This window comes from Ramlibacter sp. bp-362, assembly GCF_054956735.1.
Genome location: NZ_JBUDXE010000005.1, coordinates 56,443 through 164,795, shown reverse-complemented (window position 1 = coordinate 164,795; position 108,353 = coordinate 56,443). Strand labels below are relative to the sequence as shown.

Below are 108,353 nucleotides of genomic sequence, written 5' to 3'. Positions count from 1 at the left end.
GCCTTCGCGCGCTCCTGCAGCATTTCCGTGTTGATGCTCGTGGGTGCGTTGTCGATGCGGCTCGTGCCGGTGCTGCGGCGGCCGGAGGAACTGCCCAGGCTCTGCATCGACGACGACATCTCGCTGGTGTCCGCCAGCGCGTCGGGGGACGTGCCGCCCACACTGGCGCGGAAGCAGGCGCGCAGGTTGCGGCGCGTCACCGGGTCGCAGACCTCGGCGACTTCATGCATCACCTCGCTCAGCAGCTCCGCGCTCGCGTCCACCGGGAGCGTCTGGCGCAGGCGGCGGCGGATCAGCGTGTAGGCCTGCTGGGTGCGCGCGAAGCGGGCCGAGCGTTCGAATGGCGCGAGGCGCGACAGGACGAGCGCGAGCCCGCCGGCCACGACGGTCCAGCGCTGCACCGAGAGCTCGGTGTCGCGATCGACTTCGGGTAGGGCCCACTGGGAGTTGTTCCACTCCCCGATCGAGCCGAGCCACTGCTTGAACCTGCGCATCTGCCATGTCCTCCGACGAGACCCGAATGACACCACGGGCCCGCGGAGGGTGCTTAGGTCGATTGCCGCAGGAGCGGGGCTGCAATCCACGCATCCCCGCCCCGCGACGTTACATCTGCGGCCGGGCTCGATCGCCGCTGGCGCCCGCGTAAGCAGCTTGCCTAAGGTCTCCCGTGCCGATGACCTAGGCCCGCTGCCGCTGCCGTCCTTATCGTCAAGGCATTCACTGGAGGGCTGGCATGAACGGGTTCGGAGCGCGATGGGCAGGGGCGGCGATGCTGCTGCTGGCGACGCTGCTGGCGGGCAACGCCAACGCGGGCGGCCCGGGCGCCTCCACCTCCCTGACCGTCCGTGCCACGGTGAAGCGCTTCGCCAGCGTGCACGTCGCGGCGCCGGCTTCGCTCACCATCTCCGAGAGCGACGTCGCGCGCGGCTACGTGGAAGTCGGGGCGCCGGTGCAACTGACCGTGCAGAGCAACGTGCCGGAGGGCTACACGCTAGTCCTGCAACACCACGGCGAGGCGGTGCGCGAAGCGGTGGTGCAGGGCCTGCAGGACGCGCTGGTGGTGGCGCAGTCCGAAACCTCCGTGTCGCGGCCCGCCGCCGGCCGGGGCATGTGGCAGGAGCAGCTGCAGCTGCGCGTGCGCTTCGCGCTGTCGCCGGACGCGCGCCCGGGCACGCACGCCTGGCCGCTGCAGATCTCCGCGATGTCCTACTGAGCGGCAGGCCGGCGCTTCACGCGATCCGGCAGCGCGCGACCTTCTCCGCGTCCCAGGCCAGGCCCGTGCCGGGCGTCTCGTTCACCGGCCAGCAGCCGTCGACGATCTTCACCGGCTCGGCCGCGATCGCGTCGGTCCAGTCCACGTATTCCAGCCAGTGGCAGGTCGGCGTGGCCGCCAGCAGGTGCGCGCTGACCTCGGGCATCAGGTGCGAGCTCATGGGAATGCCGTGCGCCTCGGCGATGCCGGCGGCCTGCATCCAGCCGCTGACGCCACCGATGCGCGCGACGTCCGGCATCACCAGGTCGCAGGCTTCGGCCTGCAGCGCCAGCAGCATCGCCTTGGGGCCGTCGAAGTTCTCGCCCAGCTGCAAGGGCAGGTGCAGGTCGCGCGCGACCTGGGCGTTGCCCGCGTAGTCGTCGTGGCGGATCGGCTCTTCCAGCCAGGCGACGCCTTCGGACTGGAGGGCGCGGCCGCGCTCGAGCGCATCCACGCGCGAGAGCGCCTGGTTGTAGTCCACCAGCACCTCCACGCGATCGGGCAGGCGCTTGCGCACGGCGCGCGTCACTTCCAGGTCCTCGGCCAGCGTGGGATAGCCCAGGCGCAGCTTGACGGCCTGCATGCCGCCTTCCAGCAAGGCTTCGGCTTCGTCGGCGGCGGCCTGCGGGCTCATGAGGCCCAGCCCGCAGGAGTTGTAGGTGCGCAGCGGCCGCGGCGTGCCACCGAGCAGGGTGGTGAGGGGGCGGCCCGCGGCGATGGCGAGCGCATCCCACAGCGCCATGTCCAGCGCCGACAAGGCCATGCGAACGACGCCCGTCACGCCCAGCAGCGCGTAACGGCGCTGCAGCTTCGCGGCGATGGCGACCGGCGCGACGGCTTCGCCGCGCACCAGCTCCACCGCTTCCTCCAGCACCATCGCGATGGACTTCGCGCCGCTGCGCCGGTAGGCGAACACGTAGGCGCGGCCGGTCACGCCTTCCTCGGTGAGCAGGTCCACCAGCAGCAGGGGCGCGGCCTTCACGGTCGCGGCGCTGGTGCCCAGCACGTAGCGCAGGGGCACTTCCACCGGCGTGCACTGCACGCTGCGGACGCGCAGGGCAGCGGGCGACGCGCTCACGCGGCACCGCCTTCGGCGTGCAGCGCCAGGATGTCGGCGATGGCGCGGTTGAGCGGCGTGGCCACGCCCTTGGCGGCGCCGAGCTCCACGACGCCGCCGGACAGCCAGCGCACCTCCAGCCGGTTGCCGCGCTGCAGGTCGTGGTGCATGGAGGAGGTCATGTCGGGCGAGACTTCGTCGGCGAGCTTCAGCCGCACCTCGGCGTAGTCCTCCGGCAGCGCCACGCCGTGCGCGCGGCCCACGGCCACCACCTCGCGCATCACGTCCAGCAGGAAGGCGCGCGTCTGCGGGTTGGAGCGGATCGGGCCGATGGTCTTGCGGATGGTCGTGGTCGTGCCGGACAGGCCGACCAGGAAGACGTACTTCTGCCAGATCTCGCGCAGGATGTCCGGGGAGAACTCGGCCTGGATGCCGCCGGCCAGGCAGGCCGCCAGCAGCGCCTCGCCGCGGGCGGAGCGCGTGCCGTCGAACTCGCCGAAGATCAGCCGCTGCATCGGGCCGGTCTGGCGGATCACGCCGGGGGAGTCGATGGTGGTGGCCACGTAGCCGACGCCGCCCATGATCTGCTTCGCATCGAACGCGGCGCGCAGGTACTGGTCCTTCAGCACGCCGTTCTGGAAGGAGATGATGGCCGTCTCCGGTCCGACCATGGGGCGGATCTGCTCGATCGCCTGCTGCGTGTCCCACAGTTTCACGGCCACCATCACGACGTCGGCCACGCCGAAGTCCGCCGGCCGGTCGCTCACCTGGACCTTCTTCACGTGCAGGGGCTCGGGTCCTTCCACGCGCAGGCCGTCGCGGCGCATGGCCTCGAGGTGCTTGCCGCGGGCGATGAAGCGCACGTCCGCGCCCCCCAGCGCGAGCCGCGCGCCGAAGTAGCCGCCGAGGCCGCCGGAACCCATGATCGCGATGCGCATGCTGTCTCCTTCTTTGTTCAGGTTGCGCGCATTATTGGGGAGCGGCGCCGGCCCCGCGGGGGGCAGGGGGATCAGCCCAGGCGCTTCGGCAGCGCCGTCGCGATCTCCGGCAGCCAGAACACTGCCGCCAGCAGCAGCAGGCTCATCACGACGTAGGGCGTGACGGCCCGGAAGATGTGGCCCATGGTGACCGAGGGCGGGGCGACGCCCCGCATCGTCATCAGCAGCAGCCCGTGCGGCGGCAGCAGCAGGCCCAGCTGCATGCAGATCAGGAACATCACGCCGAACCACACCGGGTCGATGCCCAGGCCCTGCACGATGGGCATGAAGATCGGCAGGGTGATCATCATCATGCTGACCTGGTCCACGAAGATGCCCAGGAAGATCAGCATCATCATCATGCCCATCACGATCGCGCCGGTGGACCAGCCCTGGCCGGTGATCATCTGCACGAGGCCGTTGCTGGCGCCCGAGAACGACAGGATCTGCGAGAAGGTGGTCGCGCCCAGGATGATGAACAGGATCATCCCGGAGATGCCGGCCGTGCCCTTCAGCGCCAGCAGCAGGGCCTCGAAGCTGAGCGCCCGGTAGCCCAGCGCCAGCACCAGCGTGGCGAATGCGCCGAGCGCCGCGCACTCCGTGGGCGTCGCCCAGCCGGCCGCCAGCGCGCCCACCACCACGCCGAAGATCGACAGCGTCGGCAGCACGTAGAAGAAGAACGGCCGCCAGCGCTCCCAGCCCGTGTACGTGGGCTGCTGCTCCGCCGCCGGCGCCAGGTGCGGGCTGATGCGCACGCGCAGCACGATCCACAGCACGAAGGCGGTGGACAGCAGCACGCCGGGGAGCACGCCGCCGATCAGCAGCTTGGAGATCGAGATGCCGGAGAGCGACCCCAGCAGCACCGTCAGCGCCGAAGGCGGGATCAGCATGTCCACCGCGCCGATCGCCATGATCGGGCCCGTCGCGAGCGTCGGGTGGTAGCCCTTGGCCAGCATCACCGGCAGCAGCAGCGAGCCGAGCATCGCCGTCGTCGCGATGGTGGAGCCGGAGATCGCGGAGAACACCGTCCCGGCCACGACGGCGACCACGGCCAGCCGCCCCGGCAGGCGGCGGATCAGGCGCTCGATGCCCTCGATTACCTTCAGCGCCAAGCCGGTGTGGAACAGGATCTCGCCCATCAGCACGAACAGCGGGATGGGCGTCAGCGAGAACGCGGTCACCGAGCTCACGCTGCTGCGGGCCAGCTGCGCCAGCCCCGCCTCGTCGCCCATGTAGAGCCAGGCGCCGACGATGTTCACGGTGATGAAGGTCAGGGCCACCGGGATGCCCATGAACAGCAGCACCGTGGACCCGCCCAGCATCAGCCAGGCGGCGATCACCCATCCGCTCATGCAGGGCTCCGCATCACGCTGCGCTCACCGCGTCCTGGCGCGGCCCGCGCTCGCCGGCGTGCAGCCGGCCCATGCGGAACAGCATCTCGATGGCGAGCAGCACGAACACGATGGGCAGCGGCGCGAGCGACCACCACTCGGGCGTCACCAGCGTCTTGATGTTCAGCGCGCCGCTCGCGTAGCTCGCCCACGCGGCCTTGGTGCCGTACCAGGCCATGAACAGGCAGCACACCAGGCCGATCGTGTCGCCCACCCACTCCAGGCTCCAGGCCAGGCGCTTCGGGATCGCCTGCAGCAGGATGTCGACGCGGATGTGCTGGCCCTGGCGCAGCAGCCAGGGGGCCACGCACATCGTCAGCAGGTAGAGCATCAGCTCGGAGATCTCGTTGCTCCAGGCCAGCCCGCGCGGCAGGCCGGGCACGGGCACGTTGCGCAGCAGCACGTCCGCCACGATCAGCAGCATCATGGCGAACAGGATGGCGCTGCCGGCCAGCGCGAGGCCGGCCAGCAGCTTGCCGTAGGCTTCCGAAACCTTGCCCGTCACTTGGGCGAGAACAGCGGCTTGAAGCGCGCGGCGACGTCGGGGCTCTGCTTCATGGCGGCGGCCCAGGCGACGTCGTAGGCCTTGTCGACGAAGGCCTTGGACGAGGCGGCGTCGAACTTGATCGTCTGGATGCCGGCCTTCTGCTGGCGCGCCATCTCGTCGGCGGCGTACTGGTCCCAGAAGCCGTTCTGCGCCTCCAGGGCCAGCAGCTGCTTCTGCAGGTAGGCGTGCTGCGCCGGCGTGAGCTTCTTGTACGCGGGCAGGTTCATGATCAGCGAGACCTCGGCGTCGTAGAAGCCCGGGTCGATGCGGTACTTGGTCTTCTCCTGCCAGTTCAGGTCGAAGATGCCGCCGATGGGCCAGCCGTAGCCGTCGACCACGCCGCGCTCGAGCGCCGTGTACACCTCGCCGGGCGGCGTGGTGATCACGTTGGCGTTGAGCGCCTGGAAGAACTCGCGGTACACGGGCGTGATGCGGATCTTCTGGCCGGTGAGGTCGGGCTTGTCGACCTTCTTGTTGGTGTAGATGTGGAAGGGCTGGTGCTCCACCATCCGGGCCAGGTACTGCATGTTGCCCTTCTCGTTCCACACCTTGTTGATGGCGTCGAACGCGCCGTTCTTCCGCTGCTCCGCCACCGGGATGCGCGTGAGCTTCAGGAAGTCGGCTTCCGGCATCACGTTGGTGTAGAAGGCGCCGGTGGACAGGGCCATGTCCACCACGCCGGTCTTCACGGCGTTTCCCACCTCGAAGGTCGGGATCGCCTTGGGGCCGCCGATGAAGTTGATCTGCAGCACGCCCTTGCCTTCGGCGTTGAACTTCTGGATCCACGGCTGCAGGCGCTGCACGTAGATCCCGTTCTCGGCGAACGCGCTCACCAGGCGCAGCGTCGTCTCCTGCGCCGCGGCGCTCGCCGCGCAGCCCGCCGCCAGCAGCACCGCCGCCGCCTTGCCCACCATGCCAATCTTCATGACCGTGTCTCCTTCAGGAAGCGCCGACCCTAAGCGAAGGCGCGGCGGCGGTCAATCGAGGCAGACGCGGAGAAGGGCGCTACTGCAGCTTCACTTCGCCGTCGAAGACCACGTTCAGCTTCAGGCCGGGGATGTCCAGGGTCATCTTCGCCGGGAAGCTCTCGGTGCCCGCGATGTCCTTCGCCTGCAGCGCCCGGCTCACGGCCTGCTCGATCTCCTGCTGCGAGCGCACGCCCACGGTCTTGAGGAACTTGCGCAGGCTCATGTTGAAGGTTTCGTCGTCCATGGGGCTCTCTCCTTTGCGCCGCATGCTACTCCAGCCCTCATCGCCAGCTAAGAGAACGCTCACGCGGCGCTAAGGCGCGCTTCCTACAGTGCATGCACGGCCGGCGAACGAAGCGGGCCGCACAAGCAAACCACCCTGAAAGGAACCTGTCATGCAAGCCAAGATCGCCCTGTCCGCCCTCGTGTTCGCCGCCTTCGCCGGCAACGCCCTGGCCGAGACGCCCACCATCGTGAACGACGCCTTCGTGTCCACGCAGACCCGCGCGCAGGTGCAGGCCGAACTGGCCGCGTACAAGCAGGCGGGCGTGAACCCCTGGTCCACCCAGTACAACCCGCTGCGCGGCTTCCGCAGCGCCACCACGCGGCAAGCCGTCGTGGCCGAGTACCTGGCCGCGCGCAACGAAGTCCGCGCCTTCGGCGGCGAGGACAGCGGCTCGGCGTACCTGATGCAGGCCCGCGCGACCGCGATCCCGGCGAGCACCATCGCCGTGAACGCGCGGTGAGGCGAGGGGGAGGGGGCGCCCGCCCCCTCCGGCGCCGGGGTCGCCGGGCCATCGCATAATCCCGGGTTGCACTCCGCACAAGGGACCGCCATGACCTACCCCAACACCCAGCTCTTCATCAACGGCCAGTGGCAGGACGCCGCGGACGGCCGTTCGCTCGCCGTCTTCAATCCCGCCACCGGCAAGGAAATCGGCCGCGTGGCGCAAGCCGGCACGGCCGACCTCGACAAGGCGCTCGAGGCCGCGCAGAAGGGCTTCGAGACCTGGCGCGACATGCCGCCGGCCGACCGCGCGAAGATCATGCGCAAGGCCGCCGGCCTGATCCGCGAGCGCGCGGGCGAGATCGCCCCGCTGCTGACCCAGGAGCAGGGCAAGCCGCTGGCCGAAGCCAAGGGCGAGACGCTGGCCGCCGCCGACCTGATCGAATGGTTCGCCGACGAAGGCCTGCGCGTGTACGGCCGCCTCGTGCCCTCGCGCGGCAAGCCGGAGCTGCGCCAGATGGTGGTGAAGGATCCCGTGGGTCCCGTGGCCGCCTTCACGCCCTGGAACTTCCCGATCAACCAGGTGGTGCGCAAGGTCGGCCCGGCGCTGGCTGCCGGCTGCTCGATGCTGGTGAAGGCCGCGGAAGAGACGCCCGCCGGTCCCGCCGCCTTCATCAAGGCCTTCGCCGACGCCGGCATCCCGGCCGGCGTGCTGCAGCTGGTGTACGGCAACCCCGCCGAGATCTCCGGCTACCTGATCCCGCACCGCGTGATCCGCAAGATCACCTTCACCGGCTCGACGCCGGTGGGCAAGCAGCTGGCCGCGCTGGCGGGCCAGCACATGAAGCGCGTGACGATGGAACTGGGCGGCCACGCGCCGGTGATCGTCTGCGAGGACGCCGACATCGCGCTGGCCGTCAAGGCCGCGGGCGCCGCGAAGTTCCGCAACGCCGGCCAGGTCTGCATCTCCCCGACGCGCTTCCTGGTGCACGAGAGCGTGAAGAACGACTTCGCGCAGGCGCTGGCCAAGTACGCGCAGGGCCTGAAGGTCGGCGACGGCCTGGCCGAGGGCACGCAGATGGGCCCGCTGGCCAACCCGCGCCGCCTGACGGCGATGGCCGAGATCCACGAGGACGCCGTGAAGAAGGGCGCCCAGGTGCTCACGGGCGGCAAGCGCATCGGCGACGCTGGCAACTTCTGGGAACCGACCGTGCTGGCCGACGTGCCGCTGGAAGCCAAGGTGTTCAACGACGAGCCCTTCGGGCCGGTCGCCGCGATCCGCGGCTTCACGAAGCTGGAGGAAGCGATCGCCGAAGCGAACCGCCTGTCCTTCGGGCTGGCCGGCTATGCGTTCACCAAGTCGCTGAAGAACGCGGACCTGCTGACGCGCCGCGTGGAAGTCGGCATGCTGTGGATCAACATGCCGGCGATGCCGAGCGCGGAAATGCCCTTCGGCGGCATCAAGGACTCGGGCTACGGCTCCGAAGGCGGCCCCGAGTCGCTGGAGGCCTACCTGAACGCGCGCTCGGTCGCGATCATGAACGTGTGAGTTTTCACTTTGAAATCGCTGCGCGATTTCAAAGTGGCTTGATCAGTGTGAAGAGGACCGGCAAAGCCGGATCCTCTTCACAAGTGGGGCCGCGCTGCATGTTATTCCGCGCGGCCCTTGTGCGGCTAGCCGGGCCATGCGACTCCCTCCCCCTCTGGGGGAGGGTTGGGGCGGGGGCACCGGTGTCTCAGCCTGTCACTTCTTCGGCGCGAGCTTGCTCGCCACTTCCGCCACCGTGTCGTACTCCCGCGTGATTTCCGCGGCGACGCGGCTGGCGGGTTCCCATTCCTGGACGATGCCGATCGGCAGCAGCCGCGCGGCGATGGCCGGGTTGCGGGCGGCCTTTTCCAGCGCGGGCACCAGCGCCTGCGCGACTTCCGGCGGCGTGCCGGCCGGCAGCATCCACGCGAACCACACGCCCAGGATGTCCTGGCGATAGCCCAGGCTGGAGAGGGTCGGCACCTTGGGCAGTTCCGGGAAGGGGCTCGAGATCGCGATCGCCTTCAGCGTGCCCGCCTTCATGTGCGACGACACGGCGCCCAGCGCCAGGATCACGCCTTCCACCTGGCCGCCGAGCACGTCGGTGACGGCCGGGGCGGCGCCGCGATAGGGAACCGAGGTCGTCTCGATGCCGGCCGCCGCGTTCAGCAGCCGCACGCTCAGGTCGCCGGCGGAGCCCGGCCCGGCATTGCCGATGCGCACCTTGCCGGGATTCTTCTTCGCGTAGGCGACCATCTCCTGGAAGCTGTCGAAGGGCGCGTTCCTGTTCACCACCAGCACCGAGGGCGTGCGCGTGCTGATCGCCAGCGGCGTCAGCTCGCGCATCGGGTCGTAGGCCGCGGTCAGCGGGTCCAGCACGCGGCGGATGGTGAGCGGGCTGTTCTGCGTGAACAGCACCGTGTAGCCGTCCTTCTTGGCGGCGATCGCCGTCTGCACGCCGAGCGTGCCGCCCGCGCCCGGCTTGTTGGAGATGACCACCGGCACCTGCAGTTCCTTGGAGACCTCCTCGGCCATCGCGCGCGCGGTGGTGTCGCCCCCGTCGCCGGCCGCGAGCGGCACGACCACGGTGATCGGGCCCTTGGGCCAGTCGGCGGCCGACGCGCTCATCGGCGCGACGGCCAGGGTGCAGGCCGCGAGCAGGGCGGCGGAGAGAGTGCGGATCATGTCGTCTCCTTTGTTGTTCGTTTCAGAGCGGGATCACCATCAGCGTCTCGACGACGCGGGAGTCCAGCTTGAAATGGCGGGCGCGGAACAGCGGTTCGGGGCCGCTCGCGTCCACCACATCTTCGCATTGTCCGGCGGCGAAGACCTTCATGTCGCCATCGAGGTCCAGCGTGCGCACCACCAGGAAGTTCGAGCGCACCTGCAGCGCGTGCGGCTCGCCGCCGACGATCTGCACGCCGGACACGAGGTGCCGGTAGTGCTGCGGTTCGTAGATGTTGGCCATGCGCATGGACTGGATGCGGTCGCGCAGCTGCGCCGCCGAGCGCGCGTCCATCAACGCGTGCGGCAGGCCGCGGTCCGCGTTGAAGCGGGACTGGACGGTGTAGCGGCCGTCCGGCGCCATCAGTTCGCAGACGGCCTCGACGCGGTTCTCGTCGATCGCGCGTGCCCATTCGAACACGAGGCTCTCGACGGCGCGGAAATGCGTTTCGTGCAGCAGCGCCATCTCAGATCTCCATGTCCTGGCGGTAGGCGTGCCAGAAGTTGCGGATCGCGCGCTCGGAGAGCTTGCTGTTGCCGCCGCTTTCCAGCCCGGCGCCGCCCATCCGGATGTACGACTCGCCTTCCTGCCCGTCGCCGATCGCGCGCTTGATCATCTCGCAGACCGCCGCGTCCTCCACCGACACCATGCCGGCGGAGCCCGCCAGGTTCATCTGCGCGAGGCGCATGCGCTCCGTCTCGGCGTCGTCGTCCGCGAAGCCGAAGTAGGTCCAGACCAGGTCGCATTGCCCCGGCCCCTTGGGCAGCAGCTGGCGCGTGGCCAGGCTGTTGGCGATCTGGTGCAGCACGAAGGACGGGTAGGTCGTGAGGATCTGCACGCTCACGCCGTCGCCGAACTCGTCGCGCCACTTCAGGATGGAGGGATCCTCCAGCCGCAGCCCCTCGTTGTGCGAGCGCAGGGCGGAAGCGGTCTCCTGGTAGTCGCTCGATGGCTTCTCCGTTCCCGCCTTGGTGTAGAAGTAGACGTGCCGGCCCGAGCGGTCCAGCACCATGCCCGACTCCTGCGACTGGCGCGAGAGCCCGAAGGTGCCGTAGAAGGTGTGCAGGATGTTCGCGTGGTACGAGTCGCGCGGGTTTTCGTGGTACGCCTTCCAGTTGGCGTGGATGCGCTGCGTGTCGTAGCCCAGCACCTTCAGCGGCTTCCTGCAGACGCGCCGGATGCCGTCGCCGACCTCGCCCAGCCACTCCTCCAGCGGCGGCGTCTCCGCGTGGAAGGTGGCGAACACCACGCCGGCGATGGAGGCGACGCGCAGCTTCTGCAGGCCGTGCTCCTTCAGGTCGAAGTCCTTCGGCAGGCCACCTTCGCCGCGCAGGCCGTTGCGGAAGGCCACGAAGGTGAGGTCGCCCTTCAGGTTGTAGTTCCAGGAGTGGTAGACGCAGTGCAGCTTCTGCGCCTTGCCGAAGGCCTCGCGGCACACCATGTTGCCGCGGTGCGCGCATCGGTTGAGCATGGCATGCAGCGTGCCGTCCTCGGCGCGCGTGAGCAGCACGTTGGCTTCGCCGATGTAGGTGTTCTTGTACGAGCCCGGCTCGGGCACCTCGGCTTCCAGGCCGAGGTAGTGCCAGTGGCGCCCGCGGAAGATCGCCTGCTGCTCGCGGGCGTAGACCTCCGGGTCGCTGTACACCCAGTAGGGGGCGCTGGTGAAGCCGCCGTCCGGCCAGCGGCGGTGGGTCGCGGAAGAGGGAGGGCAGTCCATCGCCGCAGCATGCCGGGGACGGGCGCGTCCGCCAAGGCCCCTTTGCGCATAGCGCAGAATCGGGCCATGGCCGCCGCCCCCGCCCCGCGCAACAAGGACCGCATCGCCGGCCTCGCCAAGGGCCTGCGCCTGCTGGAGGCCTTCGACGCCGCGCATGCGCGCATGACGGTGAGCGAGGCCGCGCGCGCCGTGGACCTGAGCCCGGCCTCCGCGCGCCGCTGCCTGCTCACCCTGTGCGAACTGGGCTACCTGCGCAGCGACGGCAAGCAGTTCTGGATGGGCCACGGCGCGCTGCGGGTGAGCCATGCCTATGCCTCTTCGACGCAGCTGCCGCGCCTGTTCCAGCCGGTGCTCGACACGCTGAGCGAACGCAGCCGCGAGTCGGCCTCGCTCGCCGTGCTGCACGGCGACCAGGTGCTGATCGCCGCGCGTTCGACCGCGCGCCGCACCATGCGCGTGGGCCTCGCCGTTGGCTCGCGCCTGCCGCTGCACTGCTCGGCCGCGGGCCGGGCGCTGGTGTGGGGCCGGACGGACCGCGAACTGCGCGCGCTGCTCGGCGCCGCGCCGCTCGCGCGCTTCACGCCGCGCACCATCACCTCCGTGCGCGAACTGCAGCGCGAGCTGGCCGCGTCGCGCGAGCGCGGCTACACGGTGTGCGACGAGGAGATCGAGCTCGGCGTGCGCTCGATCGCCGTGCCCGTGTTCGCCGCCGGCGGCCGCGTGGTCGCCGCGATGTCGATCTCCACGCGCGCCGAGCGCATGACGCTCGGCGAGATGGTGAAGGCCTTCCTCCCCGCGCTGCAACGCAACCAGACGCACGTCGCGCTCCTGCCGAGTTGAGGCTCTGCAAAGCCGCACACAAACGCGTGCGGGCTGATCACAATGGCCCTCCGCTTCGCGCGCGAGTCCAACCTGCAAGAGCGCGTTGCGGCAGACGACGCAAGGAGGCAACCATGGGAATGTTCGGATCCGGTCGCACGGGCGTGTCCCGTCGCGCCCTGTACGGCGGTGGCCTGCTGGCCATCGCGAGCCTGCTCTCCGCATGCGGGGGCGGGGGCGGTGGCGGCGAATCGATGTCGCTGTCCGTGCTGTCCTCGCGGCCCGAATGGGTCAGCGCAGGCGACACCCTGCTGAAGGTGAACGGCCGCGGTTCGGCCGACAACCTGCAGGTGCTCGTCAACGGCGCGCCTGTCGCCGCGAACTTCGCCACCGACCCGGACGACGGCAAGCCCGTCGTGCTCGTCAGCGGACTGGCCGAGGGCAACAACGAGATCCGCGTCGAAACGCAGGGCGGCGTCCTCAGCGCCAGGGATGCGGCCACGGTGCGCGTGACGAACCACGCCCGCACCGGCCCGATGTTCAGCGGGCCCTGGGAAACGCCCTACATCTGCCAGACCGACACCTTCCTGCTCTACCCGGGCGGCCCGACGCTCGGCGCGGCGACGGATGCCAACTGTTCCGTGGCGACGCGCGTGGACTACATCTACCGCACCACGGCCGACACGTGGGCGGCGATGCCTTCGCTGACCGCGGTGCCCGCCGACGCGGCCACGGTCACCATCGACGGCAACAACGTGCCCCTCATCGTCCGCCTGGAAACCGGCACGCTCAACCGCGCGATCTACCAGACGGCGGTGCTGCACAACCCGGCCACCGGCACGACGCCCTCGCCGACGCGGCGCGCCTCCGGCTGGAACGGCAAGCTCGTCTACACCTTCGGCGGCGGCTGCACCACGGGCTGGTACCGGCAGGGCAGCAGCACCGGCGGCGTGCTCGACGTGAACATCCTGAAGCGCGGCTACGCCATCGCCTCGTCCTCGCTCAACGTGTTCGGCAACAACTGCCAGGACGTGACGCCGGCCGAGACCATGTCGATGGTGAAGGAGCGCTTCATCGAGACCTACGGCCAGCCGCGCTACACGATCGGCTGGGGCTGCTCGGGCGGTTCCTACCAGCAGCACCAGATCGGCGACAACTACCCCGGCCTGCTCGACGGCATCCTGCCCGGCTGCAGCTTCCCCGAGGTGATGTTCGCCACGGTCTACGCGATCACCGACATGCGCCTGCTGGGCAACTACTTCCTGCACACGGCGCCCGGAACCTTCACGGACGAACAGCAGCGGCAGGTCGCGGGCATCCAGAACGTCGAGACCATGTACACCGACACGGTCTACAACGGCGCGATGCGCATCGCCCCCGGTGAATTCGTCCCGCTCGACCAGGCGACGCGCACGCTGGGCGGCACGCGCACCTACTGCCCGAGCGTCCTGCCGGTGGGGCTGCGCTACGACCCGGTGAGCAACCCGGGCGGCGCGCGCTGCGACGTCTACGACCACGCGATCAACCTGGTGGGACGCGACCCGGCCACCGGCTTCGCCTACCGCCCGCTGGACAACGTCGGCGTGCAGTACGGCCTGGCCGCGCTCAACGCCGGCACGATCACCGTCGACCAGTTCCTCGACCTGAATGCCGGCATCGGCGGCTACACCACGGATGCCAAGTTCAAGGCGACGCGCACGCAGGCGAAGATCCCGGGCGTGCGCCAGGCCTATCGCACCGGCCGCATCACCAGCGGCGGCGGCGGCCTGCGCGACCTGCCCATCATCGACTACCGCGCCTACACGGACGACCGCGCCTCGGGCGACATCCACCTGCGCTTCCACTCCTTCGCCATGCGCGACCGGCTGATCGAGGCCAACGGCGACGCCGACAACCAGGTGATGCTGGTCGAGGACTTCCGCTACGGCTACTACAGCAGCGACAGCCCGCTGCTGATGCACGCGCTGGACGAGATGGACAAGTGGATCGCCGCGATCCAGGCGGACCACGCCCCCGGCTCGCAGCACGAGAAGGTGGTGCGCAACAAGCCCGCCACGCTGAAGGAAGGCTGCAACACGCGCGACGCCACGCCGACCTTCATCGCCGAGACGCAGCAGCGGACCAGCGGGCAGTGCGCCGCGCTCTACCCGGTGCCGCCGGCGCCGCGAGGCGTCGCCGGCGCGCCCATCGCGGGCAACGTCATCAAGTGCACGCTGAAGAACGTGGACATGGACGACTACGACGTCCCGTTCACGCCGGCGCAGGTGACGCGCCTGAACGCGATCTTCCCGGACGGCGTGTGCAACTACGACGTGCCGGGCATCCAGCAGCAGGGGCTCGCGGGCACCTGGCTGTCGTTCTGACGGCTACTGCAGCTTGAGGCCGAGCCGCCGCACCACCGGCTCCCAGCGCGCGGACTCGGCCTTCATCGCCGCCTCGGCATCCTGGCTGCTGCTGCCGATCGCCACGAGGTCCGTCGCCTGCAGGCGGGCGCGGACCTCGGGCTTGCGCATGATCTCCATCGCCGCGTGTTCCAGCTGCGCGAGCACCGCCGCCGGCGTGCCCTTCGGCGCCTGCAGCACCAGCTTGAAGCTGATGTCCAGGTCCGGCCGGTTCAGGGCCTTCGCGAGCGTGGGCACTTCCGGCGCGAGCGGCGAGGGCTGGGCGGAGGACACGGCCAGCGCGTGCAGCTTGCCGGCCTTGACGTGCGGCAGCACCGTGGGCGTGGCGAGGAACCCGCAATCGACTTCGCCGGCCAGCACGGCCTGCGTCGCCGGCGACGGCCCCTTGTAGGGCACGTGCTGCATGCTCACGCCGGCGGTCTGCAGGAACATCTCGGCCGCCAGGTGCCCGGGCACGCCGGGGCCGCCGGACGCGTAGGTCATGGGCGTGGACTTGGCCTTGGCCAGCAGGGCGGCGACGGTGGGCGTGCCCTTGGAGGCGTTGCACACCAGCATCTGCGTGAAGGCGGCGAGCACCGAGACGTTCACCAGGTCGCCGCGCGGGTCGTAACTGAGTTTCGTGTAGACCAGCGGGTTCACCGTCACCACGGTGTCCGGGCTCAGGACCAGCGTGTAGCCGTCGGGCTCCGCCTTGGCGACGATGCCGGCCGCGAGGCTGTTGCCGGCGCCCGGACGGTTCTCCACCACCACGGGCTGCCCGACGCGCTGGCTCAGCTGCTCGGCGAACACGCGCGTCGTGATGTCCGAAGGGCCGCCCGGCGGCGAGCCCACCAGCACGCGCACGGCCTTGGTGGGCCAGGCGGATTGCGCCGGCGCGAGGGCGGGCGTGAGCAGGCAGGCGGCGAGGGCGAGTGCGGTCAGCGATTTTTTCGGCATGCGGGGTCTCCTGGACCGCGCATGGTAAGGCCTCCCTTCAAGCCCGCGCCGGACTGTCCTTGCCGGGCGCGCGCGTGTGGCCGGCGCCGCCCTGGTCGCCGGCGTCGCCGCCACGCAGCAGCAGCGTGACCAGCACGGCGCAATCGGTGCGCGCGCGCAGCGCGTGCTGCTCCCTGGGCGGCAGCACGACCAGGTTGCCCGGGCGCAGCTGGCGCACGCCGCCGCCCATCACCACTTCCACCTCGCCTTCCAGGCAGTGGATCGTGCATTCGTCGTCCACGTGGTGCTGCGGCTGGTCCTGGTGCGCCGCCAGCACCAGGTGGAGCAGCTGGAGGCGGTCGGTCTTGATCAGGCTCGTGCTGACCGTGCCCTGCAGCTGGTCGCCCAGCGGCGACACGTTGATCACGTCCAGCGGTTGTGCATGCGGCAGCGCCATCGTTCACCTCGCGTTGTACTGCCGGTATGTTCCCAGCGCGGGCGGCGCCGCCGTGTAGGACGGCTCCGCCGCAGCGCGGCGCCGCCTCAGGCGGGGAAGCCGCTCCAGTCGAGCAGCGGACCGGAGCGGGTGGACGGCGCGCGCCGCAGCCGGATCAGGCCCGCCGTCTGCGCGTCGTGCTGCCAGTTGCGGTTGGTCCAGTACAGCCCTTCCAGCTGCAGGCCCGCGCGCGCCTTGCGCACCTCCACGAAGCCGGCGCCCTGGTAGACCGTCGCGTCGCCCGGGGGCACGTCGCGCGGACGGGTCTCGTACACGTACCAGAGCCGCTGCCTGCGCGAGCCCGCCTCGCGCTCCGGCCACACCGCGATCGTGCGCGAGTCGCTGCGGCGCGCGCCCGAGGCGACGATGGTGATCTCCAGCTCGAAGAAGTCCTGCTCGATGTGCACATCGACCTTCTCGCCGGGCGTGCCGCCCGCGGAGTGCAGGCTGCCTTCCCAGTCACCGGCGAGGTCGGCGAAGACGCGGTCGGAGAACCAGCCGACGCGCGCCATGGGCGTCCACATGAACTTGCCCGCGAGCACCGTGACCAGGGTGAACACCGTGACCGTCGTCCAGAGCGTGCCGAACAGGCGCAGCAGGCCCTTGCCGGCCGGGCCCTTGAAGTACTTGGGCTTGCCCTGCAGCCGCCACACGAGGAAGAAGACCAGCGCGATGCCGAACAGGAAATAGCCCACCAGCCACTGGAAGGGCAGGACGCGCCACACGCCTACTGCTCCGCCCAGCGCACCAGCGCCTCGATCTGCGCGTAGATCGGCACCTTGGGCGAGATGTCCAGCGCGCCGCCGTCCACCAGCGTGATCGCGCGCATGCAGCTGTCTTCCTTGCGTCCCTGCAGCAGCTGCCGCACGGCGGCTTCGCCGCCGCCCTGCACCGCGGCGCGCAGCGCGCGCAGCACGGCCTCGCGCCGCTCGGCGCCGCCGCTCGCCTCCGCCTCGGCCACCCGCGCGTCCATGTACCGGGCCGAGGCCTTCACGTAGAGGGCGTTGCGCTGCTGCCAGTTCGCCACGAAGGCCTGCGGCGTCTCGGGCCGCCCCACCAGCGCCAGGCATTCGCGGCCGATGCGCCCGACGATGAAATTGCCGGTACTGACATAGGCGCTCGCGGCATCGCGCGCCTCGGACGTGACGGGCGCGGCCGGCTGCGCGACGGCCGCCTGGGCGAGCAGGATGGCGGGCAGAAGGGCGAGGCGGCGGTGGCGCATGGCGGGGACTCCTGCCGCGAGTCTAGAGGACGCCCGACGCGCGACGCGCGCCGGCGTGGCGGATGCGACACGCCCGCCGGCTACGCGGGCAGCAGCTCCGGATTGAAGGCGACCTCCCAGAGATGCCCGTCGGGATCCTGGAAGTAGCCGGCGTAGCCGCCATAGAAAGTGTCCTGCGCCGGCTTGACGAGGGTCGCGCCCGCGTCCTGCGCCTGCCGCAGCACCGCGTCGACCTCGGCGCGCGTGGCCACGTTGTGCGCCACGCTGAACTCGGTGGCGCTGCGCGGCCCGACCGGCAGGCCCGTGTCGTGCGCCAGGCTGGCGCGCGGCCACAGCGCCAGGCGCAGCCCGTGCGCGAGGTCGAAGAAGGCGACGGCGCCGTGCTCGAACTGCTGGCCGACGATGCCCGGCGTGGGCAGCCCCAGCCCGTCGCGATAGAAGCGCACCGCGCGCTCGAGGTCGTCGACGGCGAGGGTGAGGAGGGTGATGCGGGGGGTCATGGGTGGTGTGGCTCTCCGCCGGGCGCAGGGCAGTGGGTGATCCAGTTTGCCGAAGTTTGGCCCGGCGTGCTCCCCTTCCGCCGCGCATGTCCGAAAATCCCTCCAGGAGTCCCTTCATGCCCACCATCTCCCAGCCTGCGTTGCAGGCCGCCCGCCAGACCCTGGCCTGCCTGCAGGAAGCGTTCGACACCGCCACCACCACCCTCGCGCAGCGCTGCAGCGAAGGCGGCAAGCTCCGCTCCGCCCGGCTCGATGCCGAGCAGGTCGCCCTGTTCGAGCTCGCCTGGTGCAGCGCCGAGCTGCTGGCGGCGCGCAATGCGCTGGAGGTGCTGCGGCCCGACGCGGGCGAGCTCGACCTGCGGCTCGCCTTGCTGTTCGCGGCCGAGGCCGGCGTGTCGGTGGCGGGGCGGCTGGAGGCGCTGTTCCTGGACCTCGGTTTGCCGCTGGCCCGCCTGCGTGCCCTGCAGGACGACCCGGCCTGGCTCGACCTGCGCCGGTCCGCCGCCGGTGCCCAGGCGCTCGCGCAGGCCGGGCAGGCCGTCGCCGCCGCGCGCGGCGAGGTCGGCGTGCTGCCGCTGGACGAGTCGCATGCCCTGGCGCAGGACTCGTTCCGGCGCTTTGCCGAGGAGGTCGTCGCGCCGCAGGCCGAGGCGATCCACCGCGAGGACCGCACGGTGCCCGAGTCGCTGCTGCAGCCGCTGCGCGAGATGGGCGTGTTCGGCCTCTCGGTGCCGGAGCAGCATGGCGGCAGCGCCCCCGCGGACCGCGAGGATGCGCTGCTGATGATGCTGGTGACCGAAGCGCTCTCCGAAGGCTCGCTCGCCGCGGCCGGCAGCCTGATCACGCGGCCGGAGATCCTCACGCGCGCGCTGCTCGCGGGCGGCACGCCCGAACAGCAGGCGCACTGGTTGCCCAGGCTCGCGGCCGGCGAGCCGCTGTGCGCGATCGCGATCACCGAACCGGACCACGGCTCCGACGTCGCCGGCCTGAACCTGCGCGCCACGCGCACCGAAGGCGGCTGGCGCCTGAACGGCGCCAAGACCTGGTGCACCTTCGCCGGCAAGGCAGGCGTGCTGATGGTGGTGGCGCGCACCGATCCCGACCGCGCGCTGGGCCACAAGGGCCTGAGCGTGTTCCTGGTGGAGAAGCCCGCGTTCGAGGGGCACGCCTTCGAGGTGCGGCAGCCGGAGGGCGGCACGCTCGCGGGCCGCGCGATCCCCACCATCGGCTACCGCGGCATGCATTCCTTCGACCTGTCCTTCGCGGATTTCTTCGTGCCCGACGCGAACCTGCTGGGTGGCGAGGCGGGCCTGGGCAAGGGCTTCTACGCGACCATGGCCGGCATGGTCGGCGGGCGCATGCAGACGGCGGCGCGCGCCTGCGGCGTGATGCGCGCGGCCTTGCGCGCGGCGATCCGCTACAGCGAGGACCGCAAGGTCTTCGGGCAGGCGCTGTTGGAATTCCCGCTCACGCAATCCAAGCTGGCGCGCATGGGCGCGCGGCTCGCGGCCTGCCGGCAGCTCGCCGCGCACGTCGCGGGCCTGGTGGACCGCGGGGAAGGTCGCATGGAGGCGAGCCTGGTGAAGCTGCTGGCCTGCCGCTCCGCCGAGATGGTGACGCGCGAGGCGCTGCAACTGCACGGCGGCATGGGCTACGCGGAGGAGTCGGCCGTCAGCCGCTACTTCGTCGATGCGCGCGTGCTGTCGATCTTCGAGGGCGCCGAGGAAACGCTGGCGCTGAAAGTCGTGGCGCGCAGCCTGCTGGAACGCGCCCTGGGACAGAAAGGGAGCGCGGCATGAGCGCAGGGATTCTCTCGGGGCTGCGCGTGGTCGAAGCGGCGGCCTTCGTCGCGGCGCCGCTGGGCGGCATGACGCTGGCGCAGATGGGCGCCGACGTGATCCGCATCGACACGCTGGGCGGCGGGCTCGACTACCGGCGCTGGCCCGTCACCGACGACGACACGAGCCTGTTCTGGTGCGGCCTGAACAAGTCCAAGCGTTCGGTGGCGCTGGACCTGTCTTCGCCGGAAGGGCGCGAGCTGGCGATGGCGCTGGTGTGCGCGCCCGGCGACGATGCGGGCCTGTTCCTGACCAACTTCCCGCCGCGCGGCTGGCTCGATCACGCCAAGCTGCGCGCGCGGCGGGCCGACCTGATCCAGCTGACCCTGATGGGCGACCGGCACGGCGGCAGCGCGGTCGACTACACGGTGAACGCGCGCATCGGCGTGCCGCTGTTCACGGGCGATCCTGCCGCCGAGGGGCCGGTCAACCACGTGCTGCCGGCCTGGGACCTCATCACGGGGCAGATGGTCGCCGTGGGCCTGCTCGCGGCCGAGCGGCACCGGCGCCTCACCGGCGAAGGCCAGCACGTCAAGCTGGCGCTGCAGGACGTGGGGCTCGCGGTGATGAACCACCTGGGCTTCATCGAGGAAGCGCGGCGCGGCCAGCCGCGGCAGCGCCACGGCAACGAGCTGTTCGGCGCCTTAGGGCGCGACTTCGTGACGGCGGACGGCGAGCGCGTCATGGTGGTGGGGCTCACGCTGAAGCAGTGGCGCACGCTGTGCGAGGCGCTGGGCATCCAGGCGGAAGTGGATGCGCTGGCCGCGCGCCTGGGCCTGGACCTCGCGCAGGAAGGCAACCGCTTCCGCGCGCGGCGCGAGCTCGCGCAGATCGTCGGGGCGCGCATCGCGGCGCGACCGCTCGCGGAGCTCGCGCGGGACTTCGACCGGCTGGGCGTGTGCTGGGGGCGCTACCAGGACATCGCGACGCTGGCCGCCTCGGACCCGGAATGCTCACCGGCCAACCCGATGTTCTCCAACATCGTGCAGCCCGGCGTGGGCGAGATGCTCGCGGCCGGCATCCCGCTGGACTTCTCCGCCCGCGACCGCCTGCCGGCGCGTCCCGCGCCGCGGCTGGGGGAGCATACGGAGCAAGTGCTTCACGAACTCCTCGGCCTGCCGCCGGAGGAATTCGGCCGCCTGCACGACCGCGGCGTCGTGCGGTGATTCCTCCCTCTCCCGCTTGCGGGAGAGGGCAGGGGTGAGGGTGGTGGTGTTCACAAGCGCAGCGGCGACGCATACCCCGTCATCTCGAGGTACCCCCACCCCACCCGCTTCCCGTTGCTGTCGATCAGCTCCGACAAGCCCTCCCAGTAGATCGACCCCGTCGACCCTCGGCTGTCCAGTTCCTGGTTGGGGATCACCGCGCGCACGGTGTAGAAATCCGCCGGCGTGCGCACCAGCCACTCCACCGGGTAGCTCGCGTTCGAGGCCGGGCTGGTCCAGCGCCTGCGGGCCTGGAACTGCGTCTCGCCGGGGCTCGCGACGTACAGCGCGCCGTTCGCGGCCCGGAAGGACCCGCCGTCCCACAGCGCGCTGCCGTCGCGGCGCCGCAGCTGGAAGGCCGTGAGGGCGCTGCCGTCGTCGAGGTTCATGCCGATCCAGTCCCAGCCCACCGCCTCGGGCGCGAGCAGCGCCTCGCTCCATTCGTGGTCCAGCCAGGCGCGGCCATCCACCTCGAACCTGCGGCCCTGCAGCGACAGCGTGCCGCCCACCGCGAGCTGCGGCAGGCTGTAGTAGTAGCTCGCCTGTTCCTCCAGCGGGCCCTTGCGCGAGAGGCCCTGCCGCCCTTGCAGCAGCACCGGCTGCGTGGCCGTGCAGCGCAGGTCCAGGGCGAAGCCGCTCGCCGGCACCTTCGCGTGCCAGGTGTCGCCGTCTCGCTTCAGCGACCAGTCGCGCAGCCGCAGGCGCGCATCGTCCGTCGCCGCTTCCGCGATGCCGAAGCCGGCGCGCGCGATGCGCTGGTCGTGCCACAGCTTCGCGCCCTGCACGTCGGTCACGGCCGCGTGCGCGAACAGCAGCTGCTTCGCCGCGAAGCGCGAGTGCATGCCCTGCGTGGCGTCGACGCGGCTGCGGAAGAAGGTCACCTGGAAGCCGAACGCGCGGCCGTCCCGCTGCGCGCGGCCGGTGACGTACCACCACTCGGTGCGCAGGCCGGGGTGAGCACCGTGGTCGGCGGGAAAGACGAGGCGTCGCTGCGGCAAGGCGAAGGCGGGCTGCGCGAGCGCAGGCAGGGCGGCCAGCAGGGTGCGTCGGTGGATCACCAGTCCTCCTTCACGGCCAGCACCGCGTCGCGCCCGGCGGCCGCGCGGCCCGCGAGCCACGCCGTGATCGTCCCGGCCGCAACGACCGCGAGACACAGCGCGAGCAGGCGGCCCCAGGGCAGCAGCAGGTCCATCGTCCAGTGGAAGCTCTGCGGATTCACGACATGCACCAGCACGACCGCCACCGCGAGCCCGAGCGCGAGCCCGGCCAGCGCGCCGATGACCGTCCAGGCCGCGCCCTCGCCGGCGACCACCGCCAGGATCTGCCGGCGCGTGAGACCCAGGTGCGCGAGCAGGCCGAACTCCTTGCGGCGCGCCAGCACCTGCGCGCTGAAGCTCGCCGCCACGCCGAACAGGCCGATCGCGATGGCCACCGCCTGCAGCCAGTAGGTGACGGCGAAGCTGCGGTCGAAGATGCGCAGCGACACGGCCCGCACCTGCGCCGCGGACGCGAACTCCACCAGCGCCGGATCGCCCGCCGTGCGCGCGACCAGCGCCCGCGCCCGCGCCTGCACGTCGTCGGCGGACGCGCCGGGCGCCAGCCACAGCTGCACGTCGTTCACGCGCGTGTCGCCGGTCAGGCGCAGGTAGTCGGCGCGGTCCATCACGATCGCGCCGGTCTGCCGCACGTAGTCGCGCCAGACGCCGGCGACCACGAAAGGGCCGCCACCCAGCGCCGCTTGCAGGACCGAGAGTGGTTCGCCGCGGCGGGCGCCGTACAGGTCCACCATCGCCTCGCTCACGTACACCGGCACCGCGCCTTCGGGCACGGCGACCGGCTCGCCCACCAGCGGCAGCGAGCGGCGCGCATCGCCGACGGGCCGCGCCAGCAGCGTCACGGCGGGACGCGCCGGATCGAGCAGCAGGCTGCGCACGCGCTGGCTGGCGATCCGCTCCACGCCCTGCAGTTGCGCCAGCGCCTGCACCAGCGCCGGCTCCAGGAAGGCGGTGTCGCCGGCCGCGGCGCTGGTGCTGGTGCGCAGGTACAGGTCCGCCGGCAGCAGCACGTCGAGCCAGTCGGCCACCGACTGCCGGAAGCTCGCCACCATCACGGTGAGGGCGACGGCGAGGCTCAGCGCCGCGACCACGCCGCTCACGGCGACGGCGGCGGTCTCGCGCACGCGCCGCGCCCGCTCCACCGCGAGCAGCGGCAGCAGGCGATGCGCCACGAGGGGCGCGATGCGGTCGTACAGCGCGCCGACGGCGCCGGGCAGCACCGCGATGCCGCCGACCAGCAGCAGGCCCACCGAGACATAGGCGGCGAGCGGCATGCCGGCGATCGGCGGCAGGAACGCGAGCACGACGGCGGCGAGCAGCGCCAGCCAGCCCAGGCGATGGCGGCGTCCGCGCGGCAGCGCCGTGCCCAGGCCCTTGAGCGTCTGCGCGAGCGGCAGCCGCGCCGCATTGCGCGCCGGCAGCCAGCCGCCCGCCATCGCGGCGAGCACGCCCAGCGCGCCGTAGCCGGCCGCCGCGGCGCCGTTCCACTGCAGGTGCGGCTGCACGCCGGGGAAGTAGCCGCCACCGAGGTCGCCGCCCAGGAGCGCCAGCGCCGCGGCGGCCAGCGCGGCGCCGAGCGCGATGCCCAGCGCGCTGCCGACGATGCCGAGGACGGCGGATTCCGCCAGCACCAGTTGCAGCCGCTGCCGCGCGGTGAGGCCCAGCACGCCCAGCAGCGCGAACTGCTGCGCGCGCCGGGCGACGCTGAGCGCCAGCACCGAGAACACGAGGAAGGCGCCCGTGAACAGCGCCACCAGTGCCAGCACCGTGAGGTTGACGCGGTAGGCGCGCGAGAGCTGGCTCACGCGCTGGCCGGCGTCGCCCGGCTGCGCGACCTGCACGCCGGCGGGCAGCTGCAGCTGCTGCAGCCACGCCTCGCGCGCGACGCCGGGCCGCAGGCGGACGTCGATGCGCGTGAGCTGGCCGCCGCGGCCGAACAGGTCCTGCGCGGCGCCGATGTCCATCACCAGCAAGGGCCCGCCGCCGGCGCGCGTGCTGCCCGCCACGCGCAGCTCGTGCAGGGCGAGGCCTGCCTGCACCTGCACGCGGTCCTTCGGCAGCAGCCGCTGCGCCGCCGCATTGGGGAACACGGTGGCGGGCGAGACGATGGCCAGCCGGTCCGCGCCCTCGGCGGGGACGGGCATGACGTCGGGTGCGAGCGCGGCGACCACCAGCGCATCGACGCCGAGCACGCGGACGCTGGTGCGCGTTCCGTCGCGCGCGAGGGCGAGCGTCTGCAGTTCGAGCGCGGGGCTGGCGACGGCGACCTGCGGGTCGGTCGCGACGCGGGCGTAGAGGGCTTCGTCGAGCGCGCCCTGCGCGGCGCGCAGCTCCAGGTCCGGCTGGCCGCCGGCGGAGCGCGCGGCGCTCGCGAATTCATCGAGCGCCGAAGCGTTGATCAGGTGGACGGAAAAGGCGAGCGCGACCCCCAGCATCACCGCCAGCACGGCGGTCGCGCTGCGCCAGGCGTGATGCCGGACTTCCTGCCAGGAGTAGGTGGCGAGCAGCGCCAGCATCCTGGCATTGTGCCCGGGCCTGCCCCTCACCCCAGCCCTCTACCCGGAGGGGAGAGGGAGGAATTCCTCAGGCCATCTCGCCCATCAGTTCTTCCTTGCGCGCCATCAGCTCCTCGCGCATGGACATCAGGTCCAGCTTGCGGGCCGAGCGGGCCTTCGGGAAGATCTCGTTGCGTTCTTCCTTGACGTGGTGGTCCACGTACTCGCTCAGGACCTTCACCTTGGCGTCGAACATCTCGTCGGCTTCGCCCATGCCTTCGATCTGGGCGATCAGGTCCTTGGCCGTCTGGTGCTCGACCTCGGCCTCGGCGATCATGTCGGTGTCCTTGATGGCGCCGCGCAGGGCCGGATAGAAGATCTCCTCCTCGATCTGCGCGTGCACCGTCAGCTCGTGGCAGATCTGGCGGGCGAGGTCCATCTTCTTCTGCGCCACCGTGCGGCCGCGCGAATTCGTCAGTTCCTCGTATTCCTTGAACATCTTCTTCACCTGCTTGTGGTCCGCGTCCAGCAGGTCGCAAGCGTCTTTTTCGGCACGGGTGGCCATGGTCGTTCTCCTTGGGTCGGGGTCGCCCATGATCGCCAGCGGCGCCGTCCGGCCATGTAGGAAAACGACGGTAGCTGCAGGGGCGCCGCGCCGACCGCGGGACGGGCCGCACCGGGCCGCGGATGCGCGCTGTTCCGGCGGGCGCGCGGGCGCATGGATGACGGTTGAGCCTGGGCGCGCGACCTAAGCTCACGCATCCACCGAGACGAAGGAGTTCCAATGAGCCTGCCGCTGCCCGATCCCAAGCTCGAACAGGCCCGTTCCATGACGGGGCAGGTGCAGCGCGACCTGGAAGTCGCGAGCGCGGAGCTCGGCCTCGCGCACGGCGCGCTGCAACGCGAGCTGCCGCCGCAGGTGAAGACGGGCGACGTCGCCTGGGCGATCGAGCAGAACCAGGCGATCGAGCGCAAGGTCCAGCAGGCGGCCGAGGAGCTCGAGGAAGTCACGGAACTGCTCCACCAGGTGCAGGGCGGACAGGCCTGAACGACGGCGGCAGGGGCGGCACTAGAATGCCGCGAGCCGTGGCGCACGCCACGAAGGGAAAGAGAAAGGCAAGGCCGAGGTGACAGTCCGCGTATTCCTCGTGGAGGACATGAAACAGGTGCAGGGCATCGTCGCCGACCTGCTCGCCAGCATCGGCGACTTCCGCGTGGTGGGCGTGAGCCGCACCGAGGCGGAAGCGAAGCTGTGGCTGGCGGAGCATCCGCGCGCCTGGGACCTCGCCATCGTCGATCTCGTGCTCGACCAGGGCAGCGGCATGGGCGTGATCCCGGCCGCCCGCGCGGCCGCCGGCCGGCGCGCCAGCGTCGCCGTGTTCAGCGACTACGCGAGCGACGGCATCCGCAGCCACTGCCTGCGCCTGGGCGCCGACGCGGTGTTCCTCAAGTCGCAGTCTCGCGAGCTGCTGGAGTTCTGCGCGGAACTGGGCGGGCTGGCCGCGGAGGTCTCGTCGTGAAGCGCCGGGTGTGGATGGCGGGGGCGGCCTCCGCCCTGCTGCTCGCGGCCTGCGGCAAGGAGCAGGCGGCCGATGCGCCGGCGACGCCGGCCGCCGGATCGGTGCCGGTGTCCATCGACAAGATCGCGTCGGATGCCAAGGGCTTCAACGTCGGCTCGACGATGAGCACGCGCGTGGTCTACGTGTTCTTCGATCCGCAGTGCCCGCACTGCGCCGCGCTGTGGGAGGCGGCCAAGCCGCTGAAGCCGCAGGCGCGCTTCGTCTGGATCCCGGTGGCGCTGCTGGGCGACAAGAGCATCGCGCAGGGCGCGGCGATCCTCGGGGCGTCCGATCCCGTCGCCGCCATGGAGCAGAACGAAGCCTCGGTGCGCCAGCAGCAGGGCGGCATCTCCGCCATGGGCGTCTCCGACGCGCAGAAGGACGCCGTGAAGCGCAACACCGCGCTCATGACCAGCTTCGGCTTCAACGGCGTGCCCGCCGTGGTGGCGAAACACGCGCAAAGCGGCGAGGTGGTGACGATCGACGGCGCGCTGCCGACGCAGCCGCTGGCGCAGCGGTTGGGGCTCAATCCGCCGGCCGCCAGCTGACGGCATCTCTTGCTCCCTCTCCCGCTTGCGGGAGATGGTGGGGGTGAGGGCGGTGGCGCGCCGATGCCGCAGGCCCCCACCCAGGCCCTCACCCCAGCCCTCTCCCGCGAGCGGGAGAGGGAGAAATACCGTCGCTGCGCAAGTGCAGCACCCGATCCGCCTGCCCCGCCGCCGACGCCGAGTGCGTCACCAGCACCAATGCCGCGCCGCTTTCGCGCGCCTGCGCGCGCAGCACCTCCAGCACCCGGGCCGCCGTCGCCGGGTCCAGGTTGCCGGTCGGTTCGTCGGCGAGCAGCAGCTGCGGCCGGTGCACCAGCGCCCGCGCGATCGCCACGCGCTGCAGCTGGCCTCCGCTCAGTTCCTGCGGCAGGCGCGGGCCCAGGCCTTCCAGTCCCACGGCCGCCAGCATGGCCTGCACCCGCGCTTCGTCCGGCCGCTGCAGGAGGAGCAGCGGCAGCCCGACGTTCTGCGCGACGTCCAGGTGCGGCAGCACGTGGAAGGCCTGGAACACGAAGCCCAGGCGCTCGCGCCGCAGCACCGCGCGCTGCGCGTCGTCCAGCGTGGCGAGGTCGGTCCCCGCGACGACGATGCGCCCTGCGTCCCAGGTGTCCAGCCCGGCCATGCAATTGAGCAGCGTCGACTTGCCGACGCCGGACTCGCCGACGATGGCGACGAACTCGCCGGCGACCACGGACAGCGACACGTCGCGGAACACGTCGACCTCGCCATAGCGCTTGGCGAGCCCCTGCACTTCGAGCATCACGCCCGCGCTCCCGCGGCGCGCAGGACCTGCGCCAGGGCATCGGGCGCGTCGGCGGCGATGACGCGCCGCGCCGGCATGGAGCGCAGCCAGGTGAGCTGGCGCTTGGCCAGCTGGCGGGTCGCGGCGATGCCGCGCTCGCGCAGCGTGGCGACCGGTTCGTTCGCGTCCAGCGCTTCCCAGGCCTGGCGGTAGCCGACCGAGCGCATGGCGGGCAGCTCCGGGCGCAGGTCGCCGCGCGCGCGCAGCCGCTTCACTTCGTCCAGGAAGCCCGCCTCCAGCATCGCGTCGAAGCGCCGCGCGATGCGTTCGTGCAGCCAGGCGCGGTCCAGCGGCTCCAGCGACAGGAAGACGTCGGGCCGCAGCCCGGGCGCGCGCAGCTCCTCGCGGTGGAAGGCCGACAGGGGCGTGCCCGTGGCGCGGAAGACCTCCAGGGCCCGCTGGATGCGCTGCGCGTCGTTGGGCGCGAGCCGCGCCGCCATGGGCGGGTCGACGCGCGCCAGCTGCGCGTGCAGCGCCGGCCAGCCGGCCGCCGCCGCTTCGGCCTCGATCTCCGCCCGCAACGCGGGGTCGGCCGGGGGCAGGGCGGCGAGTCCCTCGAACAAGGCCTTGAAATAGAGCATGGTGCCGCCGGCGAGCACGACGCGGCGGCCGCGGGCGCGGATCTCGCCCGCGAGGCGCTGCGCGTCGGCCGCGAATTCGGCGGCGCTGTAGCTTTCGGCGGGGTCGCGGATGTCGACGAGGTGGTGCGGCACGGCCGCCCGTTCTGCCGGCGTGGGCTTGGCCGTGCCGATGTCCATGCCGCGGTAGACGAGCGCCGAGTCGACGCTGATGATCTCGGCGTGTAACTCCTGCGCCAGCACCAGGGCGGCGGCGCTCTTGCCGGAGGCCGTCGGGCCGGCGAGCGCCACCAGGGCGGGCAGCGCGTCGGTGGACATCCGGTCGAGGTTAGCAGATGCCCCTGCCGGCTCGGTTGCCGCTGGTTGCAATGGAGACCTTGCCCCAACGCAGGCAGGGACAATCTACGCTTTGTGGAATGTTCAGGAGCCGCTGTGTGGAGTTGAGGGTGTTCCTCGTGGAGGACCTGCAGAGGATGCGCGGGCTGCTCGCGGATCTCTTCTCCTCGCTGGGCGGCCTGCAGGTCGTCGGCTCCGCCAGCACGGAAGCGGAAGCCAAGCTCTGGCTGGACGACCACCCGGCCGGATGGGACGTCGCCGTGATCGACCTGGTGCTGGACCAGGGCGCCGGCATGGAGGTGATCCGCCGCTGCAAGGCCGAGCCCGGCGGCGGCAAGGTGGTCGTGTTCAGCAGCTACGCGACCCCGGGCGTGCGCCAGCACTGCCTGGACCTCGGGGCCGACGCCGTGTTCGACAAGACCGAGACCAGCGGGTTCATCTCCTGGTTCGGCGACCTGGCCGACCGCGAGAACTCGGGCCCGTGACCGCGCGGCTTGTCGGCGCCTTCGCACAGCATTCTCGGCGCGCTCCGACAGCGCAGGCTCGGCGTTGGAACTAAGTTCCGCCCATGATGGAAACGGGATCTGGCCGCGAGCCGGACCCCCGGGACACGGAATCGTGGACGTCGGAGACGCTGCCCATGTCCGTGCGCAGGGAGTTGCTGGAACGCGAATTGAAGAAGCTGGGCCTGCCCAGGGGCTCGGCGCGCGGCGGCGCGTCGCCGCAGGCCGGCGGACAGCAGCAACAGCAGCCGCAACCGCAGCCCTCGGCGGAACGGCCGCAGGCCGACGGCGCCCGCAAGCCGCACGGCGACTGAACGCCTGCTCCGTACAATCCTCCGGCGCATCGCAGCGCGGGAGCGGGAATGCAGGCCAGACCGATCATCCTGGGCGGAAAGCCCCTCGCCGGCGGGCGCCTGCCCGCCGTCTGCGCGCCGTTGGTGGCGCGCACCCGCGCAGCCCTGGCGGCGGAAGCGGCCGCCGTCGCGGCGCTGCAGCCCGACCTGCTGGAGTGGCGCGTCGACTTCTTCGAGCGCATCGCCGACACCGCCGAAGTGCTGGCGGCGGCCGCGGACCTGCACGCCGCCGCCGCCGGCATCCCCATCCTCCTGACGCGGCGCGCCCGAAGCGAGGGCGGCCAGCCGATCGCGTTGTCCGAGCCGCAGGTGCTGGCGCTGTACGAGGCGCTGGCCGCGAGCGGCCGCGTGGCCGCCCTGGACTACGAGATGGGGCAGGCGCCCGAACACGTGGCGCAGGCGCGCTCGATCGCGCGGGGCCGCGGGCTGGCGCTGGTGCTGTCTTTCCACGATTTCGAGGCGACGCCGGCGGACGCGGAACTCGACGCGCGCTTCGACCGCGCGCAGGAACTGGGGGCCGACGTCGCCAAGGTGGCCGTGATGCCGCAGTCCATGGCCGACGTGCACCGGCTGCTCGGTGCCACGCTGCGCGCGAGCGGACGCCTGCGCATTCCCGTGATCAGCATGGCCATGGGCGGGCCGGGAGCCGTCACGCGCCTGTGCGGCGGCGCGTTCGGCTCGGCGCTCACCTTCGCCGTGGGCTCGGCGCCTTCGGCGCCGGGGCAGGTGCCGATCGCCGACGTGCGTGCGGCGCTCGCGGTGCTGCAGCGCGCTACTTCAGGCTGAAGAACTGCGCCAGCGCCTCGCGGTACTGGGCCTGGCCCAGCGCGTTGGTGTTGAAGTGGGAGCCGCCCTCCACCAGCACGAACTCCTTCGGGCCGGTGGCCGCCTCGTAGAGGCGCTTGCCCAGGGTGCTGTCGATCAGCGCATCGTTGGAGCCGTGCACCACCAGCAGCGGCGAGTGCAGGCGGGCCACCTTCTTCACGGCCTCGAAGCGCTGCGTGATCAGCGGCCCGATCGGCAGCCAGCCCCACTTCATGGTGCTGGCGACGTCGGGGATGGAGGTGAACGTGCCTTCGACGATCACGCCGCGCTCGTCCTCCACCTGCGAGGCGAGGTCGATCGCGATGGCGCCGCCCAGCGAATGGCCGAAGACGTAGCGCGGGCGGCCGGCGTAGCGGCCGGCCATCCAGTCCCAGGCGGCGCGGGCGTCCTCGTAGGCCATGTCTTCCGAGGGCAGGCCCGGCGTGGACTTGCCGAAGCCGCGGTAGTCGATGGCCAGAACCGAGAAGCCGAGCTGCTGCATGCGGCGGATGCGCGGGGCGGAGCCGGCGACGTTCCAGCGGGCGCCGTGCAGGAACAGCAGCACCGGGCCGGTGTCGGCCTGGCGCTTCGCCGGCAGCCACAGGCCGTGCAGCCGGGCCGGCTCGCCGGTCACCCTGGAGTCGAAGGCGATCCAGACGTCCTCCATGCCCTCGGCGGCGTCGGCGCTGTGGCCCCAGCTGCGGTCGCTCGGCTGGAAGATCCATTCGCGCTGGCGCTCGTCCAGCGTGGCGCAGCCGACCGTGAGCAGCACGGCGGTCACCACGGCGGAGAAGATCAGGCGGCGCTTCATCAGGTACGGCAGAGTCACCGCGGCCGGGGAAAGTTCAGCCTTTCAGCGGCCGCGCAGGAACAGCCCGTCGAGTTCGCGCAGCGTCAGCTGGCGCCAGGTGGGGCGGCCGTGGTTGCACTGGTCGGAGCGCTCGGTCTCCTCCATCTGCCGCAGGAGGGCGTTCATCTCCTCCAGTGTCAGCTTGCGGTTGGCGCGCACGGCGCCGTGGCAGGCCATGGTGGCCAGCAGTTCGTTGCGGGCGCGCTCGACGACGCTGGTGGCGTCGTGCTGCGCGAGCTCGGCGAGCACGCTGCGCGCGAGCTCGACCGGGTCGCCGTCCGCCAGCGTGGCCGGCACGGCACGCACCGCGAGGGTCTTCGGCGATAAGGGCGTCACCTGCAGGCCCAGGGCCTGCAACGCCGCTTGCCCGCCCTCGGCCGTGGCGATCTCCGACGGCGTGGCGGGGAAGGTGGCGGGGATCAGCAGCGGCTGGCTGCGCAGGTCCTGCGCGTCCATCTGCGTCTTCAGCCGCTCGTAGACGATGCGCTCGTGGGCCGCGTGCATGTCGACGATGACGAGCCCCTGGGCGTTCTCGGCGAGGATGTAGATGCCTTGCAGCTGGGCGATGGCGCGGCCGAGGGGCCAGGTGCCGGCGGGCATGGGCTCGGTGGCGGGTGCAGGCTCCGGTTTTCCCCACAAGGTACCCAAGTCGTTCACCCGCTCGCCCGCGAAGGGGATTGCTGGCTGGCGCCAGGCCGCGGCCATGGGCGCGGCGGGCGCCACGGCGGGCGCAGGCACCGCAGCCTGCGCCGAGCGCGGCGCCGACAGCGCCGCCTCGACCGCCCGCCGCACCGCCTGGTGCACCTCGCGGCTGTCGCGGAAGCGGACCTCGATCTTGGTCGGGTGCACGTTCACGTCCACGCGCGCCGGGTCCACGTCGATGTACAGCACGTACACCGGCTGGCGCTGGCCGTGCAGCAGGTCCTCGTAGGCGCTGCGCGCCGCGTGCGTGACCACCTTGTCGCGCACGTAGCGGCCGTTGACGTACGCGAACTGCCAGTCGGCGCGCGAACGCGCGGCATCGGGGATGCCCGCGCGGCCGCTCACCCGCAGCGGCCCCGCCGTCGCGGCGATCGCCACGCTGTCGGCGAGGAAGTCCTCGCCCAGCACGTCGGCCAGGCGCTGCTCGCGCGAGCCGGCGCGCCACTGCTCGCACAGCTTGCCTTCGTGCCAGACGGTGAAGCCCACGTCGGGGCGGGCCAGCGCATGGCGGCGCACCGCCTCCAGGCAGTGCGCCAGCTCGGTGGCGTCGGTCTTGAGGAACTTGCGGCGCGCCGGCGTGCTGAAGAACAGCTCCTTCACTTCGACCGTCGTGCCGGTGGCGCGCGCGGCCGGCCGCAGCTCGCCGCTGGCGGCATCGAGCAGGAAGGCGCTGGCCTGGCCGGCCGTGCGCGAGAGCAGGTGCAGCTCGGAGACGGAGGCGATCGCCGCCAGCGCCTCGCCGCGGAATCCCATGGTCGCGACCGACTCCAGGTCGGCGAGCGATCCGATCTTGCTGGTGGCGTGGCGCTTGAGCGCCAGGGGCAGCTGCTCGCGCTCGATGCCGCAGCCGTCGTCCTCCACGCAGACCAGGCGCACGCCGCCGGCCAGCAGGCGCACGGTGACCTGCGTCGCGCCGGAGTCCAGCGCGTTGTCCACCAGCTCGCGCACCACCGAGGCGGGGCGTTCCACGACCTCGCCGGCCGCGATCTGGCTGACCAGCTCGTCGGGCAGTTCCCGGATCGGGCGGCGCGGGGCGGGGGAGAGGACGGCGCTCATCTGCCAGCGATTGTAGGAGGCCGCGCCGGCCCGTCGCCATCGCTACAATCCGCGCCCCCATGCCCACTGCCCCCGCCGCGTTCTGCGCCATCGACTTCGGCACCTCCAATTCCGCGATCGCGGTGCCGGCGGCGCAGGGCCGCATGGAGCTGGTCGCCGTGGAGGCGGGCCAGCCCACCATGCCGACCGCGGTCTTCTACCAGGTGGAGGGCCGGGCGGCCCACGAGCCGCCGCTGCGCCTGTACGGCCGCGCGGCGCTCGCCGCGTACATCGAAGGGCACGAAGGCCGCCTGATGCGCTCGATGAAGAGCGTGCTCGGCTCCACGCTGGCCGAGCAGCAGACCGACGTCGGCGCCGGCCACGCGGTGCGCTACCTGGACGTCGTGGGCGGCTACCTGCAGCACCTGAAGACCCTGGCCGAAAGGGCTGCCGGCGCGCCGCTCACGCGCGTGGTGCTCGGCCGTCCCGTGTACTTCGTGGACGACGATCCGCTGCGGGATGCGCAGGCGCAGGAAGCGCTCGCGGCCGCCGCGCGCAGCGTCGGCTTCTCCGAGGTGAGCTTCCAGTACGAGCCGATCGCGGCCGCGCTCGACTACGAGCTGGGGCTGCAGGAGGAGCAACTGGTGCTCGTGGCCGACATCGGCGGCGGCACCTCGGACTTCTCGCTGGTGCGCGTCGGTCCGTCCCGCCGCGCGCGCCTGGACCGCCGCGGCGACATCCTCGCCAACCACGGCGTGCACGTGGCCGGGACCGACTTCGACCGGCAGGTGGACCTGGCGGCGATCCTGCCGGCCTGCGGCTACCGCGGCCTGGGGCCGGCGCGCGCCGGCGCGACGCCGCGCGAAGTCCCCAGCCGCGTGTATTTCGACCTGGCAACGTGGCACCTGGTCAACACCGTCTACACGGCGCCGCGGGTGCACGAGCTGCGCCGCATGCGCGCGTTCTACGGCGACCCGCGCCAGCACGAACGGCTGATGACGGTGGTGCAGGAGCACCTCGGGCACGCGCTGCTGGCCGAGGCCGAAGCGGCGAAGATCGCCGTGGCCGAGGGCGGCGCCACGCGCATCGACTTGGGGCGGCTGGAGCGCGGCCTCGCGGCGAACCTCGATGAGGGTGGGGCGGTGGCAGCGGTCGAGGCCGAGCTGGACCGCATCGTGCAGGCCGCCGCCGAAACCCTGCGCGCCGCCGGCGTGTCGCCCGCGCAGGTGGACGTGCTCTATCTCACCGGCGGCTCGACCGGCTTCGCGCCCCTGGTGCGCCGCATCGCGGCGGCGGTGCCGCAGGCGCGCGCCGTCCAGGGCGACCGCCACGCGAGCGTGGCGCAGGGCCTGGGCGTGCACGCGCAGCGGCTGCATGCCGGGGCGCGGGGATAATCGTCCGCCATGGATGTCCTCATGCTGCTCGTCGATTTCGTCCTGCACGTCGACCGCTACCTGGAAAGCTTCGTGACGAACTACGGCGCCTGGGTGTATGCGCTGCTGTTCCTGGTCATCTTCGTGGAGACCGGCGTGGTGGTCATGCCCTTCCTGCCGGGCGACTCGCTGCTGTTCGTCGTCGGCGCGCTGTGCGGCGTCGGGCTCATGAGCTACCCGCTGTCCGTCGCGCTGCTGCTGGCCGCCGCCGTGCTGGGCAACCAGAGCAACTACACGATCGGCCACCACTTCGGCCCGCGCGTCTTCCAGTGGGAGAACTCGCGCTTCTTCAACAAGCGCGCCTTCGAGCAGGCGCACGCCTTCTACGAGAAGTACGGCGGGATCACCATCGTGCTGGCGCGCTTCATGCCCTTCCTGCGCACCTTCGCGCCCTTCGTGGCCGGGGTCGCGCGCATGACGCGCAGCAAGTTCACCCTGTACGACGTGACCGGCGGCGCCCTGTGGGTGGGCGGCGTGATCACCGCCGGCTACTTCTTCGGCAGCATCCCCTGGGTCAAGGAGAACCTCGACAAGATCATCTGGGCGATGATCCTGATCCCGGGCGTGATCGTGCTGGCCGGCGCCTGGCAGGCCCGGCGCAACCGGGCGGCCCCGGCGCGCGGCTGAAGGCGCGGCGGCAAGCCGCCTTCCTACAGCGCCGCCGCCGCCGCGGGGCTAGATTGGGCTGGCAGCCAACAGGAGCGCACCATGCCCGACATCAAGCCCGACGTCTCCAACAACCCACCCGGCGAACGCGAGGACCGCGGCGAAGCGAGCCGCGAGCAGCGTCCGCAAGGCCCCGGCGAACCGCCGCCGGGCCTGAAGGACAAGGACGCCCCCACCAGCGACACCTACGGGAACACGCGCGACTCGGGCGAGCCGGCCAGCCGCTGAAGCGGCGGGCGCGGGCTGCGCGATACTCGCGCCATGAACGCGCCTGAATCCCTCTCGCGCTGGAGCGGCACCGGCTCCAGCCGCGTGCCCTTCTGGGCCTACACCGATGCGCAGCTCTATGGCCGCGAGCTGGAGAAGATCTTCTACGGCCCGCACTGGTGCTACGTGGGCCTGGAGATCGAGGTCCCCAACGTCGGCGACTACAAGCTGTCCTGGGTCGGCGAGCGCCAGGTGATCCTGGTGCGCGACCGGGTCGCGCCGAAGGATCGCGGCACCGACCACGGCATCCGCGTGGTCGAGAACCGCTGCGCCCACCGCGGCGTGCGCTTCTGCCAGCAGCCGCAGGGCAACGCGCGCAGCTTCGTCTGCCCCTACCACCAGTGGACGTACAAGCTCGATGGCGAGCTGGCCGGCCTGCCCTTCAAGGACGGCGTGCCGGCCACCGACGAGGCCGGCCAGCCCTGCGTGCAGGGCGGCATGCCGGCGGGTTTCGACGTGAAGCAGCACGGCCTCACGCGCCTGCGCGTCGCGGTGCTGCACGGCCTGGTGTTCGCGACCTTCAGCGAGGAGGCCGAGCCGATCGAGGCCTACTTCGGCCCGCGCGTGATGCCCTGGCTGGACCGCATCTTCGCCGGCCGCAAGCTCACGCTGCTGGGCATCAACCGCCAGCGCATCCCGGGCAACTGGAAGCTGATGATGGAGAACATCAAGGACCCGTACCACCCGGGCCTGCTCCACACCTGGTTCGTCACCTTCGGGCTGTGGCGCGCCGACCAGAAGAGCCGCATGGTGATGGACGAGCACGGCCGCCACGCCGTGATGATCTCCCGCCGCAACGAGGGCGGCGAGAACAAGGCCGTCACGCAGGGCGTCACCAGCTTCAAGGCCGACATGGCGCTGAACGACACGCGCCTGCTCGACGTGGTGCCCGAGCCCTGGTGGAAGGTGGACGACCCGTCCAACCCGGGCACGCCGATCATGCCGACCGTCACCATGATCACGCTGTTCCCCAGCGTGATCATCCAGCAGCAGGTGAACTCGCTCTCCACCCGCCACATCGTGCCGCGCGGGGAGGGCAGCTTCGACTTCGTCTGGACGCACTTCGGCTTCGCCGACGACAGCGAGGAGATGACGCGCCGGCGCCTGCGCCAGGCCAACCTGTTCGGTCCCGCGGGCTTCGTGAGCGCCGACGACGGCGAGGTGATCGAGCTGAGCCAGGACGGCTTCCGCCAGTGGGGGGAGGACGGCGAGACGCTGTGCGAGCTGGGCGGCACCGGCACGGAAGGCACCGAGCACATGGTCACCGAGACCCTGATCCGCAGCATGTACGCCTACTGGCGCAAGGTGATGGGCGTATGAACGAGTCGCTGTTGCTGCAGCTGGAGGTCGACCAGCTCAATGCCGCCTATGCCGCTGCCCTGGACGAGCGCCGCTTCGACGCCTGGCCGGAGTTCTTCCTGCCGGAGGGCCTCTACAAGGTGCAGGCGCGCGAGAACTTCGACCGCGGCCTGCCGCTGGCGCTGATCGCGCTGGAGAGCCAGGGGATGATGAAGGACCGCGTCTACGGCATCACGCACACGATCTACCACGCGCCCTACTACACGCGGCACGTGGTCGGCCCGGCGCAGGTGCTGGAGGCGTCCGGTGCGCGCATCCGCGCGCAGGCGAACTACGCGGTGTTCCGCACCAAGCCGGGGGATGCGAGCGAGGTCTACAACGTGGGCCGCTACATCGACGAGATCGAACGCACGCCGGCGGGCCTGAAGCTGGCCAGCCGCACGTGCGTGTACGACAGCGAGATGGTGCTCAACTCGCTGATCTATCCGATCTGAAAGGCGCCTGCGCGCCTTCCCCGATCAATAGCGCTTCGCGGCCTGGTTGCCCAGGTAGGCACCGGCGCCGGCGCCCAGGATCGTGGCGGCGGTGCCGCCGATGGCATCACCCACCAGGCCGCCCACCACCGCGCCGCCCACGGTGCCGACGGTGGTGCGGTCCATCGTGGCGCAGCCACCCAGGCCCAGCATGGAGACGGCCAGCACGGCCGCCGAGAGGAATTTCGTCTTCATGGGATCACCTTCCGTATCGGGTCAACGTTCCGGCCGCGGGGCGGCCACCTGTGTGGACCAATGTAGGCAGGCGGGCTCTGCGGGACTGTAGGAACCCCTTGACTGGCCCTGTCGTCTGCCCCCCGGGAAGGGTGCAGGCCGCGGCTCGTGCGATGAGGCACCGCGGCGCGCATGAAAAAGGGCCAGGACGCGAGGTCCTGGCCCATCGATCGCGCGTGTCGCGGGATCAGCGCTTGGCGGCCTGGTTGCCCAGGTAGGCGCCGGCGCCGGCACCGAGGATCGTGGCACCGGTGCCGCCGATCGCGCTGCCCACGAGGCCGCCGACCACGGCGCCACCGACCGTGCCGACGGTCGTGCGGTCCATGGTGGCGCAGCCACCCAGGCCCAGCATGGAAACGGCCAGCACAGCCGCGGAAAGGACTTTGGTCTTCATGGATTCACCTTCCTGTTCGATTCGTTCGAAAAGCCGCGGTAGGTGCGGCAACCTGTCGAAGGAATGTAGGCGGCGCGGGCTCTGCGGGACTGTAGGAACCGTGCGCCGGGAGGTGTCGTCTGGGTGCAGGGGATGGTGAAGGTCAGAGCGGGCGGCTGCGCGCGAGCGGCGGGTTGCGCGCGAAGTAGCGTTCGATGCCGCGCATCAGCGCGTCGGCGAGCTGCTCCTGGTAGGGGCCGCTGCGCAGCTTGGCTTCTTCCTCCGGGTTGGAGATGAAGGCCGTCTCCACCAGCACGCTGGGGATGTCGGGCGCCTTCAGCACCGCGAAACCCGCCTGTTCGACCTCGCCCTTGTGCAGGCGGCCGACGTTGCCGATCTCGCCGAGCAGGGCGCCGGCGAGCTTCATGCTGTCCTTGATCTGCGCGGTGGTGCTCATGTCCAGCATGGCGCGCATCACGTGCACGTCCTGCGACTTGATGTTCACGCCGCCGATCAGGTCGGCCCGGTTCTCCTTGTCGGCCATCCAGCGCGCGGCGGTGCTGGAGGCGCCGCTCTGGCTCAGCGCGAAGACGCTGGCGCCGCGCGCGGTGGGCGTCATGAAGGCATCGGCATGGATGCTCACGAACAGGTCGGCCTGCACGCGCCGCGCCTTCTCCACCCGCACGTGCAGCGGCACGAAGAAGTCGGCGTCGCGCGTGAGGAAGGCCCGCATCGGGCTGCCCTTCACGCTGGCGGCGTTGATGCGCTCGCGCAGCAGGTGCGCGATCTGCAGCACGACGTCCTTCTCGCGCGTGCCGCTGGGGCCGATGGCGCCCGGGTCCTCGCCGCCGTGGCCGGGGTCCAGCGCGATGATGATCAGGCGGTCGGTCTTGGCCGTGGCGAGCGCCGGGCGCGCCACTTCAGCCGCCGGCTGTGCGGGCGCCCGGGCCGGGCGCTGCGTCTGCTGGGCGATCAGCTCGCCCAGCGGGTCCGGCGCCGGCGCGGGGGCGGGCGATGCCGCCGCGAGGCCGCGGCGTTCGTCCTCCTTCAGGCGCTCGGCGATCAGCGCCTCCAGCGGATCGACCGGGTTGGCCGGGTAGAAGTCCAGCACCAGCCGGTTCCTGTACGCGGCCACCGGCTGCAGGCTGAACATCTGCGGCAGCACCGGCTGCTTCAGGTCGACCTCCAGCCGCACGGTGCGCGCCGAGTGCTGCAGGATGCGGATGCCGGCGATGTAGGGATCGTCGGCGCGGACCTTGGCCACCAGCTCGCGCAGCGCGGGATCGAGCGCGATGCCTTCCAGGTCCAGCGCGAGCCGGCCGGGCAGGGGCACCAGCTTGCTCGTGAGCGCGCCATCGGACTCCAGCGTGAGCCGCGTGTAGTCGGGCGCGGGCCACAGGCGCACGGCGACCACGGTGGCGCCCAGCGCGAGCTGGTGGGCGCCGACCAGCAGCACGAGGCTGCCCTTCTGCAGGAGGTCGCGGCGCTTCATGCCAGCAGCTCCGCCCCGCGCGGGGTGTTGGCGCACAGCGTGACCTGGCGGCGCGTGTCGTCCTCGCCGGCGAGCGCGATGTGGATGTCCAGGTCGGCCGGCGGCAGCAGCGCCGCGGCCTTCTCCGGCCACTCGGCCAGCTTGAGGCCGGCGCCGGCGAAGATGTCGCGGAAGCCGGCGTCCTCCCATTCCCGCGGGTCGTCGAAGCGGTAGAAGTCGAAGTGCCAGACCGCCTGGCCGGGCAGCTCGTAGGGTTCCACGACGGCGTAGGTCGGCGACTTCACGCGGCCCACCACGCCCAGCGCGCGCAGCAGGTGGCGCACGAGCGTGGTCTTGCCCGCGCCCAGCTCGCCGTGCAGCGCGATGAACGCGTCGGCGATGGCGGGGTGCCGCGCCAGGCGCTGCGCGAAGGCGCGGGTGTCTTCCTCGCCCTCCCATGACAGGGGTCGGCAGGGCGTTCCTACAATCGGCTCGTGGTGTTCGACGGCGGTCAGAGCGGCGGTCCTTTCCTGGTGGCCCAGATCCGTGGCTGGGCGCGCGAGCTCGGATTCTCCCAAATCGGCGTGGCCGGCGTCGACCTTTCCAGCGCGGAACCGGGCCTGCTCGCCTGGCTGGCCAACGGCTTCCACGGCGAAATGGAGTACATGGAAACCCACGGCGTGCGCCGCGCGCGCCCCGCGGAACTCGTGCCGGGCACGACCTCCGTGATTACCGCACGCATGGACTACCTGCCCGCCACACCCGAGGGCTGGCAGGCGATCGAGTTCGATCGCCTGCGGCGGCCGGGCGAGGGCATCGTCTCGCTTTACGCGCGCGGCCGGGACTACCACAAGGTGCTGCGCTCCCGCCTGCAGAAGCTGTCCGAGCGCATCGCGGCGGCCGTGGGGCCCTTCGGCCACCGCGCCTTCACCGATTCGGCGCCGGTGCTGGAAGTGGAACTGGCGGCGCGCAGCGGCCAGGGCTGGCGCGGCCGCCACACGCTGGTGCTGAACCGCGAGGGCGGCTCGATGTTCTTCCTGGGCGAGATCTACGTGGACCTCGCGCTGCCGCCGACCGAACCCACGGGCGACCACTGCGGCACCTGCCACGCCTGCCTGGACGTGTGCCCCACGGGCGCGATCGTCGCGCCCTACCGGCTCGATGCGCGCCGCTGCATCTCGTATCTCACCATCGAGCACCACGGGTCCATCCCCGAGGAACTGCGCCCGCTCATGGGCAACCGCATCTACGGCTGCGACGACTGCCAGCTGGCGTGCCCCTGGAACAAGTTCGCCCGGCCCGCGCTGCTGCCCGACTTCGCGCCGCGCGAGGGGCTGGTGGGGCGATCGCTCGTGGAGCTGTTCGGCTGGAGCGAGGAGGAGTTCCTCCGCTTCACCGAAGGCAGCCCGATCCGCCGCATCGGCCACGCGCGGTGGCTGCGGAACATCGCCGTGGCGATGGGGAACGCGCTGCGCAAGGCGGACGACCCGGCGATCCGCGCGGCGCTGCAGGCGCGGCTGGGGCATCCCATGGACATGGTACGGGAGCACGTCCAGTGGGCCCTGTCGCAGTCTTGCGCGTGACCTCGTTTGGTAGTAATTTGAAACAACAGGGCGGGATCCAAAAGCAGTTGCGATGGCGGGAGGACTGCCATGGTCTCTGGCGACAGGATGGCTGCGGAGGCGTCCACCGTGACGCTGTCGATTCCAGGCGAGGCGCTGGGCGCGCTCGACGCCTACCTGCGATCCGGCGCGGCGCGCGGCCAACCCTTCGAGCAGGCGCTGCTGCAGGCGCTGGGCACGCGCGATGCCGCGCCGCACCGCCCGCTCCCGGTGGCCCTGCATGCGCGATGCGCGCTGTCGCAGCGCACGCTGCGCAAGGTGCACGAGTTCATCGCCGCCAAGCTGGCCGACGACATCAGCGTGGCCGACATCGCCCGGGCCGCCTCGCTCAGCCCCTTCCACCTCGGGCGCAGCTACCACCAGGCCACGGGCCAGACCCTGTGGCAGCACGTGCTGCAGTGCCGGGCGACCCTGGCGCGCAGCCTGATGACGGAGCATCCGCGGACGACGCTGGCGGACATCGCCGTGCTGTCGGGCTTCCAGACCTACAGCCAGTTCATCGCCGCCTTTCGCAAGACGCATGGCGTGACGCCCAGCGCGTACCGCCGCTCCCTGGACGCCGACCGGCCATAAGCGCCGCTTTCCCGTCCCGGCCGCAGGATTCCGAAGCGGGCCGGCACGGGCCCGGCATAGATTGGCCCTCCCTGCACTGCTGGAGGAAAGCCATGGACCTCGTTGCACGCATCGCCGCCTTCGTCCGCCTGCGCCTGCCGCTGCTGGTGGCCTGCGCGTTCAGCGCCATGCTCGTGGCGTGCGGCGGCGGCGGGGGCGACGACGCACCGGCGGCGCCTTCCAGCACGGTTTCCGGAACGGCCGCCGCGGGCGCGGCGGTCGCCAACGCGGTGGTCATCCTGAAGGACAGCGGCAACCGGTCGGTCCGCGCGACCACGAGCGCGAGCGGTGCGTTCACGCTCGACACCACGGGCCTGGCGCCGCCCTTCCTGCTGCGGGTGACCACGGGCGGAGGCGTGCGGCTGCTGAGCGTCAGCACCGACGGCAACGCCACGGCCACGCTGAACATCACGCCCATCACCGACCTCGTGGTGCGGTCCTGGTACAACCTGCAGGGGCAGTCGGCCGACACCGCCTTCGCCGACCCGACGGCCCTGCCGCCGCCGGCGCCGCAGCAGGTCCGCAGCATCGCGCGGGCGCTGCTCGATGTCCTGCAGCTCGCGATCACGACCGCCGACGCGCCCGTCACGGACCCGCTGGACCTCATCCGCAAGCCCTTCGCCGCCGACGGCACGGGCATGGACAAGCTGCTGGACAACAGCGACGTGACCGTGAACCGCACGAGGGCCGAACTGGTCCTGGCGGCGGGCAGCGCCACGCAGAGCACGCGCCTGGACTTCCGCACGGCCACCAGCGCGATCACCGCGAGCACGAGCACCACGGATGGCACCGCGACGACCACGGCCACGAGCACCAGCGTCGTGGCGGTCGCTCCCGGCCAGGTCGCGGCGCTGGACGCCATCCAGGCTTCGCTCGCCGGCGTCGCCGCTGCCGTGAACAGCCGGGGCACCGCCCTCTCGGCAGCCGATCTCGAACCCTTCTTCGACGCCGACCTGCTGGACGAAGGCCTGAACCGCAGCCAGTTCCTCGCCGAACTGCTACCCGACCTGCGGCAGCTCGACGACGTGACGCTCGCGGCCAACCAGGTCCGCGCACTCGATGTCGCCGGCGGCACCGCCGAAGTGCTCGTCGAAGTCACGCAAGCCGCGGGCGGGGCCACCAGCACCGACCGGCACGTGTTCTTCTTCCGGAAGGGATCCGACGGCGCCTGGCGGTTTTCCGGCGACGGGCGCATCGCGCGCGTGAACGTGCAGGCCGAAGGCCGGCACGACCAGGGCCTGCACGCGGGCATCGACGGGCCGGCTGTGAACATCGACGTCCGTCCCGTCGTGGGCAGCGTCCCCGCCAGCGCCGCTTCCGTGAGCGTGACCAGCAGCTTCGCTTCGCCCGCCGTGCAGCTTGGCCCCGTGGAGGTGCTCGATTCGGGCGTGCAGCTGCAGCCGTTCTTCGCCAACACCGGCGTGCTGTCGCCGCCGCTGCCGGCCGCGGGGACCCCGGTCACGGTGACCCTGCAGCGCAGCGCGGGCGGGAGCCTCTCCTATACGGTGCCGCTCAATGCCTTCACCACGGAGCGGATCGCGATCACCCGGCCGACCGGGACCACGATCCCCGTCGGGACGTCGACGGTGCGGTGGACGCTGCCCACGACGTATGCGGTGGAGCGGATCCAGGTCGCGGTGCTGATGTTCACCGACCATTCGGGAACCGGAGGCTTCCAGTGCATCAAGGACGTGCCGGTCGTCTCGCCCGCAGCCACCTCGGCGCAGGTGGTCGTCGAAGCCACCTGCAACGGCCTGCCCGTGCGGCTGGTGAACCTCGACGTCAGCACCGACGGCTTCAACGGGGAGAGATCGATCGTGATCTACGGGCTGTCGGTCGCGCCCTAGCCGGGCGGCGGAGCCGCGGTCCGCCCTAGGGCCGGACCGCGAGCACGCCCAACGCAAACGGCAGGCTCGCCAGCGCCAACAGCGTCGACAGCGTGACCAGCCCGCCCACGTACGCGCCGTTGTAGCCCATGCGCGCCGCCAGCACGTAGCAGCTCGACGAAGTCGGCAGCGCAGAGAACGCCAGCAGCACCAGCGTCTGCACCGCGTCGAGCCGGAAGGCCCAGGCCAGGGCGGCGGCGAGCAGCGGCAGCGCGAGGTGGCGGATGCCCAGCAAGGAAACGGTCAGGGTCTTCTGCTGCGCCAGGTGCGCGACCCGCATGCCGGCGCCGGCCGCCATCAGGCCCAGGGGAATCGAGGCGCCGCCGACGCGCGCGACCGTCGGCTCCAGCCAGGGCGGGATGCGCAGGCCGGCGAGGTTGGCCGCCAGCCCGGCGACCGTGGCGACGATCAGCGGGTTGCGCACCAGCGCGCCCACCATCCCGGTGCGGGCGTGACGCGCCATCGGCCAGACCGCCGCGACGTTGAACACCGGCACGCACACGCCGATCAGCACGGCCAGCAGCAGCAGGCCTTGCGCGCCGGCCATCCGGTCGACGATGGCGAGGCCGACGTAGGAGTTGAAGCGGAAGGCGACCTGCGCGGCGCCCGCGTGCTCGCGCCGGTCGATGTGGCGGGCGAGCCCCGGCACGTGGGGCAGCGCGTAGGCGAGGGCGATGCCGCCGACGCCCATCAGCAGTCCGGCGCCGATCAGGCTCGACGCCGCGCCCAGGTCCAGCGGGCTGCGCACGATGGACTGGAACAGCAGCACCGGAAAGAGGAAGAAGTACACCAGGTTCTCGACCTGGCCCCACACCGTCCGGTCGAGGGCGGTGGTGCGGCAGACGATGTAGCCGCACAGGATCAGGGAGAAGTCGGGAAGCAGCAGCTGCAGGAAATTCACGGCGCGAGGATAGCGTTACGATGCACGCCTTTTTCGGCCACCCCAAGGAGATTGAATGAGACGACGCACCTGGATCGCCGCGACCGGCGGCATCCTGGCCCTCGCCGCCACCCCTGCCTTCGCGCAGTCCTACCCGTCCAAGGTGATCCGCCTGATCGTGCCCTTCGCGCCCGGCGGCACCACCGACATCGTCGGCCGGGTCATGTCCGAGCCGCTGTCGAAGCAGCTCGGCCAGAGCGTGATCGTGGAGAACAAGTCCGGGGGCGGCGGCGTCATCGGCGCGACCGAGCTGATGCGCGCGGCGCCGGACGGCTACACGCTGGGCGTCGCCACGGTCTCCACCACGGCGGCCAACCCGGCGATCAACCCCAAGATCCCGTACAACCCCGTCACCGATTTCACGCCGATCGTCAACATCGCCGCCACGCCCAACGTGATCGCGGTGCATCCCAGCTTCCCGGCCCGCGACTACAAGTCCTTCGTCGCCGAGCTGAAGAAGAACCCCGGCAAGTACTCCTACTCCTCCTCCGGCACCGGCGGCATCGGCCACCTGCAGATGGAGCTGTTCAAGACGATGTCGGGCACCTTCGTCACCCACATCCCCTACCGCGGCGCGGGCCCGGCCCTGAACGACACGGTGGCCGGCCAGGTGCCGATGATCTTCGACAACCTGCCCTCGGCGCTGCCCTTCATCAAGGACGGCCGCCTGGTCGCGATCGTCGTGGCCGCGCCCCAGCGACTGAAGGAACTGCCCAACGTGCCGACCTTCAAGGAAGTGGGCCTGGAGCCCGTGAACCGCATGGCCTACTACGGCCTGCTGGGCCCCAAGGGCCTGCCGAAGGCGATCGTCGACAAGGTCAACGCCGCGGCGGTGAAATCGCTGCAGGATCCGGCCGTGCGCAAGCGCATCGAGGACACCGGCTCGATCGTGATCGGCAACACGCCCGAGCAGTTCGCCCAGCAGATCCGCAACGAGTTCGGCGTCTACAGGAAGGTCGTGGAGCAGGCGAAGCTGAAGCTGGAGTAATGTTGCGCTCGGAATGACCGACGCCATCGACACCTTCATCGACGCCCTCTGGCTCGAGGAGGGGCTCTCGCGCAACACGCTGGCCGCGTACCGGCGGGACCTGGCGCTCTATGCGCAGTGGCTGGCGAAGCGCGGCCTGCAGCTGCCGGCCACCAGCGAGGCCGACCTGCACGGCTACTTCGCCTTCCGGCACGCCGGCAGCAAGCCGACCTCGGCCAACCGCCGGCTGACGGTCTTCAAGCGCTACTTCCGCTGGGCGCTGCGCGAGCGCCTGATCGATGCCGACCCGACGCTGCGCCTGCAGTCGGCGAAACAGCCGCTGCGGGTGCCCAAGACGCTCACCGAAGCCCAGGTCGAGGCGCTGCTGGAAGCGCCCGACGTGGACACGCCGCTGGGCCTGCGCGACCGCACCATGCTGGAGCTGATGTACGCGAGCGGGCTGCGCGTGAGCGAGCTCGTGGGCCTGAAGACCTTCAACGTCGGCATGAACGAAGGCGTGCTGCGCGTGCTCGGCAAGGGCAGCAAGGAGCGCCTGGTGCCCTTCGGCCAGGTGGCGCGCGACTGGATCGTGCGCTATCTCGCCGAGGCGCGCGCCGCCATCCTGGGCGGCCAGCAGAGCGAGGACCTGTTCGTCACCGCGCGCGGGCAGGGCATGACCCGCGCGATGTTCTGGGTGATCGTGAAGAAGCACGCGCGCGCCGCGGGCATCACGGCGCCCCTGTCGCCGCACACGCTGCGGCATGCCTTCGCCACCCACCTGCTCAACCACGGCGCCGACCTGCGCGCCGTGCAGATGCTGCTGGGGCATGCCGACATCTCCACCACCACCATCTACACCCACGTCGCGCGCGAGCGGCTGAAGGTGCTGCACGCGCAGCACCATCCGCGCGGGTGAGCCTTCGGCCGTGTCCTCCTGCTGCACCCTTGCACCGAGCCGCCGCGCCGTGCTGGCCGCGCTGGCGGCCCTGGCCCTGCCCGCCCGCGCCCAGGTCTGGCCGGCCCGGCCGCTGCGCCTGATCGTGCCGGCCGCCAGCGGCAGCATCAGCGACCTGGTCGGGCGCGCCCTCGCGCAGAGCCTGGCCGCCGAGATGGGCCAGCCCGTGATTGTGGAGAACCGCGGCGGCGCCAACGGCACCATCGGCATGGACGCGCTTGCCCGGGCGCAGCCCGACGGCTACACGCTGGCCTTTTCCGCGACCGGCCCGCTCACGCTGAGCCCCGCGATCGGCAAGGTGGCCTACGACGCCGAACGCGACTTCACGCCGGTGGCCGCCGTCATGGACTCCCCCGTGCTGCTGATGGCCACGCCCGCGGCCTTCGCGCGCGATTTCGGCGAGCTGCTCGCGCGGGCCCGCGACTGGCCGGACACGATCCGCTGGGCCACCCCCGGACCCGCCTCGCTCGGCCACCTGGTGCTCGAGCACCTGCAGGCGGGAGCGCGCGTGCGCTTCGTGCACATCCCCTACCGCGGCGGTGCGCAGCAACTCGCCGATGCGCTGGGTGGCCAGTTCGAGGTGCTGACCATGCAGGCCACGCCGGCGCTGCTGGACTACGTCCGCCTGGGCCGGCTGCGGGCGCTCGCCGTCGGCGCGCCCCGGCGGCTGCCCGCGCTGCCGCAGGTGCCCACGCTGGCCGAACTGGATCACCCGGCCGCGAATCTCTCGGCGCACTTCGGCATCTTCGCGCCCGGCAACCTGCCGCTGCGCCTCCTGGACCGGATCAACAGCGAGGTGAACCAGGCGCTCGAGACGCCGCAGGTGCGCCAGCGCATGCTGGCCAGCGGGAGCGTGCCCACCGGCGGCGCGGCCCGGGACTTCGCGCGCCTCGTGATCGCCGAGGCCGACAGCACCCGGCGGATCGTGCGCGACGCGGGCATCCGCCTCGACTAGGCAAGCGCAGGGCGGGCGCGGGAACGCGGGCGCGAGTGGCGACATCTGTGCAGGCAGACCCGCCAAGCGGCTTATCGGCCGCCGCGGGCCGTACAGGAGAAGCTTGCAATGACCCTCAGTTTCCGTCCCGCCTTGCTGGCCGCCGCGCTGGCGATGGCCATCCTCCCCGCCCATGCCCAGGACAAGGGCCCGACCGATCCGCAGATCGCCGCCATCGTGGTCACCGCCAACCAGGTCGACGTCGACGCCGGCAAGCTGGCCAAGGCCCGCGCCCATTCCAAGGACGTCAGGAAGTTCGCCGAGCAGATGATCACCGACCACAACGCGGTGAACAAGCAGGCCGTCGCCCTCGCCAACAAGCTGAAGGTGAAGCCGGAGGCGAGCGACACCAGCCGCAGCCTCAAGAAGGGCGGCGACGACAACATCGCGGCGCTGAAGAAGCTCAAGGGCGCCGCCTTCGACAAGGCCTACGTGGACCACGAGGTGGCCTACCACCAGGCCGTGCTCGACGCCCTCGACAAGACCCTGGTGCCCTCGGCCGACAACGCCGAACTGAAGGACCTGATGGTGAAGGTGCGCCCCGCGTTCGTCGCGCACCTCGAGCACGCGAAGATGCTCCAGTCGCAGCTGGGGAAGTGACGTGAACGGCGCGAAGCTGCCGGCCCTGGCCGGCCTGGTGCTGGCGGCGGCGCTGCTGCCGCAGTCCGCGCTCGCCGAGACGCACACCGTGACCATGGAGGGCATGAAGTTCCAACCCCAGGTGGTCACGGTGAAGCGCGGCGACACGATCGTGTGGCGCAACCGCGACGTGGTGCCGCACACCGCGACGGCGGCGGGGCTGTTCGATTCGGGCGGGATCGCCAATGGGAAGTCGTGGTCGCACGTGGCTTCCAAGGCGGGCCGCCACGACTACGTGTGCACCTACCACCCTGGCATGAAAGCGACGGTGGTGGTGCAATGAGCGGCATGAGCACACTCCGTTCCGTCGCCCCGGCGACCCAGGTCGACGACGCCGCGCTCGTGCAGCGCGTGCTGGCCGGCGAGGGCACCAGCTTCGAACTGCTGATGCGGCGCTACAACCAGCGCCTCTACCGCGTCGCGCGCTCCATGCTGCGCGACTCGGCCGAAGCGGAGGACGCGCTGCAGGACGCATGGCTCTCCGCCTTCCAGGCGATGGGCAACTTCCGCGGCGAGGCGAGCCTCGCCACCTGGTTGTCGCGCGTGGTCGTCAACCAGTGCCTGGTGCGGCTGCGCCGCCAGGCGCGCCGCGACAACATCGTGCCCATGGTGTCCATGGGCGGGCCGGAAGACGAGGAGTACGCCGCCATGCCGACCACCGAAACGGAAACGCCCGACAAGGCGCTGGTGCGGGCGGAGCTGCGCGCCGTGCTGGAGCGCAAGCTCGACGAACTGCCCGAAGCCTTCCGCACGGTCTTCGTGCTGCGCTGCGTGGAGGAGCTGAGCGTCGAGGAAACCGCGCGCTGCCTCGACATCCCCGAGGCCACCGTGCGCAGCCGCCATTTCCGCGCCCGCAGCATGCTGCGCGAGTCGCTGGCGCAGGACATCGACGTGGCCGAGCGCGACGTGTTCTCCTTCGACGGCGAACGCTGCGACCGCATCGTCGCCGGCGTGCTGGCCCGGCTGGGCCTGCGCTAGCTCGCCGGTCCCCGCAAACCTTGCCTCCGGCAGGGATGCGGGGATCGTCGTACACTCGGGGGCTCCCCCAACACCGCCTCCTCTCGTGCACGGAGGCGGATGAGCCCCGACTCCGCCGCCGGCCCGCGCACCGTCCCCGGTGCGCCCGCGCTCCCCAGGCGGGTCCTCGCTCCTGAACTCCCGCCCGCACCGGGCGCAACGCGCGGCGCGCCCTTCGGCGCGCGCCGCTGCATCCCGTGGTCCGGCCCCCGGACCGCATTCGAAAGGACTGCATGGCGAAGGAAGAATTGATCGAAATGCGCGGCCGCGTCGAGGAAGTGCTGCCCGACTCCCGCTTCAAGGTGGTGCTCGAGAACGGCCACACGCTGATCGCCTACAACGGCGGCAAGATGCGCAAGCACCGCATCCGCGTCATCGCCGGCGACGACGTGACGCTGGAGATGTCCCCCTACGACCTGAACAAGGGCCGCATCATGTTCCGCCACCTGCCTCCCCGCACGGGCGGCGGCGTTGCGCGCCCGCCGGTCCGGCGTCGCTGAGGCGACCTGCTCCCTCTCCCGCTTGCGGGAGAGGGCGGGGGTGAGGGTCATCGAGGGCTGATCCGGCCGAGAAGAATGTCCAACTCCGCCTCGGCCGTGTCGAATTCCTGCACCCGCGCCGGGGAATACATCTCGATCGACAGGGCTACCGCAGGCCGCAAGAGCAGCCCTTGCGGGGTTGTCTCCGCGACCAACAAATCGTTCGCCTTCAGCCCGAGCTCCTCGCGCAGCTTGGCCGGCAGGGTGATCGCTCCCCGGGCTGTGACACTCACGATGGTTCCCATGATCGCGTTTTACTGGAACGGCTCAGGTTCTGCAAAACGCAAGATCCATCTCAAGGTGCCTGAGGCGGGGCAACCCCGCCGGCCAGCCAGGCCAGTTCCTCCGCCGTGAAGCCCGCGCTGCGCCGCGCTTCCTCGTTGAAGGGCGGATGCAGCCGCGGCGCGGCGTAGCGCTCCACGAGCGCCGGATAGTGCGCGACGGGATCCAGTTGCTCGCGCTCGCACAGCCACCGGTACCAGCGATTGCCGATCGCGACGTGGCCCACCTCGTCGCGCAGGATCACGTCCAGGATCTCCACAGCCCGCAGGGCCGCCGGCGTCCCGACCTGGCGCAGCTTCTGCTGGATCTGCGGCGTCGCGTCCAGCCCGCGTGCTTCCAGCGTGCGCGGCACCAGCGCCATGCGCGCGACCACGTCGTCCCTCGTCTTCTCGCACATCGCCCACAGGCCGTCGTGCGCCTCGAAGTCGCCGTAGGCGTGGCCCAGCGTCGCCAGGTGGTCCGCCAGCAGCGTGAAGTGGAAGGACTCCTCCGCCGCCACGCGCAGCCAGTCGTGGTGGAAGGCCTCCGGCATGTCCTCGAAGCGCCAGGCGGCGTCCAGGGCCAAGTTGATCGCGTTGAACTCGATGTGGGCGATGGCATGCAGCAGGGCGGCCAGGCCTTCGGGCTTCGCCGGCGAGCGCCGCGGCACGCGCGCCGGATGGACCAGGCGCGGCAGGTCCGGCCGGCCGGGCAGCGTGGCCGGCGGCTCGGGTGCGGTGGGTGAGATCGGCAACTGCCGGGCATCCGCGAACAAGGCCGTGGCCAGCGCGGCCTTCGCGCGCGGGTCGGCCGCGCAAAGCGCCTGCAGAGCCCGTTGGCGGAGCTCCATCCCTACAATTCTAGTTTTTGTCCAGGAACGACCGAATGGCGATCTACGAACTCGACGGCAAGGCGCCGCAACTGGCAAAGGGCGCATGGGTCGCCGACAACGCGGAGGTGATGGGGCAGGTGGAACTGGCGGAGAACGCCAGCGTCTGGTACGGCTGCGTCGTGCGCGGCGACACCGAGAAGATCCGCATCGGCCGCAACAGCAACATCCAGGACGGCTCGGTGCTGCACGCGGACGAGGGCGTGCCGCTCACCATCGGCGACAACGTCACCGTGGGCCACCAGGTCATGCTGCATGGCTGCACCATCGGCGAGGGCTCGCTGATCGGCATCCAGGCCGTGGTGCTCAATCACGCGAAGATCGGCAAGAACTCGATCGTGGGCGCCGGCAGCGTGGTGACCGAGGGCAAGGAGTTCCCGGACAACTCGCTGATCGTGGGCGCCCCCGCGAAGGCGATCCGCACGCTGGACGCCGGGCAGATCGCGAAATTCCAGACGATTCCCCAGCACTACGTGGAGAACGCGCAGCGCCACGCCCGGCGCAAGAAGATCGGCTGATGTCCGAGCTGCACAAGTTCCTGTTCGACGGCCTGCCCGTGCGCGGGCAGATCGTGCGCCTGACCGACGCCTGGCAGGAGATCCTGGCGCGCCGCCGCGCCGACGACGCGGCGACGCCCTGGCCCTGGCCGGTGACGCGCATGCTGGGCGAGATGGCGGCGGCCGGCGCGCTGATGCAGGCCAACATCAAGTTCAACGGCGCGCTGGTCATGCAGATCTTCGGCGAGGGGCCGGTGAAGGTGGCGGTGGCCGAGGTGCAGCACGACCTGAGCCTGCGCGTGACCGCCAAGGTGGTGGGCGAGGTGGATTCCGGCGCGCACCTGCAGGACCTCGTGAACGTGAACGGCCGCGGCCGCTGCGCGATCACGCTCGACCCCAAGGACCGCCTGCCGGGCCAGCAGGCCTACCAGGGCGTCGTGCCGCTGAACGCGAGCCACGGCACGGACAAGCCGAACCTGGCCGACGTGCTGGAACACTACATGCGCCAGTCCGAGCAGCTGGATACCAGGCTGGTGCTGGCCGCCGACGCGAACGTCGCGGCCGGCCTGCTGATCCAGCGGCTGCCCGCCGAGGGCGAGGCCAACCTGGGCGGCGCCCAGGGGCTGGACCCGGCGGAGCAGATGGAGCACTTCAACCGCATCGCGACGCTCGCGGGCAGCCTCACCGGCGACGAACTGCTGCAGCTGGACGTGGAGACCATCCTGCGGCGCCTGTTCTGGCAGGAGCGCATCCTGAGGTTCGATGCGCTGACGCCGCGCTTCGCCTGCACCTGCAGCCGCGAACGCGTCACCGGCATGATCCGAGGGCTGGGGCAGGAGGAGGCCGAGAGCATCCTGGCCGAGCGCGGCGAGATCGACGTGAGCTGCGATTTCTGCGGCCAGCACTACCGCTTCGACGCCGTCGACGCGGCCCAGATCTTCATGGCCCCGGGCGACCAGCCGCCGGGGTCGTCGACGATGCAGTGAGCCGGAAGAGGCGGTGCTCGCACTCCGGGTCGCTGCACTTCTCGCACATCCACACCCAGGGCCGCTGCGCCTCCGCCGTGCGCTCGCGCCCGAAGGGCAGCACGCCGCGGGAGGCGAGGGCGTCCAGGGCGGACGCCAGCCGCTGCGGGCCCTGGCCGTAGACCACCTGGAAGGGGATGGCCGCATCCTGCAACTGCGAGCGCACCAGCGCGTCGACCTCCTCGCGGGAATGCGCGGCATCGCGCTGGAGGCCGTCGGCCACCCAGGGTAGGTCCAGTCCCGTGACCAGCGTCGCGTCGTAGCCGCGCTGGCGCTCCAGCGCGAAGCGCAGCAGCTCGCCGTCGGGAAACAGCATGCCCGCGTAGATCGCGACCATGAGCGATGTGGTGTCCGCGACCACGAAGTCCGCGGAAGCCGCCGCTTCGTCCACGCGGTGTTCCTGCTCCCGCGCGATCGCGAGCTGTTCTTCGGGGCGGGGGGCGCGGCCGGCGCGGGTGCACCATTCGCGCAGGACTTCGGGGACGGCAACGGCGCGGAGGCCGCGCTCGCGCAGGTGCGCGGCCAGTTCCGCCGCCAATTGCGACTTGCCGGTGCTCTCGGCACCGAGCACCGCAATGCGCGTCATTTGACGATCTGGACCAGCACCTCGTTGGGCTTGACCATGCCCAGCTCGGAGCGGGCCTTCTCCTCGACCATGTCCAGGCCTTCCTGGAGGTCGCGCACCTCCTCGGCCAGGCGCGCGTTCGCCTGCCGGGCGACCGTGTTGTTCGCGCGCTGTTCGTCGAGCGTGCGCTGCAGGTGGGCCACGTCGCCGACGCTGCCGCGGCCCAACCAGAGCTGGGCCTGCACCACGGCCAGCAGGCCGATCAGCAGGGCGGCGACGAGCCTGGAGTCCACTACCTCAGGTTGTAGAAGGCCGCGCGGCCGGGATACTGGGCGATCTCGCCCAGGTCTTCCTCGATGCGCAGCAGCTGGTTGTACTTGGCCATGCGGTCGCTGCGCGACAGCGAGCCCGTCTTGATCTGGCCCGCGTTGGTGCCGACGGCGATGTCGGCGATGGTGGAGTCCTCGGTCTCGCCCGAGCGGTGGCTGATCACGGCCGTGTAGTTGGCGCGCTTGGCCATCTCGATCGCGGCGAAGGTCTCGGTGAGCGTGCCGATCTGGTTGATCTTGATCAGGATCGAGTTGGCGATCTTCTTCTCGATGCCTTCCTTCAGGATCTTCGTGTTGGTGACGAACAGGTCGTCGCCCACCAGCTGCACCTGGCTGCCCAGGCGCTCGGTCAGCAGCTTCCAGCCGTCCCAGTCGCCCTCGGCCATGCCGTCCTCGATGCTGATGATCGGGTACTTCGACACCCAGCTCTCCAGCACGCCGGCCCAGTCGGCCGCGTTGAGGCGCTGGCCTTCGGCCGTGAGGTCGTAGATGCCGTCCTTGTAGAACTCGCTGGAGGCGCAGTCCAGGCCCAGCGCGACCTGCTCGCCCGGCTGGTAGCCGGCCTTCTCGATCGCCTGCAGGATCATCTGGATCGCGGCCTCGTGGTTCTCCACGTTCGGGGCGAAGCCGCCTTCGTCGCCGACGGCCACGCTCATCCCCTTGTCGTGGATGATCTTCTTGAGCGCGTGGAACACCTCGGCGCCGTAGCGCATCGCCTCGCGGAAGCTGGGCGCGCCCACGGGGATGATCATCAGCTCCTGGAGGTCGAGGTTGTTGTTGGCGTGCGCGCCGCCGTTGACGACGTTCATCATCGGCACCGGCAGCTGGCAGCCGTTCATGCCGCCGAAGTAGCGGTACAGCGGCAGGCCGGATTCCTCGGCCGCGGCGCGGGCGACGGCCATGGAGACGGCCAGCATCGCGTTGGCGCCCAGGCGGCTCTTGTTCTCGGTGCCGTCCAGGTCGATCAGCGTCTTGTCGAGGAAGTTCTGCTCGGAGGCGTCGAGGCCCAGCACCGACTCGGAGATCTCGGTGTTGATGTGCTCGACGGCCTTCAGCACGCCCTTGCCCAGGTAGCGCTTGGGATCGCCGTCGCGCAGCTCGATGGCCTCCCGCGAGCCGGTGGAAGCCCCCGAGGGCACGGCCGCACGGCCCATGGTCCCCGACTCCAGCAGGACGTCGCACTCCACGGTGGGATTCCCGCGCGAGTCCAGGATCTCGCGTCCGACGATGTCAACGATGGCGCTCATTCAGTGGTTCTCTTTTCGTTTTTCAAACAGCCAAGCAGCCGGACGCAGAGGTCGCAAAGGTTACGCAAAAGTCGCAAAAGAGGCAGAAGACATTTTTATGAATTCCTTTGCGACCTTTGCGAAACCTTTGCGACTTTCGCGTCCGGCAGCCCGCATTCAGGCCCCTTCGATCAGCACCATCCGCATCACGGCGGCGCCTTCGCGGGCCTTCTTCGCGGCCTGGTATTCCGGGGAGTGGTACCACTCCAGGGCTTTTTCCTTCGAGGGGAATTCCATCAGCACGGTGCGGTCGGGCGTCCAGTCGCCTTCCAGCACTTCGACGGCGCCGCCGCGCACCATGGGCTGCACGCCGTGGGCCTGGAAGGCCTGCGTCGACAGCTTGCGGTACTCGTCGTATTGCTGCGGGTTGGTGACCTTGACGTTCGCGAGGATGTAGTACTTAGGCAAAGTGGTTCTCCAGGAAGCCGTTCTTCTTGGTGACGCGGTCCAGCGCCACCAGCGTTTCCAGCAGCGCGCGCATGTGCTTCAGCGGCACCGCGTTGGGCCCGTCGGACAAGGCCTTGGCCGGGTCCGGGTGGGTTTCCATGAACAGGCCGGCCACGCCGACCGCCACCGCCGCGCGCGACAGCACCGGCACGTGCTCGCGCTGGCCGCCCGAGCTGGTGCCCTGGCCGCCAGGGAGCTGCACGGAGTGGGTGGCGTCGAACACCACCGGCGCGCCGGTCTCGCGCATGATCGCCAGCGAGCGCATGTCCGAGACCAGGTTGTTGTAGCCGAAGCTCGCGCCCCGCTCGCAGGCCAGGAAGCTGTCTTCCGGCAGGCCCTTCTCGCGGGCGGCGTCGCGCGCCTTCTGGATCACGTTCTTCATGTCGCCGGGCGCGAGGAACTGGCCCTTCTTGATGTTCACCGGCTTGCCGGACTGGGCGACGGCGCGGATGAAATCGGTCTGGCGGCACAGGAAGGCCGGCGTCTGCAGAACGTCGACCACCTGGGCGACGCGCGGCACTTCCGCCTCGGTGTGCACGTCGGTGAGGATAGGCACCTGCAGCTCGCGCTTCACCTTGGCCAGGATCTCCAGGCCCTTCTCCATGCCCGGGCCGCGGAAGCTGGCCCCTGACGACCGGTTGGCCTTGTCGTAGCTGCTCTTGAAGATGAAGGGGATGCCCAGGGAAGAAGTGATCTCCTTCAGCTGGCCCGCCACGTCCATCTGCAACTGCTCGGACTCGACGACGCAGGGACCGGAAATGAGGAAGAAGGGCTGGGCGAGCCCGACTTCGAAACCGCACAGCTTCATTTAGGCGACAACCTTGAGGGACTTGCCGCCGGCGGCCCCGAGGGCCCCCGCCTGGTGCTGGCACGCGGCGTGGATGAAGGAATTGAACAGCGGGTGGCCGTCCCACGGCGTCGACTTGAATTCCGGGTGGAACTGCACGCCCATGAACCAGGGATGCACGTCCTGCGGCAGCTCCACGATCTCGGTGAGGTGCTCGCGCTGCGTCAGTGCCGAGATCACCAGGCCGGCCTTGCGCAGCGTGTCGAGGTACTTGACGTTCGCTTCGTAGCGGTGGCGGTGGCGTTCCGTCACCACGTCGCCGTAGATCCTGTGCGCCAGCGTGCCGGGGGCGACGTCGGAACTCTGCGCGCCCAGGCGCATGGTGCCGCCCAGGTCGGACTGCTCGCTGCGCACCTGGATCGCGCCGCTCGCGTCCTGCCATTCGGTGATGAGGGCGATCACCGGGTGCGGCGTCTGCGGCTCGAACTCGGTGCTGTTGGCGCCGTGCAGGCCGGCGACGTCGCGCGCGTACTCGATGGTCGCGACCTGCATGCCAAGGCAGATGCCCAGGTAGGGGACCTTGTGCTCGCGGGCGAAGCGGGCCGCGGCGATCTTGCCCTCGATGCCGCGCTTGCCGAAGCCGCCGGGCACCAGGATGGCGTCGTACTGGGCGAGCTGGTTGACGCTGTCGGGCGTGATGGTCTCGGAATCGAGGTAGTCGACCTTCACGCGCACGTGGTTCTTCAGGCCCGCGTGGCGCAGCGCCTCGTTGAGCGACTTGTAGCTGTCCGACAGGTCGACGTACTTGCCGACCATGGCGATGTGGACCTCGCCGCGTGGGTGCTCCACCTCGTACACGAGGTCGTCCCAGCGCTTCAGGTTGGCCGGCGGCGTGCCCAGGCGCAGCTTGTCGCAGATCAGGCCGTCCAGGCCCTGCTCGTGCAGCACGCGCGGCACCTTGTAGATGGTGTCGACGTCCGGCATGGAGATCACGCCCCAGCGCGGCACGTTGGTGAACAGGCTGATCTTCTCGGCCTCGTCCTCGGGGATGCGGCGGTCGGCGCGGCACAGCAGGGCGTCGGGCTGGATGCCGATCTCGCGCATCTTCTGCACCGTGTGCTGCGTGGGCTTGGTCTTCAGCTCGCCGGCGGCCTGGATGAAGGGCACGTAGGTGAGGTGGACGAAGGCGGAGTTGTTGGGGCCCAGCTTCAGCGCCATCTGGCGCACCGCCTCCAGGAAGGGCAGGGACTCGATGTCGCCGACGGTGCCGCCGATCTCGACGATCGCCACGTCCACGTCGCCGGCGCCGCGGCGGATGAACTCCTGGATCTCGTTGGTGACATGCGGGATGACCTGCACCGTCTTGCCCAGGTAGTCGCCGCGGCGTTCCTTCTCCAGCACGCTCTTGTAGATCTGGCCGGTCGTGAAGTTGTTCGCCTTGCGCATGCGCGTGGAGACGAAGCGTTCATAGTGGCCGAGGTCCAGGTCGGTCTCCGCGCCGTCGTCGGTGACGAACACCTCGCCGTGCTGGAAGGGCGACATCGTGCCCGGATCCACGTTGATGTAGGGATCGAGCTTGATCAGGGTGACTTTGAGGCCCCGCGACTCCAGGATCGCTGCGAGGGAGGCTGAGGCGATTCCCTTGCCCAGGGAGGACACCACACCGCCGGTGACGAAGACGAATTTGGTCATGTCGGTCGGGAGGGCGGCTCCCGGGAGGTGGTAAAGCGAGATTATAGAGGTCCCTTACACTCCGCAGCCATGAACGATCTCGCCGGCAAGCACATCGTCCTGGGCCTGACGGGCGGGATCGCCTGCTACAAGGCCGCGGATCTGTGCCGGGCCCTCGTCAAGGAGGGCGCGCAGGTCCAGGTGGTGATGACCAACGCCAGCGAGCAGTTCATCACGCCCGTGACCATGCAGGCGCTGTCGAACCGGCCCGTGTTCACCTCGCAGTGGGATGCCCGCGAGCCGAACAACATGCCGCACATCAACCTGTCGCGCCAGGCCGACGCCATCCTCGTCGCACCCTGCAGCGCGGACTTCATGGCGAAGCTGGTGCAGGGCCGGGCCGACGAACTGCTGTCGCTGATGTGCCTCGCCCGCCCGATCGAGCGCGTGCCGCTGCTGATCGCGCCGGCGATGAACCGCGAGATGTGGGCCCATCCGGCCACCCAGCGCAACATGGCGCAGCTGGCCGCCGACGGCGCCACCATCCTGGGCGTGGGCAGCGGCTTCCAGGCCTGCGGCGAGACGGGCGACGGCCGCATGCTGGAGCCGCAGGAATTGCTGGAGGACCTCGTCGCCTTCCTGCAGCCCAAGCGGCTGGCGGGCCGCAAGGTGGTGATCACCGCCGGCCCCACCTTCGAGGCGATGGACCCGATCCGCGGCATCACCAACCATTCGTCCGGCAAGATGGGATTCGCCATCGCCCGCGCCGCGCGCGAAGCGGGCGCCGAGGTCGTGCTGGTGGCCGGGCCCGTGAGCGTGCCCACGCCGCGCGGCGTGCGCCGCGTCGACGTGAAGTCGGCCCGCGAGATGCTCGCGGCCACGCAAGCCGAGACGCCGCGGGCCGACGTGTTCATCGCCGCGGCCGCCGTGGCCGACTGGCGGCCCGTCACCGAAGCGGACCGGAAGATCAAGAAGGACGGCAGCGGAAGCGCGCCGGTGCTCGCCTTCACCGAGAACCCCGACATCCTCGCGACGGTCGCGAAGACCGAACGCGCGAAGAGCGGCGCGCTGTTCTGCGTCGGCTTCGCCGCGGAGAGCCACGACCTCGTGAAGCACGCCAAGGCCAAGCGCGAGCGCAAGGGCATCCCGCTGCTGGTGGGCAACATCGGCCCGCTCACCTTCGGCCAGGACGACAACCAGATGCTGCTGGTGGACGCGGAGGGCGCCACCGAGCTGCCCCGCGCCTCCAAGATCGAATGCGCGCGCCGGCTCGTCGCCGAGATCGCGCGTCGCCTGCCGCGCGCCTGAAACACCCCGAATGCAAGTCGACGTCAAGATCCTCGATCCGCGCCTGGCGGACCAGTTGCCCAGCTACGCCACGCCCGGCAGTGCCGGCCTGGACCTGCGCGCCTGCCTCGATGCGCCGCTCACGCTGGAGCCGAACGCCTGGCAGCTGGTGCCCACCGGCATCGCCATGTGGCTGAAGGACCCGGGCTACGCGGCGCTGATCCTGCCGCGCTCGGGCCTCGGCCACAAGCACGGCATCGTGCTCGGCAACCTGGTCGGCCTGATCGACAGCGACTACCAGGGCCAGCTGATGGTGAGCGCCTGGAACCGCAGCGACACGGCCTTCACGCTGCAGCCCATGGAAAGGCTGGCCCAGCTGGTGATCGTGCCCGTCGTGCAGGCAAGCTTCCGCGTGGTCGACGACTTCCCGGCGACGCAGCGCGGCGCCGGCGGCTACGGCTCGACCGGGAAGAGTTGATGCCGGCCGGCGTGCGCGCCGGCTGACAGCGTGTCCATCGATCTCCTACGCCAAACAGCGGGAATGACGGCGCCCGCGTCGGAGGCGGTCCCGCTTGAATGAAGACCACGGCGCGCCCGTGGTGGGCTCCGCCAAGGTCCGATCATCCAACAAGGAGAATTTTCATGAATCTCACCCGACTGACGTCGCTCGCCGTCGGCACCGTGGCCGCCGCCGCGCTCGCCGCCTGCTCGTCCTATCCGCTCGGCCCGACGGCCACCGCCTATCCCACGACCACCACGACCTACCCGGTGGCCACGTATCCCGTGGCGGGCACCGAGTACGGGCGCATCGTGAACATCGAGTACATGCCCGTGGGCACGGCTGCTTCCAGCGGCACCAACATCCTGGGCGCCGTGGTCGGCGGCCTCGCCGGTGCGGCGCTGGGCAACCAGATCGGCAGCGGCTCGGGCCGCACGGCGGCGACGGTGCTGGGCGGCGTGGCCGGCGCGGCGGTGGGCAGCCGCATCGCCCGCAACCAGCAGGGCCTGACCACGCAACCGGGCTATCGCATCACCATGCAGACGGACCAGGGCCTGATGCGCACGTACGAAGTGCCGGCCACCGGCGACCTGCGCGTGGGCGATCGCGTGCGGGTGGACAACGGCGTGATCTATCGCGCTTGACCGGCCTTGCTCCCTCTCCCCTCCGGGGAGAGGGCTGGGGTGAGGGGCGAGCGCGCCTCCACCCTCACCCCAACCCTCTCCCGCCCGCGGGAGAGGGAGCGTTTCAGTCCCCGATGCGGAAGAACCCGGTTCCCAGCGTCCCGGTCCCGATCTCTTCTTCCGTCGCTTCCCGCACGCCTTCCACCTTCAGGTGCAGCCGCAGGGCAATGCCCGCCAGCGGGTGGTTGCCATCGAGCACCACGTGTTCGGGGTAGATTTCCGTGACGGTGTAGAGCAGGTCGCCCGGCGCGTCCTTGCTCGTCGCGCCGGCGGGCAGGCCTTCGTAGGTCATGCCTTCCTGCAGTTCCTGCGGGAACACCGAGCGCGGCTCCAGGAACACGCGCTGCTCGTCGTAGTCGCCGAAGGCGTCCTCCGGCTCCAGGTGCAGGTCCACGCGGTCGCCGGGCTCGTGGCCCTGCAGCGCCTCCTCGATCTTGGCGAGCAGGTCCTTGCCGCCCACCAGGAATTCCACGGGCTCTTCCAGCCGGTCGAGCTCCTCGCCCAGCGTGTCCTTCAGGGTCCAGGTCAGGGCGACGACGCAGTGCGGTGTGATTTCCATAGGAGAATTGTCGCAGCTACCAAGCCAAGCGGATGGACATCGAACGACCTGCGGACCTGCTGGGCGGCCTCTCGCCGTCCCGCTTCATGCAACGCCACTGGCAGAAGAAGCCCCTGCTGGTCCGCCAGGCCTTCCCCGCATTCCAGCCACTGCTGAGCCCGCGCGAACTGTTCGCGCTGGCCGCGCAGGAAGACGTCGAGTCGCGCCTGGTCGTGCGCGACGCCCGCGCCTGGCGCCTGCAGCGCGGCCCCTTCGCGCGCCGCGCCCTGCCGTCGACGAAGCGCCCCGACTGGACGCTGCTGGTGCAGGGCGTGGACCTGCACGTCCCCGCCGCCCACGCGCTGCTGCACGCCTTCTCCTTCCTGCCCGCGGCGCGCCTGGACGACCTGATGATCAGCTACGCCGCCGACGGCGGTGGCGTCGGCCCGCACTTCGACAGCTACGACGTGTTCCTGCTGCAGGCGCAGGGCCGCCGGCGCTGGCGGATCGGCCGCCAGTCCGACCTGCAGCTGCAGCAAGGCGTGCCGCTGAAGATCCTCGAACGCTTCGAGCCGGAAGAGGAATTCGTGCTCGAGCCCGGCGACATGCTGTACCTGCCGCCCCGCTATGCGCACGACGGCATCGCCGAGGGCGAGTGCCAGACCTACTCGATCGGCTTCCGCGCGCCGGCGCAGGCGGAGCTCGCGCGCGAACTGCTGCAACGCATCGCCGACGATGCCGGCGAGTCGCTGCAGGCGACGCTCTATCGCGACCCGCGCCAGCCGGCCACCGCCACGCCGGCTGCCGTGCCGGCCGGATTGAGCGAGTTCGCGCAGGACGCGGTCGCCGCGGCGCTGAAGGACCCGCTGGCGCTGCAGCGCGCGCTGGGCGAATACCTCACCGAGCCCAAGCCGCAGGTCTGGTTCGAGGGCGGACGCGCGCCGCGCCGCCTGCGCTCGGTGGTGCTCGATGCGCGCACGCGCATGCTGCACGACGCGCGCCACGTGTTCATCAACGGCGAGGCCTGGCGCGCCGCGGGACGCGACGCCACGCTGATGCGCCGCCTGGCCGACCGGCGCCGGCTCGACGCCACCGAGCTCGAGCGCGCGAGCGAAGCGGCGCTCGCGCTGCTGCGCTCGTGGTGCGAGGCGGGCTGGCTGCACGCGAACGGGGAGGAAGCATGAACGACGACCGCAGCGCCGGTTCCGCCTTGCCGTCGGGCCGCTTCGAAGGCCGCGAAGCCTTCCGCCAGCTGGTGCGCGACGCGCTCGCCACCGCCGCACGCGAGGGCTGGCGCGAGGTCATCCTCAGCGACGCGAGCTTCGAGGACTGGCCGCTGGGCGAGCGCGCGGTGGCGGAATCGCTGCAGGCCTGGGCGCGCTCCGGCCGCCGGATGGTGCTGCTGGCGAAGAACTACGACCTCGTGCGGCGCCAGCATGCGCGCTTCGCGCAGTGGCGCGTGCTGTGGTCGCACATCGTGAGCGCCAGCGCCTGCCCCGCGGCCGACCCCCTGGACCTGCCCAGCGCGCTCTGGAGCCCGGGCTGGGTGATGGAGCGGCGGGACATCGAACGCTGCAACGGCTGGTGCGGCAGCGAGCCGGAACGGCGGCTCGCTCTGCGCGAGGGCCTGAACGAATGGATGCAAAAGTCAACTCCATCTTTTGCATCAACCACGCTCGGTTTGTAGCCGGAAAGGGTTCGAAATCGAAGGGTCGACTCCGGGAAAATTCCAGTTGACCGTATAATATTTAACTGAGCTGGAAAGCGTTCGCACCCTCCACTCTGTCACCGGCGGCGAGACCCGCCGGGACACGTTTCCGGATACTCGTTCATCCTCAAAGGAAATTGAAATGAAGAAATCGCTCGTTCTCGCGGCCCTGATCGCCGCTGCCGCTCTCGCTGCCTGCGGCAAGAAGGAAGAGCCTGCTCCCGCCCCGGCCCCGGCCGAAGCGCCCGCCGCCGCCCCCGCTCCCGCGCCGGCTCCGGAACCCGCGCCCGCCGCTTCCGCGGCGGCCGACGCCGCTTCCGCCGCCGCTGGCACGGCTTCCGCCGCTGCCGACGCCGCCTCGGGTGCCGCTTCCGCGACCAAGTAAGTCCGGTCGCTCCCATTGCGAAGCCGCCTTCGGGCGGCTTTGTCGTTCCTGGAAAAGAATGCGGGAGGCGAGGGCGGGGCGCGCGCTCAGGCGCTGAGCCAGCCGCTGCCGGCGGGCCCGTCGGCCACGTGGATCTCGGCGGCACTGCCCAGCGCGTCCTGCAGCGCCGCGCGCGCGAGTTCCGGCTTGTTGTTCTGTTCGCTCAGGTGCGCGGCGACCACCTGGCGCAGGCAGCCGGCAGCCAGCAGCGACCGGGCCAGCGCGGCGGCGGCGCTGTTGGCCAGGTGTCCCCAGGCGCCGCCGACCCGCCGCTTCAGGAAGGGCGGGTAGCGCGAGGCCATCAGCATGGCCTCGTCGTGGTTGCATTCCAGCAGCAGCGTCGCGCAGCCGGCCAGCTGCTGCAGCACGTGGGCGCTGACGTGCCCCAGGTCGGTGAGCAGGCCCAGGCGCACCGCCCCGTCGCTGCACGTGAGCTGCAGCGGCTCGCGCGCGTCGTGCGGCACCGTGAAGGGCTGCACCTGGAGCCCGCCGAGCTCGAAGGCGCAGCCGTCGGCGGCCACGCGCAGCAGGCCGTCGAAGTCGGGCTGGCCGAGCGCGGCGTACGTGCCCTCGCTCATGTAGACGGGGATGCGCTCGCGCAGGGCGAGCTGGCGCGCGCAGCCGATGTGGTCGCCGTGCTCGTGGGTGATGAAGATCGCGTCGACCTGCTCGGCGAGCATCCCGGCGGCGCCCAGGCGCTTGTCCAGCTCCCGGATGCCGAAGCCGCAGTCCACCAGCAGGTGCGTGACACCGCTGCCGGCGCGCGCCTGGATCACCGTGGCGTTCCCCGAACTGCCACTGCCCAGGCTCTTGAAGCGGATCACTTCAGGTCGTCGGCGATCACTTGCACGATGCGCTGCGCGTTGTCCTTGCCCGCGGGCGCGCCGTTGACGTCCAGCACCGACACGGTGGTCGTCTGGCCTTCGGTCTTCAGGTTGATGCGGAACTTCAGCGGCTGCTCCGCCGGCTCGGCGCGGCTGAACAGGCGGCCGAAGAAGCCCGGTTCCTTCTTGTCCGGGTTGGGCGGCACGTAGCGCACGAAGTAGGTGCCCTGGCTGCGGTCGCGGTCCTCCACCGTGAAGCCGGTACGGTCCAGCGCCAGGCCCACGCGGCGCCAGGCGCGGTCGAAGGGCTCGTCGAGCAGCACGACCGGCTGGTTGCCCACGCTGGCGACGCGGGCGGTCGGCGGCTGGGAGGGCAGGGCCGTGGCGGCCTGCGCCTGCGCCTGCGGCGTGCCCAGGCGCACCATCAGGCGGCGCAGGAATTCGGCTTCCAGCTCCGGGTCGCTCGGGCGCGGTTGCCAGACCGTCTGGTCCTTCTGCGCGTTGGCGTACACCTCCACCATGCCGCGGTGGCTGATGTAGATCTCGGTGCCGCCGTTGGGCGAGCGCTCCAGGCGGGTCCGGAACTTGTCGCGCTCGGAGGTGGAGTAGGCCGAGTCGATCAGCTTGCCGAGCGTGTTGCGGATGAAATCCTGCGGGATCTTGGCGCGGTTCTCGGCCCAGTCGGTCTCCATGATGCCCAGGTTGGGCTGGTCCATGGCGAGCAGGAAGCCGTTCTCCTGCCAGAAGTCGCGGATGGGGCCCCACAGCTGGTCGGCGGGGCGGTTCACCACCAGCCAGCGCTCGTTGCCGGCGCGTTCCACGCGCACGTCGCCGATGGCCGTGGCGGCGGTCGGCACGCCCGGCAGCGTCTGGCCCACGGCGTAGCTGTTGGCCGAAACGGGGCCGCCGGGCACCACGTAGCGCGACTCGCGCGTGAGCTGCGTCAGGTCGGGCGGCACTTCCAGCGTCTGCCCGCGGGTGGCGCTGCGGTAATCCACCTTGTCGCCGTCGAGCACCGAACAGGCGGACAGCAGGACGGCCGCGGCCAGCAGGCCGGACTTCACGATCAACTTCATCGAAACCCCTCTTGTCTCTCTCGTGCGCACGCTCAGGCCAGCAGGCCGGCGGCGCGCAGCGCGCCTTCCACCACGGGCTCGTTGGCCCGCGACAGCGGCGTCATGGGCAGCCGCAGCGCGCCGCCCATCAGGCCCATGCGCGCCATCGCCCACTTCACCGGGATGGGGTTGGCCTCGACGAACAGGTGCTTGTGCAGCGGCATCAGCCTGCGCTGGATCTCCATCGCGCGCTTCGCGTCGCCCGCGACGGCGGCCACGCACAGCTCGTGCATCAGCCGGGGCGCCACGTTGGCCGTGACGCTGATGTTGCCCTGGCCGCCGCACAGCATGAGCGCCACGGCGGTCGGGTCGTCGCCCGAGTAGATGGAGAAGCCCTTGGGCGCCTGCTGGATCAGCCACTGGGCGCGCTCGATGTTGCCCGTGGCTTCCTTGATGCCGACGATGCCCGGCACCTCGGCCAGGCGCAGCACCGTGTCGTGCAGCATGTCCGCGACCGTGCGGCCGGGGACGTTGTACAGCACCATGGGCAGGTCGCCCGTCGCTTCGGCGATCGCCTTGAAGTGCTGGTACTGGCCTTCCTGCGTCGGCTTGTTGTAGTAGGGCACGACCTGCAGCTGGCAGTCGGCGCCGACCTTCTGCGCGTACTTCGCGAGCGCGATCGCCTCCTGCGTGGAGTTGGCGCCGCAGCCGGCCATGATGGGCACGCGGCCCGCGGCCTGTTCGACGGCCACGCGGATGATCTCGCGGTGCTCCTCGACGTCGACGGTGGGCGACTCGCCCGTGGTGCCGACCACGCCGATGCAGTCCGTGCCTTCCTGGATGTGCCAGTCGACGAGCTTGCGCAGCGTCGGGTAGTCGACGCTGCCGTCGTCGTGCATCGGCGTCACGATCGCCACGATGCTGCCAGTAATCGGTGTCATGGGGTCTCTTCCCGGGGAATGCCTCATTCTAACGAGAGCGGGTAACGCGACGGTGTAGGGGCGGACCCTTCACGGACCGCCGCGATCCGCTGCACGAAGCGCTCCGGGGCCGGCAGGAAGCCGTCCTCGTAGGCGACCACGCGCAGCCCGGCGTAGGCGCGCAGCAGCTCGCCCGGCGCCAGCAGGAAATCGGGGCGCGAGGGCTTGCCGACGGTCTCGTTGCCCTGGGCGAAGGTCTCGTGCAGGAGCACGCCGCCGGGCGCGACGGCCTCCAGGATGCGCGGGAACAGGGGCCGCCAGAGGTAGTTGGTGACGACCACGGCGTCGAAGCGCCGGCCGTCCAGCGGCCAGGGGCCGTTCTCGATGTCGGCCTCGACGGTCTCGGCGATGCCGGCCAGGGCGGCGAGCGCCGCCGCATCCCGGTCCACGGCCGTGACGGCGTGGCGGCGCGCCGCGAACCAGCGCGCGTGCCGTCCGCCGCCGCAGGCGAGGTCCAGCACGGCGCCGCCCGGCCGCACGAGGCCGCCGAAGCGGACGATCCAGGGCGAAGGCGTTTCGCTTCCGTGCATGGCATCAGCGCGGCCGCGCCTCTTCCTTCAGCGCCTTCAGCGCCATGTCCTCCACCACGCCGGGCGCCAGCAGCTTGAGGAAGCGCCCGACCTTGCCCTTGGCCGTCATCACGACCTCGCGCTGGCGCCGCTCCATGCCGTCGACGATCAGCCGGGCGCATTCCTCCACGGACATCAGGTCGTCTTCCTTCAGCCCGCTGGCGCCGGCCGCCTCGCCCTGGGCGTTGTAGCCGCGGTAGCGGATGCGCGTGTCCACCGCGCCGGGGTAGGCGATGGTGACGCTGACGCCGGAGGACTTGAGCTCGGCGCGCAGCGCCTCGAAGAAGCCGGCCATGGCGAACTTGGTCGCCGCGTAGGCGGTGCGCCCCGGCACGCCGACCAGGCCGGAGAGCGAGCTGACCGCAACGATCCGCCCGCGCGTGCCTTTCAGGTGGGGCAGGGCGGCATGCGTGCACCAGACCGAACCCCACAGGTTCACCCGCATCAGGTCCTCGTACCAGCGCAGGTCTTCGGCGCGCACGTCCTCGAACAGCGCCTGGGCGGACATGCCCGCGTTGTTCACCAGCGTGTCGACGTGGCCGAAGGCGCGCACGGCCTGCTCGACGAAGTCGCGGCACTGCACTTCCACGCCGACGTCCATGGCCACGCATTCCACCTGTGCGCCGTGCGCGCGGCACTGCGCCGCCACCGCCTCGAGCTTCTCGCGGCTGCGGCCGGCCAGCGCCAGCGCCTGCCCGGCGCCGTGCTTCGCCGCGAGCTGGCGCGCCATCTCGGCGCCGATGCCGTCGGAGCCGCCGGTGATCAGGGTGACGTTCATGCCCGCAATGTAGCTGAGCGGGCAAATGGCGGCTAAGCTGCGGCAGGAAATCTGGACGTCCGCGGCCTCGCGCGCCACTCGGAGGGCCACATGGAGCGTTGCAATGGAATTCCGGCGAAGGCGCTGCTGCTACTCGCGCTGTGCGTCCAGGCGAAGGCCGCCGTGGTCGAGGAAGTGCTCCGCGTCCCGGTCTCCGTGACGGACGGCTTCGGCCGCAACGTGAGCCAGGAAATCGTCGTCACGGTCTGGCGCGACGACGCCGCGCCGCAGCCCTATCCCATCCTCGTGCTCAATCACGGCCGCGACGGAGACGCGAACGGCCGTGCCGCCATGGCTCGGGCGAGGTACACGGCCAATTCGAAGTGGTTCGCCGAGCTCGGCTTCCTAGTGGCAGTCCCCACGCGCATAGGCTACGGCGCGAGCGGCGGCCCGGACGTGGAGGACACGGGACCCTGCAGCCGCAAGGTCTATGCGCCCGCTTATGCGGCGTCGGCGCAGCAGACCCTGCAGGTGCTTGGGGCCTTGCGGGCCCGCGCAGACACCTTCCCGGACCGGGCCGTCGTTGCGGGCCAGTCCTTCGGCGGGGCGACGGCCATCGCGGTGGCGGCCCTCAACCCGCCGGGTGTGCAGCTGGCCATCAACTTCGCCGGTGGCTCGGGTGGCAACCCCAAGCAGTCCGCGCAGCAGCCCTGCCGTCCGGCCAACAACGCCAGCACGTTCGAGGACTACGGCAAGACGGCGCGCGTCCCGACGCTCTGGATCTACACGGAAAACGACATGTACTTCGGCCCGAAGTATCCGAAGGAGTGGTTCGACAGGTTCCATGCCGCCGGCGGCGTGGGCGAGCATGTGCTGTATCCAGCGTACGGCAAGGACGGCCACTCCCTGTTCACGGCCGCGCCCGAAGTGTGGCGCCCGCGCGTGCTGGAGGTCCTGAAGCGCACGGGGATCGCGCTGCGGCTGCCCCCGGGCAGCGGGTCCTAGCGGAAACACGCCCAGATCATGTCGCCCACGGCGACCATCATCTGCGGCCGGGTGTAGAGCGCGAAGACGCCCGCCAGCACCGCGGCGATGCCGCTCCAGAGGGCGAGGGTCTTCAGGCGTGCGCGCATCTCAGGCCGGCTGCGGCGCGCTGCCGCGGGCGATGGGCGCTTCCCGCACCGGCAGGTTCACGAGGGCCGCGAACACGCCCAGGGCGATGGCAAGCCACCAGACGATGTCGTAGCTGCCGGTGCGGTCGTACAGCAGGCCGCCCAGCCACACGCCCATGAAGGAGCCGATCTGGTGGCTGAAGAAGGCCGATCCGCCCAGCATGGACAGGTGCGCCACGCCGAAGATCTGCGCGATCGTGGCGTTGGTGGGCGGCACCGTGGACAGCCACAGCATGCCGATCACGGCGGAGAAGATGTAGACCGACAGCGGCGTCAGCGGCGCCCACAGGAACAGCGCGATCGCGATCGAGCGCCCCAGGTAGATGCCCGCCAGGATCTTGCGGCGCGCGAGCTTCTGCCCCAGCGTGCCGGCGATGTAGGTGCCGAACACGTTGAACAGGCCGATCAGCGCCAGCGCATAGCTCGCGACCTGCGGCGACAGGCCCTTGTCCTTCAGGTAGCTGGGCATGTGCACGCCGATGAACACGACCTGGAAGCCGCAGACGAAGTAGCCGGCCATCAGCAGCTGGAAGCTCGGGTAGCGGAAGGCTTCGCGCAGCGCCTGCATCACGGTCTGCTCGCGCTTCGCGGGCACCGAGCCGGCGCCGAAGCCCGGCTCGCGCAGGCCGAAGGCGAGCGGCGCGATCAGCAGCACGGCGAGCGCCAGGGCCAGCAGGGCGTTCTGCCAGCCCAGGACGTTGATCAGCATGCCTTCGACGGGGACCATGAGGAACTGGCCGAAGGAGCCGGCCGCGGCGGCCACGCCCATCGCCCAGGAGCGGCGCGAGGGGTCGATCTGCCGGCCGATGATCCCGTAGACCACCGCGTAGGTCGTGCCCGCCTGCGCGGCGCCGATCAGGACGCCGGCCGTCAGCGAGAACACGAGCGCGTTGGGGGCGAGCGCCATGCCCGCGAGGCCCAGGCCATACAGGACGCAGCCGCCGACCAGCACGCGGAAGGCGCCGAAGCGGTCGGCCAGCATGCCGGCGAAGATGCCGATGAAGCCCCAGGCCAGGTTCTGCACGGCGAGCGCGAAGGAGAAGGTCTCGCGGTCCCAGCCCTGGGCCTGCGTGATGGGCGCCAGCCACAGGCCGAAGCCGTGGCGGATGCCCATGGACAGGGTGACGATCAGGGCGCCGCAGGCGAGCACCTGCGTCATGGAAAGCTTGCGTTCGGCGACGGACATGGAGCGCGAATGTAGCGAGAAGGACTCACCCGTGCTTGCCGCGTCGCTGACAACCCCTTGAATTCTTCGGCCGGGATTGATGAAGGCAGGGCATCAATGTTAGGGTGCCTGTATGTTCATCCAGTGAAGCGGAAGGCCGAGACTACAATCCGCACCCCTATGGCGAGCAAACCATCCGAGTATTCCGAAGGTTCGATCCGCGTGCTCAAGGGCCTGGAGCCCGTCAAGCAGCGGCCCGGCATGTACACGCGCACCGACAACCCCCTGCACGCGGTGCAGGAGGTGCTGGACAACGCCGCCGACGAGGCCCTGGCCGGCCATGGCAAGCGCATCCGGGTCGCGCTGCACACCGACGGCTCGGTCAGCGTCGAGGACGACGGCCGCGGCATCCCCTTCGGCATGCACCCGGAGGAGAAGGCGCCGGTGATCGAGCTCGTGTACACGCGGCTGCACGCCGGCGGCAAGTTCGACAAGGGCAAGGGCGGCGCCTACAGCTTCTCCGGCGGCCTGCACGGCGTCGGCGTGTCGGTCACCAACGCGCTGGCGAAGCGGATGGAGGTCACGACCTGGCGCGAAGGCCAGGTCGCCACCATCGTGTTCGCCGGCGGCGACGTCGAGGAGAAGCTGAAGGTCCGCAAGGCCGGGCCCGACGACCGCAAGCAGGGCACCACCGTGCGCGTGTGGCCGGACGGCAAGTACTTCGAAAGCACGCAGCTGCCCATGGCCGAACTGGCCCACCTGCTGCGCAGCAAGGCGGTGCTGATGCCCGGCGTGACGGTGCAGCTGACCGACGAGAAGAAGAAGGACACCCAGACCTGGCAGTACAAGGGCGGCCTGCGCGACTACCTGATGCAGACCCTGCCGGCGGACCCGGTGATCCCGCTCTTCGAGGGCGAGGGCTACGCCGACAACAACGACAACTTCGCCGACGGCGAGGGCGCGGCCTGGTGCGTGGCCTTCACCGAGGACGGCGCGCCGGTGCGCGAGAGCTACGTCAACCTGATCCCCACCACCGCCGGCGGCACGCACGACAGCGGCCTGCGCGACGGCCTGTTCAACGCGGTCAAGAGCTTCATCGAACTGCACAACCTGCAGCCCAAGGGCGTGAAGCTGCTGCCCGAGGACGTCTTCGCCCGCGCCTCGTACGTGCTCTCGGCCAAGGTGCTGGACCCGCAGTTCCAGGGCCAGATCAAGGAGCGGCTGAACTCCCGCGACGCCGTGCGCCTGGTCTCCAGCTTCGTGCGCCCGGCGCTGGAGCTGTGGCTCAACCAGCACGTGGAGTACGGCCGCAAGCTGGCGGAACTGGCGATCAAGGCGGCGCAATCGCGCCAGAAGGCCGGCCAGAAGGTGGAGAAGCGCAAGGGCTCCGGCGTCGCCGTGCTGCCCGGCAAGCTCACCGACTGCGAGAGCAAGGACCTGGCGCACAACGAGATCTTCCTGGTCGAGGGCGACTCCGCCGGCGGCAGCGCCAAGATGGGCCGCGACAAGGAGTCGCAGGCCATCCTGCCGCTGCGCGGCAAGGTGCTCAACACCTGGGAGGTCGAGCGCGACCGCCTGTTCGCCAACACCGAGATCCACGACATCGCGGTGGCGATCGGCGTCGACCCGCACGGCCCGAACGACGAACCGGACCTCTCCGGGCTGCGCTACGGCAAGATCTGCATCCTGTCGGACGCCGACGTCGACGGCTCGCACATCCAGGTGCTGCTGCTGACGCTGTTCTTCCGGCACTTCCCCAAGCTGATCGAAGCCGGCAACGTGTACGTGGCGCGGCCGCCGCTGTTCCGCGTCGATGCGCCCGCGCGCGGCAAGAAGCCGGCCTCCAAGCTCTATGCGCTGGACGAGGGCGAGCTCACCGTCATCCTCGACAAGCTGCGCAAGGACGGCGTGCGCGAGGGCGCCTGGACCATCAGCCGCTTCAAGGGCCTGGGCGAGATGAGCGCCGAGCAGCTGTGGGAGACCACGCTGAACCCGGACACGCGGCGCCTGCTGCCGGTGCAGCTGGGCCGCTTCGACTTCAGCGGCACCGAGAACCTGATCACCAAGCTGATGGGCAAGGGCGAGGCCGCGGCGCGCCGCGAGCTGATGGAACTGCACGGCGACGCCGTGGAGGTGGACATCTGATGGCCGCCCGGCCGGCACTGCTCGCGCTGCTGCTGGCCGCGTCGCTGGGCTGGCTGGCCCCGGCGCACGCCGAGGTCTGGGGCTACGTCGACGAAGAGGGCGTGGCGCACTTCGCGGCGGAACCGCTGGATGCGCGCTACGAGCTGTTCTTCCGCGGCGGCGAGGAGCCGGCGCCGGCCGGGCCGACGCCGCGCGAGGTGGCGGTGCCCACGCGCTCGGCCAGCAAGCTGATCGCCTTCTTCGACATCTCGCCCAGCTTCAAGCAGGTGAAGCACCACCTGCGCGAGGCCTCGCGCGAGCAGGGCATCGACCTCGAACTGCTGCAGGCGCTGATCGCGACCGAGTCGGGCTTCGACCCGGACGCCGTCTCGCCCAAGGGCGCCGTCGGCCTCATGCAGATCATGCCGGCCACGGCGCAGCGCTACGGCGTGCGCGGCGACCGCAAGGCGCCGATCGCGAAGAAGCTCACCGACCCGCGCATCAACGTGCGCACGGGCGCGCGCTACCTGCGCGACCTGATCCGCCGCTACCCCGGCCGGCTGGAGCTCGCGCTGGCCGCGTACAACGCGGGCGAGGGCGCGGTGCGGCGGGCCGGCAACCGCATCCCCGACTATCCCGAGACGCGCAACTACGTGCAGACGGTGATGCAGCTCTACACGATGCTGAAGCCGCCGGCCATGACGGCCGCCGCTCCCGAGCCGCCGCGGCGCGTGCGCGTGGAGCTGCCCGGCCCGGCGGGCGTCGCGGCCCGGCGCAACGTGCCGGCCGGCCTGCCGCTGCTGGCCGCCTCGGCGCCGCCGGCCGAAGCGGAAGAGCCGGTGCTCGACTACTGAGGGATGACGGAAACCATAGACCCCGCCCAGCTGTGGCTCGGCGCCTGCGTCGGGGCGCAGGTGCTGCTGGTCTTTTCCTGCGTGATCCAGGCGAACGTCTACCGCGAGCGCGCCTTCCTGCTGCATGCGGCGGCGACGCTGATGGCCGTGGTCGCCGTGCAGGCGGTGGTGGGCAACCCGTCCGTGCTGCCGCCCGCGGTGCTGCTGCTGGTGCCGGCGCTCGCCGGCCTGCAGCTGATGGACATGATGAGCCACGCGGCCGGCCTGCGCCGCGCGCGCCGCGGGCTGCTGGTGGTCAGCGCCGGCGCGCTGCCGCTGCTGGCGGCCGCCGCCGTCTACACGCCCTGGGCCTTCGCCATCGGCATCGTGCTGTGGACGGCGATCGTCGCGCTGGTGCTCGTGCGCGCGTGGCGCCAGAGCCGGCCCTGGGTCTGGTGGCTGCTGCCGGCGGTGGCGGCGCTCTCGATCGCCGGCATGCTGGTGGAGGCGACCGCGCCCCCGTACGCCATCGAGGACGCGCTGGTGCTGGCCGGGCTGCTGACGGTGTGGGCCGCGTGCACCTACCTCGCCTGCGGCTGGCGCGGCCGCATCTTCGGCGAGACCCGCGCGCGCATCCAGGCCCGCAACACCGTCGACCCGCTCACCGGCCTCGCGACGCCGCTGGTGCTGGCCGAACGCATGCTGGCGGCGCGCCACCTCACGCGCCGCTACGGCCACCCGAGCGTGGTGATGGTCGTGCACATCGAGAACCTCGCGGCGCTCGCGGCAGAATTCGGCCCGGAGGCGGCCGAATCCGCCGTGCTGGCGGCGGCGAGCCGCGTGCGCGAATCGCTGCTGCGCGACGGCGACGTGGCCGCCCGCCTGACCCACGCGCGCCTGGGCGTGCTGGCCGAGGGCGCGGCGCCCGGCGAGGCGGCGGCCACCATCGCAACGCGTATCCTCGTGGCCGGGCTCAAGGAGCCGCTGGCCGCCGCGAAGGCGGAATACCTGCGCTTTCGCATCGTGCAGGCGGCCGTGCCCGCCGAGGACATCGCGCCGCGCCTGCTGCTGCTGAAGCTCAACGCGCGCATGGACCAGGAACTGCGCGCCGGCTCCGAGCGGCGCATCGTGACGATCACGCAGGAAGAACTGAACGCGTCCAACCCCTGATGGACTGACCCGAGAAGCATGGAGCAAGAAATCATCCCCCTGGCCGGCGACGGCGACGACAGCGGCCTCGACCTGGCCACCTATGCGCAGCGCGCCTACCTGGAATACGCGCTGAGCGTCGTGAAGGGCCGCGCGCTGCCGGACGTCGCCGACGGCCAGAAGCCGGTGCAGCGGCGCATCCTCTATTCGATGTGGCGCATGGGCCTGGGCTACGGCGGCGGCGCCGGCGCCAAGCCGGTGAAGAGCGCGCGCGTCGTCGGCGACGTGCTGGGCCGCTTCCACCCGCACGGCGACCAGGCCGCCTACGACGCGCTGGTGCGCATGGCGCAGGACTTCGCGCAGCGCTACCCGCTGATCGACGGCCAGGGCAACTTCGGCAGCCGCGACGGCGACGGCGCGGCGGCGATGCGCTACACCGAGGCCCGCCTCGCCAAGATCGCCAACCTGCTGCTCGACGAGATCGACGAGGGCACGGTGGAGTTCGTCCTCAACTACGACGGCAGCACGCAGGAGCCGGTGGTGCTGCCGGCGCGCCTGCCCTTCGCGCTGCTCAATGGCGCGAGCGGCATCGCCGTGGGCCTGGCCACCGAGATCCCGTCGCACAACCTGCTCGAGGTCGCCGAGGCCTGCGTCGCGCTGCTGAAGAACCCGAAGCTGTCCGACGAGGACCTGTTCACGCTCATCCCCGGCCCGGACTATCCGGGCGGCGGCCAGGTGATCAGCAGCGCCGCCGACATCGCCGAGGCCTACGGCAGCGGCCGCGGCTCGCTGAAGGTGCGGGCGCGCTGGAAGATCGAGGAACTGGCGCGCGGCCAGTGGCAGCTGGTCGTCACCGAGCTGCCGCCGGGCGTGAGCGCGCAGAAGGTGCTGGAGGAGATCGAGGAACTCACCAACCCGAAGGTGAAGGCGGGGAAGAAGGCGCTGACGCAGGACCAGGTGCAGTTGAAGCAGACCGTGCTGGCCGTGCTCGACACGGTGCGCGACGAGTCGAGCAAGGACGCGCCGGTGCGCCTGGTGTTCGAGCCCAAGACGAGCCGCATCGACCAGTCCGAGCTGACCACCACGCTGCTCGCGCACACCTCGCTGGAGACCTCGGCGCCGGTCAACCTGACCATGGTGGGCCTGGACGGCAAGCCGGTGCAGAAGTCGCTGCGGCAGATGCTCGCCGAGTGGATCGAGTTCCGCCAGCGCACGATCGAGCGGCGCTCGCGCCATCGCCTGGACAAGGTGCTGGACCGCATCCACATCCTCGAGGGCCGGCAGCTGGTGCTGCTGAACATCGACGAGGTGATCGCGATCATCCGCGCCGCCGAGGATCCGAAGCAGGCGCTGATCGCGCGCTTCAACCTGTCGGAGCGGCAGGCCGAGGACATCCTGGAGATCCGGCTGCGGCAGCTGGCCCGGCTGGAGGCCCTCCGGATCGAGCAGGAGCTGAAGGAACTGCGCGGCGAGCAGGCGAAGCTGGAAGAGATCCTCGGTTCGCCGGCCGCGCTGAAGCGCCTGATGGTCAAGGAGATCGAGGCCGACACCAAGGCCTTCGGCGACGCGCGCCGCACGCTGATCCAGGCCGAGAAGAAGGCCGTGGCCGAAGTGAAGGTGATCGACGAGCCGGTGACGGTGGTCGTCTCCGAGAAGGGCTGGGTGCGCGCGCGCCAGGGCCACGGCCACGAGGCGTCCAGCTTCGCCTTCAAGGCCGGCGACGGGCTGTACGGCACCTTCGAGTGCCGCACGGTCGACACGCTGCTGGCCTTCGGCAGCAACGGGCGCGTGTACTCCGTGCCGGTGTCCGTGCTGCCGGGCGCGCGCGGCGACGGCCAGCCGCTCACGACCTTCATCGAGCTGGAGGCGGGCACGCAGCTCACCCACTACTTCGCCGGCGCCGGCGGGGCCTGGCTGCTGCTGGCCAACTCCGGCGGCTACGGCTTCCTGGCGCAGGTGGACAACATGGTGTCGCGCCAGAAGGGCGGCAAGTCCTTCCTGAGCCTGGGCGCGGGCGAGACCGTCTGCCGTCCCTCGCCGGCGAACGTGCCGCCGCAGGCGCCGGCCACGCACGTGTGCTGCGCCTCGACCGGCAAGCGCATCCTGACCTTCGAGATCGGCGAGCTGAAGGCCATGGCCAACGGCGGCCGCGGCCTGATGCTGATGGACCTGGAGCCGAAGGAGGAGCTCGCGGGGGCGGCCGCCTACACGCGCTCGGTGCGCATCAGCGGCCTGGGCCGCGGCGACAAGGAGCGCGAGGAGGTGCTGGAGATCCGGTCCCTCAACAACGCGAAGGGTTCGCGCGGGCGCAAGGGCAAGGTGGCCGACCTCGGCTTCAAGCCGCTGGCCGTCACCCGCGTCGAATGATGGAGCGCCGCCGCCTGCGCGCGGGCAGCGCCATCACGCCGCAGGAGTTCGACGAACTGTCGGACGAGGAACTGGAGCGTCTGGTGCCGAAAAAGTACCGCGAGTACTTCCCGGGCAAGGACGGCTGCGCCGACGGCTTCTTCTACCTGCACGACGGCACCGCGTATTCGTTCTATCGCGGCGGCCTCCTCGACGAATGACCGCCTTGCTCCCTCTCCCGCCCGCGGGAGAGGGCCGGGGTGAGGGCGGCCGCCCGCCACCCTCTCACCCCCGGTAGTCCCCCCGCTCCGCCCGCTCCAGGAAGGTCGCCAGCTCCGGGCTCAGCAGGTCGTCCATCGCCCGCTGGATCGCGTCCTCCGGCCAGTCCCACCACGCCACCGCCAGCAGCCGCTCGACGACCTCCGGCGCGAACCGGTACTTCACCAGCCGCGCCGGATTGCCCACGACGATCCCGTAGGGCGGCACGTCCTTCGCCACGACGCTGCGCGCCCCGACGACGGCGCCGTGGCCGATCGTCACGCCGGACAGGATCATCGCTTCGACGCCGATCCACACGTCGCTGCCGATCACGATGTCGCCCTTGGTCGTCGGGTGCCCCGTCTTGTGGCGCGCCGCGGGCCACAGCACGTTGAAGGGATAGGTGGTCACCCAGTCGATCCGGTGCTCGCCGCCGAGCATGACCTGGGCGCCGCGCGCGATCGAGGTGTACGCGCCGACGCGCAGCACGGCCCCTTCCTCCCAGCCGCGCACGGCCAGGTCGCCGTAGCTTCCCCTGCCGATCTCGTACTGCGGGTAGCGTTCCGCCAGCGGGACGCGCCGGCCCTTGCCGGTGAGCCTGCGGCGGATGCTCCTGAAGATCTTCATCCCGGGGGCTCAGACCTCCGCGACCAGCTCGATCTCCACGCAGGCGCCCATCGGGAGCTGCGCGACGCCGAAGGCGCTGCGGGCGTGGGCGCCCTTGTCGCCGAAGACCTGCGCGAACAGTTCGCTCGCGCCGTTGGTGACCACGTGCTGCTCGGTGAAGTCCGGCGAGGAGTTCACCAGGCTCATGACCTTCACGATGCGCTTGACGCTGTTCAGGTCGCCCACGGCGGCCTGCAGCGTGCCCAGCAGGTCGACGGCGATCGCGCGCGCGGCCTGCTTGCCTTCCTCGGTCTGCATCGTCTTGCCCAGCTGGCCGACCCAGGGCTTGCCGTCCTTGCGCGCGATGTGGCCGGACAGGAACACCAGGTTGCCGGTGCGCACGAAGGGCACGTAGGCGGCGGCGGGCGTGGCCACCGGCGGCAGCGTGATGCCCAGTTCCTTGAGCTTGTCGTTGACGTTCATGTTCTTCTCCTGAGGGGAAGCCTCATTGTGGCATCGGCTGCGCGGGCGTGACCGTCACCGCCACGTGCAGCGCGTGCCGGGCGCCGCCGTGGATCACGCCGCGCAGCGGCGACACGTCCGAGTAGTCGCGGCCGATGGCGAGCGTCACGTAGTCCTCGCCGGCAGCGCGGTCGTTGGTGGGGTCGAGGTCCACCCACGCGCCGCCGTGCTCCTGCGGAACGTACACCGCCACCCACGCATGCGAGGCATCGCTGCCCACCAGCCGGGGCTGCCCGGGTGGGGGCTCCGTCAGCAGGTAGCCGCTCACGTAGCGCGCCGGCAGGCCCAGGCTGCGCAGGCAGCCCAGCATCACGTGCGCGAGGTCCTGGCACACGCCCTTGCGCAGCGCCAGCGCCTGCAGCGCCGGCGTGTTGACGTCGGTGGCGCTGGCCTCGTAGGCGAAGTCGCGGTGGATGCGTCCCGTCAGCGCGCGCGCGGCATCCAGCAGCGGCCTTCCCTGCGGGAAGCTCGCCTGGGCGTAGGAGGCGAAGGCGGCGTCGCGCGGCACGTAGGGCGAGGAGAACACGAACGCGCTCGCGGGGTCGTAGCGCGCGTCGCGGTGGTAGCGCATGGCATCGGCGACCTGCTCCCAGGGCGGGCTCGTGGCCGGTGCCGCGGGCACGGTGGTCGCGACGCGGCTTTCCGCGCGCACGCGCAGGAAGTCGTGCGCGAACTCCAGGCTGAAGAAGCTGCGCGCGTTGCCGAAGACGTCGCGCCACTCGCTGGCGGCCGCCGGCCCCGGCTCGATGACGAGCCGGTGTTCCAGCAACTGCTGCCCGCCGCCGTCGCGAGGCTTCAGGTGCGCCATGTGCTGCGCGGTCCGCACCAGCGCGCCGTAGTCGTAGGCGGTCTCGTGCAGCACGTGCAGCAGCATGCGCTCAGGCCCCCACGCTGTGGCGGCCGTCGCCGGAGTGGGCGAAGTAGCGGGCCGTGAGGTCGTCGGAAAGGCGGTAGGACGCGTCGACGCACTGCTGCAGCAGTTCGGCCAGGCGCGCGTGGCGGCCCGCGGCGTCGCGTTCGCACAGCGCCTCGAGCGTCCAGTGCTGCGGATCCGGCACCGGCATGGCCATGACGGGCATCACCCCCGGCGGCGAACCGGCCATGCGCGCGAGGCGGCCGCGCAGGGTCTGCGCCACCCAGCCCAGCGAGCGGGGGTTGTCGCGGTCGAGCACGAGCAGGTCCAGCAGCGCCGGGATGTCGTGCCGCTGCTGGTACTGTGCGTGGAAGGTGATGGTGCTGTCGAACAGGGCCACGATGGCCTCGAAGCCGCCGGGGTCCTGCACCGCGCCGGTCCCGAAGGCGGTGGCGAGCGCCTGTGCCAGGAAGCCCAGGCGCTCCAGGTGGCGGCCGGTGGAGAGCAGCCGCCAGCCGTCGTCGCGCGTCATGCGGTCGGTCTGCGCGCCCGTCATCGCCGCGGTGTGACCGGAGAGCACCTCCAGCACGCGCAGCACCTCCACCGAGGAGTAGTCGCCCTCGGCGACGCAGGCGGCGCAGCCGAGGCGGAATTCCTGCTCCGCCCGCACGATCAGGTTCCACTGCTCCTGCGACAGCCGTTCGCGCACCGCGCCGGCCGCGTTGCGCAGCGCCGCCAGGTTGTAGCCGACGCTGGTCGCCTTGCGCGCGTCGCCCAGCGCCGCCACCAGCGAGCGCTCGAACACGCGGCGCGCCTGCGTCGGGGCCGGCACGGCGGGCAGCACCAGGCCGTTGCCGACGGCGGTCTCGCCCAGCCACGCCAGCAGGGGCCGCGCGCCCTGGTCCTCGCCGTTGAGGCATTCGATCGCGAGCCGGGCCAGCCGCGCCGTGTTCTCCGTGCGTTCCGTGTAGCGGCCCAGCCAGAACAGGTTTTCCGCGGCGCGGCTGGTCACCGTGCGGTTGCGGTGGCGCGTGTCGACCGCGGGATGCTCGTGCTGCAGCAGGCTGGTGCGGTCCACCTCGCCCTCGGTCTGCACCCAGGTGTCGGCGCTGCTGCCGCCGCGCTGCATGGAAGCGAACTCGCGCTCGCCGGCGATGCGCGTGAGGCCCCCGGGCAGCACGCGCCAGCCCTGCGCGCCGTCGGACACGGCGAACACGCGCAGCAGCAGCGAGCGCGGCTGGATGCGGTCGCCGGAGCGCTCGCTCTTCCAGGTGGGCATCTGCGACAGCGGCAGCCAGGCCTGTACCGTGTGCTGGTCCGGCTCGCGCATGATGCGGCCGGCCCATTCGTCGAGCTGGCGCGTGGACAGCTTGCGCCCCGCCACCACGTTGCCGCCGCCGTAGGTCGGCTTGATGACGCTGCTGGCCAGCTGCGGCAGCGCCGGGAGCATGGCCGCGCGCTCGCCGCACCACCACGTGGGCAGCGCCGGCAGGCGCAGTTCCTCGCCCAGCAGGTGACGGCTCAAGGCGGGCAGGAAGCCGAGCAGGGCCGGGGACTCCAGGAAGCCGGAGCCGGGCGCGTTGGCGACCAGCACGTTGCCCGCGCGGATCGCCTGCAGCAGGCCCGGCACGCCCAGGTGCGAGTCGGCGCGCAGTTCCAGCGGGTCGAGGAAGGCGTCGTCCAGGCGCTTGAGCACGCCGTGCACCGGCTCCAGGCCCTTGAGCGTCTTCAGGTACAGGCGCGCGTCGCGCACCGTGAGGTCGCTGCCTTCCACCAGCGTCAGGCCCAGGTAGCGGGCGAGGTACGCGTGCTCGAAGTAGGTCTCGTTGTGGGGGCCCGGCGTGAGCAGGACGATGCGCGGTTCACCGCCGCCCGCGGGGCTCATGGCCGCCAGGCTTTCCAGCAGCGCGCGGTAGGTGGCGGCGAGCCGCTGCACCTTGAGGTCGCGGAAGGCCTCGGGGAACAGGCGCGAGATGATGAGCCGGTTCTCCAGCAGGTAGCCCAGGCCCGAGGGCGCCTGCGTGCGCTGCGCCATCACCCACCAGGCGCCGCCGGGATCGCGCGCGAGGTCGAAGGCGGCGATGTGCAGGCGCCGCCCGCCCGCCGGCGTGACGCCGTGCAGCGGCCGCAGGTAGCCGGGATGGCCTTGCACCAGCGCCGGCGGCAGCAGGTTGGCGGCCAGCAGCGCCTGCGGCCCGTAGACGTCGTCGAGGATGCGCTCCAGCAGGCGCACGCGCTGCAGCACGCCGGCCTCGATCTGCTGCCAGGCCGCGGGCGGCACGATCAGCGGGAACAGGTCCAGCGACCACGGCCGCTGCGGCCCGCCCGCGTCGGCATGGACGTTGTAGGTGACGCCGTTCTCGCGCACCTGCCGCTGCAGGTCCGCCGTGCGCCGGTTCAGGTCGGCGAAGCCCTCGCGCCCGAGGTTCTCGAAGAAGCGGGCCCAGGGCCGAGTGGGCAGCGCGTGCCCGCCGACGATGGCCGCCTGCGGGCCCGTGCCGCCGGGAAGCGGCGCCGAGATGCCGCCCCGCAGTTCGTCGTAGTGCCCGGGCGCGGCCGGCGGCGCCAGCGCCGCGGCGAGCGCAGCGGGCGTCTCCTCGGCCTGGGCGCCGAACAGGGAATCGTTGGTCGGTTCCACGCCGGGGCATTCTCCCACCCGCATCGCCCGCGCTGACGCGGCCGTTGCCCGACGGATATCGCCGGGCCATCGTCACCACGCCACACCACGATGGGACGCGGGTCCGCTCGTCGCTCGCGTGAACCGGCTGGCGGCCCGGCGCTGCCGTCCAGCCGGGCATCTGGGACAGTCGAGCCAGGGAGTCGGCCGGAGGAGAAGCGACATGGGAGCGTGCGTGACAAAGTAGCAACTCATCGTCTTGTGACGAAATGTAGATGCCGCTAGCATGTAACTAAATGCGACAACCTCTCGAAGCCCGCTCCCCCGCCGAGGTGCCCCAGGCGCCGCGGATGGGCGACTTCGGTCATTCGTCGCAACTCACCTCCACCCTCGGCGGCGATCCCGGCCTCGCCGAAGGGCTCACGGTCGCCACCTTCCTGTACGCCCGCCTGCACAACTTCCAGGCCGTCTGCAATGCGCTCGGCCCCGAGGAAGCGGCTTCGTTCATCAACGAAGTGCGCAGGATGCTGACGGATCCCGTCACGCGGCTGAACGGCGAGGTGGCGCAACGGCGCCCCGACTCCATCCTCGCGGTGTTCAGCAACAAGCCGGACGACCGCAAGCCGAACCACGCGCAACGCGGCCTGCATGCCGCCATCCTGCTCGTGCACGACGCCGTGCACCTGGCACAGGCGGTGGCCGCGCGGCCGCAGCTCGCGGGCCTGCCGATGCTCACGATGGCCGCCGGCGTGCACCTGGGACAGGCCGAGCTGTCGCGACGCAACAACGGCGGCAACGTCAAGGTGCAGGCCATCGGCGATGCTGTCGAGGTGGCCCGGCTGCTGGAGGTGACCGCGATGGACCTGAACTGGAGCGTGGCGACGTCCGCCGGCACGCGGCTGGCCGCGGCCGGCCGCGCCGAGGGCGGCCGCATCGGCTCCGTGGGCCTGCCGGACGGCAGCTTCATCGACATCGTGGAAGTCACCGGCCTCGTGCCGCGCAAGGGTTCGACGACGCCTCCGCGCGTGTTCGAGGCGCTGCGCGAGGGGCTGGTCGCCAACATGCACGCCCGCAAGCGCTCCGGCGGGCCCGTCGCGGCGAACGGCGCACCGCTGTCGGGCGCGCAGTTCCTCGTCGAGGGCTACCGCATCCTGCGCAAGATCGGCGAGGGCGGCATGGCCACCATCTTCCTCGCCCAGGCGGCCGAAGGCGGCCCGCCGCAGGTGCTGAAGGTGATGCAGCTCGATCGGGCGGTGGAAGCCGACGGCCTGCAGCGCTTCATCCAGGAATACGCCCTGCTGGCGCAGATCCAGCATCCGAACGTCGCGCGCATCTTCCGGCAGGACTTCTCGCTGGCCCATGCCTACATCGCCATGGAGTACTTCCCGCAGGGCGACCTGCGCGCGCGCATGAAGGCCGGCCCCATCGACCCGGCGACCGCCGTCTCGTACCTGAAGCAGGCGGCGGCGGGGCTCGCGGCCATCCACGAGGTGGGCATCGTGCACCGCGACCTGAAGCCCGACAACCTGATGCTGCGCCAGGACGGCAGCCTGGCGCTGGCCGACTTCGGCGTCGCCAAGCAGGTGTCGATGAAGATCACCGACACGGGCGACGGCGACATCGTCGGCACGCCCTACTACCTGAGCCCCGAGCAGGCGCTCGGCGAGCCGGTGGACGCGCGCTGCGACATCTACAGCCTGGGCGTGCTCGCCTTCGAGCTGCTGACCGGGCGCAAGCCCTATCACGCCAGTTCCGCGCAGGAGCTGCTGCGCATGCACGTGCAGGACCCGGTGCCGCTGCTGCCGCTGGAGCACGCGCACCTCCAGCCCGTGATGGAAAGCCTGATGGCCAAGGACCGCGAGCAGCGCTATCCCTCGGCCCGCACCCTGCTGGACGACCTGGCGCAGATGGGCCTGTGATGCAGCCGGCGACGACCCTTCCCACCTCCTTCGCCTGGCGCGCGCCGCGCGCCGCCGGGCACGACGCCGGCGGCTTCCAGGCGCCGCCGCGCGTGCCGGGCTACCGCCTGCTGCGCCAGATCGGCAGCGGCCGCCGCACCGCGGCCTGGCTCGCCTGGGACCTCAACCGCCATGCCGACGTCGTGCTGAAGCTGGAGCCGGCGCCGGGCGCCTCGCTGCAGCGCGACTGCGCCATCGCCGCCCGCGTGCAGGGACCGCACCTGGTGCGCGTGCACGGACAGGGCCGCACCTCCGCCTGGTCGTACGTGGCGATGGAATACCTGCAGGGCGGCGACCTCGCGCGCCGCCTGCGCGAACCGCTGCCGCGCGCCCTCGCGCTGTCGCTGCTGCGCCAGGCCGCCGAGGCCCTCGCGCAGCTGCACCGGCAAGGCCTGGTGCACCGCGACGTGAAGCCCGCCAATTTCCTGCTGCGCGCCGACGACACCCTGGTGCTCGGCGACCTCGGCCTCGTGGCCGAGGCGGGCCAGCAGGACGTGGCGCCCGGCACGCTGGTCGGCACGCCGCGCTACGTGGCGCCCGAGCAGCTGCAGGGCGCGCCCGCCGCGCCGGCCGCCGACGTGTACAGCCTCGGCGTGATGCTGGTGGAGATGCTGTGCGGCCGTCCGCCCTTCGCCGGCGAGACGCTCGCGGAGGTGCTGGCGCAGCACCTGGCCGCCCCGCCCGCGCGCCTGCCCGCGGCGCATTCGGATTTGCAGGACCTGGCCGACCGCATGCTGGCCAGGGACGTGCAATCGCGGCTACCCGATGCGGATGCCGTGCTCGGCCTGATGGGCCAGAGGTGCTGAAGTGACTTTGAACGAACAATACCTGGTCGACGTGATCGGCTTCAACCCGGTGGAGCGCTCGATGCTGGCCAGCATCTTCGCGCTGGCCGCCCGGCGCGATCCCGGCTTCGTGCAGTACGACCCTGCCACCACCGTGAGCGGCTCGGCCGACATCTACCTCGTGGATGCCGAGAACCCCGAAGCCCTGAACGAGTTCCGCACGCTCAGCAAGCGCGCCAACCTGCCGGCCGTGATGGTCGGCTCGGGCGGCGACAGCATGGGCTTCCCCATGCTGCCGCGGCCGCTGCAGTGGGCGCGCCTGCTGCAGGCGCTGGAGGAGACGGTGACGGCCGGCTCGGGCGACAAGGTGCGCGAGGACAACCCCGCGACCCTGGGCCGCACGCTCTCGGGAACCAGCGCCGGCCGCACCAGCCCCGGAGCCAACCCGCCGCCGCTGGCCGACGCCGCCGCGAAGAAGCGCGCCCTCGGCGACACGGTGCTGGTGGTGGACGACAACGCCTCGGTGCGCATGTTCATGAAGGCCAAGCTCGCGCCCTTCAACTTCGAGGTGGACTTCGCCGAGACCGGCGAGGAGGCCGTCGGCCTGACCGGCACCCGCGAGTACACCTGCGTGTTCCTCGACGTGGTGCTGCCCGGCATCGACGGCTACCAGGTCTGCAAGCTGATCAAGGCCAACAAGCAGGCGATCAAGAAGACGGCGGTGGTGATGCTCACCAGCCGCAGTTCCCCGTTCGACAAGCTGCGTGGCTCGCTCGCCGGCTGCGACGAGTACCTCACCAAGCCGCTCGACGAGGACCGGCTGCTGGAGGTGATCGCGCAGTTCCTGCCTTCCAGCCGCAAGCGCGACAAATCCCGGAGCAAACAACAATGAGCAAGGCAATCCTGGTGGTGGACGACACCCGCTCGATGCGCGCCATGGTGGCGGCGGTCCTGCAGGGCGCCGGCTACGAAGTGGCGGAGGCGGGCGACGGCGTGGAGGCGCTGGAGCTCGCGCGCAAGCGCGTGTTCGACCTGGTGGTGACCGACCACAACATGCCCCGCATGGACGGCGTGACGCTGGTGCGCGAGCTGCGCCAGCTGCCGAACTACGACCCGGTGGCGCTGATCGTGCTGTCCACCGAGGCCAGCCCCGAGCTGAAGCAGAAGGGGCGCGAGGCCGGCGCGACCGGCTGGATGAACAAGCCCTTCGATCCCCAGCGCATGCTGGACATCGTCGGCAAGTTCGTCTGAGGACGGGGACGGGCCGATGTTCCAGCCTTCCAATGCCTTCGGCGACCCGGTCGCCTTCCGCACCATCTTCTTCGAGGAGGCGCAGGAGCACCTGGCCAACGTGGAGGCCATCCTCCTGCGCATGGACATCGACGCCCCGCATCCGGACGACCTGAACGCGATCTTCCGCGCGGTGCACTCCATCAAGGGCAGCGCGGCGATGCTGGGCTGCAACGAGATCGCCGCGCTCACGCACCTGCAGGAGAACCTGCTGGACCTGCTGCGCAAGAACGAGCGCCCGATCGAGGCCGCCGACGTCGACGCGATGCTGCAGGCCGGCGACGTGCTGCGCCTGCAGGTGCTGCACCGGCGGGGCACGGTGGCGCAGGCGCCCGAGTCGGGCACGGTGGAGGCGCTGCTGCGCGAGCGGGTGGCGCAGCCGTCCGCCGACGGCGGCGGCCAGTCCGGCCCGGTCACGCGCAGCTTCCGCGTGCGGCTCGGCCCGCTGCCGCAGCCGATCGACGCGATGGAACTGGAGATGATGCTCTCCGGCCTGTCCGAGATGGGCACCGTGAGCGGCACCGTCGTGGACAACACCGCCGGCGGCAGCGTGGCCTTCGACGTGCTGCTGCAGGGCGCGGCGGCGGACCTGCAGAGCGTGCTCGCGCTGGTCGTCGCACCGGAGCAGATCGCGGTGGAGACGCTGGGCGTGGTGCCCGCGCAGCCCGCGGCCGAAGCCGATGCGCCGCCGCAGGTGGAGCCGGCGCCGCAACTGCAGGCCGTGGCGCCCGCCGCGCCGGCCGCCAACGAGAACGACGAGTTCTTCGTCGACCCCGAGGAATTCCGCCGGCAGGCCGGGCGCGCCCGCGCCGCGGAAGCCGAAGCCGCGGCGGACGCCGCGCCCGCCGACGACAGCGTCGACCTGTTCGTCACGCCGGAGCAGTTCCGCAAGGCGCGCAAGCCGGCGGCGCCCGCGCGCCCCGCGCCTGCCGCCGCGGAGCATCGCGAGCCGGTGCTGCCGGCCGCGCACGAGGCGAGCTTCATCCGCGTCTCCACCGAGAAGATCGACCTGCTGGTGAACCTGGTGGGCGAGCTCGTGATCACCGAGGCCATGCTCGCGCGCACCGGCGCGCTGGCCGAAGAGGCCGGCACCGGCGTCGCCGACGCGCGCCTGGGCGCCGGCAGCGGGCTGGCGGACCTGTCGCGCCACACGCGCAACCTGCAGGAGGCGGTGCTCGCCATCCGCATGCTGCCGATCTCCAACGTGTTCCAGCGCTTCCCGCGCGTGGTGCACGAGCTGTCGGCGCGCCTGGGCAAGAGGGTCGAACTGAAGATGTCAGGCGAGACGACCGAGCTGGACCGCGGCCTGATCGAGAAGATCTCCGATCCGCTCACGCACCTGGTGCGCAACGCGATCGACCACGGCCTGGAGCCGCCCGAGCAGCGCGTCGCGGCCGGCAAGCCGGCGCACGGCACGGTGACGCTGCGCGCGAGCCAGCGCGGCGGCAACATCGTGATCGAGGTCGGCGACGACGGCCGCGGCCTGGACCGGCAGCGCATCCTGGCGCGCGCGGCGCAGCGCGGCATCCCGATCTCGCCCGACGCGCCGGACGCCGAGGTGTTCGCGCTGGTGTTCGAAGCCGGCTTCTCCACGGCGGAGAAGGTGACGGACGTGTCGGGCCGCGGCGTCGGCATGGACGTCGTGAAGCGCAACATCCAGGCCCTGAGCGGCACCGTGGACCTGCATTCCGTCGCGGGGCAGGGCACGCGCGTGACGGTCAGCGTGCCGCTCACGCTGGCCATCATGGAAGCGATGACGATCGCCATCGGCGGCGAGACCTACGTGCTGCCGCTCGCGAGCGTCGTGGAGTCGCTGAGCGTCACCCCCGACGAACTTCACACGCTGCCCGGCCACGGCGACACGTTGCGCGTGCGCGAGGACTACCTGCCCGTGCTGCACCTGGCGAAGCTGTTCCCGCCGCAGAAGCCGCGCGACAACGGCGGCGGCATCGCCGTGATCGTCGAGACCGACGGGTCCAAGGCGGTGCTGCTGGTGGACGAACTGGTCGGCCAGCAGCAGGTGGTGGTGAAGAGCCTGGAGACGAATTTCCGCCGCGTGCCGGGCCTGTCCGGCGCGACGGTGATGGGCGACGGTTCGGTGGCGCTGATCCTCGACGTGGCGCACCTCGTGCGCCTCTCGGGGCGCGAAGGCGCGATGCTGCTCTGAGCGGCGCGGGCGCGGGGCACGGCCCCGGGCCGGCCGCGTCATGCGATGGAATCCACCCGACTCGACTTCTTCCGCAACCAGCGCCTCTCGCGGCGCCTCACGATCGGCTTCGGCATCGTGCTGCTGCTGGTGGCCATCGCCTGCATCTTCGCCGGTCACGGGCTGGACCAGCTGCGCCGCGGCGCCGAGGCGCGCGCGGCGGCGATTCCCGCCACCGCGACCGATCCCGCGCTCGTGCAGGCGCGCAGCGAGGCCGAGGCCGACGCGCGCCTGGCCGAAGAGAGCCTGCTCGTGCTGCTGGGCCTGGGCCTGCTGGCCGGCATCTGCGGCAGCTTCTCGGCCTGGCGCGTGAGCAGCTCGGTCGCGGCGCCGCTGCAGGAAGCCGTGCGCACGGCCGAGCGCATCGCCGACGGCAAGCTCGCCGCCATGCCGCTCACGCAGCGGCGCGACGAGACCGGACGCCTGCTGCAGGGACTCGACGCGATGCGCGCGCGGCTGGCCGCGCTGGTCGGCGAAGCGCACCGCGCCGCCGGCAGCGTGGCCGCGGCCAGCGTGGAGATCGCGCAGGGCCACCAGCACCTCGCGGCCCGCACCGAGATGCAGGCGAGCACGCTGGAGGAGACGGCCAGCGCGATGGAGGAACTCACGGCCACCGTGCAGCAGAACGCGGAGCATGCGCGGCTGGCCAGCCAGCTCGCGGTGGACGCCTCCGAGGTCGCCCGCAAGGGCGGCGAGGTCGTGGGCCAGGTGGTCAGCACGATGGCCGGCATTTCGGAGGCCTCGCGCAAGATCGGCGACATCATCGGCGTGATCGACGGCATCGCCTTCCAGACCAACATCCTGGCGCTGAACGCCGCGGTGGAAGCCGCGCGCGCCGGCGAGCAGGGCCGCGGCTTCGCCGTCGTGGCCGCCGAAGTGCGCAGCCTCGCGCAGCGCAGCGCGCAGGCGGCGCGCGAGATCAAGGCGCTGATCGGCGCGTCCGTGGACCGGGTCGACGCCGGCGCGCAGCTGGTAGATGCGGCGGGCAGCACCATGCAGGACATCGTCGCTTCCGTGAAGAAGGTGAGCGACCTGATCGCGGAGATCGCGGCGGCGAGCGAGGAGCAGGACGCCGGCATCCAGCAGGTCAACGGGGCCGTCTCGCACCTCGACTCGGTGGTGCAGCAGAACGCCGCGCTGGTGGAACAGGCCACGGCCGCGACGGCGTCCATGCAGGCGCAGGCGGCGTCGCTGCTGCAGGTGGTCGCGCGCTTCGAGCTCGATGGCGAGGCGCCCGAGCCGGGACGTCAGGAAAACGCGACAGCCTGGCTGGCGCGAACGGCGGCAGCGGCGGGATGAACGGGGCTTCGTGCCGGCGTGCTTCGAATACTGCACAAGAGCCGCCTGTAACGAGAGATTGACGATTGCAACAACATGCGGGCGATGGCATCCTCGGACGCGAAGTCCGGGGTTCGCCCCAACGAGGAGAAGAAGACGATGCAAGCACACGCCGCTGCTGCCGACGCCGGCCGCGCCGACGGACCCGCCAGCGAGTTCCTGACCTTCCGCCTGGGGGCGGAGAGCTACGGCATCGAGATCCTCAAGGTGCAGGAAATCCGCGGGTATGAAACGCCCACGTCGATCGCCAACGCGCCCGCGTTCATCAAGGGCGTGATCAACCTGCGCGGCGTGATCGTCCCCATCCTGGACCTGCGCATCAAGTTCCGCCTGAGCGAGGCGCGCTACGACGACTTCACCGTCGTGATCATCCTGAACATCGCCGGCCGCGTGGTCGGCGTGGTGGTGGACTCGGTCTCCGACGTGCTGACGCTCGCCGCCGGCGCGATCCGGCCGACGCCGGAGTTCGCCTCGGCCACCTTCGACACCAAGTACATCACGGGCCTGGGCACGGTGGAGGAGCAGATGATCATCCTGCTCGACATCGAGAAGCTCATGACCGGCGCCGACATGGCGCTGGTGGACGGCGCGGTCCACTGAGCGGCGCGTGCCTCGGGCCATGGCTTCGGGCAATCCTCAAGGCGCCACGGAACCCGCGCAGGCGAGCGAGGTCGACCGCGCGGCGCTGGGCTTCTTCCGCCGCTCCACGATCCGCGTCCGCCTGACGGCGGGCTTCCTCTCCGCGGCGGTGATCATGGGCCTGCTGGGCGTGCTGGGCGCCTGGCAGCTGCAGCAGCTGTCCGACTTCGCGGCCACGGGGCCGCGCCCCGGGGACCTGGAGGCCGCCACCCGTTCCGCGCAGATCGTCGTGCTGGGCATCGCCTTCGGCGCGGTGTCCACGCTGTTCACCGTCTGCTATCCGCTGGTGGTGGCGATCGTGAAGCCGATCCGCGTGGCGGCGCGCATCGCGACCAAGGTGGCCGCGGGCGACCTCACGGTGCAGGTGCGCACCGGCGGCACCGACGAGGCGGCGCAGCTGATGCAGGCGCTGGCCGACATGACCAACAACCTGCGCGGCATCCTCGGCCACGTGGTGCAGGGCGCGCACGCGGTGGCGGACACCAGCGGGCGCATCCTGCAGGGCAGCCTGGACCTGTCGCAGCGCACCGAGGAGCAGGCGACCACGCTGGAGGAGACGGCCAGCTCGATGGAGCAGCTCACGACGACCGTGGCGCAGAACGCCGAACACGCGCGGCAGGCGAGCCAGCTGGCGCTGGACGCCTCGGGCGTGGCGCGCCGCGGCGGCGAGGCCGTCGACCAGGTGGTGCGCACCATGGACGAGATCTCCGACGCCTCGCGCAAGATCACCGAGATCATCGGCGTGATCGACGGCATCGCGTTCCAGACCAACATCCTGGCGCTGAACGCCGCCGTGGAAGCCGCGCGCGCCGGCGAGCAGGGCCGCGGCTTCGCCGTGGTGGCGGCCGAAGTGCGCAGCCTCGCGCAGCGCAGCGCGCAGGCGGCCCGGGAGATCAAGGGGCTGATCGCCGCCTCGGCTGAAAAGGTCAACGCCGGCTCCGCCATGGTGGATGCGGCCGGCCACACGATGGTCGAAGTGGTGCTGTCCGTGGAGAAAGTGAGCGCCCTGATCGCGGAGATCGCGCAGGCCAGCCAGGAGCAGAGCGCCGGCATCGGCCAGGTGAACACGGCCATCGCGCAGATGGACCGCGTGGTGGAGCGCAACGCCTCCATGGTGGAGGACGCCACGCAGGCGACCGAGGCCATGAACGTCCAGGCCGAGACGCTGCTGCAGCTGTCGCGCCGCTTCCGCCTAGAGGCGGAGGCCGCGCCGGCGGCGCCGGCCCCCGCCGCGGACCCGCAGCCCGGCGCACTTCTCCTGAGGCATTCCGCTTAGGCGACGAGCGGACGCCGGACCGTCCCCGGCGGTGTTGTTTCGGCTTGCCCCGCATCAGATACTTCTTGAAACACTTGTCACAAGGAGAAGGCGATGGGGACCACGGCCAGCCACCTGGAGCAGCAGCAGGCGCAACCCGCACGCGGGCTGCGGCGCCGCCTCGCGGCCTTCATCAGCATGCTGCTGCTGGCGATCAGCCTGCCCTCCGGCGCCGTCGCGCCGGTGGAGCGCGAATACGCCGAGGCGGTGCAGACCTTCCGCGCCGGCCGCACGGCCGAAGCCTTCGGCCGCTTCATGGAGATGGCCAACCGCGGCGACGTCGACGCGGCCCGCATCGCGCTGTTCCTGCACTCCTACGGCGCCGTGCTGTTCAACAAGCAGTGGGAGGCCGATCCCCGCGACGTGGCCTACTGGAACACGCTGATCCGCAACAGCGGCACCTCGGCGCGGCCCGCGCCCGAGTTCCAGCCCACCGTGCTGGTGCCGAGCAAGTCCAGGACGCGCACGGCGGCCGCGAAACCGCGCGCGCCGTCGCCGGTCACGCACGTGGCCGCGGACTGAAGCCGCCACGCTGTGTACGAAACGCGACAGCGCCGGCGTCCGAGTGGCAGCGTGGAAACGATGAACGGACGCAAACCCGCGCGAGCGGCCGCATCCGTGCGAAAACTGCGCGTGCGAGGCCCTGTTACGGCCGCTAACGATTGCAACACGCAGCACCCGATGGCATTCTCGACAGGGAGCCAGCGTGGCGCGAGCGGGTCGAACGACCCCGTCATTTCGCCCGCGAGGGCAGGGCGCCGGCCCATCCGGCTTCGTTGAGAGCACTGAGGAAGAGTGAGATGAAGACCAAACTGATTGCGGCCGTCCTGCTCGGCGCCGTCGTGGGGACCACCGCTTTCGCGGCGGAGCGCGTGACGGCCCAGGAAGCCGAAGCCATGGTGAGGAAGGGCGTCGCCTACATCAAGGCGAACCCGCGCGAGAAGGCCATGGCCGACATCAGCGACAAGCACGGCCAGTTCGTCGACCGCGAGCTGTACCTGACCGTCTACACGCTGGACGGCACGGCCCGCGCGCACGGCGCCAACATCAAGTTCGTCGGCAAGAACATGATCGACCTGCGCGACGGCAACGGCAAGGAACACATCCGCGAGCGCATGGAAATGGCCAAGACCAAGTCCGCGTTCTGGCAGGACTTCACCTTCCTGAACCCGGTCAACAAGAAGATCGAGCCGAAGAAGATGTACTGCGAGAAGGTCCAGGACCTGGTGGTCTGCGGCGGCATCTACAGCCCGATGTAAGCCGCGGGGGGCGGGCCGCGCCCGCCCCGCCGCCGGCGCCTCCGCCCGCATGCGCGCCGGCGCCACCGGTTCCCCTCACAAGGCTAGCAGTCCATGAAAATCTGGCACAAGATCCTGATCGCCCCCGTCCTCGCCATCGTGTTCCTGCTCGGGTTCGGCGCGGTCGCCTACGGCGTGGTCACGCAGCAGAACCAGGCGCTGCAGGACCTCTCGGAAAAGCGCCTGGCCAGCGTGGTCGTTGCCAGCGACGCCGCCCAGGAATTCAGCGAGATCCACTCGAACGTCTACCGCCTTTTCACCTGGCTCGCCAACATGAGCGAGGACAAGGTGAAGGCCGCGATCGGCGTGCAGAAGGGCAAGATCGACAAGATCGTCGCCAGCCTGACGGCGTTCCGCAACCAGCCGCACGTGACGCCGCAGGGCCGCAAGCTGGTGGACTCCATGCTGCCCATGCTCGCCAAGTACCGCAAGCTGGCCGACGACGCCATCGACCTCGGCACGATCGACGTGGCGATGGGCGCCATGGCCATGCAGGCCGCCGACATCCAGTTCCAGTCGAGCGTCAAGGACCTCGACGAGCTCGTGCAGATGCAGAAGAAGCTGGCGAAGGAGAGCTACGACGCCGCCGCCTCCGCCTCGCGCCGAGCGATCATCCTGCTGTCGGCGCTGCTGCTCGCCGCCGCCGTCACCGCCACGCTGGCGGCCCTGATGATGAGCCGCCGCATCGTGCGGCCGCTGCACGCGGCCATCCGCGCGGCGGAGCAGATCGCCCGCGGCGACCTGGCGACCCGCGTGGAAGTGCGCGGCAGCGACGAGACCGCCGACCTGCTGCGCGCCCTCTCGGAAATGGGACACAACCTGCGCCAGCTGGTCGGCGAGGTCGCCGGCGGCGCCCACATGGTGGCCGACACCAGCGCGCAGATCGCCCAGGGCAACCAGGACCTTTCGCAGCGCACCGAGGAACAGGCGAGCACGCTGGAGGAGACCGCCAGCTCGATGGAGGAACTGACCTCCACCGTCTCGCTCAACGCGCAGAACGCGCGCCAGGCCAGCCAGCTGGCGATGGGCGCGTCCGAAGTCGCGCGCAAGGGCGGCCAGGTGGTCGGCCAGGTGGTCAGCACCATGGCCGGCATCTCGGACTCCTCGCGCAAGATCGGCGACATCATCGGCGTGATCGACGGCATCGCCTTCCAGACCAACATCCTGGCGCTGAACGCCGCGGTGGAAGCCGCGCGCGCCGGCGAGCAGGGCCGTGGCTTCGCCGTCGTGGCGGCCGAAGTGCGCAACCTGGCGCAGCGCAGCGCCGCGGCGGCCAAGGAGATCAAGTCGCTGATCGGCGAGTCCGTGGACAAGGTGGACACCGGCGCGAAGCTGGTGGACGCGGCCGGCAAGACGATGGAGGAGATCGTCGCGTCGGTGAAGAAGGTGAGCGACCTGATCGCGGAGATCGCGGCGGCCAGCGAGGAGCAGGACGCCGGCATCCAGCAGGTCAACACCGCGGTCACGCAGATGGACCAGGTGGTGCAGCAGAACGCCTCGCTCGTCGAGGAGGCCGCCGCCGCGACCGAGTCCATGAAGTCGCAGGCCGGCGCGCTGCTGCAGATGGTGTCGCGCTTCAACCTGGGCGACGCGCAGCCGGCGTTCGCGCCGCTGCAGCCGGCCGCGCCGCGCGCCGCCGCGGCCGAGCCGCCGGCGCCGCAGCCGATCACCGTCAAGGCGGAACCCAAGCTGCCCCCGCTCCGCAAGGACGTGCTGGCCGCGCCCATCGCGAAGCAGGCGTCCAACGGGGAGTGGCAGGAGTTCTGATCCCGCCGCCCCATCGTGAACGAGCCATCCCTTCCCGTTCCCCTCGCGCCGGCCGCCGTCCCGGCGCGGCGCCTGGCCGACCCCAAGGCGCGCAGCTTCTTCCGCCGCGCCACGATCCAGACGCGGTTGACGGTGGCCTTCTGGGCGCTCGGGGGCATGAGCCTGCTGGGCACGCTGATGGCCATCTGGCAGCTGTACGGCATGGAGGAGCAGCTGCAGCACGACCTGCGCGCCGCCCGCCTGGCGGGTGAACTGCACGCCGCCGCTGCCGCCAACACGGCGCGGGCCCTGGCGCTGGCGCGCGCCACCGATCCCGCCGTGCCGCAGCAGCTGATGCCCGCGTTCCGGGAGACCGAACAGCGCCTGGACCGGCTGCAGCGCGAGCTTGCCACCGAGGTGCGATCCGACGCCGGCCAGGCGCTGGTGCGCCAGGCCGGCCAGCAGCGGGACGCCTACCGTCAGGCCTGGGAAGCGGCGTTCCGGAGCCGGCTGGCCGCGACCGCGCTGCCGACCCCGGCCGTCGAGGCGCTGGGCCCGGCGCTGCACGCCTACGGCGAGGCCACGCGCGCGCTGCTCGCCTACCAGGGCGGCGAAGGCGAGGGCGCGGTGCAGCTGGAAGGCCGCGCCCGCCGCGCCAGCCTCGAGCTGCTGGCGCTGTTCGCGGTGCTGACGCTGCTCACCGTGCCCGTCGTGGTGGCGCTGTTCGTGCACATCCTGCGGCCGATGTACGTCGCCGTGCGGATCGCCCGCAAGGTCGCCGACGGCGACCTGACCGTGAAGGTGCGCACCGGCGGCGGCGACGAGATGGCGCGGCTGATGCTGGCGCTGGACGACATGACGGAGAGCCTGCGGCGCATCGTCGGCGGCGTGGTGCACAGCGCCGGCGCCGTGGCGCAGGCCGGCGTCGAGGTGCGCCAGGGGCAGGTGGAGCTGGCGCAGCGGACCGAGACGCAGGCCAGCACGCTGGAGGAGACGGCCAGCTCCATGGAGGAACTCACGGCCACCGTGTCGCAGAACGCCGACGCGGCGCGCGAGGCGAGCCAGCTCGCGCGCGGCGCGGCGACGGTGGCGCAGGAGGGCGGCGCGGTGGTGGACGAGGTGGTGCGGTCCATGGCCGGCATCTCGGATTCGTCCCGCAGGATCGGCGACATCATCGGCGTGATCGACGGCATCGCGTTCCAGACCAACATCCTGGCGCTGAACGCCGCGGTGGAAGCCGCGCGGGCCGGCGAACAGGGCCGCGGCTTCGCCGTCGTGGCCGCCGAGGTGCGCAACCTCGCGCAGCGCAGCGCCGCCGCCGCGCGCGAGATCAAGGCGCTGATCGGCGAGTCCGTCGGCAAGGTGGAGACCGGCGCGAAGCTGGTGGACACCGCGGGCCGCAAGATGGAGGAGATCGTCGCCTCGGTCGGCAAGGTGAACGAGCTGATCGCCGGCATCGCCGCGGCGAGCGAGCAGCAGCGCTCGGGCATCGAGCAGGTGAACGCCGCGATCGGCCAGATGGACCAGGTCGTGCAGCAGAACGCCGCGCTGGTGGACCAGACGACGCAGGCGACCGAGGCGCTGCACCGGCACTCCGCCTCGCTCCTGCAGACGGTGGCGCAGTTCCGCCTGGAGGACGCCGGCCATCCGCGCCTGGAGCGGGGCGAATGAGCAGCGTCTTCGCCGACCTGGAGTTCGCCGGCGCCGCCTCGCTGCTGGGCGACGCGGAGTTCGCCACGGTGCGCCGCCTGATCGCCGACTACGCCGGCATCAAGCTGAGCACGCAGAAGCGCAACATGGTCTACAACCGCCTGCTGCGGCGGCTGCGCGCGCGCGGCCTCTCCAGTTTCGGCGACTACCTGGAACTGGTGCAGCGCGAAGGCTCGGACGAGCGCGAGGCCTTCGTGAACGCGCTCACCACCAACCTGACCGCCTTCTTCCGCGAGCCGCACCACTTCGAGCTGCTGGCCGAGCGCGCGAGCCAGCGCGCGCGGGGCCGCGGCGCCCCGCTGCGCTGCTGGAGCAGCGCCTGCTCCACCGGCGAGGAGGCCTGGTCCATCGCGATGGTGCTGCGCGAGGCCGAGTGCCACGGCGAGGTGCTGGGCACCGACATCGACACCGAGGTGCTGAACACGGCGCAGAACGGCGTGTACCGCCTCGAGCGCGCCGCGACGCTGCCCACCGAGCGGCTGCGGCGCCACTTCCTGCGCGGCACCGGCCGCAACGAGGGCCTGGTGAGCGTGCGGCCCGAGCTGCGCGCGCTGGTGCGCTTCGGCCAGCTGAACCTGCAGTCGCCGGTGTGGCCGGCGCAGCAGCCCTTCGACGTGATCTTCTGCCGCAACGTGGTGATCTACTTCGACCGCGAGTCGCAGAAGAAGCTGCTGGCGCGCCTGGCCACCCTGCTGGTGCCCGGCGGGCTGCTGGTGGTGGGCCACTCGGAAAGCTTTCCCGCCGCGCACCCGGGCTTCCGCTCCTGCGGACGCACGGCGTACGAGCGCATCGGCGGATAGGAGCACGCTTGGCCGGAGAGTCCGTCCCGCAGCCGTACTTCGACCGGGACTTCCGGGCCCCGGCCGTGAAGATCCTCCCGGGCCAGTACCATGCGTCCCGCGACGGCGCGATCAGCACGGTGCTCGGTTCCTGCGTGTCCACCTGCCTGTGGGATCCCGTGGAGCGCATCGGCGGCATGAACCACTTCATGCTGCCGGGCGACGGCGGCAGCCGCGGCTCGCCCTGGGCCGCGTCGGCGCGCTTCGGTGTCTATGCGATGGAAGTGCTGATCAACGACATGATCCGGCTGGGGGCCGACCGCCGCCGGCTGGTGGCGAAGGTGTTCGGCGGCGCGCGGCTGCTGGCCGGCTTCGACCGGCTGGACGTCGGCGCCAAGAACAGCGAGTTCGTGCTGGAGTTCCTGCGCGTGGAAGGCATCCGCGTGCTCGCGAAGGACCTGCTGGACGTGTGCCCGCGCAAGGTGCACTTCTTCGTCGGCGACGGCAAGGTGCAGGTCAAGCGCCTGAGCCTGGCGCCGATCGAGCCGGTGCAGCAGCGCGAGCGCGAATACCTGCGCCGCCTGGCCGGCAAGGGCGGCGGCGACATCGAGATCTTCTCCCCGCCGCGATGATCCGCGTCCTGGTCGTCGACGATTCCGCGGTGATGCGCGCCTTCCTGGGGCGCGTGGTGGCCGCGCAGCCCGACATGGAGCTGCTGGGCGCCTCGCCCGACCCGCTGCTGGCCATCGACCGCATCCGCCGCAACCCGCCCGACGTGATCACGCTCGACGTCGAGATGCCGCGCATGAACGGCCTCGACTTCCTGCGCAACCTGATGGCGGTGCGGCCGCTGCCGGTGATCATGATCTCGTCGCTTACGCGCCAGGGCGCGGAGACGACGATGCGGGCGCTGGAGCTGGGCGCCGTGGATTTCTTCCCGAAGCCGGCGAGCTTCGACGGGCTGGAGGCGACGGCGCAGGAGATCGCGGAGAAGATCCGCGCGGCGGCCAGCGCGCGCATCGTGCGGCGGCGTCCGGCGGCCGCGCCCGTCGCGCCGGCGGCGCGCAAGGCCGCGGTGCCGCCGGGGCCGCCGCCCGCCGTGGCCGCCGGCGTGCCGCAGCGCGTGATCGGCATCGGCGCCTCCACCGGCGGCGTCGAGGCGCTGCGCGACGTGCTGGCGCCGCTGCCGCCGCACATGCCGCCGATCCTGATCGCGCAGCACATGCCGCCCGGCTTCACCGAGACGTTCGCGCGGCGCCTGGACACGCTGTGCCAGCTGCACGTGAAGCAGGCCGAGGACAACGAGGCGGTGCGCGCCGGTGTCGCCTACATCGCCCCCGGCGGGCGGCACCTGGTGCTCGCGCGCCGCGCCACGGGCTGGTGCCTGCGCGTCACCGAGGACCCGCCGGTGAACCGCCACCGGCCTTCGGTGGACACGCTGTTCCGCTCGATCGCGCGCATGGCCGGCGCGAACGCCATCGGCGTGATGCTCACCGGCATGGGAGGCGACGGCGCCGAGGCGATGCTGGAGATGCAGCAGGGCGGCGCGTACACCATCGCGCAGGACGAGGCGAGCTGCGTCGTCTTCGGCATGCCGCGCCAGGCGATCGCCGCGGGCGGCGTGCGCGAGGTCGCTTCGCTGGCGGACATCCCCGCGCGGCTGGAAGCGCTCGTGTCCGCCTGAACTCCCCCATTCGAACGATCTCCGGCTGCCCGTCCGCGCGTTGAACACGCGTGGCTTCCTCCCCGGCCCGCACCAGCGCCATCGCCCCGGTCCTCGGGGGCGTGGTGCTGGGAGCGGCCGCCCAGCTGCAGCAGCCGGACCTGTGGCCGCTCGCGGCGTACGTGACGGGCGCATGCGGCGCGGCCTTGCTGCTCGTCTTCCTGCTGGGCCGGAGCGCCAACCGCCTGCGCGCGTCCGCGCTCCTGCTCGCCGCCGCCACCCTCTCCGCCTCGCTGGCCGGCGGGCGCGCCTCGGCCTATCTCGCGCACGGGCTCGATCCCGCGCTCGAAGGCCGCGACCTCGTCGTGACCGGCATCGTCGCCGCGCTGCCGCACCGCAACGAGGCCGGCCTGCGCTTCCGCTTCGACACCGAGTCGGCGCGCCTCGGAGCGCGCGAGGTCGCCCTGCCGCCGCGCCTGCTGCTCGGCTGGTACGGCGCCGCCGATGCCGAAGGCGCGATGGACCCGCAGCGCCAGCTGCCGGAGCTGCGCCCGGGCGAGCGCTGGCGCTTCGCGCTGCGGCCCAAGGCCCCGCACGGCAACGTCAACCCGCACGGCTTCGACTACGAGCTGTGGCTGTGGGAGCAGGGCGTGCAGGCCACGGGCTCCGTGCGCACGGGCGCGCGCGACCCGCCGCCGCAACGCCTGGCGTCGACCTGGCTGCACCCCGTGGAACAGGCGCGGCAGCGGGTGCACGAGGCGATCTTCGCCCGCGTGCCGGATGCACGCCTCGCCGGCGTGCTCGCGGCCCTCGTGGTCGGCGACCAGGGCGCGATCGAGCGGGCCGACTGGGACGTCTTCCGTGCGACCGGCGTGGCCCACCTCATGTCGATCTCGGGCCTGCACGTGACCATGTTCGCCTGGGCCGCGGGCGTGCTCGTGGGCTGGGGCTGGCGGCGCAGCACCCGCCTGTGCCTGGCCTGGCCGGCGCAGCACGCCGGGCTGGCGGGCGGCGTGCTGCTGGCGGCCGGCTACGCCCTGTTCAGCGGCTGGGGCGTGCCGGCGCAGCGCACGGTGCTGATGCTGGCCGCGGTGGCCTGGTTGCGGCTGCGGGGCCGCGAATGGCCCTGGCCCTGGGTCTGGCTGCTCGCCTGCGCCCTGGTCGTGGCGCTGGATCCCTGGGCGCTCGCGCAGGCGGGCTTCTGGCTCAGCTTCGTCGCGGTGGGCGTGCTGTTCGCGAGCGGTTCGGCGCGCGCGGACGCGGACGCAACGGCGGCTCCGGCGCCTGCGCGGCGCGTGCTGCGCGCGGGTGCCGCGCTCGTGCGCGAGCAGGCGGTCGTGACGCTGGCCCTCACGCCCTTGTCGCTGCTGCTGTTCGGGCAGGTCTCGCTGGTGGGCCTCGGCGCCAACCTGCTGGCCATCCCCTGGGTGACGCTGCTCGTGACGCCCCTCGGCCTCGCCGGCGTGCTGTTGCCCGCACTGTGGACAGTCGCCGCGGCCGCCGTGGACCTGCTCGCGGCCGTCTTGCAGTGGCTGGCGCAACTGCCCTTGGCCACCTGGTCCGCACCGGCGCCACCCTTGTGGGCGGCGGCCGCGGGACTCGCAGGCGGGCTGTTGCTGGCCACCCGGCTGCCGCCGGCGCTGCGGCTGCTGGGGGTTCCCTTGCTGCTGCCCGTCCTGCTCTGGCAGGCGCCGCGGCCGCCGCCCGGTGAGTTCGAGCTGCTCGCGGCCGACGTGGGGCAGGGCAACGCGGTGCTGGTGCGCACGGCGGCGCACACGCTGGTGTACGACGCCGGGCCGGCCTACAGCCGCGAAACCGATGCGGGCCAGCGCGTGCTGGTGCCGCTGCTGCGCGCGCTGGGCGAACAGGTGGACACCGTCGTGCTCAGCCACCGCGACAGCGACCACACCGGCGGCGCCGCCGCCGTGCTGCGCATGCAGCCGCAGGCGCGCCTCCTCAGCTCGCTGGAAGCGAGCCACCCGCTGCAGGCGCTGCGGCCCTCGCGGCGCTGCGAGGCCGGCCAGCAATGGAGCTGGGACGGCGTGCGCTTCGAGGTTCTGCATCCGGCGGCCGCCGACTACGCGACGGCCGCCAGGCCGAACGCGCTCAGCTGCGTCCTGCGCGTGGGCAACGGGCGCGCACAAGTCCTGCTGGCCGGCGACATCGAGAAGCCGCAGGAGCTGGCGCTCGCCGCCGGCGCCCGGCCGCTGCGGGCGGACGTGCTGCTGGTGCCGCACCACGGCAGCCGCACTTCGTCCAGCGACGCCTTCCTCGACGCGGTGCGGCCGGTGCTGGCCGTGGCGCAGGCGGGCTACCGCAACCGGTTCGGCCATCCGGCGCCGGAGGTGGTGGCGCGCTATGCCGCGCACGGCATCGCGCTGCGCGCCTCGCCCGCCTGCGGCGCGCTCACCTGGCGTTCAGCCGCGCCGGCGCGAACGCGCTGCGAACGCGCGGCGGAACCCCGCTACTGGCGCCACCTTGCTATCCTCTCTGCTCCGCTCCCGCAGCCACCATGACCCAGTTCGACGAGATGTTCGCCCAGCCCGCCGGCCCCGCGCCGATGCCATGGCAGGCACAGCTGGAGGGGGTGCGCGAACACTACCGGACCTACGCGGGTTGGCTGGCCCGCCAGACGCAGGAGAGCCTGCGCGCCCGGCGCGAGGAAGCCGAGGTGATCTTCCGGCGCGTGGGCATCACCTTCGCCGTGTACGGCGCCAAGGACGAGGACGGCGCCGGCACCGAGCGGCTGATCCCGTTCGACCTGCTCCCGCGCATCATCCCCGCGGCCGAATGGCGGCGCATGGAACAGGGCCTGGTGCAGCGCGTGACGGCGCTCAACCGTTTCCTGCACGACGTCTACCACGAGCAGGAGATCGTCAAGGCCGGCGTCATCCCGCTCGAGCAGGTGACCGGCAACCCGCAGTTCCGCCGCGAGATGGTGGGCGTGAACGTCCCGAACGACACGTATGCGCACGTCTCGGGGGTCGACATCGTCCGCGCGGCCGACGGCGCCGGCGGGGCCGAGACCTACGTGCTGGAGGACAACCTGCGCGTGCCCAGCGGCGTCAGCTACATGCTGGAAGACCGCAAGATGATGATGCGGCTGTTCCCCGACCTGTTCAGCGCCTACCAGGTCGCGCCGGTGATGCACTACCCGGACCTGCTGCTGGAGACGCTGCGCGCCTCCGCGCCGTCCACCACCGACGACCCGACGGTCGTGGTGCTCACGCCGGGCATGTACAACAGCGCCTACTTCGAGCACGCCTTCCTCGCGCAGCAGATGGGCGTGGAACTGGTCGAGGGGCAGGACCTCTTCGTGCGCGACAGCTTCGTCTACATGCGCACCACCCGCGGCCCGCGCCGCGTCGACGTGATCTACCGGCGGGTGGATGACGACTTCCTGGACCCGCTCGCCTTCCGGCCGAACTCCACGCTGGGCTGCGCCGGCCTGCTGTCCGCCTACCGCGCCGGCAACGTGGCGCTGTGCAACGCCATCGGCACCGGCGTCGCCGACGACAAGTCGATGTACCCCTACGTGCCGAAGATGATCGAGTTCTACCTGGGCGAGAAGCCGATCCTCGCGAACGTGCCCACCTGGTCCTGCCGCAAGCCCGAGGACCTGGAGTACGTCCTGGCGCACCTGGAGGAGCTGGTGGTCAAGGAGGTGCACGGCGCCGGGGGCTACGGCATGCTGGTCGGCCCGGCGGCCTCGCGCGAGGAGCTCGCGCAGTTCCGCGCCGCGCTGCGGGCCGAGCCCGGACGCTACGTCGCGCAGCCGACGCTCGCGCTCTCCAGCTGCCCGACCTTCGTGGAGCAGGGCATCGCGCCGCGCCACATCGACCTGCGTCCCTTCGTGCTGTCGGGCCGAGAGGTGCAGATGGTGCCGGGGGGCCTCACGCGGGTCGCGCTGAAGGAGGGCTCGCTGGTCGTCAACTCGTCCCAAGGCGGCGGCACCAAGGACACCTGGATCCTGGAAGTCTGAACATGCTCTCGCGCACCGCCGACCACCTGTTCTGGATGGCCCGCTACACCGAGCGGGCCGAGAACACGGCGCGCATGCTGGACGTGAACTACCAGACTTCGCTGCTGCCGCAGTCGGCGGCCGTGTCGCGGGTGGGCTGGCAGGGGATGCTGACCATCAGCGAGCTGATGCCGGCCTACCAGGCGAGGCACAGCGAGCTGGACCCGCATCGGGTGATGCAGTTCATGGTGAAGGACGAGGGCAACTCGTCGTCGATCCTATCCTGCCTGCGGGCCGCGCGCGAGAACGCGCGGGCGGTGCGGGGCTCGCTCACCACCGAGGTCTGGGAGACGCAGAACCAGACCTGGCTGGAGCTCAACCGCAAGCTGCGCTCCGGCGACTTCGAGCGCGACCCCAGCCAGTTCTTCGAGTGGGTGAAATACCGTTCGCACCTGTCCCGCGGGGTCACGGTCGGCACCATGCTGATGGACGAGGCGCTGCACTTCATGCGCCTGGGCACCTTCCTGGAACGCGCCGACAACACGGCGCGGCTGCTGGACGTGAAGTTCCACGCGGTGCAGAGCGACTTCTTCGGGGCCGCGAGCGCCAAGGACCAGGAATACGACTTCTACCACTGGAGCGCGATCCTGCGCAGCGTCTCCGGGTTCGAGATCTACCGCAAGGTGTACCGCGACGTGATCCGCCCCGAGCGCGTGGCCGACCTGCTGATCCTGCGCCCCGACATGCCGCGCTCGCTGCACGCGAGCCTGAACGAGGTGGTATCCAACCTCACGATGCTCGCCAACGACCAGTCGGCCGAGACGCTGCGGCGGGCCGGACGGCTGCGCGCCGAGCTGCAGTACGGCGACATCGACGAGATCCTGACCAACGGGCTGCACGCCTTCCTCACGAAGTTCCTGGACCGCGTGAACGAGCTGGGCGTGCGCATCAGCCGCGACTTCCTGATCCCTGCCTGATGGCCCAGGCGCCCGGGCCCGCGCAGGCGCTGCTGCTGGCGGGCGCGCGCCAGGAGCAGGCGGGGGACATCGCCGCGGCGGCCGCTTCCTACCGCGCCGCGCTCGCCCTCGATCCCCACCTGCTGGCCGCGCACGTCGACCTGGCCGGCGTGCTGTGGCGGCTGTCGGACTTCGAGGGCACGCTCGCCCACGCCCGGCAGGCCGTCGCGCTGGCGCCGGACCATCCCTACGCGCAGCGCATCCTCGGTACCGCCTTCCTGCAGACCAACGCGCTCGCGCAGGCCGAGCATCACCTGCGGCGTGCGCTCGCGCTCGCCCCGGCCTTCGCGCCGGCGCAACTGGACCTCGCCTTGACGCTGCTGCTGGCCGGCCGCCTGGAGGAGGGCTGGCCGGTGTACGCGCAACGCTGGAACGACGGCCGCCATCCGCGCCCCGCGTTCTTCCACCCCGCGCGCGAGTGGCCGGGCCCGCGCGTGCCGCTGCAGGGCAAGACGCTCGCGGTTTACGGCGAGCAGGGCCGCGGCGACGTGCTCCAGGCGCTGCGCTACCTGCCGCAACTGCAGGCGCTCGGCGCGCGGGTCGCGTGCGTAATAGCGCCGGAACTCGCGCCGCTGGTGGAAGCGAGCTTCCCGCAAGTGGCGTGCCTGAGGCCAGGGCAGTCGCTGCAGGCAGACCTGCACGCCGCGGCCATGGACCTGCCGGCGCGTCTCGGCACCACGCTGGCGAACATCCCCTCCCGCGTTCCCTACCTGCGCGCGCCCGAACCGGCGCGTCACGCCTGGCGCGAGCGCCTGGGCGCGCCCGATGGCCGCCTGCGCGTCGGCTTCGCCTGGTGCGGCTCGCACGGGCAGGTGAACAACCGCAACCGGGCGATGCCGCTGTCGCTGCTCGCGCCGCTCGCGCGCCTGCCCGGCGTGCAGGGCTTCAGCCTGCAGAAGGCCGACGCCGGACCGTGGAGCGACGTCCCACCGCACGACGGCGGTCTGGCCGACTTCACGGCCGACTGGCACGACTTTGGCGACAGCGCCGCCCTGGTCGAACAACTGGACCTCGTCATCACCGTCGACACGGCGATCGCGCATCTCGCCGGCGGCCTGGGCAAGCCGGTCTGGATCCTGCTGCCGCCCAACCCGGACTGGCGCTGGCTGCTCGATCGCGACGACTCGCCGTGGTATCCGACGGCGCGCCTGTTCCGGCGCGGGTTCGGGGAAGACAGGGCGGCGCAGGTCGCGCGCGTGCGCCAGGCGCTCGCGGCGCTCACGAACACAACCAGCTGATCGCGGCCTTTTCCTCGTCGAACACGCGCACGTTGCCGCCATTGCGCCGCGCCGCCTTCTCGCTCACGCGGGTGACGCGCTCCGGCGGGACGAGCGAAGCGATGCGGTCCATGTGCGAGAGGCTCGCCGCCGCCTCCTCGCCGATGCGGAACTGCTCCGGGCGCGTGAACTGCGAGGCCACGCCACGCAGGTCCACCAGCACCTTGGCTTCGGGCCACGATTCGCTCTCCACGCCCAGCAGGTGGATCATCGACAGCAGCTGGCCGATGGCGGGGTGGCCGGTCACCGTCACGCGGACGTACGGGCCCGTCCGGTCGATCGCGAGATCGAATTCCATGGCATCCCCAATTTGCCAGAGGGTCGGGGGTGGTGGTGAGTCGGATGTCACAGGGGTGGGGGGCTGTTACGGAAGTAACACGTGGTGGGAGAGCAAAGGGTGCCTTCGGCTTGCGTCCTGGTCATCGGAGAGGTGCCCTCCGACCGGCCCGGGGCGGGGCTGCCCGTCCCTGCGAATGTCCCCCGTCGCTGCCTACGCCTGCGGCTCGGCGGCTACCTCCTCCTTGATTTCGCTGGGACGGGCAGCCCCGCCCCGGGCCTTGACGGAGTGGCGCGCTGCCGCCCCTCACCCCGACCCTCTCCCCAGAGGGGAGAGGGAGGAAAAACCAGAGTGGCACTCGGGAAGCGCCGGGGTGAGGCGGTCCGACTGGGCGAAATCAAGGAGGAGGGAGCGGACCGAGCCGCAGGCGTAGGTCCGCGCCGGGGGACATTCGCCAAGGCGGATCGCCTCACCCCGGTGCGAGGCCGAAGGCACCTCTCGGCACGTCCGGCCCCGCGACGAAGACACAACCCGAACTAAAGACCTGCCACGGACCGCTGCAGATTCGCGCGCGCCCGCTCCTCCAGCGCGTCGTGGAAAGCCTGCGTCGCATACAGGCGTTCCCGCGCGAGGAAGCCCGCAAGGATGCGCGCGCGTCCGGCACGGAAGACGGCGTCCGGCACGTGCGCGTACTCGGCGCGCACCTGCCGCTCGTATTCCGCGAAGCGCGCCGGCGCCGCGCCGAGGATGGCCAGGTCGATGTCCAGCAGCAACTGCGTGTCCGGGTCGCCGTCCGAAGCTTCGTGCATGCGCGTGGCCATCACGAGGTCGTGCACGCGCCGCGCGACGGCCTCTTCGCAGCCCGCCGCCAGCACGCTGGCGCGCGCCCACGCGGCGCTGCGCTCCTCGTTGTCGGTGCGCTGCGGGTCGTACACGGCGTCGTGGAACCAGAGGGCCAGTTCCACTTCCGCCGGCCGGCGCGCCAGCGAGGCCGCGGCGTCCCAGTGGGCCAGGCATTCGCGCAGGTGCTGCAGCGTGTGGTAGTGCCGGTGCGGTTCGCTGTAGGCGGCGACCAGCTGGTTCATGAGCCCGCCGTTGACCTCGCGCGCGCCCAGCTCGCCCCACATGCGCTGCCAGGAAGAAAGCGTCACGCTCACGGCTTGCGCGCGGATGTCGCGGCCAGCGCCTCGCGCACTTCGCGCCCGAGCTCGATGACGGCCATGGCGTAGTAGCTGGACCAGTTGTAGCGCGTGATCACGTAGAAGTTCTCCGTGCCCGCCACGTAGCTGGGAGGATCGCCGCCGTTCTGCAGCTCCACGAGCGCCAGCGGACCCTTGTGCTCCAGCGCCGGGCCTTCCAGGATCGCGCCCATCTCCTGCATGCGCGCCACGCTGAAGGTGGGCAGGATGTCCGGCGCCAGCAGGCCGTCCAGGTCCAGCTTCGCCGGATCGAAGCGCACCGGGTAGTGCGTGGGCATGCCGGGGATCCAGCCGTAGCCCTTGAAGTAGTTGGCGACGGAGCCGATCACGTCGGCCGTGCTGCCGACGAGGTCGATCGACTTGTCGCCGTCGTAGTCGATGCCCCAGCGCGCGAGGCTGCTGGGCATGAACTGCGGCATGCCCCAGGCGCCGGCATAGCTGCCGCGCGGGGCGAGCGGGCTGGTGCGCGCCGCCGCGTGGTAGGCGAGGAACTGCTCCAGCTCGCCGCGGAAGTACTTCGCGCGCTCGGCCGCGCGCGGATGGTTCTCCGGGAAGTCGAAGGCGAGCGTCGCGAGGGCGTCGAGCACGCGGAAGTCGCCCATGGTCCGGCCGTAGATGGTCTCCACGCCCAGGATGCCGACGATGATCTCCGCCGGCACGCCGAACTCCTGCTCGGCGCGCGCCAGCGTCTCGCGGTTCTCCTGCCAGAAGCGCACGCCCGCGCCGATGCGCGCCGGGTCGATGAAGCGGCTGCGGTACACGGCCCAGTTCTTGGGCTGGCCGGGCGGCGCCGGCTGCATCAGGCGCACCACGGTGGCGAGCTGCTGCGCCTGTCCGACCATGCGGCGCACCCACGCCGGGTCGAGATTGCGGCGGGCCGCCACGTCGTCCGCGAATTCCATCGCTTCCTCCCGCCCGGCGTAGCTGGTCGCGTCGCGCTGCGCGGCGCGCTTGCTGCGGGACTTCGCCGCGGCGACCACGGTTTGCGCATCGGTGGCGGAGCCGGCATCGGCTTCGGTGGCCGCGGCGGCATCCGCGCCGCCGGCAGCTTGCGTGTCGGCGACGGCATGGGCGGGCCCGGCGCAGCCGCCGAGCGGCAGGACGAGGGCGAAGGCGAGGAGCAGGAACAGGGGACGCATCAGGCAGGCCAGGGAATCCGGTGGAATTCGCGCCGCAGCGCGGACAGGGTGGTGTGCGGCGCGCGCGCATAGCGCTGCGCTTCCAGCCGCAGCAGCCACTGTGCCAGTTCCTGCGCCTGCGTGCCGAAGCGGGCCGTCACCAGCTGTGCGATCGCGCGGGGCGGCGCCGTGTTCCCGACGGCCAGCCCCTGCTGGCGCAGGCGCTTGCGGACGCGGCCCAGCAGTCGCAGCCAGGGATCGTGCTGCAGACGGTCCCACCAAGTCCAGGCCGCGCCGAGCACGGCGACGGTCACCACCAGCGCGATCAGCAGGCGCGCGAGGTCTTCCCAGCTCGGCGCGCTGAAGCCCAGGTGGCGCAGCATGTCCAGCTGGCGGCTCTGCGTGTAGTTCAGGATCCACTGGTTCCAGCCGTTGTTCAGCGCCTCCCAGCTGCCGCGCAGCTGCGCCCACAGGGTGGGGCTGACGGTCTCCATCGCGGCCTCCAGCACGCCGCGCGGCGCCACCAGGCGCTGGAAGGAGCCGGTGCGGCCGGGCGCCACCACCGCCGTCGGGTCCACGCGTACCCAGCCGCGCCCCTGCAGCCAGACCTCGGTCCAGGCGTGGGCGTCGCTCTGCCGCACGATCCAGTAGCCGTCGATGAGATTGGGCTGCCCGCCCTGGTAGCCGGTGACGATGCGCGCCGGCACGCCCATGGCGCGCAGCAGCACGACGAAGGCGGAGGCGATGTGCTCGCAGAAGCCTTCCTTGCGGTCGAACCAGAATTCGTCGGCGGTGTTCTGCCCGTACACGCCGGGCGCCAGCGTGTAGGTGTAGCCGCCGGTGCGCAGCAGCCGCAGCGCCGACTGCACCAGCGCGTAGGCATCGCCCGGCGGGTTCTCGCGCACCATCCGCTGCGCCAGCGCGATGGTGCGCGGGTCGAAGCCGGCCGGCAGCTGCGTGTATTCCGGCAGCACGAGGGCGCGGCGGTGCGGGCCGTGGCGGAACTGCACGTAGCTGGACGCGCGGTAGCGCAGCAGGTCCGTCACCGGTTGCGGCGTGACCCACTGCAGGTCGCCGGTCATGGCGGCCTGCAGGCCGGGGGCCTGCGGCGGGTCCACCGCCGCGTCCAGCGTCATCAGCCAGGGCCGGTTGTTCGGCTCCAGCGTGACCACGTAGCGCACCGGCGTGCCGTAGCCGACCAGCTGGGGGGGCACCAGCTGCGGCGGCGGGAAGCGGCGGTTCAGGCGCGGCGGCAGCAGCGGGCGCCACTCGCGGCCGTCGAAGTCGCTGAGCACCGGGCCGCGGAAATAGAGGTCGCTCTGGTGCGGCGGCTGGCCCTCGAAGCGCACGCGGAACGCGATGCTCTCGTCCAGCACGAGGTCGGCCATGGTGCCCACGCGCATCTGCGACGACAGGCCGCTGCGTCCCGTCATGGCGTCGGAAGGGATGCCCCACAGCGGCGCGAAGCGCGGGAACAGCACGAACAGCACCGCCATCACGGGCGCCCCCAGCAGCGTCATCCAGCCGGCGGTGCGCGCCGCCTGCGCGAGCGGCGGCCGGCCCACGGGCATGTGCGCGTTCACCAGCGCCGTCAGCAGCCCGAGCAGCGCCAGCAGCATCGCGGCCGCCACGGCGAGCGACTGCGAGAAGAAGAAGTTCGTGAGCATCGTGAAGAAGCCCAGGAAGAACACCACGAAGGCGTCGCGCCGCGCCCGCAGCTCCAGGGTCTTCAGCGCCAGCAGCGCCACGATCAGCGTCACGCCGGCATCGCGCCCGAGCAGCGTGCCGTGCGCCGCCCACGTGGCGGCGAGGGCGCTCGCCAGCAGCAGCGCCAGCCAGCCGCGGCCCGGCAGCGGCCGGCCGGTGATGGCCAGGCCGGCCCGCCACGCGAGCAGCACGGCGGCCATCAGCGAAGCCCACCAGGGCAGGTGGCCCACGTGCGGCACCAGCACCCAGGCGATCACCACCAGCAGGAACAAGGTGTCGCGTGCATCGCGGGGCAGCGCGGAGAGGCGGGAGCGCAGCTTCAGCACAGCGCGAGCACCTCCAGGCAGCGCCGCTTGTGCGCCTCGCCGCTGCCGGGCGCGACCTCCACGCCGGGCAGGCGCAGCCCGTAGTCCTGCCCCAGCTTGTCGGCCTGCAGCACCCAGGCGGCCAGGCGCGAGAGGCGGCCTTCCCGGTCGGCCAGGCCGCACTGCTCGTAGTCCAGCCACAGTTCCATGCGCTGCGCCTGCAGCGTGTCGCGGCTCACCAGTTCGTCGGCCTTGGCCGCCTTCTTCCAGACGACCCGCTTCATCGCGTCGCCACGGCGGTAGGCGCGCACGCCGTCGAACTCGCCGCTGTCCTGCGGCCGCAGGGCGGTGGCGCCGCCGGCGCGCGGCTCGCCGGGCGGCAGCGGCGGCGGATGGAGTTCCGGCGCCGGCCAGACCAGCACCTGCGCGGCCGGCCGCCACACCGCCCACACGCGGAAGGTGCCGAGCGGGAAGCGCGTCTCCGCCGTGAGCGGCGGCACGTGGTGCAGGCCGCGGCGCTCGGCCCGGAAGGCCACCTGCACCGTGCAGCTGCCCTGGGCCGGCACGTCCGTCCAGCTCCAGTGGTCCTCGCGCGCCGCGTCCAGCACGGCCAGGCCGATGCCCCAGCGCGGGCGCCGGCGGCCGTTGCCCAGCAGCACCGGCAGCGGCGCGCTGGCGCCGGCGAACTGCGGCGGCGGCGGCACGAGGGCGAGCGTCAGCCCGCGCAAGGTGGCATGGCTCACGTACATGCCGACGGCGGCGCAGCCGGCCAGCAGGAAGGTGAGGAGATAGCCCAGATTGAGCTGGTAGTTGATCGACGCGACCAGCAGCACCAGCAGCGTCAGCCCCAGCATGAAGCCGGCGCGCGTGGGGAGGATGTAGACGTTGCGCTGCGTCAGCGCCAGCGTGTCGGTGAGCGGCAGGCGCGCCTGCCACCACGCGCGGAAGCGGCGGCGCACGAAGGCGAACGGGTTCATGACGGAATGACGCGGGCTGCGCCCGGCATGACGAAATGACCCATCTCATGCGCGAAGCGCGTCATGGAAGCCGAAGGCGGGGTCATTTCGTCATTGTCAGGGCAGCGGCACCGCTTCGACCATCGCCCGCACCTGCTCCACCGGCCCGCGACCGGCGTCGCCCACCGGCACCAGGCGGTGCGCCACGGTCTGCGGCAGGATCGCCTGCAC

The 108,353-nt window shown here is 71.4% G+C and carries 114 protein-coding genes (2 of these 114 only partly in view); 61 read left to right on the top strand and 53 right to left on the bottom strand.

Translation table 11 applies throughout. From position 1 onward, the window contains the following. On the bottom strand, positions 1 to 494 hold the 5' portion of the coding sequence (locus ACY0MJ_RS08665; protein ID WP_462637980.1) for a hypothetical protein. Its footprint begins 55 nt before the window's first position; the window shows 494 of its 549 coding nt (coding positions 1–494); it begins with the start codon at positions 492 to 494; its stop codon lies beyond the left edge, outside the window. Positions 495 to 733: 239 nt separating this feature from the next. Here ACY0MJ_RS08665 and ACY0MJ_RS08660 point away from each other — a divergent pair, with 239 nt between their 5' ends. Further along, a complete protein-coding gene (locus ACY0MJ_RS08660; RefSeq protein ID WP_462637979.1) occupies positions 734 to 1,213 on the top strand; it encodes a hypothetical protein in 480 nt (159 codons plus the stop codon). Between the two features lie 16 nt (positions 1,214 to 1,229). Here the strand turns inward: ACY0MJ_RS08660 and ACY0MJ_RS08655 are convergent, their stop codons facing one another. The 6 genes from ACY0MJ_RS08655 to ACY0MJ_RS08630 form a co-directional block, all read right to left on the bottom strand. Then, entirely contained in the window at positions 1,230 to 2,330 is a 1,101-nt protein-coding gene (locus ACY0MJ_RS08655) for an enolase C-terminal domain-like protein (RefSeq protein WP_462637978.1), read from the bottom strand. Further along, positions 2,327 to 3,247 carry a ketopantoate reductase family protein gene (locus ACY0MJ_RS08650; RefSeq protein WP_462637977.1) on the bottom strand — a complete coding sequence of 307 codons (921 nt, stop codon included), beginning with the start codon at positions 3,245 to 3,247 and terminating at the stop codon, positions 2,327 to 2,329. Before ACY0MJ_RS08650 ends, ACY0MJ_RS08655 begins: the two co-directional genes overlap by 4 nt. A 71-nt stretch (positions 3,248 to 3,318) precedes the next feature. Then, positions 3,319 to 4,638 (bottom strand): TRAP transporter large permease, encoded by a 1,320-nt coding sequence (locus ACY0MJ_RS08645; protein WP_462637976.1) that lies wholly within the window; start codon positions 4,636 to 4,638, stop codon positions 3,319 to 3,321. Positions 4,639 to 4,651: 13 nt separating this feature from the next. Continuing rightward, positions 4,652 to 5,182 carry a TRAP transporter small permease gene (locus ACY0MJ_RS08640; protein ID WP_462637975.1) on the bottom strand — a complete coding sequence of 177 codons (531 nt, stop codon included), beginning with the start codon at positions 5,180 to 5,182 and terminating at the stop codon, positions 4,652 to 4,654. Beyond that, positions 5,179 to 6,150 carry a TRAP transporter substrate-binding protein DctP gene (gene dctP, locus ACY0MJ_RS08635; protein WP_462637974.1) on the bottom strand — a complete coding sequence of 324 codons (972 nt, stop codon included), beginning with the start codon at positions 6,148 to 6,150 and terminating at the stop codon, positions 5,179 to 5,181. Before dctP ends, ACY0MJ_RS08640 begins: the two co-directional genes overlap by 4 nt. Positions 6,151 to 6,229: 79 nt before the next feature. Next, a complete protein-coding gene (locus ACY0MJ_RS08630; RefSeq protein ID WP_462637973.1) occupies positions 6,230 to 6,436 on the bottom strand; it encodes a DUF6494 family protein in 207 nt (68 codons plus the stop codon). A gap of 151 nt (positions 6,437 to 6,587) precedes the next feature. On the opposite strand from ACY0MJ_RS08630, the gene ACY0MJ_RS08625 reads away from it, so the two are divergent. Together ACY0MJ_RS08625 and ACY0MJ_RS08620 are read left to right on the top strand one after the other, a co-directional pair. Next, positions 6,588 to 6,938, top strand: a complete 351-nt coding sequence (locus ACY0MJ_RS08625; protein WP_462637972.1) for a DUF4148 domain-containing protein — start codon at positions 6,588 to 6,590, stop codon at positions 6,936 to 6,938. Between the two features lie 90 nt (positions 6,939 to 7,028). Next, a complete protein-coding gene (locus ACY0MJ_RS08620) occupies positions 7,029 to 8,468 on the top strand; it encodes an NAD-dependent succinate-semialdehyde dehydrogenase (RefSeq protein WP_462637971.1) in 1,440 nt (479 codons plus the stop codon). A 195-nt stretch (positions 8,469 to 8,663) separates the two neighbouring features. On the opposite strand, the gene ACY0MJ_RS08615 is transcribed toward ACY0MJ_RS08620, so the two are convergent. The 3 genes from ACY0MJ_RS08615 to ACY0MJ_RS08605 are packed head-to-tail and all read right to left on the bottom strand — an operon-like array spanning position 8,664 to position 11,389. Further along, positions 8,664 to 9,632, bottom strand: coding sequence for a Bug family tripartite tricarboxylate transporter substrate binding protein (locus tag ACY0MJ_RS08615; RefSeq protein ID WP_462637970.1), 969 nt, complete (start codon positions 9,630 to 9,632; stop codon positions 8,664 to 8,666). Positions 9,633 to 9,654: 22 nt separating this feature from the next. After that, positions 9,655 to 10,137: an aromatic-ring-hydroxylating dioxygenase subunit beta gene (locus ACY0MJ_RS08610; protein ID WP_462637969.1), complete on the bottom strand. Its 483-nt coding sequence runs from the start codon at positions 10,135 to 10,137 to the stop codon at positions 9,655 to 9,657. Between the two features lies 1 nt (position 10,138). Beyond that, positions 10,139 to 11,389, bottom strand: coding sequence for an aromatic ring-hydroxylating oxygenase subunit alpha (locus ACY0MJ_RS08605; RefSeq protein WP_462637968.1), 1,251 nt, complete (start codon positions 11,387 to 11,389; stop codon positions 10,139 to 10,141). 66 nt (positions 11,390 to 11,455) lie between these two features. On the opposite strand from ACY0MJ_RS08605, the gene ACY0MJ_RS08600 reads away from it, so the two are divergent. Both ACY0MJ_RS08600 and ACY0MJ_RS08595 read left to right on the top strand, forming a co-directional pair. Next, positions 11,456 to 12,229: an IclR family transcriptional regulator domain-containing protein gene (locus tag ACY0MJ_RS08600; RefSeq protein ID WP_462637967.1), complete on the top strand. Its 774-nt coding sequence runs from the start codon at positions 11,456 to 11,458 to the stop codon at positions 12,227 to 12,229. Between the two features lie 113 nt (positions 12,230 to 12,342). Further along, complete coding sequence (locus ACY0MJ_RS08595) at positions 12,343 to 14,571, top strand: DUF6351 family protein (protein ID WP_462637966.1); 2,229 nt, start codon at positions 12,343 to 12,345, stop codon at positions 14,569 to 14,571. 3 nt (positions 14,572 to 14,574) lie between these two features. Here the strand turns inward: ACY0MJ_RS08595 and ACY0MJ_RS08590 are convergent, their stop codons facing one another. The 5 genes from ACY0MJ_RS08590 to ACY0MJ_RS08570 all read right to left on the bottom strand — a co-directional run bounded on the left by ACY0MJ_RS08590 (position 14,575) and on the right by ACY0MJ_RS08570 (position 17,743). Next, a complete protein-coding gene (locus tag ACY0MJ_RS08590; RefSeq protein WP_462637965.1) occupies positions 14,575 to 15,546 on the bottom strand; it encodes a Bug family tripartite tricarboxylate transporter substrate binding protein in 972 nt (323 codons plus the stop codon). Between the two features lie 37 nt (positions 15,547 to 15,583). Next, positions 15,584 to 15,982: a cupin domain-containing protein gene (locus ACY0MJ_RS08585; RefSeq protein ID WP_462637964.1), complete on the bottom strand. Its 399-nt coding sequence runs from the start codon at positions 15,980 to 15,982 to the stop codon at positions 15,584 to 15,586. 86 nt (positions 15,983 to 16,068) lie between these two features. Next, on the bottom strand, positions 16,069 to 16,746 hold the full coding sequence (locus tag ACY0MJ_RS08580; protein ID WP_462637963.1) for a Cap15 family cyclic dinucleotide receptor domain-containing protein: 678 nt from the start codon (positions 16,744 to 16,746) through the stop codon (positions 16,069 to 16,071). A gap of 2 nt (positions 16,747 to 16,748) precedes the next feature. Continuing rightward, positions 16,749 to 17,243 (bottom strand): hypothetical protein, encoded by a 495-nt coding sequence (locus ACY0MJ_RS08575; protein ID WP_462637962.1) that lies wholly within the window; start codon positions 17,241 to 17,243, stop codon positions 16,749 to 16,751. Between the two features lie 80 nt (positions 17,244 to 17,323). Further along, the gene (locus ACY0MJ_RS08570) at positions 17,324 to 17,743 is read right to left on the bottom strand and encodes a VOC family protein (RefSeq protein ID WP_462637961.1); all 420 of its coding nucleotides are present in this window, start codon (positions 17,741 to 17,743) and stop codon (positions 17,324 to 17,326) included. A 116-nt stretch (positions 17,744 to 17,859) separates the two neighbouring features. On the opposite strand from ACY0MJ_RS08570, the gene ACY0MJ_RS08565 reads away from it, so the two are divergent. Both ACY0MJ_RS08565 and ACY0MJ_RS08560 read left to right on the top strand, forming a co-directional pair. Further along, the gene (locus tag ACY0MJ_RS08565; protein ID WP_462637960.1) at positions 17,860 to 19,542 is read left to right on the top strand and encodes an acyl-CoA dehydrogenase family protein; all 1,683 of its coding nucleotides are present in this window, start codon (positions 17,860 to 17,862) and stop codon (positions 19,540 to 19,542) included. Then, entirely contained in the window at positions 19,539 to 20,747 is a 1,209-nt protein-coding gene (locus tag ACY0MJ_RS08560) for a CoA transferase (RefSeq protein WP_462637959.1), read from the top strand. Before ACY0MJ_RS08565 ends, ACY0MJ_RS08560 begins: the two co-directional genes overlap by 4 nt. 50 nt (positions 20,748 to 20,797) lie before the next feature. Here the strand turns inward: ACY0MJ_RS08560 and ACY0MJ_RS08555 are convergent, their stop codons facing one another. The 3 genes from ACY0MJ_RS08555 to ACY0MJ_RS08545 form a co-directional block, all read right to left on the bottom strand. Further along, positions 20,798 to 21,847 carry a lipocalin-like domain-containing protein gene (locus ACY0MJ_RS08555; protein ID WP_462638184.1) on the bottom strand — a complete coding sequence of 350 codons (1,050 nt, stop codon included), beginning with the start codon at positions 21,845 to 21,847 and terminating at the stop codon, positions 20,798 to 20,800. Further along, positions 21,841 to 24,357 (bottom strand): FtsX-like permease family protein, encoded by a 2,517-nt coding sequence (locus ACY0MJ_RS08550; RefSeq protein WP_462637958.1) that lies wholly within the window; start codon positions 24,355 to 24,357, stop codon positions 21,841 to 21,843. The genes ACY0MJ_RS08555 and ACY0MJ_RS08550 overlap by 7 nt, the downstream gene beginning before the upstream one ends. 67 nt (positions 24,358 to 24,424) lie before the next feature. Then, the gene (locus tag ACY0MJ_RS08545) at positions 24,425 to 24,901 is read right to left on the bottom strand and encodes a hemerythrin domain-containing protein (RefSeq protein ID WP_462637957.1); all 477 of its coding nucleotides are present in this window, start codon (positions 24,899 to 24,901) and stop codon (positions 24,425 to 24,427) included. A 219-nt stretch (positions 24,902 to 25,120) separates the two neighbouring features. Here ACY0MJ_RS08545 and ACY0MJ_RS08540 point away from each other — a divergent pair, with 219 nt between their 5' ends. The 3 genes from ACY0MJ_RS08540 (at position 25,121) to ACY0MJ_RS08530 (ending at position 26,443) form a co-directional block, all read left to right on the top strand. Continuing rightward, entirely contained in the window at positions 25,121 to 25,384 is a 264-nt protein-coding gene (locus ACY0MJ_RS08540; RefSeq protein WP_462637956.1) for a hypothetical protein, read from the top strand. A gap of 79 nt (positions 25,385 to 25,463) precedes the next feature. Continuing rightward, a complete protein-coding gene (locus tag ACY0MJ_RS08535; protein ID WP_462637955.1) occupies positions 25,464 to 25,856 on the top strand; it encodes a response regulator in 393 nt (130 codons plus the stop codon). Beyond that, positions 25,853 to 26,443 carry a DsbC family protein gene (locus tag ACY0MJ_RS08530; protein WP_462637954.1) on the top strand — a complete coding sequence of 197 codons (591 nt, stop codon included), beginning with the start codon at positions 25,853 to 25,855 and terminating at the stop codon, positions 26,441 to 26,443. Before ACY0MJ_RS08535 ends, ACY0MJ_RS08530 begins: the two co-directional genes overlap by 4 nt. Before the next feature lie 88 nt (positions 26,444 to 26,531). On the opposite strand, the gene ACY0MJ_RS08525 is transcribed toward ACY0MJ_RS08530, so the two are convergent. Together ACY0MJ_RS08525 and miaA are read right to left on the bottom strand one after the other, a co-directional pair. Further along, entirely contained in the window at positions 26,532 to 27,203 is a 672-nt protein-coding gene (locus tag ACY0MJ_RS08525; RefSeq protein WP_462637953.1) for an ABC transporter ATP-binding protein, read from the bottom strand. Further along, positions 27,203 to 28,141, bottom strand: a complete 939-nt coding sequence (gene miaA, locus ACY0MJ_RS08520) for a tRNA (adenosine(37)-N6)-dimethylallyltransferase MiaA (protein WP_462637952.1) — start codon at positions 28,139 to 28,141, stop codon at positions 27,203 to 27,205. Before miaA ends, ACY0MJ_RS08525 begins: the two co-directional genes overlap by 1 nt. A 116-nt stretch (positions 28,142 to 28,257) precedes the next feature. Here miaA and ACY0MJ_RS08515 point away from each other — a divergent pair, with 116 nt between their 5' ends. From ACY0MJ_RS08515 to aroD, 3 genes are all read left to right on the top strand, one after another. Next, the gene (locus ACY0MJ_RS08515; RefSeq protein ID WP_462637951.1) at positions 28,258 to 28,644 is read left to right on the top strand and encodes a response regulator; all 387 of its coding nucleotides are present in this window, start codon (positions 28,258 to 28,260) and stop codon (positions 28,642 to 28,644) included. A 155-nt stretch (positions 28,645 to 28,799) separates the two neighbouring features. Continuing rightward, positions 28,800 to 28,976 carry a hypothetical protein gene (locus ACY0MJ_RS08510; RefSeq protein WP_462637950.1) on the top strand — a complete coding sequence of 59 codons (177 nt, stop codon included), beginning with the start codon at positions 28,800 to 28,802 and terminating at the stop codon, positions 28,974 to 28,976. 48 nt (positions 28,977 to 29,024) lie between these two features. Beyond that, a complete protein-coding gene (aroD, locus tag ACY0MJ_RS08505) occupies positions 29,025 to 29,801 on the top strand; it encodes a type I 3-dehydroquinate dehydratase (RefSeq protein ID WP_462637949.1) in 777 nt (258 codons plus the stop codon). Here aroD and ACY0MJ_RS08500 read toward each other — a convergent pair. Beyond that, positions 29,788 to 30,630 (bottom strand): alpha/beta hydrolase, encoded by an 843-nt coding sequence (locus ACY0MJ_RS08500; RefSeq protein WP_462637948.1) that lies wholly within the window; start codon positions 30,628 to 30,630, stop codon positions 29,788 to 29,790. The two genes, aroD and ACY0MJ_RS08500, sit on opposite strands and share 14 nt — an antisense overlap. A 42-nt stretch (positions 30,631 to 30,672) precedes the next feature. Further along, entirely contained in the window at positions 30,673 to 32,427 is a 1,755-nt protein-coding gene (gene mutL, locus ACY0MJ_RS08495; RefSeq protein WP_462637947.1) for a DNA mismatch repair endonuclease MutL, read from the bottom strand. A gap of 59 nt (positions 32,428 to 32,486) precedes the next feature. Between mutL and ACY0MJ_RS08490 the strand changes: the two genes are divergently transcribed. From ACY0MJ_RS08490 to ACY0MJ_RS08470, 5 genes are all read left to right on the top strand, one after another. Beyond that, the gene (locus ACY0MJ_RS08490; protein WP_462637946.1) at positions 32,487 to 33,800 is read left to right on the top strand and encodes an Hsp70 family protein; all 1,314 of its coding nucleotides are present in this window, start codon (positions 32,487 to 32,489) and stop codon (positions 33,798 to 33,800) included. A 9-nt stretch (positions 33,801 to 33,809) separates the two neighbouring features. Beyond that, positions 33,810 to 34,466, top strand: coding sequence for a VTT domain-containing protein (locus tag ACY0MJ_RS08485; RefSeq protein ID WP_462637945.1), 657 nt, complete (start codon positions 33,810 to 33,812; stop codon positions 34,464 to 34,466). An 81-nt stretch (positions 34,467 to 34,547) separates the two neighbouring features. After that, positions 34,548 to 34,733: a hypothetical protein gene (locus tag ACY0MJ_RS08480; protein WP_462637944.1), complete on the top strand. Its 186-nt coding sequence runs from the start codon at positions 34,548 to 34,550 to the stop codon at positions 34,731 to 34,733. Between the two features lie 33 nt (positions 34,734 to 34,766). Beyond that, the gene (locus tag ACY0MJ_RS08475) at positions 34,767 to 36,092 is read left to right on the top strand and encodes an SRPBCC family protein (protein ID WP_462637943.1); all 1,326 of its coding nucleotides are present in this window, start codon (positions 34,767 to 34,769) and stop codon (positions 36,090 to 36,092) included. Continuing rightward, on the top strand, positions 36,089 to 36,565 hold the full coding sequence (locus ACY0MJ_RS08470) for an aromatic-ring-hydroxylating dioxygenase subunit beta (protein WP_462637942.1): 477 nt from the start codon (positions 36,089 to 36,091) through the stop codon (positions 36,563 to 36,565). Before ACY0MJ_RS08475 ends, ACY0MJ_RS08470 begins: the two co-directional genes overlap by 4 nt. Before the next feature lie 24 nt (positions 36,566 to 36,589). On the opposite strand, the gene ACY0MJ_RS08465 is transcribed toward ACY0MJ_RS08470, so the two are convergent. From ACY0MJ_RS08465 to tsaE, 4 genes are all read right to left on the bottom strand, one after another. Then, complete coding sequence (locus ACY0MJ_RS08465) at positions 36,590 to 36,799, bottom strand: glycine zipper 2TM domain-containing protein (RefSeq protein ID WP_462637941.1); 210 nt, start codon at positions 36,797 to 36,799, stop codon at positions 36,590 to 36,592. Between the two features lie 226 nt (positions 36,800 to 37,025). Beyond that, positions 37,026 to 37,232: a glycine zipper 2TM domain-containing protein gene (locus ACY0MJ_RS08460; protein ID WP_462637940.1), complete on the bottom strand. Its 207-nt coding sequence runs from the start codon at positions 37,230 to 37,232 to the stop codon at positions 37,026 to 37,028. 142 nt (positions 37,233 to 37,374) lie between these two features. Continuing rightward, positions 37,375 to 38,703 carry an N-acetylmuramoyl-L-alanine amidase gene (locus ACY0MJ_RS08455; protein WP_462637939.1) on the bottom strand — a complete coding sequence of 443 codons (1,329 nt, stop codon included), beginning with the start codon at positions 38,701 to 38,703 and terminating at the stop codon, positions 37,375 to 37,377. Further along, entirely contained in the window at positions 38,700 to 39,197 is a 498-nt protein-coding gene (gene tsaE, locus ACY0MJ_RS08450) for a tRNA (adenosine(37)-N6)-threonylcarbamoyltransferase complex ATPase subunit type 1 TsaE (protein WP_462638183.1), read from the bottom strand. The genes ACY0MJ_RS08455 and tsaE overlap by 4 nt, the downstream gene beginning before the upstream one ends. A 27-nt stretch (positions 39,198 to 39,224) precedes the next feature. Here tsaE and queG point away from each other — a divergent pair, with 27 nt between their 5' ends. From queG to ACY0MJ_RS08435, 3 genes are all read left to right on the top strand, one after another. Next, positions 39,225 to 40,265, top strand: a complete 1,041-nt coding sequence (gene queG, locus ACY0MJ_RS08445; RefSeq protein WP_462638182.1) for a tRNA epoxyqueuosine(34) reductase QueG — start codon at positions 39,225 to 39,227, stop codon at positions 40,263 to 40,265. A gap of 87 nt (positions 40,266 to 40,352) precedes the next feature. Next, the gene (locus ACY0MJ_RS08440; RefSeq protein WP_462637938.1) at positions 40,353 to 40,877 is read left to right on the top strand and encodes a helix-turn-helix transcriptional regulator; all 525 of its coding nucleotides are present in this window, start codon (positions 40,353 to 40,355) and stop codon (positions 40,875 to 40,877) included. Between the two features lie 92 nt (positions 40,878 to 40,969). Then, on the top strand, positions 40,970 to 42,763 hold the full coding sequence (locus tag ACY0MJ_RS08435; protein ID WP_462637937.1) for a hypothetical protein: 1,794 nt from the start codon (positions 40,970 to 40,972) through the stop codon (positions 42,761 to 42,763). Positions 42,764 to 42,788: 25 nt separating this feature from the next. On the opposite strand, the gene ACY0MJ_RS08430 is transcribed toward ACY0MJ_RS08435, so the two are convergent. Then, positions 42,789 to 43,703 carry an AEC family transporter gene (locus ACY0MJ_RS08430; protein ID WP_462637936.1) on the bottom strand — a complete coding sequence of 305 codons (915 nt, stop codon included), beginning with the start codon at positions 43,701 to 43,703 and terminating at the stop codon, positions 42,789 to 42,791. A gap of 55 nt (positions 43,704 to 43,758) precedes the next feature. Between ACY0MJ_RS08430 and ACY0MJ_RS08425 the strand changes: the two genes are divergently transcribed. The 7 genes from ACY0MJ_RS08425 to infA all read left to right on the top strand — a co-directional run bounded on the left by ACY0MJ_RS08425 (position 43,759) and on the right by infA (position 48,814). Next, a complete protein-coding gene (locus tag ACY0MJ_RS08425; protein ID WP_462637935.1) occupies positions 43,759 to 44,730 on the top strand; it encodes a tripartite tricarboxylate transporter substrate binding protein BugE in 972 nt (323 codons plus the stop codon). Between the two features lie 13 nt (positions 44,731 to 44,743). Further along, positions 44,744 to 45,625 (top strand): site-specific tyrosine recombinase XerD, encoded by an 882-nt coding sequence (gene xerD / locus ACY0MJ_RS08420; RefSeq protein WP_462637934.1) that lies wholly within the window; start codon positions 44,744 to 44,746, stop codon positions 45,623 to 45,625. A gap of 10 nt (positions 45,626 to 45,635) precedes the next feature. Continuing rightward, the gene (locus ACY0MJ_RS08415) at positions 45,636 to 46,619 is read left to right on the top strand and encodes a Bug family tripartite tricarboxylate transporter substrate binding protein (protein ID WP_462637933.1); all 984 of its coding nucleotides are present in this window, start codon (positions 45,636 to 45,638) and stop codon (positions 46,617 to 46,619) included. 108 nt (positions 46,620 to 46,727) lie between these two features. Further along, on the top strand, positions 46,728 to 47,258 hold the full coding sequence (locus ACY0MJ_RS08410) for a DUF4142 domain-containing protein (protein WP_462637932.1): 531 nt from the start codon (positions 46,728 to 46,730) through the stop codon (positions 47,256 to 47,258). Between the two features lies 1 nt (position 47,259). Next, positions 47,260 to 47,580 (top strand): cupredoxin domain-containing protein, encoded by a 321-nt coding sequence (locus tag ACY0MJ_RS08405; RefSeq protein ID WP_462637931.1) that lies wholly within the window; start codon positions 47,260 to 47,262, stop codon positions 47,578 to 47,580. Then, positions 47,577 to 48,275, top strand: coding sequence for an RNA polymerase sigma factor (locus ACY0MJ_RS08400; protein ID WP_462637929.1), 699 nt, complete (start codon positions 47,577 to 47,579; stop codon positions 48,273 to 48,275). The genes ACY0MJ_RS08405 and ACY0MJ_RS08400 overlap by 4 nt, the downstream gene beginning before the upstream one ends. A 272-nt stretch (positions 48,276 to 48,547) precedes the next feature. Then, positions 48,548 to 48,814, top strand: a complete 267-nt coding sequence (gene infA / locus ACY0MJ_RS08395; RefSeq protein WP_462637928.1) for a translation initiation factor IF-1 — start codon at positions 48,548 to 48,550, stop codon at positions 48,812 to 48,814. 47 nt (positions 48,815 to 48,861) lie between these two features. Here the strand turns inward: infA and ACY0MJ_RS08390 are convergent, their stop codons facing one another. Further along, entirely contained in the window at positions 48,862 to 49,098 is a 237-nt protein-coding gene (locus tag ACY0MJ_RS08390; RefSeq protein WP_462637927.1) for an AbrB/MazE/SpoVT family DNA-binding domain-containing protein, read from the bottom strand. A 50-nt stretch (positions 49,099 to 49,148) separates the two neighbouring features. Further along, entirely contained in the window at positions 49,149 to 49,964 is an 816-nt protein-coding gene (locus tag ACY0MJ_RS08385) for a ferritin-like domain-containing protein (protein ID WP_462637925.1), read from the bottom strand. A gap of 35 nt (positions 49,965 to 49,999) precedes the next feature. On the opposite strand from ACY0MJ_RS08385, the gene ACY0MJ_RS08380 reads away from it, so the two are divergent. Both ACY0MJ_RS08380 and hslO read left to right on the top strand, forming a co-directional pair. After that, entirely contained in the window at positions 50,000 to 50,521 is a 522-nt protein-coding gene (locus ACY0MJ_RS08380; protein ID WP_462637923.1) for a gamma carbonic anhydrase family protein, read from the top strand. Beyond that, positions 50,521 to 51,486, top strand: coding sequence for an Hsp33 family molecular chaperone HslO (gene hslO, locus ACY0MJ_RS08375; protein WP_462637921.1), 966 nt, complete (start codon positions 50,521 to 50,523; stop codon positions 51,484 to 51,486). Before ACY0MJ_RS08380 ends, hslO begins: the two co-directional genes overlap by 1 nt. Here hslO and ACY0MJ_RS08370 read toward each other — a convergent pair. The 6 genes from ACY0MJ_RS08370 to ACY0MJ_RS08345 all read right to left on the bottom strand — a co-directional run bounded on the left by ACY0MJ_RS08370 (position 51,440) and on the right by ACY0MJ_RS08345 (position 56,631). Further along, the gene (locus ACY0MJ_RS08370; protein ID WP_462637919.1) at positions 51,440 to 52,111 is read right to left on the bottom strand and encodes an AAA family ATPase; all 672 of its coding nucleotides are present in this window, start codon (positions 52,109 to 52,111) and stop codon (positions 51,440 to 51,442) included. The genes hslO and ACY0MJ_RS08370 overlap by 47 nt on opposite strands. Further along, positions 52,108 to 52,383, bottom strand: coding sequence for a septum formation initiator family protein (locus tag ACY0MJ_RS08365; protein ID WP_462637917.1), 276 nt, complete (start codon positions 52,381 to 52,383; stop codon positions 52,108 to 52,110). The genes ACY0MJ_RS08370 and ACY0MJ_RS08365 overlap by 4 nt, the downstream gene beginning before the upstream one ends. After that, positions 52,383 to 53,666, bottom strand: coding sequence for a phosphopyruvate hydratase (gene eno / locus ACY0MJ_RS08360; RefSeq protein WP_462637916.1), 1,284 nt, complete (start codon positions 53,664 to 53,666; stop codon positions 52,383 to 52,385). The genes ACY0MJ_RS08365 and eno overlap by 1 nt, the downstream gene beginning before the upstream one ends. Before the next feature lie 156 nt (positions 53,667 to 53,822). Continuing rightward, complete coding sequence (locus tag ACY0MJ_RS08355) at positions 53,823 to 54,113, bottom strand: DUF1330 domain-containing protein (protein WP_462637914.1); 291 nt, start codon at positions 54,111 to 54,113, stop codon at positions 53,823 to 53,825. After that, positions 54,106 to 54,960 (bottom strand): 3-deoxy-8-phosphooctulonate synthase, encoded by an 855-nt coding sequence (gene kdsA / locus ACY0MJ_RS08350; protein ID WP_462637913.1) that lies wholly within the window; start codon positions 54,958 to 54,960, stop codon positions 54,106 to 54,108. Before kdsA ends, ACY0MJ_RS08355 begins: the two co-directional genes overlap by 8 nt. Then, positions 54,961 to 56,631 carry a CTP synthase gene (locus ACY0MJ_RS08345; protein WP_462637912.1) on the bottom strand — a complete coding sequence of 557 codons (1,671 nt, stop codon included), beginning with the start codon at positions 56,629 to 56,631 and terminating at the stop codon, positions 54,961 to 54,963. A 69-nt stretch (positions 56,632 to 56,700) separates the two neighbouring features. Here ACY0MJ_RS08345 and coaBC point away from each other — a divergent pair, with 69 nt between their 5' ends. The 3 genes from coaBC to ACY0MJ_RS08330 all read left to right on the top strand — a co-directional run bounded on the left by coaBC (position 56,701) and on the right by ACY0MJ_RS08330 (position 59,040). Next, positions 56,701 to 57,918: a bifunctional phosphopantothenoylcysteine decarboxylase/phosphopantothenate--cysteine ligase CoaBC gene (gene coaBC / locus ACY0MJ_RS08340; RefSeq protein ID WP_462637911.1), complete on the top strand. Its 1,218-nt coding sequence runs from the start codon at positions 56,701 to 56,703 to the stop codon at positions 57,916 to 57,918. A 10-nt stretch (positions 57,919 to 57,928) separates the two neighbouring features. Continuing rightward, entirely contained in the window at positions 57,929 to 58,375 is a 447-nt protein-coding gene (gene dut, locus ACY0MJ_RS08335) for a dUTP diphosphatase (RefSeq protein WP_462637910.1), read from the top strand. Positions 58,376 to 58,539: 164 nt separating this feature from the next. After that, complete coding sequence (locus tag ACY0MJ_RS08330) at positions 58,540 to 59,040, top strand: outer membrane lipoprotein (RefSeq protein WP_462637908.1); 501 nt, start codon at positions 58,540 to 58,542, stop codon at positions 59,038 to 59,040. Positions 59,041 to 59,143: 103 nt separating this feature from the next. Here the strand turns inward: ACY0MJ_RS08330 and ACY0MJ_RS08325 are convergent, their stop codons facing one another. Beyond that, the gene (locus ACY0MJ_RS08325; RefSeq protein WP_462637906.1) at positions 59,144 to 59,638 is read right to left on the bottom strand and encodes an FKBP-type peptidyl-prolyl cis-trans isomerase; all 495 of its coding nucleotides are present in this window, start codon (positions 59,636 to 59,638) and stop codon (positions 59,144 to 59,146) included. Between the two features lie 32 nt (positions 59,639 to 59,670). Between ACY0MJ_RS08325 and ACY0MJ_RS08320 the strand changes: the two genes are divergently transcribed. The 3 genes from ACY0MJ_RS08320 (at position 59,671) to ACY0MJ_RS08310 (ending at position 61,710) form a co-directional block, all read left to right on the top strand. Continuing rightward, entirely contained in the window at positions 59,671 to 60,801 is a 1,131-nt protein-coding gene (locus tag ACY0MJ_RS08320; RefSeq protein ID WP_462637904.1) for a cupin domain-containing protein, read from the top strand. After that, complete coding sequence (locus tag ACY0MJ_RS08315) at positions 60,798 to 61,304, top strand: hypothetical protein (protein WP_462637903.1); 507 nt, start codon at positions 60,798 to 60,800, stop codon at positions 61,302 to 61,304. The genes ACY0MJ_RS08320 and ACY0MJ_RS08315 overlap by 4 nt, the downstream gene beginning before the upstream one ends. Before the next feature lie 163 nt (positions 61,305 to 61,467). Continuing rightward, positions 61,468 to 61,710 (top strand): hypothetical protein, encoded by a 243-nt coding sequence (locus tag ACY0MJ_RS08310; RefSeq protein ID WP_462637902.1) that lies wholly within the window; start codon positions 61,468 to 61,470, stop codon positions 61,708 to 61,710. Between the two features lie 86 nt (positions 61,711 to 61,796). Here the strand turns inward: ACY0MJ_RS08310 and ACY0MJ_RS08305 are convergent, their stop codons facing one another. Genes ACY0MJ_RS08305 through ACY0MJ_RS08285 form a run of 5 tightly spaced genes read right to left on the bottom strand, consistent with a single transcriptional unit; the run spans position 61,797 to position 65,955 of the window. Further along, positions 61,797 to 62,573: an MBL fold metallo-hydrolase gene (locus tag ACY0MJ_RS08305; RefSeq protein ID WP_462637901.1), complete on the bottom strand. Its 777-nt coding sequence runs from the start codon at positions 62,571 to 62,573 to the stop codon at positions 61,797 to 61,799. Further along, a complete protein-coding gene (gene bamC / locus ACY0MJ_RS08300) occupies positions 62,570 to 63,649 on the bottom strand; it encodes an outer membrane protein assembly factor BamC (RefSeq protein ID WP_462637900.1) in 1,080 nt (359 codons plus the stop codon). The genes ACY0MJ_RS08305 and bamC overlap by 4 nt, the downstream gene beginning before the upstream one ends. Positions 63,650 to 63,681: 32 nt before the next feature. Further along, entirely contained in the window at positions 63,682 to 64,596 is a 915-nt protein-coding gene (dapA, locus tag ACY0MJ_RS08295) for a 4-hydroxy-tetrahydrodipicolinate synthase (protein WP_462637899.1), read from the bottom strand. Further along, the gene (locus ACY0MJ_RS08290; protein ID WP_462637897.1) at positions 64,593 to 65,138 is read right to left on the bottom strand and encodes a class I SAM-dependent methyltransferase; all 546 of its coding nucleotides are present in this window, start codon (positions 65,136 to 65,138) and stop codon (positions 64,593 to 64,595) included. Before ACY0MJ_RS08290 ends, dapA begins: the two co-directional genes overlap by 4 nt. 4 nt (positions 65,139 to 65,142) lie before the next feature. After that, the gene (locus ACY0MJ_RS08285) at positions 65,143 to 65,955 is read right to left on the bottom strand and encodes an SDR family oxidoreductase (protein WP_462637895.1); all 813 of its coding nucleotides are present in this window, start codon (positions 65,953 to 65,955) and stop codon (positions 65,143 to 65,145) included. Between the two features lie 90 nt (positions 65,956 to 66,045). On the opposite strand from ACY0MJ_RS08285, the gene ACY0MJ_RS08280 reads away from it, so the two are divergent. Next, positions 66,046 to 66,939 carry a dienelactone hydrolase family protein gene (locus tag ACY0MJ_RS08280; protein WP_462637893.1) on the top strand — a complete coding sequence of 298 codons (894 nt, stop codon included), beginning with the start codon at positions 66,046 to 66,048 and terminating at the stop codon, positions 66,937 to 66,939. Here the strand turns inward: ACY0MJ_RS08280 and ACY0MJ_RS08275 are convergent. Together ACY0MJ_RS08275 and ACY0MJ_RS08270 are read right to left on the bottom strand one after the other, a co-directional pair. After that, positions 66,936 to 67,067, bottom strand: coding sequence for a hypothetical protein (locus tag ACY0MJ_RS08275; protein WP_462637891.1), 132 nt, complete (start codon positions 67,065 to 67,067; stop codon positions 66,936 to 66,938). The genes ACY0MJ_RS08280 and ACY0MJ_RS08275 overlap by 4 nt on opposite strands. Before the next feature lies 1 nt (position 67,068). Next, on the bottom strand, positions 67,069 to 68,292 hold the full coding sequence (locus ACY0MJ_RS08270) for an MFS transporter (protein WP_462637889.1): 1,224 nt from the start codon (positions 68,290 to 68,292) through the stop codon (positions 67,069 to 67,071). Positions 68,293 to 68,451: 159 nt separating this feature from the next. Here ACY0MJ_RS08270 and ACY0MJ_RS08265 point away from each other — a divergent pair, with 159 nt between their 5' ends. The 5 genes from ACY0MJ_RS08265 to ACY0MJ_RS08245 are packed head-to-tail and all read left to right on the top strand — an operon-like array spanning position 68,452 to position 74,944. After that, positions 68,452 to 70,416: a DNA topoisomerase IV subunit B gene (locus tag ACY0MJ_RS08265; RefSeq protein WP_462637888.1), complete on the top strand. Its 1,965-nt coding sequence runs from the start codon at positions 68,452 to 68,454 to the stop codon at positions 70,414 to 70,416. Continuing rightward, positions 70,416 to 71,249, top strand: coding sequence for a lytic transglycosylase domain-containing protein (locus ACY0MJ_RS08260; protein ID WP_462637886.1), 834 nt, complete (start codon positions 70,416 to 70,418; stop codon positions 71,247 to 71,249). The genes ACY0MJ_RS08265 and ACY0MJ_RS08260 overlap by 1 nt, the downstream gene beginning before the upstream one ends. A gap of 3 nt (positions 71,250 to 71,252) precedes the next feature. Beyond that, the gene (locus tag ACY0MJ_RS08255) at positions 71,253 to 72,398 is read left to right on the top strand and encodes a diguanylate cyclase domain-containing protein (RefSeq protein ID WP_462637885.1); all 1,146 of its coding nucleotides are present in this window, start codon (positions 71,253 to 71,255) and stop codon (positions 72,396 to 72,398) included. Between the two features lie 18 nt (positions 72,399 to 72,416). After that, on the top strand, positions 72,417 to 74,744 hold the full coding sequence (parC, locus tag ACY0MJ_RS08250; RefSeq protein ID WP_462637884.1) for a DNA topoisomerase IV subunit A: 2,328 nt from the start codon (positions 72,417 to 72,419) through the stop codon (positions 74,742 to 74,744). Next, complete coding sequence (locus ACY0MJ_RS08245) at positions 74,741 to 74,944, top strand: hypothetical protein (protein WP_462637883.1); 204 nt, start codon at positions 74,741 to 74,743, stop codon at positions 74,942 to 74,944. The genes parC and ACY0MJ_RS08245 overlap by 4 nt, the downstream gene beginning before the upstream one ends. Before the next feature lie 64 nt (positions 74,945 to 75,008). Here the strand turns inward: ACY0MJ_RS08245 and ACY0MJ_RS08240 are convergent, their stop codons facing one another. From ACY0MJ_RS08240 to ACY0MJ_RS08225, 4 genes are read right to left on the bottom strand one after another with little or no spacing between them, the layout of a single operon-like run. After that, a complete protein-coding gene (locus ACY0MJ_RS08240; protein ID WP_462637882.1) occupies positions 75,009 to 75,608 on the bottom strand; it encodes a CatB-related O-acetyltransferase in 600 nt (199 codons plus the stop codon). Positions 75,609 to 75,617: 9 nt separating this feature from the next. Next, positions 75,618 to 76,070 (bottom strand): RidA family protein, encoded by a 453-nt coding sequence (locus ACY0MJ_RS08235; protein ID WP_462637881.1) that lies wholly within the window; start codon positions 76,068 to 76,070, stop codon positions 75,618 to 75,620. Between the two features lie 22 nt (positions 76,071 to 76,092). Then, positions 76,093 to 76,983, bottom strand: coding sequence for a transglutaminase family protein (locus ACY0MJ_RS08230; protein WP_462637880.1), 891 nt, complete (start codon positions 76,981 to 76,983; stop codon positions 76,093 to 76,095). A 4-nt stretch (positions 76,984 to 76,987) separates the two neighbouring features. Next, positions 76,988 to 79,600 (bottom strand): circularly permuted type 2 ATP-grasp protein, encoded by a 2,613-nt coding sequence (locus tag ACY0MJ_RS08225; RefSeq protein WP_462637879.1) that lies wholly within the window; start codon positions 79,598 to 79,600, stop codon positions 76,988 to 76,990. 275 nt (positions 79,601 to 79,875) lie between these two features. On the opposite strand from ACY0MJ_RS08225, the gene ACY0MJ_RS08220 reads away from it, so the two are divergent. From ACY0MJ_RS08220 to ACY0MJ_RS08130, 19 genes are all read left to right on the top strand, one after another. Then, positions 79,876 to 81,498, top strand: a complete 1,623-nt coding sequence (locus ACY0MJ_RS08220) for a protein kinase domain-containing protein (protein ID WP_462637878.1) — start codon at positions 79,876 to 79,878, stop codon at positions 81,496 to 81,498. Beyond that, entirely contained in the window at positions 81,498 to 82,343 is an 846-nt protein-coding gene (locus tag ACY0MJ_RS08215; protein WP_462637876.1) for a serine/threonine-protein kinase, read from the top strand. Before ACY0MJ_RS08220 ends, ACY0MJ_RS08215 begins: the two co-directional genes overlap by 1 nt. Positions 82,344 to 82,350: 7 nt before the next feature. Next, complete coding sequence (locus tag ACY0MJ_RS08210; RefSeq protein ID WP_462637875.1) at positions 82,351 to 83,214, top strand: response regulator; 864 nt, start codon at positions 82,351 to 82,353, stop codon at positions 83,212 to 83,214. Then, entirely contained in the window at positions 83,211 to 83,573 is a 363-nt protein-coding gene (locus tag ACY0MJ_RS08205; RefSeq protein WP_462637874.1) for a response regulator, read from the top strand. Before ACY0MJ_RS08210 ends, ACY0MJ_RS08205 begins: the two co-directional genes overlap by 4 nt. A gap of 16 nt (positions 83,574 to 83,589) precedes the next feature. Next, positions 83,590 to 85,779: a chemotaxis protein CheA gene (locus tag ACY0MJ_RS08200; protein ID WP_462637873.1), complete on the top strand. Its 2,190-nt coding sequence runs from the start codon at positions 83,590 to 83,592 to the stop codon at positions 85,777 to 85,779. A 45-nt stretch (positions 85,780 to 85,824) separates the two neighbouring features. After that, a complete protein-coding gene (locus tag ACY0MJ_RS08195) occupies positions 85,825 to 87,117 on the top strand; it encodes a methyl-accepting chemotaxis protein (protein ID WP_462637872.1) in 1,293 nt (430 codons plus the stop codon). A 138-nt stretch (positions 87,118 to 87,255) separates the two neighbouring features. Next, the gene (locus ACY0MJ_RS08190) at positions 87,256 to 87,756 is read left to right on the top strand and encodes a chemotaxis protein CheW (protein ID WP_462638181.1); all 501 of its coding nucleotides are present in this window, start codon (positions 87,256 to 87,258) and stop codon (positions 87,754 to 87,756) included. A gap of 19 nt (positions 87,757 to 87,775) precedes the next feature. Beyond that, entirely contained in the window at positions 87,776 to 89,071 is a 1,296-nt protein-coding gene (locus ACY0MJ_RS08185; protein WP_462637871.1) for a methyl-accepting chemotaxis protein, read from the top strand. Positions 89,072 to 89,164: 93 nt separating this feature from the next. Further along, positions 89,165 to 89,632 carry a hypothetical protein gene (locus ACY0MJ_RS08180; RefSeq protein WP_462637870.1) on the top strand — a complete coding sequence of 156 codons (468 nt, stop codon included), beginning with the start codon at positions 89,165 to 89,167 and terminating at the stop codon, positions 89,630 to 89,632. Positions 89,633 to 89,910: 278 nt separating this feature from the next. Then, a complete protein-coding gene (locus ACY0MJ_RS08175) occupies positions 89,911 to 90,369 on the top strand; it encodes a cache domain-containing protein (protein WP_462637869.1) in 459 nt (152 codons plus the stop codon). A 93-nt stretch (positions 90,370 to 90,462) separates the two neighbouring features. Continuing rightward, positions 90,463 to 92,175, top strand: a complete 1,713-nt coding sequence (locus tag ACY0MJ_RS08170; protein ID WP_462637868.1) for a methyl-accepting chemotaxis protein — start codon at positions 90,463 to 90,465, stop codon at positions 92,173 to 92,175. A 15-nt stretch (positions 92,176 to 92,190) separates the two neighbouring features. Next, a complete protein-coding gene (locus tag ACY0MJ_RS08165; protein WP_462637867.1) occupies positions 92,191 to 93,825 on the top strand; it encodes a methyl-accepting chemotaxis protein in 1,635 nt (544 codons plus the stop codon). Next, positions 93,822 to 94,664, top strand: coding sequence for a CheR family methyltransferase (locus ACY0MJ_RS08160; protein WP_462637866.1), 843 nt, complete (start codon positions 93,822 to 93,824; stop codon positions 94,662 to 94,664). The genes ACY0MJ_RS08165 and ACY0MJ_RS08160 overlap by 4 nt, the downstream gene beginning before the upstream one ends. A gap of 8 nt (positions 94,665 to 94,672) precedes the next feature. Then, positions 94,673 to 95,275: a chemoreceptor glutamine deamidase CheD gene (gene cheD, locus ACY0MJ_RS08155; RefSeq protein ID WP_462637865.1), complete on the top strand. Its 603-nt coding sequence runs from the start codon at positions 94,673 to 94,675 to the stop codon at positions 95,273 to 95,275. After that, positions 95,272 to 96,327: a protein-glutamate methylesterase/protein-glutamine glutaminase gene (locus ACY0MJ_RS08150; RefSeq protein ID WP_462637864.1), complete on the top strand. Its 1,056-nt coding sequence runs from the start codon at positions 95,272 to 95,274 to the stop codon at positions 96,325 to 96,327. The genes cheD and ACY0MJ_RS08150 overlap by 4 nt, the downstream gene beginning before the upstream one ends. A gap of 50 nt (positions 96,328 to 96,377) precedes the next feature. Continuing rightward, complete coding sequence (locus ACY0MJ_RS08145; protein ID WP_462637863.1) at positions 96,378 to 98,822, top strand: DNA internalization-related competence protein ComEC/Rec2; 2,445 nt, start codon at positions 96,378 to 96,380, stop codon at positions 98,820 to 98,822. Continuing rightward, the gene (locus ACY0MJ_RS08140) at positions 98,819 to 100,288 is read left to right on the top strand and encodes a circularly permuted type 2 ATP-grasp protein (RefSeq protein WP_462637862.1); all 1,470 of its coding nucleotides are present in this window, start codon (positions 98,819 to 98,821) and stop codon (positions 100,286 to 100,288) included. Before ACY0MJ_RS08145 ends, ACY0MJ_RS08140 begins: the two co-directional genes overlap by 4 nt. A gap of 2 nt (positions 100,289 to 100,290) precedes the next feature. Next, positions 100,291 to 101,244 carry an alpha-E domain-containing protein gene (locus ACY0MJ_RS08135; RefSeq protein ID WP_462637861.1) on the top strand — a complete coding sequence of 318 codons (954 nt, stop codon included), beginning with the start codon at positions 100,291 to 100,293 and terminating at the stop codon, positions 101,242 to 101,244. Next, positions 101,244 to 102,521, top strand: a complete 1,278-nt coding sequence (locus ACY0MJ_RS08130) for a tetratricopeptide repeat protein (protein ID WP_462637860.1) — start codon at positions 101,244 to 101,246, stop codon at positions 102,519 to 102,521. The genes ACY0MJ_RS08135 and ACY0MJ_RS08130 overlap by 1 nt, the downstream gene beginning before the upstream one ends. On the opposite strand, the gene ACY0MJ_RS08125 is transcribed toward ACY0MJ_RS08130, so the two are convergent. The 6 genes from ACY0MJ_RS08125 to ACY0MJ_RS08100 form a co-directional block, all read right to left on the bottom strand. Further along, entirely contained in the window at positions 102,502 to 102,858 is a 357-nt protein-coding gene (locus tag ACY0MJ_RS08125) for a SpoIIAA family protein (protein ID WP_462637859.1), read from the bottom strand. The two genes, ACY0MJ_RS08130 and ACY0MJ_RS08125, sit on opposite strands and share 20 nt — an antisense overlap. 515 nt (positions 102,859 to 103,373) lie before the next feature. Then, positions 103,374 to 103,964, bottom strand: coding sequence for an HD domain-containing protein (locus ACY0MJ_RS08120; RefSeq protein ID WP_462638180.1), 591 nt, complete (start codon positions 103,962 to 103,964; stop codon positions 103,374 to 103,376). 26 nt (positions 103,965 to 103,990) lie between these two features. Continuing rightward, the gene (gene mltB, locus ACY0MJ_RS08115) at positions 103,991 to 105,175 is read right to left on the bottom strand and encodes a lytic murein transglycosylase B (RefSeq protein WP_462637858.1); all 1,185 of its coding nucleotides are present in this window, start codon (positions 105,173 to 105,175) and stop codon (positions 103,991 to 103,993) included. Then, positions 105,175 to 107,187: a transglutaminase TgpA family protein gene (locus ACY0MJ_RS08110; protein ID WP_462637857.1), complete on the bottom strand. Its 2,013-nt coding sequence runs from the start codon at positions 107,185 to 107,187 to the stop codon at positions 105,175 to 105,177. The genes mltB and ACY0MJ_RS08110 overlap by 1 nt, the downstream gene beginning before the upstream one ends. Beyond that, positions 107,181 to 108,143, bottom strand: coding sequence for a DUF58 domain-containing protein (locus tag ACY0MJ_RS08105; RefSeq protein ID WP_462637856.1), 963 nt, complete (start codon positions 108,141 to 108,143; stop codon positions 107,181 to 107,183). Before ACY0MJ_RS08105 ends, ACY0MJ_RS08110 begins: the two co-directional genes overlap by 7 nt. A gap of 96 nt (positions 108,144 to 108,239) precedes the next feature. Beyond that, positions 108,240 to 108,353, bottom strand: partial view of an AAA family ATPase gene (locus ACY0MJ_RS08100; RefSeq protein ID WP_462637855.1) — the final stretch only. 807 nt of this gene lie beyond the right edge of the window; 114 of the gene's 921 nt are visible here — the last part of the coding sequence; its start codon lies beyond the right edge, outside the window; it ends in the stop codon at positions 108,240 to 108,242.

Coding starts and splice junctions, on each gene's coding strand:
- ACY0MJ_RS08660 (WP_462637979.1), top strand. CDS start 734: ATGAACGGGTTCGGAGCGCGATGGGCAGGGGCGGCGATGCTGCTGCTG.
- ACY0MJ_RS08650 (WP_462637977.1), bottom strand. CDS start 3,247: ATGCGCATCGCGATCATGGGTTCCGGCGGCCTCGGCGGCTACTTCGGC.
- ACY0MJ_RS08645 (WP_462637976.1), bottom strand. CDS start 4,638: ATGAGCGGATGGGTGATCGCCGCCTGGCTGATGCTGGGCGGGTCCACG.
- dctP (WP_462637974.1), bottom strand. CDS start 6,150: ATGAAGATTGGCATGGTGGGCAAGGCGGCGGCGGTGCTGCTGGCGGCG.
- ACY0MJ_RS08630 (WP_462637973.1), bottom strand. CDS start 6,436: ATGGACGACGAAACCTTCAACATGAGCCTGCGCAAGTTCCTCAAGACC.
- ACY0MJ_RS08625 (WP_462637972.1), top strand. CDS start 6,588: ATGCAAGCCAAGATCGCCCTGTCCGCCCTCGTGTTCGCCGCCTTCGCC.
- ACY0MJ_RS08620 (WP_462637971.1), top strand. CDS start 7,029: ATGACCTACCCCAACACCCAGCTCTTCATCAACGGCCAGTGGCAGGAC.
- ACY0MJ_RS08615 (WP_462637970.1), bottom strand. CDS start 9,632: ATGATCCGCACTCTCTCCGCCGCCCTGCTCGCGGCCTGCACCCTGGCC.
- ACY0MJ_RS08610 (WP_462637969.1), bottom strand. CDS start 10,137: ATGGCGCTGCTGCACGAAACGCATTTCCGCGCCGTCGAGAGCCTCGTG.
- ACY0MJ_RS08605 (WP_462637968.1), bottom strand. CDS start 11,389: ATGGACTGCCCTCCCTCTTCCGCGACCCACCGCCGCTGGCCGGACGGC.
- ACY0MJ_RS08600 (WP_462637967.1), top strand. CDS start 11,456: ATGGCCGCCGCCCCCGCCCCGCGCAACAAGGACCGCATCGCCGGCCTC.
- ACY0MJ_RS08595 (WP_462637966.1), top strand. CDS start 12,343: ATGGGAATGTTCGGATCCGGTCGCACGGGCGTGTCCCGTCGCGCCCTG.
- ACY0MJ_RS08590 (WP_462637965.1), bottom strand. CDS start 15,546: ATGCCGAAAAAATCGCTGACCGCACTCGCCCTCGCCGCCTGCCTGCTC.
- ACY0MJ_RS08585 (WP_462637964.1), bottom strand. CDS start 15,982: ATGGCGCTGCCGCATGCACAACCGCTGGACGTGATCAACGTGTCGCCG.
- ACY0MJ_RS08575 (WP_462637962.1), bottom strand. CDS start 17,243: ATGCGCCACCGCCGCCTCGCCCTTCTGCCCGCCATCCTGCTCGCCCAG.
- ACY0MJ_RS08570 (WP_462637961.1), bottom strand. CDS start 17,743: ATGACCCCCCGCATCACCCTCCTCACCCTCGCCGTCGACGACCTCGAG.
- ACY0MJ_RS08565 (WP_462637960.1), top strand. CDS start 17,860: ATGCCCACCATCTCCCAGCCTGCGTTGCAGGCCGCCCGCCAGACCCTG.
- ACY0MJ_RS08560 (WP_462637959.1), top strand. CDS start 19,539: ATGAGCGCAGGGATTCTCTCGGGGCTGCGCGTGGTCGAAGCGGCGGCC.
- ACY0MJ_RS08550 (WP_462637958.1), bottom strand. CDS start 24,357: ATGCTGGCGCTGCTCGCCACCTACTCCTGGCAGGAAGTCCGGCATCAC.
- ACY0MJ_RS08545 (WP_462637957.1), bottom strand. CDS start 24,901: ATGGCCACCCGTGCCGAAAAAGACGCTTGCGACCTGCTGGACGCGGAC.
- ACY0MJ_RS08540 (WP_462637956.1), top strand. CDS start 25,121: ATGAGCCTGCCGCTGCCCGATCCCAAGCTCGAACAGGCCCGTTCCATG.
- ACY0MJ_RS08525 (WP_462637953.1), bottom strand. CDS start 27,203: ATGCTCGAAGTGCAGGGGCTCGCCAAGCGCTATGGCGAGGTCGACGTG.
- miaA (WP_462637952.1), bottom strand. CDS start 28,141: ATGTCCACCGACGCGCTGCCCGCCCTGGTGGCGCTCGCCGGCCCGACG.
- ACY0MJ_RS08510 (WP_462637950.1), top strand. CDS start 28,800: ATGTCCGTGCGCAGGGAGTTGCTGGAACGCGAATTGAAGAAGCTGGGC.
- aroD (WP_462637949.1), top strand. CDS start 29,025: ATGCAGGCCAGACCGATCATCCTGGGCGGAAAGCCCCTCGCCGGCGGG.
- ACY0MJ_RS08500 (WP_462637948.1), bottom strand. CDS start 30,630: ATGAAGCGCCGCCTGATCTTCTCCGCCGTGGTGACCGCCGTGCTGCTC.
- mutL (WP_462637947.1), bottom strand. CDS start 32,427: ATGAGCGCCGTCCTCTCCCCCGCCCCGCGCCGCCCGATCCGGGAACTG.
- ACY0MJ_RS08490 (WP_462637946.1), top strand. CDS start 32,487: ATGCCCACTGCCCCCGCCGCGTTCTGCGCCATCGACTTCGGCACCTCC.
- ACY0MJ_RS08485 (WP_462637945.1), top strand. CDS start 33,810: ATGGATGTCCTCATGCTGCTCGTCGATTTCGTCCTGCACGTCGACCGC.
- ACY0MJ_RS08480 (WP_462637944.1), top strand. CDS start 34,548: ATGCCCGACATCAAGCCCGACGTCTCCAACAACCCACCCGGCGAACGC.
- ACY0MJ_RS08475 (WP_462637943.1), top strand. CDS start 34,767: ATGAACGCGCCTGAATCCCTCTCGCGCTGGAGCGGCACCGGCTCCAGC.
- ACY0MJ_RS08470 (WP_462637942.1), top strand. CDS start 36,089: ATGAACGAGTCGCTGTTGCTGCAGCTGGAGGTCGACCAGCTCAATGCC.
- ACY0MJ_RS08465 (WP_462637941.1), bottom strand. CDS start 36,799: ATGAAGACGAAATTCCTCTCGGCGGCCGTGCTGGCCGTCTCCATGCTG.
- ACY0MJ_RS08460 (WP_462637940.1), bottom strand. CDS start 37,232: ATGAAGACCAAAGTCCTTTCCGCGGCTGTGCTGGCCGTTTCCATGCTG.
- ACY0MJ_RS08455 (WP_462637939.1), bottom strand. CDS start 38,703: ATGAAGCGCCGCGACCTCCTGCAGAAGGGCAGCCTCGTGCTGCTGGTC.
- ACY0MJ_RS08440 (WP_462637938.1), top strand. CDS start 40,353: ATGGCTGCGGAGGCGTCCACCGTGACGCTGTCGATTCCAGGCGAGGCG.
- ACY0MJ_RS08435 (WP_462637937.1), top strand. CDS start 40,970: ATGGACCTCGTTGCACGCATCGCCGCCTTCGTCCGCCTGCGCCTGCCG.
- ACY0MJ_RS08425 (WP_462637935.1), top strand. CDS start 43,759: ATGAGACGACGCACCTGGATCGCCGCGACCGGCGGCATCCTGGCCCTC.
- xerD (WP_462637934.1), top strand. CDS start 44,744: ATGACCGACGCCATCGACACCTTCATCGACGCCCTCTGGCTCGAGGAG.
- ACY0MJ_RS08410 (WP_462637932.1), top strand. CDS start 46,728: ATGACCCTCAGTTTCCGTCCCGCCTTGCTGGCCGCCGCGCTGGCGATG.
- ACY0MJ_RS08400 (WP_462637929.1), top strand. CDS start 47,577: ATGAGCGGCATGAGCACACTCCGTTCCGTCGCCCCGGCGACCCAGGTC.
- infA (WP_462637928.1), top strand. CDS start 48,548: ATGGCGAAGGAAGAATTGATCGAAATGCGCGGCCGCGTCGAGGAAGTG.
- ACY0MJ_RS08390 (WP_462637927.1), bottom strand. CDS start 49,098: ATGGGAACCATCGTGAGTGTCACAGCCCGGGGAGCGATCACCCTGCCG.
- ACY0MJ_RS08385 (WP_462637925.1), bottom strand. CDS start 49,964: ATGGAGCTCCGCCAACGGGCTCTGCAGGCGCTTTGCGCGGCCGACCCG.
- ACY0MJ_RS08380 (WP_462637923.1), top strand. CDS start 50,000: ATGGCGATCTACGAACTCGACGGCAAGGCGCCGCAACTGGCAAAGGGC.
- hslO (WP_462637921.1), top strand. CDS start 50,521: ATGTCCGAGCTGCACAAGTTCCTGTTCGACGGCCTGCCCGTGCGCGGG.
- ACY0MJ_RS08370 (WP_462637919.1), bottom strand. CDS start 52,111: ATGACGCGCATTGCGGTGCTCGGTGCCGAGAGCACCGGCAAGTCGCAA.
- eno (WP_462637916.1), bottom strand. CDS start 53,666: ATGAGCGCCATCGTTGACATCGTCGGACGCGAGATCCTGGACTCGCGC.
- kdsA (WP_462637913.1), bottom strand. CDS start 54,960: ATGAAGCTGTGCGGTTTCGAAGTCGGGCTCGCCCAGCCCTTCTTCCTC.
- ACY0MJ_RS08345 (WP_462637912.1), bottom strand. CDS start 56,631: ATGACCAAATTCGTCTTCGTCACCGGCGGTGTGGTGTCCTCCCTGGGC.
- coaBC (WP_462637911.1), top strand. CDS start 56,701: ATGAACGATCTCGCCGGCAAGCACATCGTCCTGGGCCTGACGGGCGGG.
- dut (WP_462637910.1), top strand. CDS start 57,929: ATGCAAGTCGACGTCAAGATCCTCGATCCGCGCCTGGCGGACCAGTTG.
- ACY0MJ_RS08330 (WP_462637908.1), top strand. CDS start 58,540: ATGAATCTCACCCGACTGACGTCGCTCGCCGTCGGCACCGTGGCCGCC.
- ACY0MJ_RS08325 (WP_462637906.1), bottom strand. CDS start 59,638: ATGGAAATCACACCGCACTGCGTCGTCGCCCTGACCTGGACCCTGAAG.
- ACY0MJ_RS08320 (WP_462637904.1), top strand. CDS start 59,671: ATGGACATCGAACGACCTGCGGACCTGCTGGGCGGCCTCTCGCCGTCC.
- ACY0MJ_RS08315 (WP_462637903.1), top strand. CDS start 60,798: ATGAACGACGACCGCAGCGCCGGTTCCGCCTTGCCGTCGGGCCGCTTC.
- ACY0MJ_RS08310 (WP_462637902.1), top strand. CDS start 61,468: ATGAAGAAATCGCTCGTTCTCGCGGCCCTGATCGCCGCTGCCGCTCTC.
- bamC (WP_462637900.1), bottom strand. CDS start 63,649: ATGAAGTTGATCGTGAAGTCCGGCCTGCTGGCCGCGGCCGTCCTGCTG.
- dapA (WP_462637899.1), bottom strand. CDS start 64,596: ATGAGGCATTCCCCGGGAAGAGACCCCATGACACCGATTACTGGCAGC.
- ACY0MJ_RS08290 (WP_462637897.1), bottom strand. CDS start 65,138: ATGCACGGAAGCGAAACGCCTTCGCCCTGGATCGTCCGCTTCGGCGGC.
- ACY0MJ_RS08285 (WP_462637895.1), bottom strand. CDS start 65,955: ATGAACGTCACCCTGATCACCGGCGGCTCCGACGGCATCGGCGCCGAG.
- ACY0MJ_RS08280 (WP_462637893.1), top strand. CDS start 66,046: ATGGAGCGTTGCAATGGAATTCCGGCGAAGGCGCTGCTGCTACTCGCG.
- ACY0MJ_RS08275 (WP_462637891.1), bottom strand. CDS start 67,067: ATGCGCGCACGCCTGAAGACCCTCGCCCTCTGGAGCGGCATCGCCGCG.
- ACY0MJ_RS08270 (WP_462637889.1), bottom strand. CDS start 68,292: ATGTCCGTCGCCGAACGCAAGCTTTCCATGACGCAGGTGCTCGCCTGC.
- ACY0MJ_RS08265 (WP_462637888.1), top strand. CDS start 68,452: ATGGCGAGCAAACCATCCGAGTATTCCGAAGGTTCGATCCGCGTGCTC.
- ACY0MJ_RS08260 (WP_462637886.1), top strand. CDS start 70,416: ATGGCCGCCCGGCCGGCACTGCTCGCGCTGCTGCTGGCCGCGTCGCTG.
- ACY0MJ_RS08255 (WP_462637885.1), top strand. CDS start 71,253: ATGACGGAAACCATAGACCCCGCCCAGCTGTGGCTCGGCGCCTGCGTC.
- parC (WP_462637884.1), top strand. CDS start 72,417: ATGGAGCAAGAAATCATCCCCCTGGCCGGCGACGGCGACGACAGCGGC.
- ACY0MJ_RS08245 (WP_462637883.1), top strand. CDS start 74,741: ATGATGGAGCGCCGCCGCCTGCGCGCGGGCAGCGCCATCACGCCGCAG.
- ACY0MJ_RS08240 (WP_462637882.1), bottom strand. CDS start 75,608: ATGAAGATCTTCAGGAGCATCCGCCGCAGGCTCACCGGCAAGGGCCGG.
- ACY0MJ_RS08235 (WP_462637881.1), bottom strand. CDS start 76,070: ATGAACGTCAACGACAAGCTCAAGGAACTGGGCATCACGCTGCCGCCG.
- ACY0MJ_RS08230 (WP_462637880.1), bottom strand. CDS start 76,983: ATGCTGCTGCACGTGCTGCACGAGACCGCCTACGACTACGGCGCGCTG.
- ACY0MJ_RS08220 (WP_462637878.1), top strand. CDS start 79,876: ATGCGACAACCTCTCGAAGCCCGCTCCCCCGCCGAGGTGCCCCAGGCG.
- ACY0MJ_RS08215 (WP_462637876.1), top strand. CDS start 81,498: ATGCAGCCGGCGACGACCCTTCCCACCTCCTTCGCCTGGCGCGCGCCG.
- ACY0MJ_RS08205 (WP_462637874.1), top strand. CDS start 83,211: ATGAGCAAGGCAATCCTGGTGGTGGACGACACCCGCTCGATGCGCGCC.
- ACY0MJ_RS08200 (WP_462637873.1), top strand. CDS start 83,590: ATGTTCCAGCCTTCCAATGCCTTCGGCGACCCGGTCGCCTTCCGCACC.
- ACY0MJ_RS08195 (WP_462637872.1), top strand. CDS start 85,825: ATGGAATCCACCCGACTCGACTTCTTCCGCAACCAGCGCCTCTCGCGG.
- ACY0MJ_RS08190 (WP_462638181.1), top strand. CDS start 87,256: ATGCAAGCACACGCCGCTGCTGCCGACGCCGGCCGCGCCGACGGACCC.
- ACY0MJ_RS08185 (WP_462637871.1), top strand. CDS start 87,776: ATGGCTTCGGGCAATCCTCAAGGCGCCACGGAACCCGCGCAGGCGAGC.
- ACY0MJ_RS08180 (WP_462637870.1), top strand. CDS start 89,165: ATGGGGACCACGGCCAGCCACCTGGAGCAGCAGCAGGCGCAACCCGCA.
- ACY0MJ_RS08175 (WP_462637869.1), top strand. CDS start 89,911: ATGAAGACCAAACTGATTGCGGCCGTCCTGCTCGGCGCCGTCGTGGGG.
- ACY0MJ_RS08170 (WP_462637868.1), top strand. CDS start 90,463: ATGAAAATCTGGCACAAGATCCTGATCGCCCCCGTCCTCGCCATCGTG.
- ACY0MJ_RS08160 (WP_462637866.1), top strand. CDS start 93,822: ATGAGCAGCGTCTTCGCCGACCTGGAGTTCGCCGGCGCCGCCTCGCTG.
- ACY0MJ_RS08150 (WP_462637864.1), top strand. CDS start 95,272: ATGATCCGCGTCCTGGTCGTCGACGATTCCGCGGTGATGCGCGCCTTC.
- ACY0MJ_RS08140 (WP_462637862.1), top strand. CDS start 98,819: ATGACCCAGTTCGACGAGATGTTCGCCCAGCCCGCCGGCCCCGCGCCG.
- ACY0MJ_RS08135 (WP_462637861.1), top strand. CDS start 100,291: ATGCTCTCGCGCACCGCCGACCACCTGTTCTGGATGGCCCGCTACACC.
- ACY0MJ_RS08130 (WP_462637860.1), top strand. CDS start 101,244: ATGGCCCAGGCGCCCGGGCCCGCGCAGGCGCTGCTGCTGGCGGGCGCG.
- ACY0MJ_RS08125 (WP_462637859.1), bottom strand. CDS start 102,858: ATGGAATTCGATCTCGCGATCGACCGGACGGGCCCGTACGTCCGCGTG.
- ACY0MJ_RS08120 (WP_462638180.1), bottom strand. CDS start 103,964: ATGTGGGGCGAGCTGGGCGCGCGCGAGGTCAACGGCGGGCTCATGAAC.
- mltB (WP_462637858.1), bottom strand. CDS start 105,175: ATGCGTCCCCTGTTCCTGCTCCTCGCCTTCGCCCTCGTCCTGCCGCTC.
- ACY0MJ_RS08105 (WP_462637856.1), bottom strand. CDS start 108,143: ATGAACCCGTTCGCCTTCGTGCGCCGCCGCTTCCGCGCGTGGTGGCAG.